We start from the raw sequence: 114,018 nt of genomic DNA on the forward strand, positions 1-114,018 counted from the left end.
CAAGGTACTCAGGCCGGAGTCGTCGCCGAGTTCATATTCTTCGCGCTGCCATTTCAGCGAGATCACTCGCTGCCAGCCGCTGGGCAACTTACTGTGCCATTCCGGGCCGAAGGTCAGCAGCTTGCTCAGGGTGTCGGAGCCGTCGATGTTTTCAAATTGATAACCACCGGCCCAACGCAGTTTGTCGGTCAGCGGTGGGTCGAGCGGGATGTCATAGAACAACCCGACGTTCTGCCGTGGCGCCGACAATTCGGCTTCCCAGCCGTAACTGTCGCCCTGCGGGTTGACCCAGTGGCGTGTCCAGTTGGCCTTGATCCGTGGGCCGACATCGGTCGAATAACCGAGGCCCAGGCCCATGGTGCGTGGCTTGCGGGTGTCGAGTTTGACGTCGACCGGGATCACATCGTTTTTCGCCGCCGTCGGCGCCGCATCGACGCGCACGCCTTCGAAATAGCCACTCGATTGCAGGTCGCGGTTGAGTTCGGCGATCAGCTCGGAGTCATACGGATCGCCAGCCTTGAACGGCACCATGCGTTGCAGCAGGTCTTCGTCGAACGGCGTATCGCCCTCGAAACTGACTTTGCCCAGCGCATAACGCGGGCCGCTTTCGTAGATCAATTCAACGTCGGCCACCCCGGCACGCGGGTCGACCAAAAGTTTCTGGCTGGTGAAATGGCCACTGAAAAAGCCGAAGCGCGAGGCCTGGTTCTGGATCAGGCGTTTGGCGTCTTCATAACGCCCATGGTTGAGCACCGCGCCGGACTTGAGCGTGTCACTGCTCGGCACACGAAAGGATTTGAGGGAGGCGGCAGGCCCGTCGACGCGGATGGTGACGTTGCGCAGACGAATCGGCTCGCCAGGATCGATGTTCAGCACCAGGCGCGGCTTTTCGCCGCCCTTCACGTCACTGTCGATCTGCGGCTGGTAATAACCCAAGGCCTGCGCCGCTTTGCGCGCCTGCTCCTCGGCCCCGCGACTGAAGCGCAGCAAGGCTTGTTCGTCACGATCGCCAAGGCTGCCGATATAACCTTCTATATTGGCCTTGAGTTCATCGTTGGACGGTTTGATCCGCACGTCCAATTCACTTTGCGCCAGCGCCGCGCAGCTGGTTAACAGCATGAGCACGCCACTGGTAAATCTTCCTGGAAACTTCATAGGCGCGGATGCTATCACGGGCTTGGGAGCGTGATAGAACAGGAAATTTCCTGAAAAGTTCTATGGCTAAGCCGTTGCAGTTTGTAACACCTGCGGATTGGCGTGGAAAAACACGTGCTCGCGCACCGGGCCGACGGCCACTTCACCGATCTCTTCGTAGCCCTGGCGTTTATAGAATTCCAGGTAACGCGGGTTGCCGGTGTCGAGCACCACGCCTTGCGAGGTTTCGTCCACCGCGCACCAGTTATGCACGGCGGTCAGTAACTGCTCGCCGAAGTGTTTGCCTTGAAACTGCGGATGAATCCCCAGCAACGGCAGCATGTGCACCGAATCGCTGGGCACGCAGGCGGCCACCGCATCGTGGTATTCCAGATAACGCCGGGTGCAGCGGAATCCGGTGCTGAGCACCATGCGCAGGCGCCATGCCCAACTTTCGGTGATCCCCAGACGCCGTTGCGGCGGCGCGATCAGGGCGATGCCGATCAGCCGGTCGTTGACCAACAGGCCGATGGCCGGCTGATCCTGCAGAAAATGCTGTTTGACCAGTTCGCGCACCGTGGCCCGCACGCGCTGCTCGTAACCCGGCCGCTCGGCCTCGAACAGGTAACCGAAGGTCGGCTCGTGGCGATAGGCCTGATACAGCAGTGATCGGGCTTCGCGCGAGTAACCGCGGTCGAGCATGTGGATGTCGGCGATGGCGGTCTGGGTTTCAGGCATGACGGTGATTCTCCCCGGGGCGCGGCTCAAATGACTGCGCTCTTGATGGTACGAACCTTTTGCCGGTGGCGCAGTTCCCCACAGGTATAGACCAACTCGGGATCTTCATCGACTGGGCGGCCGCCATCGCGAGCAGGCTCACTCCTACAGGGGGTACGCATTCCAATTGTAGGAGCGAGCCTGCTCGCGATGGCGTCAGCTCGGGCAACCCACATCCCACAGATGAAAATGATTTCTCCCACCCCACACTGGCCCCCATCCCACATGTCAGCTAGCATCGCCCTTTTGCCAGGACTGCCGACCATGAAGATTGTTTCCTTCAACATCAACGGACTGCGCGCCCGTCCGCATCAGCTGGCAGCGCTGATCGAAAAGCATCAGCCGGACGTGATCGGCCTGCAGGAAACCAAGGTCCACGACGACCAGTTCCCGCTGGAAGAAGTGCGTGCGCTGGGCTACCACGTTTATTTCCACGGTCAGAAAGGCCATTACGGCGTCGCGCTGCTGTCGCGCAAAGAACCGCTTGCGATCCACAAAGGTTTCGCCAGCGATGAAGAAGACGCCCAGCGCCGCTTTATCTGGGGCACTTTCGCCGACGCCAATGGCGTGCCGGTGACCATCATGAACGGCTACTTCCCGCAGGGCGAAAGCCGCGACCACCCGACCAAATTCCCGGCCAAGCAACGCTTCTACAGCGACCTGCAAACCCTGCTGGAAAGCCAGTTCCACAACGAACAGCCGCTGGTGGTGATGGGCGATGTGAACATTTCCCCGGAAGACTGCGACATCGGCATCGGCCCGGACAACATGAAGCGCTGGTTGAAAACCGGCAAATGCAGCTTCCTGCCGGAAGAGCGCGAGTGGATGGCCCGCCTGAAAAACTGGGGCCTGACCGACAGCTATCGCCACTTGAACCCGGACGTGACCGACATGTTCAGCTGGTTCGACTATCGCAGCCGTGGGTTTGAAGACGAACCGAAACGTGGCCTGCGGATCGACGTGATCCTGGCGTCCCATGGTTTGCTGCCAAGGGTCAAGGATGCGGGCGTGGACTATGAACTGCGCGGCATGGAAAAACCGTCGGATCATGCGCCGATCTGGCTTGAACTGAGCTGATTCACAACGCTTCTCCCTGTACGAGTGAGCCTGTGGTGAGGGGATTTATCCCCGATGGGCTGCGAAGCGGCCCCAGTCGTCTCTAGTAGATCGAAATGAAGATTTTGGGTCGGCTTCGCCAACCATCGGGGATAAATCCCCTCACCACGGACTCACTCCTACATTGGATCCCTGTCATGTTTTGGTCATGCGCCTGACTTAATCTCCCCGGCAATCCCCTTGGCTTGATTCGGTGCCGGCATGACCCTGCGTGTTCTGTTCGCTTTTCTGTCGAGTGCATGGCTGACGGTCAGTGCCGCCACCCTGCCCATCCCTGAAAACGGCCCGGCGTTGCGCATTCAGGGTTCCAACACCATTGGCGCCGACCTTGGCCCGGCGTTGGTTGAAGGCTTTCTGCAGGACCAGGGCCTGCTGAAAATTCACCGCGAGAACCCCGACGCCGCCAACGAACAACACATCGTCGGCCAGACTGCCCAAGGCAAACGGGTGGTGATTGAAGTCGCCGCCCACGGTTCCAGCACCGGGTTCACCGCGCTGAAAAGCGCCAGTGCCGACCTCGCCGCCTCCTCCCGACCGATCAAGGACAGCGAACTGCTCAGCCTGCAAGCGCTCGGCGATCTGAAAAGCGCCGCCGCCGAGCAGGTGATTGCCATCGACGGTCTGGCGATCATCCTTCACCCCGACAACCCACTGCAGCAACTGGACACCGAGCAACTGGCGCGGATCTTCAGCGGTGAGGTGAAAACCTGGGAAGACCTCGGCGGTCGCGGCGGCGCGATTCATTTATATGCGCGGGATGATCAGTCCGGCACTTACGACACGTTCAAGGAACTGGTGCTGGGTCGGCGTGGGAAAAGTCTGAGTTCCAGTGCGAAACGCTTCGAATCCAGCGAGCAATTGTCCGACGCGGTGAGCAGTGATCCGCAGGGTATCGGTTTCATCGGTCTGCCGTATGTGCGTCAGGCCAAAGCCGTGGCGATTGCCGACGGCGCATCGCAATCGATGTTGCCGCTCAACAGTCTGATTGCCACTGAGGACTATCCGCTGTCGCGGCGCCTGTTCTTTTATCTGCCGCCCGGCAACCAGAATCCGTGGGCATCGGCACTGGTGGCGTTTGCGCAAAGCCCACAGGGCCAGAAGATTGTCGCGGCCAACGGCTTCATCAGCCAGACCGTGCACGCGATGACCGTGACACCGAATGCGCTGATGCCCGAGGGTTATCAATCCCTCAGCCGCCATGCCCAGCGTCTGACGGTGAATTTCCGTTTCGAGGAAGGCAGCGCCAGCCTCGACAACAAGGCGCGGCAGGATCTGGCGCGGGTGCTCGACTATATACAGCGCCACGACAAGACCGAGCGCGCGGTGACGCTGGTGGGTTTTGGCGACGAGAAAGACGATCCGGCCCGCGCCGACCTGCTGTCGAAGTTGCGGGCGATGGCGGTGCGTCGCGAACTGGTGAAGAACGGCGTGGTGATGCGCGAAGTGCGCGGGTTTGGCGCGTTGATGCCGGTGGCGGCGAACAGTGCGGATGAAGGCAGGATCAAGAATCGGCGGGTTGAGGTTTGGGTGTATTAGACCTGATGTTGATGCACTGAATCGGCTTAAGTCATCGCTGGCAAGCCAGCTCCCACAGTGTCCGAGTCGTACACAAAATTCATGTACGTTCAAAAAACTGTGGGAGCTGGCTTGCCAGCGATGAACGATAACTTGGTCTAAGATCAGCGCTCGCTACGCAGCATTTCCTTCGGCACATACTTGCCGATCTCGAACTTGCCGATTGCCGCGCGGTGCACTTCGTCCGGGCCGTCGGCCAGGCGCAGGGTGCGCTGCATGGCGTACATATAGGCCAGCGGGAAATCGTTGGAAACCCCGGCCCCGCCGTGGATCTGGATCGCCCGGTCGATCACCCGCAGCGCCACGTTCGGCGCGACGACCTTGATCTGCGCGATCTCGCTCTTCGCCACTTTGTTGCCGACGGTGTCCATCATGTACGCCGCTTTCAGGGTCAGCAGGCGCGCCATGTCGATTTCCATCCGCGAGTCAGCGATCTTGTCGACGTTACCGCCCAGACGCGCCAGCGGTTTGCCGAACGCGGTGCGACTCACCGAGCGCTTGCACATCAATTCCAGCGCACGTTCAGCCATGCCGATCGAGCGCATGCAGTGGTGAATCCGCCCTGGGCCGAGGCGACCTTGAGCGATTTCGAAGCCGCGTCCTTCACCGAGCAGGACGTTTTCGTACGGCACGCGCACGTTGTCGAACAGCACTTCGGCGTGGCCGTGCGGTGCATCGTCGTAGCCGAACACCGGCAGCGGACGGACGATTTTCACCCCGGGGGTATCGACCGGCACGAGGATCATCGAGTGCTGCGCATGGCGCGGTGCGTCGGGGTTGCTCAGGCCCATGAAGATCAGGATCTTGCAGCGCGGATCGCAGGCGCCGGAAGTCCACCATTTCTTGCCGTTGATCACCCACTCGTCGCCATCACGCACGGCGCGGGCGGCCATGTTGGTGGCGTCGGACGAGGCCACGTCAGGCTCGGTCATGGCGAACGCCGAGCGGATCTCGCCGCGCAGCAGCGGTTCGAGCCAGCGCTGTTTCTGCTCTTCGTTGGCGTAGCGCACCAGCACTTCCATGTTGCCGGTGTCCGGCGCCGAGCAGTTGAACGGCTCCGGCCCCAACAAAGAACGGCCCATGATTTCCGCCAGCGGTGCGTATTCAAGGTTGGTCAGGCCGGCGCCGAGTTCCGATTCCGGCAGGAACAGATTCCACAGCCCTTCAGCCTTGGCCTTGGCTTTGAGCTCTTCCATGATCGCGGTCGGCTGCCAGCGATCGCCCTCGGCAACCTGGCGTTCGAACACGGCTTCGGCCGGGTAAACGTATGCGTCCATGAACGCGGTCACGCGCTCACGCAGTTCTTGCACCTTGGGCGAATAAGCGAAATCCATGAGCAATTACCTTCTTTAGGCAGAGGTTGTTCAGATCATGCAATCGATGCTAGAACAGCGCTGATAATTTACCTAGCCTATTCTCGGCGTGTATAAACATTCATCACCGATATATGATCCGCTGATCGTCAGCCCCTAGAACAAGAGAAGCCGCGTTATGAATCTGAGTAAGGTCGACCTCAACCTTTTCATCGTCTTCGACGCGATTTACACCGAAGCCAACCTGACCCGCGCCGGGCAGATTGTCGGGATTACCCAGCCGGCGGTGTCCAACGCGCTGGCGCGGTTGCGCGAGACCTTCAACGATCCGCTGTTCGTGCGCACCGCCCAGGGCATGGTGCCGACGCCGATGGCACAGAACATCATCGGTCCGGTGCGCAACGCGCTGTCGCTGCTGCGGGTGTCGGTCCAGGAGAGCCGGATTTTCAACCCGGCGCAGGCGGTGAAGACTTATCGCATCAGCATGACCGACCTCACCGAAGCAGTGATTCTGCCGCCGCTGTTCCAGCGTTTGCGGCGTCTGGCGCCGACGGTGATCATCGAGAGTTTCCTGTCCAAACGCCGCGAAACCACAAAGGAACTGGCTGCCGGGCGCCTGGATTTCGCCGTCGATGCACCGCTCAACACTGACCCGCAGGTGCGTCACGTCAAGCTGATGGAGGACCGTTACGTCTGTGCGATGCGCAAGGGCCATCCGCTGGCGGGCAAGGAAAAACTGTCGCTGGATGACTATCTGTCGCTGACCCACATCCATATATCCAGTCGTCGCAGCGGGCTGGGCTACGTGGATCTGGCGCTGGGCAAAATGGGCATTCAGCGCAAGATCGCCCTGCGCTCGCAGCATTATCTGATGGCGTCGCAGGTCATGCAGCAGACCGACATGGTGATGACGGTACCCGAGCGCTTTGCCCGGCGTAACGACTTGCATGCGTTCAACCTGCCGGTCAACGACGTGCCGCCGCTGGAGACTCACCTGTACTGGCATGAAAGCACCGACCAGGACCCGGCCAATCGCTGGATGCGCGAGCAGATCATCGAGTTGTGCCAGCAGGTGGCGGCGCAGGAGAAGAAGCTGGACAAAGTGTAAGTCTTTGCACCGAGTCGCTGGCATCGCGAGCAGGCTCACTCCTACATACGACCGCGTTTCAATTGTAGGAGTGAGCCTGCTCGCGATGAGGCCCACAAGAACACCGCAGATCATCCTGCTTGACGTAAACGTCAACTCGCCATTAGCTTAGCGCCAAGACCTTTTTCCGAGCGCTTTCATGAGCAGCCAGACCTACAGCATTTCCGACCTCGCCCGCGAGCTGGACATCACCACCCGGGCGATCCGCTTTTATGAAGAACAAGGCCTGCTCAGCCCCGAGCGTCGTGGCCAGGAACGCATCTACTCGCCGCGCGACAAGGTCAGCCTGAAGCTGATCCTGCGCGGCAAGCGCATCGGTTTCTCCCTGGCCGAATGCCGTGAGCTGATCGAGCTCTATGACCCGTCCAGCGGTAACACCAAACAGCTCAACAGCATGCTGGCAAAAATCGGCGAGCGCCGCGAACAGCTCGAGCAGCAGTTGCTCGACATCGAACAGATGAAGCTTGAACTCGACACCGCTGAAGAGCGCTGCGTGCAGGCGTTGGAGCAGACGCTCAAGGGCCAGCAGATAGCGCAGTAATCAGCCACAACTCATTCCCTGTGGGAGCGGGCTTGCTCGCGAAGGCGGAGTGTCAGGCGACAAATTTTGTATCTGATACACCGCCTTCGCGAGCAAGCCCGCTCCCACAGGGACCTCATGTAATTCCGAAAATGAGCAGGTCAACCCATGTCCCTCCCCTCCCAAGTACGCCTGATCGAAGTCGGCCCGCGCGATGGCTTGCAGAACGAAGCCCAACCGATCAGCGTGGCTGACAAGGTGCAACTGGTCGACGCCCTGAGCGCCGCCGGCCTTGGTTATATCGAAGTCGGCAGTTTTGTCTCGCCGAAATGGGTGCCGCAGATGGCCGGATCCGCCGAAGTGTTTGCGCAGATCCAGCGCAAACCCGGCGTGACCTACGGCGCACTGGCGCCGAACCTGCGCGGTTTTGAAGATGCACTGGCGGCCGGTGTGAAAGAAGTCGCGGTGTTCGCTGCGGCGTCCGAGGCGTTCTCGCAGCGCAACATCAATTGCTCGATCAGCGAAAGTCTGGCGCGCTTCGCACCGATCATGGAGGCCGCGAAACAGCACGGCGTTACCGTGCGCGGTTACGTGTCCTGCGTGCTCGGTTGCCCTTATGAAGGCGAGGTCGCACCGGAACAAGTGGCGATGGTCGCCCGCGAGTTGTATGCGATGGGCTGCTACGAAGTGTCCCTTGGCGACACCATCGGCACCGGCACCGCCGGCGCGACCCGGCGGTTGTTCGAAGTGGTGTCGGCGCAGGTGCCACGGGAGAAACTCGCCGGGCACTTCCACGACACCTACGGCCAGGCGATGGCCAACATCTATGCCAGCCTGCTGGAAGGCATCGCGGTGTTCGACAGCTCTATCGCCGGCCTCGGCGGCTGCCCGTACGCCAAAGGCGCGAGCGGTAACGTCGCCACCGAAGACGTGGTGTACCTGCTCAACGGCCTGGGCATCGAGACCGGTATCGACCTGGACGCCTTGATTGCGGCGGGTCAGCAGATCAGCGCGGTGCTCGGTCGCCCGAGCGGTTCGCGTGTGGCCAAGGCCCGTAACGCCCAGTGAGGGCGAAGGTGTTACCGCTGCGTCGGAAACGTGGGCGTAGACGAGTAACACGGAAACAAATTGTCTGGTTTGCCCTGAAGGAAAAATCCTTCAAAAATATCAAGCCCTTGATTTACAAGGGTTTTAAAAAGTTGGCACGGCTTCTGCTATCTCTATGGCATAACAAGAATAAAAAGCAGCAAACCAATAAAAATAAGACGTACCGACTCTGACATAACAAAAACAACACGGCAGAGACGCAGCTAACAGATTTTTTTGGAGAAGGTGTGCTTTTCAGGGTGCTCTCAGGAGTGACCCGCAACCGGGCAGAGAACAATAAAACTACCTTCAGGTAGCTCCCGAATCGGTTGGATCGTTTAACGAGAAAGCAGATCAGCGCTCAAAAAAATACGTTTGCTCTTGACCCCGGATGGGGGTCGCCAAAAACAGCGGTAAAGGGCCACGGTTGCCAAAAACAACAACAGACCGCCCCTCAATAATAAAAAAGAGCACGCGACGACAAAATTAAAGGGGAGCTTCGGCTCCCCTTTGTGCTTTCTGTGATTCCTGTTTTCACTGCGCATCCCTTGTGGGAGCGAGCCTGCTCGCGAAAGCGGTGTATCAGACTCATCTGCGCTGAATGACACACTGCATTCGCGAGCAGGCTCGCTCCCACATTTGATCTTCGTCAGGCCTGCTTTTCGCGGAGCTCCTCGATACTGATCTCACGCATCCTGAACTTCTGGATCTTACCCGTCACCGTCATCGGGAACTCCTCCACAAACTTGAAGTAACGCGGCGTCTTGAAGTGCGCGATGCGCTCCTTGCACCACGCTTGCAGCTCTTGTTCGGTGGCATTGTGACCGGGGTGGAACTTGATCCAGGCGACAATCTCCTCGCCGTAACGCGAGCAGGGAATGCCGATCACTTGTACGTCCGCCACCGCCGGGTGGGTGAAGAAAAACTCTTCGAGCTCACGCGGATAAACGTTCTCGCCGCCGCGAATGATCATGTCCTTGTTACGCCCGGCGATGTTCACGTACCCCTCATCGTTCATACTCGCCAGATCGCCGGTGTGCATCCAGCCGGCCTCGTCGATGGCTTCGGCCGTGGCTTGCGGGTTGCTCCAGTAACCGAGCATCACACTGTAACCGCGGGTGCACAGCTCACCGATGGTGCCGCGCGGCACCAGGTTGCCCGCCTCGTCGATGATTTTGCTTTCCAGTTGCGGCTGGGTGCGGCCGACGGTGGTGACGCGCAGTTCAAGTTCATCGTTGGGTCCGGTCTGCAGCGACACCGGACTGGTCTCGGTCATGCCGTAGGCAATCTGCACTTCGCTCATGTGCATCTCGCTGATGACCCGGCGCATTACCTCGATCGGGCAAGTGGCGCCGGCCATGATCCCGGTGCGCAGGGTCGACAGGTCGAACTCGGCCCGCTGCGGCTGATCGAGCATGGCGATGAACATGGTTGGCACGCCATAGAGGCCGGTGGCTTGTTCTTCGGCGACGGTTTGCAGGGTCAGTAACGGGTCGAACGCGTCGTTGGGATAAATCATGGTGCTGGCGTGGGTGATGCAGCCGAGGTTGCCCATGACCATGCCGAAGCAGTGATACAGCGGCACGGGGATCACCAGGCGGTCGCTCGGGGTCAGGCCGATGCTTTCGCCGACCATGTAACCGTTGTTGAGGATGTTGTAGTGACTGAGGGTCGCGCCCTTGGGGAAACCGGTGGTGCCGGAGGTGTACTGGATGTTCACCGGTTGATCGAAGTGCAGGCTGTCGCTGCGCTCACGCAGTTGTTCGGGCGAAACACTGCTCGCCAGATCGGCCAGTTGCGACCACGGCAGGAAGCCCGACGGTGGCTGTGCGTCGAGGCTGATCACCCCGCGCAAATCCGCCAGACGTTCGCTGCGCAACTGGCCGATGGATTGCTCGGCGAGCTGCGGTACCAGCCCTTGCAACATGGCGTGGTAGTTGGAGGACTTGAAAGCGCCGGCGCACACCAGCCACTGGCAACCGGACTGCTTGAGCACGTATTCCAGTTCGGAGCTGCGGTAGGCCGGGTTGATGTTGACCAGGATCACGCCGATCTTCGCCGTGGCGATTTGCGTAATGCACCACTGCGCGCAGTTCGGCGCCCAGATGCCGAGCCGGTCGCCGGCCTGCAAGCCCAGCGCCAGCAAGGCCCTGGCGTGCAGGTCGACGCTATCGGCCAGTTGCTGCCAGGTGTAGCGCAACTGCTGATGCCTTACGACCAGCGCCTCGCCGTGCGGGTGTTGCGCAACCGTCTGATCAAACTTCTGCCCGATGGTCATCGCCAGCAAGGCTTTGTCCTGTGAGCCACGGGTGTAGCTGCGCTGCGGGTTTGCACTGGGTTGATCCATGATGACCCCTATTGTCTTTATTAGTGGGTTTACCGGGATTTTGCTCTTGGCGGGAGTCAACTGTGGCGAGGGGATTCATCCCCGATGGTGTGCGAAGCGCACCCTCAGTTTTTCCTGTTGAACCGCATTCACAGGTTTTGGGTCGGCTTCGCCAACCATCGGGGATGAATCCCCTCACCACACAAGCCCGCTCCCACCAAAAGCACTCCGCTTTCAATCCTGAACTGCCCCTACTCTCGCTCAAGTTGACGTTAACGTAAAGGGTGATTGACAGCCAACCATCGCAGGCTTACGTTAACGTAAAGGTGAGAGCCATTGACCGCCCTCCCCACCCTACAAAAAAGCCAAAAGGTGACCCATGAGCTACCCATCCCTGAACTTCGCCCTCGGTGAAACCATCGACATGCTGCGCGATCAGGTTCAGTCCTTCGTCGCCGATCAGATCGCCCCACGCGCCGCGCAGATCGACCGCGACAACCTGTTCCCGGCCGACATGTGGCGAAAATTCGGTGACATGGGCCTGCTCGGCATCACCGTGCCGGAAGAGTACGGCGGTGCGGGTCTGGGTTACCTGGCGCACGTGGTGGCGATGGAAGAAATCAGCCGCGGCTCGGCTTCCGTGGCGCTGTCCTACGGCGCGCACTCCAATCTCTGCGTCAACCAGATCAACCGCAACGGCAACCACGAACAGAAATCCAAATACCTGCCGAAGCTGATCAGCGGCGAACACGTTGGTGCACTCGCCATGAGCGAGCCGAACGCCGGTTCCGACGTGGTCTCGATGAAACTGCGCGCCGACAAACGCGGCGACCGCTTCGTGCTCAATGGCAGCAAGACCTGGATCACCAACGGCCCTGACGCCAACACCTACGTGATCTACGCCAAGACCGACCTGGAAAAAGGCCCGCACGGCATCACCGCGTTCATCGTCGAGCGCGACTGGAAAGGCTTCAGCCGCAGCAACAAGTTCGACAAGCTCGGCATGCGCGGTTCCAACACCTGCGAGCTGTTCTTCGATGACGTCGAAGTGCCAGAAGAAAATATCCTCGGCGTGCTCAATGGCGGCGTGAAAGTGCTGATGAGTGGCCTCGATTATGAACGCGTGGTGCTGTCCGGCGGCCCGACCGGGATCATGCAGTCGTGCATGGACCTGATCGTGCCGTACATCCACGATCGCAAGCAGTTCGGCCAGAGCATCGGCGAATTCCAGCTGATCCAGGGCAAAGTCGCCGACATGTACACCCAGCTCAACGCAAGCCGCGCCTACCTGTATGCGGTGGCCCAGGCCTGCGAGCGTGGCGAAACCACGCGCAAGGACGCCGCCGGAGTGATCCTCTACACCGCCGAGCGCGCCACGCAAATGGCCCTCGACGCGATCCAGATTCTCGGCGGTAACGGCTACATCAACGAATTCCCGGCCGGGCGTCTGCTGCGTGATGCCAAGCTTTACGAAATCGGCGCCGGCACCAGTGAGATCCGGCGCATGCTGATCGGCCGCGAACTGTTCAACGAAACCCGCTAAAACGGAGCTGCACATGGCTATCCTGCATACCCAGCTCAACCCCCGTTCAGCAGAGTTCGCCGCCAACAGTGCGGCGATGCTTGAACAGGTCGACGCGCTGCACACCCTGCTCGCCCAAGTGGCGCAGGGCGGCGGCGCGAAAGCCCAGGAACGTCACACCTCGCGGGGCAAGTTGCTCCCGCGCGAACGCATCAACCGTCTGCTCGATCCGGGCTCGCCGTTTCTCGAGATCAGCCAGCTCGCCGCACACGCCGTGTATGGCGAAGACGTACCGGCCGCCGGGGTGATTGCCGGGATCGGCCGGGTCGAAGGCGTCGAGTGCATGATCGTCGCCAACGACGCGACGGTGAAAGGTGGCTCGTACTACCCGCTGACCGTGAAAAAACACCTGCGTGCGCAGACCATCGCCCAGCAGAACCGCCTGCCGTGCATCTATCTGGTGGACTCGGGCGGCGCCAACCTGCCGCGTCAGGACGAAGTGTTCCCGGATCGCGAGCACTTTGGCCGGATCTTCTTCAACCAGGCCAACATGAGCGCCATGGGCATTCCGCAAATCGCCGTGGTCATGGGCTCGTGCACCGCGGGCGGTGCCTATGTGCCGGCGATGGCGGACGAAGCAATCATGGTGCGCAATCAGGCAACGATCTTCCTCGCCGGCCCACCTTTAGTGAAAGCCGCGACCGGAGAAGTGGTCAGCGCTGAAGACCTCGGCGGTGCCGATGTGCACTGCAAGATTTCCGGCGTGGCCGACCATTACGCCGAGAGCGACGAACACGCCCTCGCCCTCGCCCGCCGCAGCGTCGCCAACCTCAACTGGCGCAAGCTCGGCGAAGTGCAGCAGCGCACGCCGATTGCGCCGCTGTACGTCAGCGACGAGTTATATGGCGTGGTTTCGGCCGACGCCAAACAGCCATTCGACGTGCGCGAAGTGATTGCGCGGCTGGTCGACGGTTCGGTGTTCGATGAATTCAAGGCGCTGTTCGGCACCACGCTGGTCTGCGGTTTTGCGCACCTGCATGGCTACCCGATCGCGATCCTCGCCAACAACGGCATCCTCTTCGCCGAAGCCGCGCAAAAAGGCGCGCACTTCATCGAACTGGCCTGCCAGCGCGGCATTCCGCTGCTGTTCCTGCAGAACATCACCGGCTTCATGGTCGGCCAGAAATATGAGGCCGGCGGCATCGCCAAACACGGCGCCAAACTTGTGACCGCCGTGGCGTGCGCCAAGGTGCCGAAATTCACCGTGATCATCGGCGGCAGTTTCGGCGCCGGTAACTACGGCATGTGCGGGCGCGCTTACGATCCGCGCTTCCTGTGGATGTGGCCGAATGCGCGCATCGGCGTGATGGGTGCCGAGCAGGCGGCGGGCGTGCTGGTGCAGGTCAAGCGCGAGCAGGCCGAACGCAGCGGCCAGGCCTTCAGCGCCGCGCAGGAAGCCGAGATCAAACAGCCGATCCTCGACCAGTACGAAGAGCAGGGTCACCCCTACTACTCCAGCGCACGCCTATGGGACGACGGCGTCATCGACCCGGCGCAGACCCGTGATGTGCTGGCCCTGGCCTTGTCCGCGTCGTTAAACGCGCCTATCGAACCTAGCCGCTTCGGCGTGTTCCGGATGTGATGCTTTTTTTGTGGGAGTGAGCTTGCTCGCGAAAGCGGTGTATCAGTCAACGTATCCGCAACTGACAGACCGTCTTCGCGAGCAAGCCCGCTCCCACAGAAACCGTGGAGACGGATGAATATGAGCGATTTCAACACCCTTGAACTGCAGAACGATCCACGGGGTTTCGCCACCCTGTGGCTCAACCGTGCGGAAAAGAACAACGCGTTCAACGCCGAGATGATCCGCGAGCTGATTCTGGCATTGGACAAGGTTGCCAGCGACGCCAGCCTGCGTTTCCTGTTGGTGCGCGGGCGTGGCAGGCATTTCAGCGCCGGCGCCGATCTGGCGTGGATGCAGCAATCGGCCGAACTCGATTACCACACCAACCTGGACGATGCCCGCGAACTGGCGGAGCTGATGTACAACCTCGCCAAGCTGAAAATCCCGACCGTGGCCGTGGTGCAGGGCGCGGCGTTCGGCGGCGCGCTGGGGCTGATCAGTTGCTGCGACATGGCAATCGGCGCCGATGACGCGCAATTCTGTCTGTCGGAAGTGCGCATCGGCCTGGCGCCGGCGGTGATCAGTCCGTTCGTGGTGCAGGCCATCGGCGAACGTGCCGCGCGTCGTTATGCGCTGACTGCCGAGCGCTTCGGTGGGCAGCGGGCGCGGGAAATCGGTTTGTTGTCCGAGAGCTACCCGGCCGCCGAGCTTGATCAAGCCGTAGAACAATGGATCGACAACCTGCTGCTCAACAGCCCCGCCGCGATGCGCGCCAGTAAAGATCTGCTGCGCGAAGTCGGCAACGGCGCGCTGACCCCGGCCCTGCGCCGTTACACCGAAAACGCCATCGCGCGCATCCGCGTCAGCCCCGAAGGCCAGGAAGGCCTGCGCGCCTTTCTGCAAAAACGTGCGCCGAGCTGGCAAGCCGCAACCACCACCAAGGAGCCGCGTTGATGAGCGCACCTGTTCTCACCACCCTGCTGGTGGCCAACCGTGGCGAAATCGCTTGCCGGGTCATGCGTACCGCCAAGGCGCTGGGCCTGACCACCGTCGCCGTGCACAGCGCCACCGACCGCGAAGCGCGGCACAGCCGCGAAGCGGATATCCGCGTTGATCTCGGCGGCAGCAAAGCCGCCGACAGCTATCTGCAAATCGACAAGCTGATCGCGGCGGCCAAGGCCAGCGGCGCGCAGGCGATTCACCCGGGTTACGGCTTCCTGTCGGAAAACGCCGGGTTCGCTCGTGCCATCGAAGCGGCCGGGCTGATTTTCCTCGGCCCGCCCGCTTCGGCCATCGACGCGATGGGCAGCAAATCCGCAGCCAAGGCCCTGATGGAAACCGCCGGTGTGCCGCTGGTGCCGGGCTATCACGGCGAGGCGCAGGATCTCGAAACCTTCCGCGATGCCTGCGCACGCATTGGCTATCCGGTGCTGCTCAAGGCCACGGCCGGTGGCGGCGGCAAAGGTATGAAAGTGGTTGAGGACGTCAGCCAACTGGCCGAAGCGCTGGCCTCGGCGCAGCGTGAGGCGCAGTCGTCGTTCGGCGATTCGCGGATGCTGGTGGAGAAATACCTGCTCAAACCACGCCATGTGGAAATTCAGGTGTTCGCCGATCAGCATGGCAACTGCCTGTACCTCAACGAGCGTGATTGCTCGATCCAGCGCCGGCACCAGAAGGTCGTCGAAGAAGCCCCGGCCCCGGGCCTGACCCCGGAACTGCGCCGCGCCATGGGCGAAGCGGCCGTGCGTTCGGCGCAGGCGATCGGTTACGTCGGTGCCGGCACCGTCGAGTTTCTGCTCGATGCGCGTGGCGAATTCTTCTTCATGGAGATGAACACGCGCTTGCAGGTCGAGCACCCGGTCACCGAAGCGATCACTGGCCTCGATCTGGTGGCGTGGCAGATTCTTGTGGCGCGCGGTGAAGCGCTGCCGATCACCCAGGATCAGGTGCCGCTCAATGGCCATGCGATTGAAGTGCGCCTGTATGCCGAAGATCCGTCGAATGATTTCCTGCCCGCCACCGGACGTCTGGAGCTTTACCGTGAATCGGCCGCCGGACCGGGGCGTCGGGTGGATAGCGGGGTTGCAGAAGGCGATGAAATTTCGCCGTTCTATGACCCGATGCTCGGCAAGCTGATCGCTTGGGGCGAAGATCGCGAACAGGCGCGCCTACGGCTGTTGAGCATGCTTGATGAGTTCGCGATTGGCGGCTTGAAGACCAACATCAACTTCCTGCGGCGGATCATCGCGCATCCCGCGTTTGCCGCCGCGGAGCTGGATACCGGGTTTATTCCGCGTTATCAGGAAACGCTGCTGCCCGCTCCGGGTGAGCTGAGCGATGAGTTCTGGCAGACCGCAGCACAGGCTTTCGCGCAGAGTCTGCCGGGCGCTGTTCGGGCGGATGACCTGGGTTCGCCGTGGGCGTTGAACAGCGGGTTGCGCGCAGGGTTGCCGGCGGAAGTCACCTTGCACTTGAGCTGCGAAGGTCAGGATCGGGCGTTGACCTTGGGCAGCACCGACAACGCCAAACTGTCGGATGAAGCATTGGTCGTCGAGCACGATGGCGTACGTCGCACCTTGCGCGCCATTCGTCAGGGCGATTCGCTGTACCTGCAATGGGAAGGCGAGTTGCGGCGTATTCAGATGTTCGACCCAATCACCGCCGTCGACGCCAGCCACAGCCATCAGGGCGGTCTGACTGCGCCAATGAACGGCAGCATCGTGCGGGTGTTGGTGGAGGCCGGGCAATCGGTCGAGGCCGGTGCGCAACTGGTGGTGCTGGAGGCGATGAAGATGGAGCACAGCATTCGCGCGCCCCATGCGGGAGTGATCAAAGCGCTGTATTGCCAGGAAGGCGAAATGGTCGGCGAAGGCAGCGCTTTGGTTGAATTGGAAGCCGTGTAAATGGGAGATCGATCCTACGCCGAGCGAGGATCGATCGGACTAGAAACGCGCCGTGGCTTGAACCACCACGCCGATGATTCGACACTCATCGGTGAACAGGGCTTTGGGCCAAGTCGGATTGAGCGGTACCAGATAACGCTGGCCGCCCTCTTCGTCGAGCTTGCGAAAGATCGCTTCATCGCAGCCCTGCCACTGGGCGATCACCAGTTTGCCGGGCAGCGCTTCCACCTCCGGATCCACCAGGATCAGCATGCCTTCGGCGATGCTCTGACCTGAAGGTGCGGTCATCGAATTTCCCGTCACGGTCAGCCAGAACGCTGCGCCACGGGCGTGATAATCCGTCAGTTCGAAGCGCTGCTTGTCATGCGTCGGGGCGTAAGCAGCGGTTGCACTCTCGCGCGATTCGCACGGCGTGTGCCAATCGCTGACCGGATAGCGGAAATACGGGTTGTACTTCTGCGCCAGCGGCATCTCGTCATCGTCGGTCTCCTGCGGTTCGCGAATCACCAGCACCACTTCCAGGAAGTCCATTCCCAGCGCCTGCAATACGCGGTTCATTTCCGTAATACCCGGCTCGCGACGTTTGTTCAGCCAATGGCCGATCCCGCCCTGGGACATGCCGACGCGCTCTCCGAGCTCTGTTTGAGTGATTTTGAGTTCACTCATTTTGGCCTTGACCAACTCAATCCATTTATCCATGTGCGGCACCTTACTTGCCCCGCCTTCGGCCGACAAAACACATATTGTAGTATTTAAATTCTGGTCACAACTACGCATCGTACTATGCTGAAAGCACGGACTTTCAATCGAACAAGGAGTGACCCTTCACCATGAATATCAGCAGCAAAGACTTGCCCGATCTGCAAATGGACACCACGTTCACCTCCCCTCAAGGCAACGCGGCAGCGCAGCGAGCACTGGACTATTACTTGAAACCAGCTGTTTCAGAACCCGAGGTCGAGGAGCGATTTTTCAATGTAAAACGCCATCTCAGCGGCGAAGAGGCCCTCGTGCACGCGTCGGATCTGTTGCGCTGCGCAGCCGCCACCGCCTTCAAGGCAGCCGAAAACCTGCAGGGCGCGAGCCGCGACCTGGCATTTTCGGTGGTGCATATGGTGGATATGGCGCGGGCGATGGTCGACCATTCAATTGATGGCGAACAGCTCTGACGGATACGGGAAGCGGACGGACAGGAAAGAATTTCCCCATCGAGCAGATAAAAACATTTGACTTGCAAATGATAATGATTATTATTGCAAGCAGCTGGTCGCGAGATCAGTCGATGGACCAGAGACCTTAGGTCGGTCTTCTGGACTATCTCCTCATCAGGCTAATCACGGTTTTTGACCCGGCTTTTTGCCGGGTCTTTTTTTGCCCGTTTTTCGGGCTTATGGCTTCAGGCTAATGAAGTCTTTGGGTGCTGCAAATTCGATGGCGCGGATAATATCAAAAGAATATCGCTTGGCAAGCAAAGCCCGGCCAGATTGGGGCAAACTAATGACAATTAGCACTTGAGAATCAATCGCACAGTCTCTAAGCTGCTTGCGCGTCACGGAAGACGCCCCCCACCGCAACCCGCAATTTCCCTCGGTTTCACCCCAGTCTTGCGTGTAAAGTAGCCGCCATAAAAATCATATTCAGGAACCGATTATGACCGTGGCCAAATCTTCGTTCGACATCAGCGCCAACTTCGACAGCGGCAACATTCAAGTCATCGACATCTCCAACCCGCTCAACCCGGTTCTGGCCATTCGCCCGGATACCCGGAGCGCTCACTTCCAGTGGTTCCACTTCAAGGCCAGCGGCCTGCATGTTCATCAGGAACACTGGTTTCGCCTGGTCAACGCCAGCCAATCCTCCTACAACAAAGCCTGGACCGGCTATCAGGCTGTTGCGTCCTACGACCATGTGAATTGGTTTCGTATTCCTACCAGTTTCGAAGGCGACAGCCTGCGCTTCTGCCTCGAAGCCGAGCAGACCCACGCCTGGTTCGCCTACTTCGAACCCTACAGCCGAGGTCGTCACGACTGGCTGATCGAGCAAGCGCTGACCAAGGCCGGCACCGAACTGCTGGCAACCGGCAAAAGCGTCGAGGGTCGTGACATTCAGCTGCTGCGCAAGGGCAGCGGCGCCGAAGGCCAGCGCAAAATCTGGATCATCGCGCAACAGCACCCGGGCGAACACATGGCCGAATGGTTCATGGAAGGCGTGATCGAGCGCCTGGAACGCCACGACGATCCGGTGCTGAACAAGCTGCTCGCCAGCGCCGATCTGTATCTGGTGCCAAACATGAACCCGGACGGCGCCTTCCACGGTCATTTGCGTACCAACGCCATGGGCCAGGACCTGAACCGCGCTTGGCAGAGCGCCAGTCAGGAAATCAGCCCAGAGGTACTTTTCGTACAACAGCAGATGGAAAAGTACGGCGTCGATCTGTTTCTCGATGTACACGGTGATGAAGAAATTCCCCACGTGTTCACCGCCGGTTGCGAAGGCAACCCGGGTTACACGCCGCGCATCGAGAAGCTTGAAGAGCATTTCCGCACGCACCTCAAGCACACCACGAAAGACTTCCAGACCAAATATGGCTACACCCGCGACGAACCGGGTCAGGCCAACATGACCCTGGCCTGCAACGCGGTCGGCCAGAAATACGACTGCCTGTCGCTAACCCTGGAAATGCCGTTCAAGGATCACGACGACCATCCGAACAAAGAAACGGGCTGGTCGGGCAAGCGCTCGAAACAGTTGGGCAAAGACGTGCTGACCACCATCGCCGACATGGTCGACACTCTGCGCTGATCCCTCCCCCGCTCCACCCAAAGATCGCAGCTATGCCTGCGATCTTTTTTTTTGCGCAATCAAACGCCATGACCAACAAGGTTGCAAATTAAAACCAGAATGCTTAACGTGATTCTGGTTTTAATTTGAAACCCAAAAAGGAATCAGGGCATGCAACCTCAACCTCTCAAAAGCAGCGTGGTGCTGCTGTTTGCCGTCGCCTGTGGACTGGCGGTGGGCAACGTGTATTACGCGCAGCCGCTGCTGGACGCCATGGCCGATGCCTTCGCCATGTCACCGGCAACCATCGGCATCGTCATTACCCTGACGCAGATCGGCTACGGCATTGGCCTGGTATTGCTGGTGCCACTTGGCGACTTGCTCAACCGACGCCGGTTGATCGTCACCCAGACCCTGCTCTCGGCCGTCGCGCTGCTGATGATCGCGCTGGCGCCAAACAGCGCCTGGTTGCTGCTCGGCATGACCCTGACCGGTTTGCTCGCGGTGGTGACGCAAGTGCTGGTGGCGTACGCCGCGACCCTGGCGATCCCGGCGCAACGCGGTCGGGTGGTCGGCGTGGTCACCAGCGGTATCGTCGTCGGCATTCTGCTTGCTCGCACGATTGCCGGGGCCATGGCTGATCTGGCGGGTTGGCGGGCGATCTATCTGCTGTCGGCGGGGCTGACGCTGCTGATGGCACTGCTGCTGTTGCGCGTCTTGCCCAGGGATGAAGCCGCGCAGCCCGCAAGCCGTTACGGCGCGCTGATCGCTTCGGTATTCAGCCTGTTCAGGCAAGAGCCGGTGCTGCGCCAACGGGCGATTCTCGCGCTGCTGACCTTTGCCAGCGCCATGGTGCTGTGGACGCCGATGGTGCTGCCGCTGGCCGCCCCGCCACTGTCGCTGTCGCACAGTGAAATCGGCCTGTTCGGCTTAGCCGGCGCCGCCGGTGCACTCGCCGCCGCGCGCGCCGGACATCTGGCTGATCGCGGTCTGGGCCAATGGGTCAGCGGTCTGTCGCTGCTGCTGATGCTCGCCTCGTGGCTGCCGATCGCCCTCACCCAGTCCTCGCTGTGGGCGCTGTTGCTGGGAGTGATCACCCTCGATCTGGGCTTGCAGGCCGTGCACGTCACCAGCCAGAGCATGATCTACAGCGTGCGCCCTGAAGCGCAAAGCCGCCTCACCGCCGGCTACATGCTGTTCTATTCGATCGGCAGTGCATTGGGTTCGATTACCTCGACGGCGATGTACGCCTGGGCCGGCTGGACCGGCGTGTGTCTGCTTGGCGCCGTTATCAACGCAGTGGCGCTGGGTTATTGGTGGCTGACCCTGAGAAGTGGCGCACCGCAGCGGTGCGCCACACAGACGGGTTAATCGCGATCGCGACCGCGCAACATGCTGTCGAGCACCTCGTCGCGACGCACCCAACCATGGAACAGTGCCGCTGCCAGGTGCAACAGCACGGTCAGGAACAACAGGTACGCCAGATAGCCATGCGCCTTGCGCAGCAGGGCAAACACTTGCGCATCGGCCGGCAGGATCGACGGCAACTGCAAGGTATTGCTGAGCATCACCGGCTCCCCGGACGCACTGATCATCGCCCAACCGAGCAGCGGCAGCACCAGCATCAAGGCGTACAACAACACATGCGAAGCCTTGGCCGCCATCACCTGCCAGCCCGGCAGATCCGCCGGCAGCGGCGGCTGTCGAGTGGAAAACCGCACCAACAGACGCACGACCACCAGCAGCAGAATCGCGATCCCCAGCGGTTTGTGCAGATGAATCAGCCATTCATGCCGCTGTGAAACCGAAGTGACCATGCCGGCGCCAATGAACAACATGGCGATGATCATCAGCGCCATCAGCCAGTGCAGCAGCCGCGCCAGCAGCGCGAAATGAGTCGGTTGCGTGCTCATGGGCGAGCCTCCTGTCTGGCGGCGGGCAATTGGCTGACTTCACTGGTGCGCCGTAGATAAGAATCGGCGTAACCGGCGGAACGCGCCGCGAGCAGCGGGTCGTCGGAGCCTTCGATCCCGGCTGGCAGCACCAGCGGATCGTAGTTGATGTCGCGGCATTCGCCGCTGAGCTGCGGCTGAGTCTTCTCCAGCACCAGCGTGCCGGCGTTGATCACCTTGCGACCCTCGGGCCAGGTTTTGCTGGCATCGTTCACCGGATCACCGGGGTTGGCCAGGGTGATATTCAACTGCCAGCGCAACGGTCCCTCGGCCAGGCGCTGCACCAGATCCTTTTCGAGAAAATCCGCGCCCTCCGGCGCCGAGGCTCCGGCGGCATCGCGCGCCAGTGGCGTGACACTCCAGCGCACCGCCTGCTTCTGCCCACTGGCGTTGACCAGATAGAACGCATTCACGCTGTTGTAGGTTTCAGTGGCATAGCTGGCCGACGGTTTGGCGGTCTTCACCCACGTCAGAAACGGCACGGCTTCCGGGTGCGCGGCAAAGAATGCCGGCACTTTCGACGGATCCGGTTTACCCGTGGCCGGATCCGGCGACTGCGCCTGCTGCAACTGATAGAACGCCTCGGGGGTGCCAACCGGGAACACCGGCATGCTGTTCATCCCGGTGCGCCATTGCTGACCGTTGGCCTGGGTGAAACGCAGCGCCAGGCTGCGGATCGGCACGCTGCTGTCCGGGGCGTAGGGATTTCCCGCCGGCAATGCGAAGCGCCCGACCACCGGGGTCTGCGCCTCGTTGAACACCTGCGCGGAAGAAAACGCTCGCGCCTCGCCACTGCTCTCGAAATGCCCGATCACGCACACGCCCTTGGCGTGGTTGCGCCGGAACCCGGGATGCACGCCGTTGTTTTTCTCCAGCACATCGACCAGCGCCTTGGGCGTCAGACGTTGTGGGTCAAGATTACCGTGCACGTAGGCAAACGCCCCGGCCACTGCGGCAACCACCACGGCAATCGCCGTCAGGCGCAACACTGTGCTCGCGGCACTCAAGGGCGGGCGCGACGGCCTGCCCGGCGGTGAAGTGCGATCAACCATGAATAACTCCAGGGCCATCGGCCACAAGTAGGAAGAATCAGCAAGACGCACCCCATCAGGATTTATTCCATAGCCCGGTATTTATTTTTCCGAACGTGGAATAACCTCGAACGGCAGACGTCTCCCTAGTCCACAGCGTAGTGACTAGCAGAAATTCATGAGCGAATTCGACGAACAGTTGAGAGAAATCATTCCCAGATTGCGCCGCTTTGCCGTGTCGTTGACCCGCAACAGCAGCAGCGCCGACGATCTGGTGCAGGCCAGCCTCGAGCGGGCTCTGTCCGGCTGGAGCGCGAAACGCGCCGAGGGTGATGTGCGCGCATGGCTGTTCGCGATCCTCTATCGGCAGTTTCTCGACGCCCACCGACGCTCGCGCCGTTATGCGCGGATGCTCGAATTCTTCACCGGTCGCGACGACGCCGAACCCTCGGTCGAGCGCACCGTGATCGCCCAATCGACCCTGCAAGCCTTCGATCGCCTGCCCACCGAACAACGCGCGCTGTTGCTGATGGTCTCGGTCGAAGGCCTGAGCTACAAGGAAGTCGCGGACATCCTCGACGTCCCCACCGGCACGGTGATGTCGCGCCTGTCCCGCGCCCGCCAGGCCTTGCGCCAGCTCAGCGACGGCGAAATCAGCAGCCCTTCTTTGCGGATACTCAAATGATCAGCATGCCTCCCAGTGAGCGTGACCTGCACGCGTACGTCGACCATCAACTCAACGAGGCCGACCGGCGTCTGGTCGACACCTGGCTGACCACTCACCCGGAAGCCGCCGCGCAGGTGCGCGCCTGGCAGCACGACGCCCAGTTGTTGCGCGCAGCCCTGGGCGGTGCCTTGCAGCAACCGGCCAATCCGGAACTCGATCCGGCGCTGATTCGCCAGCGCCTCAAGCGTCAGTCGCGTCGTCACCTGGCCAGCGCGGCGGTGTTGCTGATCGCGGTCGGCATCGGCGGGTTCAGTGGCTGGCAGGCGCGGGAAATGACCCTCGTGAGGTCTTCGATGTTGCCGATGACCGACGCCTTGCAGGCCTATCGTTTGATCGCCCAGCAAGGGATATTGCCGGCGGACTACAAGGTTGCCAGTGACGGCGACATGCAGCATTGGCTCGACCGCTATTTCACCCAGGCCAGTCGCTTGCCGGATCTGAAATCCGCCGGTTTCGAACCGGTCAGTGGCCGCCTGCTCAGCACCGATGAAGGCCCGGCGGCGATGGTGGTGTATGAGGATCGCAGCGGCCACAAGGTCAGTTTCTATGTGCGGCCACCGGGGCCGAAGAACACCTTCCTGCCTCGCGGCAGTCGCAGCGACGGCGATCTGCAGGCCGATTACTGGTCCGGTGGCGGGTACAACTATGCGATGGTCAGCCCGACGGATTCGCCGGCGGTGCAGCAATTGAGGCAGTCACTGCCATTGTGAAAACTGCGCCAATCCCCCTGTGGGAGCGGGCTTGCTCGCGAAAGCGGTAGATCAGCCACCATCATTGCTGAATGACACACCGTATTCGCGAGCAAGCCCGCTCCCACAGGGGTCATCGTATGAGTCAGAACCCTACATCGAGCACCACATTGTCCAGGTACGTCCCCGCCGGCGGTGTGGTCTGATCGGTGTAGATCTTCGCGTTGTAGTTGAAGATCTGACTTCCGGTGCCCAGACCATTTCCTGGATTGACCTCGGCGTCAGTGCTCGACCGGCGCGCACTGCCGACACTGCCCCAACGAGTAGTCCCGGCGCTTTTGAAGATGTCGTAGGCCAGATAATTACTTCCGGAAATCATCCGCCGCCGACCGCCGACACTGACCGGGTTCTGCCCGTCGCTCAAACCGACGGTGTAGGCGCTGCCCTTGGTACAGGCCAGGTTGATGGTCTGCCCGGTCACCGGGGTAAAAGCGCTGATCACCGGTGCACTGCCAAAGGCAATGTTCGGCGCGGTAATCGTGCAGTCGTTGGACACGGTCAGGTTCACCGTCAGCGTCGCCGTACCGCTATTGATGTCACGCCCCAGACAAACACTGCCGATACCGATCCCGGAGCAGTAATTCCAGTTCCAGAAAATGCTCAGGGTTTCCGTATAAACCCCGGCGGCGACGTTACTGCCAATGGTCGTGCCCAAGTACAGCGGCACGGTTTTCGGGGTGGTGCCGTTGAGCAATCCCAAGGCATCGATAATGCCGTTACGGGCGAAGTCGAAGGCGCTGCCACGGGTGACCGGGTAGCTGGTGCTGTTGTTGGCGTAGATCGTGTAGCCGATGACGTCGCCGCTCGGCCCGAGCAAACCACTCTGGGTCGAGGTGATGGTGGCGTAGAAATGGTCGTTGCTGGTCAGCAATGACAACAGCGAACCGGTACAACTCAACCCGGCATTGAGCGTGGAACTGGGCTGCGTCGTGGTGCGCACGGCAATCGAACTGATCGAACCGAACGCCGCCGGCGTGGTGCTGACCACCGAACACAAGGCCTGCGCCATCCCCGGCAGCAGCAACGCCAGACACAGGCAAATCCGCGCCGCGTTCATTGGCACACCAACGGGCCGATCAGCGGCACCTGGCTTTGCTGCATGTCCACGGCGAATTGCGCGTTGCAGGTCTTGCCGTCGGCCAGCGTCACCTGCAACGAGTTCTGCGCCTGGAGGTTTTCCAGATAGACCAAGCCGTCCCAACCGACCACCGTGCGCGTACCGCTCTGCTCATGAAGCACCCCCGCACCCAATGGCAGCTCGCGTTGCTGCGCATCCACCAGCACGATGCTCGCGGCGATTACCCGGGTCAGTGGAAACTCCAGCAAATAACCGCTGCCACGGCGTACGGCGATGCGCTGTTCGACGTTGGGGCTGCGCACGTTGGCCGGCAGATTCAGCGGATCGATTTCGTATTTGCCGCGGTAGTACGCGCTGCTCCACGGCACCAGCAAGTGGCCGTTTTTATCGGTTTGACCGACCTGCTGGTTTTCGTAGCGCACCGGAATGTCGGCGAAACCATCGGTGCTGACCACCACAAACGCGTCGTCGATGCGATTGGCGGCGAACACCTGGCGGTCCATCCACACCAGCGAGCCACTGGCATCGGCCCAACGGGTCTCGGCGTCTGAGGTGCCGTAAACCCCGGCCTGCAACTGCACCGATTGCAGACGCCAGGTCACATCAGCCTGACGATAATCGGGGCCATCACCCTTGGCATACCCCAGATTGAAACCGACCCCGCCCTCGGTCGGCACCGAACGACTGTAATTGACCCGCTGCTGACTCTGCCCGGTCTTGCTGCGCTCGCTGCTGATCGCCAGGCTGCCGCGCAGATCGAACGGGATCACCAGTTGCGCTTGCACCGCCCAGTGGCTGTCGCCGATCTCGCGGTTGGCCGACAGATAGAAGCTGCTGTTGCGCCACAGCGGTTTGCTCCAGCTCAGGTTGAGCAGACGCGTGCGCGAATCGTCCGCCGCGCGCACATCGAAATAACCGGCACCGAGGCTGCCCCAGCGCTCTAGGTTGACGCTCAGGGTCGCCTGCTCGCTGCGCCGGCTGAGGCTGATATAAGGGCTGTCGATCACGCTGAGGTCGGCGTACTGATCGCGGCGTTGCAGGCGCTGCCAGGAAAAACTGTAGCGCTGGCTGCTGTACTGATAACCGAGACTCAACTGCTCGCCGCCGTCGCCGTCGAATCGGCTCTGACTGATGGCGCTGTTGAGTACGCCGAAATTGCCCAGACGCCAATTGCCGCCGATCCCGCCGAGGGTCAGCGAGTCAGCCGCTTCGGCGTGGCTTTCCAGGGTGAAGCTGTCGCTGACACCGTAGCGCAGGCTGCCGGAGGTCACGCCAGGGCCATAGCTGAAGTCCTTCAAACCGTAATCGCGGCGCAACGTACCGGCCGCCACCGAGAAATCACTCAGGCCTTTTTGCAGCAGACTGCTGGTGACATAGAACGGCACCGTGGTCGACACCTGCCGCCCCAGCGCATCGGTGGTCACCACCACGGCCTCACCGGCGCCGTTGATGAAGGGAATGTTGGTCAGGGTATACGGACCCGGTTGCAGGTCGGTGCTGCTCGACTTGTAGCCGTTGATGAACAGATCCACCGACGACGGCACCGCGGCCTCACCGGCGAACTGCGGTAACGGATAAGTCACCAGATCCGGGCGCACGGCAAAATCCCGTGAGAACTGCACGCCGCCCAGACGCACCGAATTGCTCCACGGCAAGGCACCGCTGATCACATCCCCGCCTTCGTAGGTGAGCATTCGCTCGTCGTCGGAGTAACGCCAGGTGGTGTCGTAGCGCAGGTAACCGTTGTCCAGTGTGCTGACCGAATCGCCGGACAAGGTGCGCCGGTACTGCCCGGTGTTGGACAACGTGCCCCAACTGTCGAACAGCCGCACCTCGTTCCACGCCGCCAGATAAGTGCCGGCATCGTCGGTGTCGTTGAGGTACAGGTCATAGTTGAACAACGCGCCGAAACTGCTCAGCGCCGGGGTGCGCGGATAGTTCTCGCGATTACCGATGAACTGATCCGGCAGCCACTGCGGTGGCACCACCAGCAGCAGGCGCTGGCCGACACTGTCGTATTCGCTGTGCAGTCCAGGCAGGCCGTCGAGATCAACTTCAGCACCAGGATTGCCCGGCAATTTCATCCCGTTTTCAGCCAATACGCTGGCCGGCAAAAACAGATGCCCGTCACGTTGCTGCACCGCCACCACCCGCCCGGTGTTCATCTGATTGACCACCAACTCCAGAAACAACTGTGCATCACTCACGGCCTCCATGCCGCTGGGCGGTGGCGGCAGTTCGCCGGCCTCGGATGGTTGCACGAACATCAGGCAACACGCGCCGGTCATGAGCCACAACGGACGCTGAATACGACGAGCCCATCCCGGGCTCATACACGCTTTACGTCCGTCAATGGACTCGATCCTCCTGATGCCACTCTTGCCAAAGCCAGTTATCTTTCTCTGGAATTTTGACGACACGATGCATTCATTGTGGCGAGGGAGCTTGCTCCCGCTCGGCGGCGCAGCCGTCGTCAGAACTGTTTAAGCGAACTGCCTGACATGGCTTGGGGCTGCATCGCAACCCAGCGGGAGCAAGCTCCCTCGCCACAAAAGTCCACTCGGCATGGCTCCCTTTTCAGCGTCCCGGCGCAATGCTCTGCACCTGCGCCCCGCCATTGACTCGCACTTGCAACGCCGACTCACTCGCCAACGCTCCAGGTGCCGGCCAGCGCATCACCGCGCCCGGCAGCACATAACCCAGCAGGCCTTCGGCCAATGGCTTGCTCTGTCCACCCTGTTTGATCGCCACGTCGGTCAGCCGCGCATGCACCGCGCCCTGATTGCGCACTTCGATATACGGTCGACCGTCCACCGCCACCGTGCGCCAGCTCAGTTGCGGCACACCGATACCCTTGGGATCACGCGGGCGGGTGCTGTCTTCCTTGCTCCACAGCCCCGCGCCGTAGGCAAACAAGGGCACCGAATAGCGCATCTGAAAGCGGATCGCGGCTGCGGTTTTGCCGCCCTCGGCGGCCGGCGGCTGGGCGGAAGGGATTTCGTCGATGATGATCCGGTAAGCCAGTTCCTGCCCCGGCGGCACATCCTTGGTCCGGGTCAGGCGCACCAGTTGTTTTTGCCCCGGCTCGATCTTCGCCACTGGCGGGCTGCCGATCATATCGCGCTGGTTCTGGTATTGCTCTGCAAAGCCGCTCTGGCTCCAGCCGAACACGCGGATCTGCAGGTTGGCGGTTTCCGTGCCACGGTTTTCCAGCCATAGCGCACTGGCCTGTTGATCGGCCTCCAACACCGGATCGATCGGCCAGATCAGCACCGAGCTGGCGGCCTGCGCATGGCCGGCCCCGAGCATGACCAGCGCCAGCAACGCGCCCTGCAACAACGAATGCCCAGACGTAACTGCCCCCATGAACCTGCTCCTTGTCGGCCATTCAAATGTCGCTTTACCACGACAGCTGCACCTGCAACACGTCGCTGTATGTCCCCCCGGGCTGATTGCCCGGCAATTGCACCTGACCGTAAATCGGCAGGCTGATGTTGTTCGCATCGCTATAGGCCACCGCCACGCTCTGGCCGATGCCCAGGCTCTGGCTGTAAGCCGCATCGCGGAACAGCGCATACGCCACCCGCGCACTGCCGCTGTTGATCTGCATGTGGCGACCGCTGCTGTTGTACTGGCCGCCATCGACCGTCATGTTCAGTGCCACCCCCGGCGTGCATTGCAACTGTACGCCGCCGGTCAATGCCACTTGCACCGTGCCGGTCGCGAGGGCCGAACTCGAACCGAAATTCAGTCCGCCGTAATTCGACACCCCGCCCACCACCAGGCATCCCGGCGTGATGGTCGCGCTGACCTGAAAGCTCTGGCTGGTCGCCGCCCCCAGTGACAGCGGCACACTGCCCGCACAGAGCAGGAGCAGCGCGGCACAGCCTTGGCGGCGCATGGCATCAGAACGTCAATTCAACAGCGACGGTGTCGGTGTACGTCCCCGCCGGCAACCCGGCCTTGCCCACCGCCTGACCGTAGATATTCACCGTCTGCGCCACGCCAGTGCTGGTCGCCAGGTTGATCGTGCCGTCGATCGGCAGCAGTTGCGAATGCCCGGCATCGGTGTAGAAGTCGTACGGCACGTAGTTGGCGACACCGTCGTACAGCGCGCGAGCGCCGCCCGGCGACTGCCCATCGTGAGCACCCGCACGCACCTTGACCACCGGGGTCGTGCCGCTGGAGCAGAGAATCGACAGCGCCCCGCCGCCACCGCCCAGAACCTGCCCGCTGGCGGTGGTGAACAGGCTGTTGGCGGTGCCGAAGTTCAGCGCACCAAAGTTCAGCCCGGTGGAGCCGCCGGCACCGTTGACCTGACAGCTGCTGATCAGGGTCAGGCTGGCGGTGATCTGGCCGGTGACCGTGGTGGCGGCGTGGGCACTGGAAACCAGCGTCAGGCCGAGCAACGACAAACCTATCCTTGATGCAAACTTGCGCATGGTGTCCGTCCTCTACGGGGTTACCAGTCGAGCGTCACCGTCAGCGTGTCGGTGTAGACACCTGCCGGAACCGCGCGGGTATTCGCCACCACCGTACCAAACACCGGAATCGGTATCTGCGCACCGCTGGTGACAGCGAAATTGTGTTGTTGACCAATGCTGTAGCGCTGGCTACCGGAGGCATCCAGAAAGAGTTGATAAGGCAGGGTCTGGCGCCCGTTGCTCAGGCGGCGGGTGGTGCCGTCGCCGTGGCTGCCGCCGTCGATGGTGACGGTGAAACCGGTGACCGAGGGATTGCAGGCGACGTTCAGCTTGCCGCTGCTGTCGCCGTCGAGACTGGCCTTGATCGGCGCGTTCCAGGTCGGCCCCTGCTGACCGAAATCGAGGGTGCCCAGATTGCTCACCGGGATCGCCGGGGTGGCGCTGTTGGTGACTTCGCACCCGGCGATCAGGATCAGCCGCGCATTGATCTGGCCACTGATCGCCGCCTGTGCGTCGTCAGCGAGCAACAGCAACGTACCCGTGGCGATAACCATCCAGTGCTTGCCTGTCATAGCGTCCGTCCTACTCCTTCAGGATGCCTGCGTACCTTGCGTTCAGGATTGAACGCCCCTTCCCTGCGCAATCCGCCTCCAGCGGATTGCCTGAAATCCTGCACTCACCAAGTCACGGTGACTTTCACCAGATCCGAATAGCGGCTGACCTGCGGCACCTGCGCCAGACGCCCGATCCGCGCGTAAAGCGGCAACTCCACCGTGCCGGTGTCCGGCACCCGGCCGCTGACTGGCACGTTCACCACCAGCGGCACCCGGCGCGCCGCGTCCTGATACAGCCGATATGGAATCGGCTGGCTCCCCGCCGCCCCCGCCATGTAGCGAACCTCGCCAACGCCACCATGCAGGCCACCGTCGACCCGCAGTTGATACGGCGTGTCAGGGTTGCATTCCAGACGTGGCAACCGTTGGTTGGTCAGCGCCGCACCCAGTGGCCCGGCCGGGTCGTCGAGACGCGCAATACTGCCGAAATCCAGCACGCCCAATTGTTCGATACCCGCCTCGCGCTGTTGGCCGATCAACTGGCAGCCACGCTGCACGTCAACGCGGACTTCGACCTGAAGATCCGCCGCATGCACCGATGCCCCAAGCACCCCGAGCAGGCCCATCACCACACGTACAATCACTGTCCCATTCCTTGTGAGGGAACATCCTGGATGACGTTACTGTGTTTCAGGGTAGCAACGGACAACGAATCCGCCAGTCGATTGGATCCATGGATCTGCCGGGATATGTTTCGAAAGTTTGGCAACACGGCGAATTACATCGCTGAAAATAGCTGTACGTCCCGCACAAATCTGTTCAGTGATCGCCCACAGTCGACGAGCCGCGATGGAAGCCGGGCGCAGCCTCTGGTTACACTACGGCGCCGCGCTCCCGGGCGCCGGTCTGATGAACACGGAGTGACTGCACTGTGCCCTCTCGAGCGCCCAAACGATCGCCACTGACCCTACGCTGGTCGGCGCTGCGCCGCTGGTTCGCCAAGGGCCGGCCCGCGCATGCCGGGCATGACGCGAATGCCCAGTCGATCCGCGACTATTTCCGGCACAAGGCCCATGGTCAGGGTTACACCCTCAGCCACAGCCAACAGCGGGTGATCGATTGCATGGCGCAGCAGGCCAGCCTGTTGTTCGGCGCCAAGCCGCAAATGCCGCCGAGCCTGTACCTGCATGGCGCGGTCGGACGCGGCAAGAGCTGGCTGCTCGACGGTTTTTTCCAGGCACTGCCGACCGCGCAGAAACAGCGCGTGCATTTCCATGAATTCTTTGCCCGGTTGCATCAGGGCATGTTCAACCATCGCGAACAAGACGACGCTCTCGGCGTCACCCTCGACGAGCTGTTAGCCGATTGCCGGGTAATGTGTTTCGACGAATTTCATGTGCATGACATCGGCGATGCGATGCTCATCACCCGCCTGTTCAAGGCCTTGTTCGAACGCGGGATTCTGCTGCTGGTGACTTCCAACTATCCGCCGGAAGGCTTGCTGCCCAACCCGCTCTATCACGCGCGCTTCAAACCGGTGATCGAATTGATCAACGCCCGAATGCAAGTGATGGAGGTCGGCGGCCCGCACGATTACCGCAGCCAGGCGAGCAACCATGCGCATCAGGTTTTCACGCAGGGCCACTATGTGTGGCCAGCCACCGCAACCCAGCGCGAGGCGCTGAACCTGCCGCCCGAAGGTGCCCCGGCCATTGCGTTGCCGGTGGGCAGCCGACACGTTCAGGCGCGCCTGTGCGATGGCAGCCGGGTCGCTTTCGCCTTCAGCGACGTGTGCGAGCAACCGACAGCGGTGATGGATTATCTGGAGCTGTGTCGGCGTTTCGACCAGTGGATCATCGACGACCTGCCGGAACTCGGTGAGTGCTCGATCGCCGCACAACAGCGCTTCATCAACCTGATCGACGTGCTCTACGACCAGGACAAGCACCTGACCCTGCTCAGCCGCTTGCCACTGCGCGAGGCCCTTGGCGGGAATGCCATCGATCTGGCGCGCACCCGCAGTCGCCTGGGGCAGTTGCAGGAAACCCACTGACCCACTCAAGTCCCTTGTGGGAGCGAGCCTGCTCGCGAAAGCGTCCTGTCAGCCAATATTTCGCCAACTGACACTCCGCCTTCGCGAGCAGGCTCGCTCCCACAGGAATTAAAGGGGCCTCCAGTTCAGATCAATGCAAATCCCGGCTTTGCCGTTATCATGTCGCCCATTCCGAGCGCCCGGCGCTTCTTTCCTTTGATAGTGAACATCCCCATGCACACCCTTGCTCAATTGCGCGCCGGCGAGTTGTCGGGCATTACCCGGCTGGATCTGTCTTGCGGCCTGACCGAGTTCCCCCGGGAGATTTTCGAACTGGCCGATACGCTGGAGGTGCTCAACCTCAGCGGCAACGCCTTGAGCAGTCTGCCCGACGACCTGCATCGCCTGACCAGGATGCGCATTCTGTTCTGCTCGGACAACCGCTTCACCGAGGTGCCGGAATGCGTCGGAAAATGCGCGGCGCTGACGATGATCGGCTTCAAGGCCAACCGCATCAGCCACGTGCCGGGCCCAGCATTGCCGCCGCTGCTGCGCTGGTTGATCCTGACCGACAACTGCATCGAAAGCCTGCCCACCGAACTGGGTGAGCGCCCGTATCTGCAAAAACTGTTGCTGGCCGGCAATCGCCTGCAAGCGCTGCCCGCCTCAATGAGCCAGTGCCATCGCCTGGAGCTGATCCGCATCGCCGCCAACCAGATGCGTGAACTGCCGCAGTGGCTGCTGACCCTGCCGAGCCTGACCTGGCTGGCGTATGCCGGCAATCCGCTGGAAACCGAAGCCGATGCCGCCGCGCTGGAAGCCACGCCGCTGATCGACTGGTCGGCGCTGCGTCTGGAACAGCGCCTGGGCGAAGGCGCCTCGGGGGTGATTTCCCGGGCGCAGTGGCAGCGCGCCGACGGCTCGCAGGTGCCGGTCGCGGTGAAGCTCTATAAAGGTGAAATGACCAGCGACGGTTCGCCGCTGCACGAGATGAACGCCTGCATCACCGCCGGCCTGCACCCGAACCTGATCCGCGTGGAAGGCCGTATTCACGGGCATCCCGATGGCCAACAGGGGCTGGTGATGCAACTGATCGACCCAAGCTTTCGCAACCTCGCGGCATTGCCGAGCCTGGCGAGCTGCTCGCGGGATGTGTATGCCGAGGACTGCCGCTTCAGTGCCGAAGTGGCGCTGAACATTGCCAAGGGCATCGCTTCGGCGGCCGAGCACTTGCATCAACAGGGCATCACCCACGGCGACCTCTACGGCCACAACATTCTGCTGAACGATCAGGGCGATTGCTTGCTCGGGGATTTCGGCGCGGCGTCGTTCCATGCCACCACCGACAACCTGGAAACCCGGGCACTGCAACGCATCGAAGTGCGGGCGTTCGGGGTTCTGCTCGGGGAATTGCTGGCGCGCGTCGACGCGGGGTTGAGCGATGAACAACGCGAGGTGCTGGAGGCGCTGGAACAGCGTTGCTGTCAGCCGGACGTGCTGGCGCGGCCGGGGTTCAGCGAAGTGATTCAGGTATTGCACACACAATGACAAAAAGATCGCAGCCTGCGGCAGCTCCTACAGGGTTATGTGTACACCTGTAGGAGCTGCCGCAGGCTGCGATCTTTTGATCTTAGCCCGCCAGACCGACAAACATGTCCTGCACGTCGTCGTGGTTGTCGAGGCCTTCGAGGAACGCTTCAACTTCAGCCATCTGCTCGGCGCTCAGGCCGCTGACCGGGTTCTTCGGCTGGTAGCCGAGTTTGGCCGACAGCACCGTGAAGCCTTGCTCAGGCAGGGCTTTCTGCACGGCGTCGAGGTCGGTCGGATCGGTCAGGAACAGGGTCGCGCCCTCTTCGCCCGGCTCGAAGTCCTGGGCACCGGCCTCGATCGCGGCCATTTCCGGATCGGCGTCCGGGGTGTCCGGCGACGCTTCGATCATGCCGACGTGGTTGAAGTCCCAGGCCACCGAACCGGAAGCGCCCAGTTGACCCTTGCGGAACGCCACGCGGATTTCCGCGACGGTGCGGTTGATGTTGTCGGTGACGCACTCGACGATCAACGGAACCTGATGCGGTGCGAAACCTTCGTACGTCACGCGGTGGTACTGCACGGTTTCGCCCAGCAGGCCGGCGCCTTTCTTGATGGCGCGGTCCAGGGTTTCCTTGGGCATCGAGGCTTTCTTGGCCTGCTCGACCACCAGACGCAGGTGTGCGTTGGTGGCGGTATCGGCACCGTTGCGGGCAGCGATGGTGATTTCTTTCACCAGTTTGCCGAAGATCTTGCCCTTGGCGTTGGCTGCCGCTTCTTTGTGTTTAACCTTCCACTGTGCGCCCATTACTCACTCTCTTGATCTGTGGCGCCGAGACATCTATTGGCCGACGCGTGGCGCCAAGTTTATACGGCCTAAAGTCGGCAATCGACCAAAAAAATCATTGTTGAATCGACATCGTCACCACGACTTGTAGGGCGATTCTGAAAAGCCCACCAGCCATGACCATTCGTGCTCGCGTTTTCGTACCCTCTGCCGTCCGTATTGCCCACAGAGCCCGTACGAATGCTCAATGATAAGGAAACCCCGTTCACCCTGACCCTGACCGACGGCCCGCTGTGCCTGCCGGTCTTGCGTTTCAGTGGCAAGGAAGCACTCAATCAGCCGTTTCGCTTCGAGATTGAAATGATCGGTCTGGCACCGGCGTTGCCCCCAGGCAGTCTGCTGCGCCAACCGGCGTTCCTGCGCCTGGGCGCCGATCACGGGATCCACGGTCTGATCCACAGCGTCAGTTGCGAGCATCGCGCCAGCCACCGCATCGGCTACCGGCTGATCCTCGTCCCGCTGCTGATGAGTCTGGACCAGCCGCCCCGGCGCCGGGTCTTCGTGCAAACGAGCGTGCCGACGATCCTCGCGCAATTGCTCGGCGAGCATGAGTTGCCGGCGGACAGTTACCGGATCGAAATGAGCGTCGGCCAATACCCGCCGCGGCCCTTTTGCATCCAGTACGAAGAAAGTGACCTGGCCTTCGTGCAACGGCTGTGTGAGGAGGAAGGCATCCACTATCACTTCGAACATCACCCGAACGGGCATGTGCTGGTGTTTGCCGATGACAACCTCAGCCTGCCGCAGGAACCGTTGCCGGTGCCGTTTGGCATCACCGACGACACACCATCACCGCGCGTCAGCACGCTGTTTCAGCGCCATGACGCGCCACCGGTGATGGCTGCGCACGGCATTCGCAACCGCGGGCAGGAGGCCATCGCCACCGACGCGGCCAACCATCCCGTGCCCGCACTCGCACCGCAGAACCTGTCCGGCGAACAGCGTCACGCCGAACAACGCAGCCGTCGCCATCTGCAGCGCCAGCGCTGTCAGTCGCGCTCGATCCGGGGCACCTGCGATTGCAGCGCGTTGCGCAGCGGGCATCTGTTACAGATCAGCGAGCATCCGATCAATACCTTCAATGAACAATGGCTGATCACCGAACTGCACCACCAGGGCCAGCACCCCTCGATCCTCGACCCGACCACTGATGTGCATCGCTATCGAAACGACTTCACTGCCCTGCCCTGGTCAAGCGATTTTCGCCCGCCATTGGCACAGCCGCGCCCGAACATCGGCGGCTACCATCTGGCACAAGTGCTGGGATCGCCCGGCCAGCCCGCGCAACTGGATGATCGCGGGCGCATCGGCGTCAACCTCTGGCCGGCGCAGACAACTGAGTCTGCATGCCTGTGGCTGCCAATCGCACTGACCGGCGCCGGCCGGCTCGCCACCCACCAGTTGCCCCGCGCCGGCAGTGAGGTGTGGGTCAGCTTCCTCGACAGCGACCCGGATCGACCGATTCTGTGCCTCGCCAACACGCGTCCCGCGCCACCGAGTGAAACACCACCACCGCGCGACAGCAGCCTGTTGCTCGATTGGCTGCTGCACGGTGCCGATCCCTAAGCGCCGCAGACATTGGCATTGAGTACACCTGGAAGAAACTGGGTGGTTGTGAGGTCGCTATCGCTGGCAAGCCAGCTCCCACAGTTGGATTGGGTGCGGGCTGTTGGAGGTGGGTCGGCTCGCAGGCCGCCTTCGCGAGCAAGCCCGCTCCCACAGTTGGATTGGGTGTAGGCTGTTGGAGATTGGTCGGCTGGGAGATTGCTATCGCTGGCAAGCCAGCTCCTACAGTTGGGTTGGGTGCGGGCTGTTGGAGGTGGGTCGGCTGGGAGGCCGCCTTCGCGAGCAAGCTCGCTCCCACAGTGAATTGGGTGTGGGCTGTTGGAGATTGGTCGGCTGGGAGATTGCTATCGCTGGCAAGCCAGCTCCCACAGTTGGATTGGGTGCGGGCTGTTGGAGATTGGTCGGCTGGGAGATTGCTATCGCTGGCAAGCCAGCTCTCACAGTTGGATTGGGTGCGGGCAGTTGGAGGCTGGTCGGCTCGTAGGCCGCCTTCGCTGGCAGGCCAGCTCCCACAGGGAGCTAAAGCCAAGCGCATGCTTTTCACCACTCAAATGGCCGAGTGTCAGCTCGCCGAAAGCTCTTGATCTTGCCGTGCCGGCCCCATCGGCAGGCTGAGTGAAGGGGTTTATCCGGGGGTGGGAGCGCAGCGACCGTTCGACGAAGTCGAACACATCGAGAGGAGGTGCAGCGAAGCAAACCGGAGGCGATGCCCCCCGGATGAATCCCGTAACGAAGGAACCCGAGCCTAGGCGAGGGCCGTACGCCGGGGCCAAGCCTTTTGCTTACTTTTCGGCGTCTGGAAAAGTGAGTCGCTGTAAGAGCGAAACCATAAGAAGCCGTTACCGCAGAAACGGATATGTACTCGGTAACCCAAAAGAACGCAGCGCTCGACAGCCCCCAATCACCCCTTGTCAGCCTTCCCCGCCGCCGCCGCAAACTTCGCCAACCGCACATCCAGATGCCGCGGCCGCCGCCCATGATCCTCTGCCCGCTCCTTGCGCCGAATCGCATTACGCACCATCAACGACCCCAGATACCGAATCGGCTCCGGCGGAAAATACCCCAGCGGCCCGTTCACCAACGGCGAACGGGTCCAGGGGTTATCGAGCCCCTGCACCAACGAGGCAAGAATCTGCCCGCCCATGTGACACGGCCCGACGCCACTGCCGGAATAACCAAAGCCATAAAACACATTGCCACTGGCACTCATCTGCCCGAAAAACGGCAACCCGGTGACCGAGCGATCCGACGGCCCGTTCCACGTCGCGTCGATCTTTACATCGGCAAACGCCGGGAAGAAGTTGCCGAGACTGCGTTTGAGCAACCCAGCATATGGCGAAGGCTGATCGAACACCGGCAGCATCCGCCCACCATACGCAAACGTGTTACCACCCTTGCCAAGCATGATCCGGCCGTCCGGCGTGTTGTGGTAGTAGTGCACGAAAATCCGCGAATCGAGCACCGTAACGCCGCTGGTCAAACCGATTTCCTGCAGCAGATCCGGGCGCGGCTCGGTGATCAGCATGTCACTGGAGACAATCGCCACGCTACGTTCGAACTGTGGAAACGCCCGGGCCATCCACGCATTCATCGCCAGTACCACACGGTCGGCTATCACGCAGCCCCCAGCGGTGTGAATACGCGCCGGACGGCCCTCCTCCAGGCCGGTCATCGCCGTGTTCTCGTGGATCTTCACGCCCAGTTGTAACGCCACCCGACGCAGCCCGCGCACCAGTTTGCCCGGCTGCACACTGGCCGCCGCTGGCGAGAACCAGCCTTCCAGATGCTTGCTGGAACCGGCCATGCGCTGCACATCGGCCACCGGGCGCTGCGTGAACGAGTTGATGCCGTTACGCTCCAGCGCCGCGATCACGGCGTCGGTCGAACCGACCTGCGCCTTGTTGGTGGCGGTGTACAGCGTGCCGTCGAGGCGATAATCGGCATCGACGCCGTACTGTTCGCAGAACTCGCCGATGGCGTGGATGCTGCGCTCGGATTCCTTGACCAGGCGCACCGCCTCCTCGACGCCGAACAGCCGCTCGAGGGTGAAATACTTGGCCGACCACGACAACGCGCAACCACCGTTGCGGCCACTGGCACCGGCGCCGCAGATGTCGGCTTCGATCAGCAGCACATCGAGTTCCGGGTTCTGCTGCTTGAGCATGATCGCCGTCCACAACCCGGTGTAGCCGCCGCCGACGATGCACACGTCGGTGCGCACTTCGCCTTGCAGCGACGAGCACGTCGCGGATGGGTCGGCCTGCAAGGCTTGCTCTAGCCAAAACGGTCGCATGGGATTCTCCAGTCAGATGGCCACGACACAGCCTGCCGCGAACGCCGCAGCAGGCCGCGAGGCAAGGGTTTCAGTTACGCAGGGGTTTGATGGTCAGCGGGCAATTGGGAATGGCCGCGCGCGGTTCCATCACCCCGACCGGGCGGCTGTTCCAGTGCGGAATCAGCACCAGCGCCGAGAACAAAGCGCAGCCGGCGAAGACGATGAACACCGTCACCGAATCGAAGTAACCCGGCAGCAATCCGCCGAGCACCGCGCCGACCGAGCCGCAACCGTTGACGAAGCCGGCTGCCGTGGCACCGGCCTTGGCCTTGCCGAAGTCGATGGCCGCCGCGCCGCTGATCATCGAATCCGGCCCGTACAGGGTCAGGCCCATGACAAACAGCAACGCCACCACCAGCATCACGCTGCCGGTGTGCAACGCGCCCATGAATAGCGCCAAAGTTACGGTCAGTGCCAGCAGACTGAGGACGCAGGCCGGCATGCGCCGGGCGCCGAACAGTTTGTCCGAGGCCAGACCGATCATGATCGGCCCGAGCAGACCGGCCAGTTCGAACGAGGTGGGAATGATCGCCGCGCCGACCTTGCCGACACTTGGCATCTGCTCAAAGACGATCACCGGCCCCCACAACAGAATCGCGTAACGCGCCGGTTTCAACATGAAATACGCCAGGCCCAGCACCAGCACCGTGCGGTTGCGCAGGATTTCCTTCAACGGCTCCCAGACGCTGAGCTTGCTGTTGGCTTCGGTTTCCGCGGCACTGAGTTCCGGCTCCGGTTCAACCGCCGGCAGGCCGACGTCTTCGGGTTTGTTGCGCTGAAAAATGAAGAACAACACCGCCACCACCGCGACCACTGCCGCGCTGGAAATGAACGCCGCGTGCCAGGTGCCCATCAGCGTATACGCCCACCAGCCGGCAAACGGCGAGGCCACCAGACCGCCAAACGCGTAGCAGGAGCTCCACAATCCGAGCACCCGCCCACGCTGCTGCGCCGGGAAGAAACTCCCAAGGTTTTTACACAATCCCGACCAGCCGGTGGACTGCGCCAGCCCCTGGATCAGCATGCAAGTGGCGAAGATCGGCAAGGTCGCGAAACTGCCCATCACCAATGCCGCGCCAGCAGAAATCAGCAGCCCGCCAAGCACCACGACCCTTGGGCCGAAACGGTCGGCGAGCATGCCCCAGGTGAATTGGCCGATGGCGTAGGCCGCCAGATAGATCGCATCGAGGTTGGCCATGGCCATCTTGTCGAGCATGAAGGTCGGGTCTTCGGCGATGCCCAGTTTGGCCACCGAAAATGCTTTGCGGGTGAAATAGAAAGCGGCGTACGCGAGCCAGGTGACAGCGAAAATCTGCATGCGCCAACGCGCAATGGTGCCGATGTGCTTGTTCATTGTGGTTCTGACCTCAGGGTGTGAGTGTGCCGGCAGAATCGTTAAGTAAACGCCTGTGTTTTTTATTGTTGAGCACTGCGCCAGCGCCCCATCCCTGATGGCGATAGCGGTCAGATGAGTCCTGTTGTTGCACGCACAGGCTCATCGCCGACGCTACTGTCCAAGCGGAAAGTCAGCGCTGGCGTGAGCGGATCAAAGCAATTACTGTTTAATAAATAAAATCGATTTATCGTATTTCACACATAAGTTCAGATTGTTACTGGAGGCTGCATGTCGGTGTCCCACGCCCAGCTCAAAGCCTTCCACGCCGTGGCCGTCCATGGAAGCTTCACCAAAGCCGCCGAACGGCTTTTTCTCACGCAACCGGCGATTTCCGACCAGGTGCGCAAACTCGAAGAGCGCTTTGGTGTGTTGCTGTTCCATCGCAACAAGCGTTCGGTGCGCCTGACCGATCTCGGTGAGCGCCTGCTGGCGATTACTCAGCGGCTGTTTGTGATCGAGGCTGAAGCCCAGGAACTGCTGCAGGAATCCCAGGCGTTGCAGACTGGCAGCCTGATTCTCGCAGTGGACGCACCGATACACGTGCTGCCGCAAATCGCGCGGTTCTGCGAGCGGTATCCGGGGATCAGCGTGAAGATCGAGACCGGTAACACCGATGAATCGCTGTTTCGCCTGTTCAACTATCAGGCCGATCTGGCGCTGCTCGGGCGCGATGTCACTGATGAACGTCTGCTGTGCGTGCCGCTGCGTAACGACCCGATGGTGGCGTTCGTTTCGCGCCATCACCCGTGGGCCGAGCGCGAGTCGATCTGTCTGGCCGATCTCGACGACACGCCACTGGTGCTGCGCGAACACGGCTCGGTGACCCGCCAGACTCTGGAAGAAGAAATGGCCCGCGCCGGTTTTCGCATTCGTCCGGCAATCCAGGTCGAGGGCCGGGAGGCGGCGCGCGAGGCGGTGGTGGTGGGGATCGGTGTGGGGGTGGTGTCGGCGGCGGAGTTTGGCGCGGATTCGCGGGTGTGTGCGTTGCCGATCACCGATTGCACCCGGCGGTTGACCGAGACGCTGGTGTGCTTGCGCGAGCAGAGTTCGCGGCGGGTGGTGGCGACATTTCTCGATATGGTGCGCGAGAGTCTTGGGTAAACCGGTCTGGTCCCTTCGCGAGCAGGCTCGCTCCCACAGTTGAAATGCATTCCAATGTGGGAGCGAGCCTGCTCGCGAAGGACGCACCACGGTGTATCAGCCTGGCGCCAGACCGAAGAACGCCTGAATCAGGCGCAACTCCCGCCGCCGCTCCATGCAGCCAATCATGTGCCGATTGACTAGCCCGTCCCCGACAATCGGAATCGCCACCACCCGCGGGTCATGGCTGACCTCCACCGAAGACACCACACCCACCCCCAGCTCCGCCGCCACCGCTTCGGTCACCGCCTCACGGCTATCCAGTTCCAGCAACACTCGCGGAATGACCGCCGCCTGCGCACACGCCTGATCAAAGGTACGCCGGGTGATCGAACTCGGCTCGCGCAACACCATGATCACCTGATCCAGCTCCTTGAGCTCTACTTCGCCGGCACGCTGCGCCCACGCATGCGCCGCCGGCACCAGCGCGCAGATCCGCGATTCGCTCAACGCTTGCAGATGCAAGCCCTTGCGCGGTTCGACCTCGGTCAGCACCGCCACGTCGGCATGCTCGGACAACAGCGCGGCGAGGGTTTCCTGCGCATTGCCCAGACGCAAATTCACCGTGATCCCCGGATAGCGCGCACGCAAGCTGGCAAGCATCGGCATGACCATGTGCGGGCCGTCCGCCGCCACTTCGAGACGCCCGGTGAGCAATTGGCGGTTGGCGTCGAGCAGGGTCTGCGCTTCTTCGGCCAGACCGAACATGGCGCGGGTGATCGCCGCCAGTTTGGTGCCCTCCTCGGTCAGTTCCACCCGGCGTGCGGTGCGACGCAGCAAGGTGATCTGGTAGTGCTCCTCCAGCGCCTTGATGTGTCCGGTGACCGCCGGCTGACTGATGAACAGGCGCGCGGCGGCGCGGGTAAAGCTGCCTTCCCGGGCCACGGCGTCGAAGGCGCGCAGCTGGAACAGATTCATGGATAACCCTCACTGATGGCTGGCATAACAACAAACAATTTGATTGATAGACCGCCGAATTGCAACGTATGCCCCGTAGCTTCATCCCACAGCGCTATCGCGAGGACACACGAATGAGTACTGCCGCACCCATCCTGCTCACTCCCGGCCCGTTGACCACCTCGGCCCGCACCCGCCAGGCAATGATGGTCGACTGGGGGTCATGGGATGACCGCTTCAATCAACTGACCGCCAGCCTCTGCGAGCAATTGCTGGCAATCCTCAACGGCGCCGCCACTCACCACTGCGTGCCTTTGCAGGGCAGCGGCACCTTCGCTGTCGAAGCCGCCATCGGCACACTGGTGCCGCGTGACGGCAAGGTGCTGGTGCTGATCAATGGTGCCTACGGCAAGCGTCTGGCGAAGATCTGCGAAGTGCTCGGCCGCTCGTTCAGCACCTTCGAAACCGCCGAAGACGAACCGACCACCGCTGCCGACGTCGACCGCCTGCTGCGCGCCGATGGCGACATCAGCCACGTCGCGCTGATTCATTGCGAAACCAGCACCGGCATTCTCAACCCGTTGCCGGAAATCGCCGAGGTCGTCGCGCAACACGACAAACGCCTGATCATCGATGCCATGAGCTCGTTCGGCGCACTGCCGGTGGACGCGCAAAAAGTGCCGTTCGATGCGCTGATCGCCGCTTCCGGCAAGTGCCTGGAAGGTGTGCCGGGGATGGGTTTTGTTTTCGCCCGCAAGGAATCGCTGGCAGCAGCGGCCGGCAACTCGCATTCGCTGGCGATGGACCTGTATGACCAGCACACGTATATGCAGAAGACCGGCCAGTGGCGCTTCACTCCGCCGACTCATGTGGTCGCGGCGCTGCATGAAGCGCTGTTGCAATACAACGAAGAAGGTGGCCTGCCCGCGCGGCATGCGCGCTACGCCGCCAACTGTCAGGCGTTGATGGAAGAGATGGGCAAGCTCGGCCTGCGCAGCTTCCTGCCGGCAGCGATCCAGGCCCCGATCATCGCCACCTTCCATGCCCCGCAAGATCCGCGCTACCAGTTCAAGGACTTCTACGAACGGGTCAAGGCCAAGGGTTACATCCTCTACCCCGGCAAACTGACCCAGGTCGAAACCTTCCGCGTCGGCTGCATCGGCCACGTCAACCCGGACGAAATGCGCCAGGCCGTGGCAGCAGTGGGTGAAGTGCTGCGCGAGATGGAAGTCCTCGATATCTGAAACACCACGCTACCAGTGGGAGCGGGCTTGCCCGCGATAGAGGTCTGACCATCAGCATAGATGTCGACTGAAAGGGCCCCATCGCGGGCAAGCCCGCTCCCACAGGATCGCCGAACCTTTTGAATTGCATTGCCAACACAGGATTCTTATTGCCATGAACTACACCAACCCAAACAAGCTGCAAGCCGCGATCCTCGACTGGGCCGGCACCGTGGTCGATTTCGGCTCGTTCGCACCGACGCAGATCTTCGTTGAAGCCTTCGCCGAATTCGACGTTCAGGTCTCCATCGAAGAGGCCCGTGGCCCGATGGGCATGGGCAAGTGGGACCACATCCGCACCCTGTGCGATCAGCCGCAGGTCGCCGAGCGTTATCGCAAAGCTTTCGGCCGCACCCCGACCGACGATGACGTGACCGCGATCTACAACCGCTTCATGCCGCTACAGATCGAGAAGATCGCCGAGCACTCGGCGCTGATTCCCGGCGCGCTGGAAACCATTGCCAACCTGCGTCAGCAAGGGATCAAGATCGGTTCCTGCTCCGGCTACCCGAAACAGGTGATGGACAAGGTCGTGGCCCTCGCTGCCACTAACGGCTACGTTGCCGACCACGTGGTCGCTACCGACGAAGTGCCGAACGGTCGCCCCTGGCCGGCCCAGGCTCTGGCCAACGTGATTGCGTTGGGCATCGATGATGTTGCGGCCTGCGTGAAGATCGACGACACCGTGCCGGGCATCCTCGAAGGCCGTCGCGCCGGGATGTGGACCGTGGCGCTGATCTGCTCGGGCAACGCGCTGGGCCTGGATTACGCCGGCTACCGGGCACTGGGCAGCGACGAACTGGCCAGCGAACGCAAACGCATCCACGCGCTGTTCGCCGATTCGCGCCCGCATTACATGATCGACACCATCAGCGACCTGCCGGAAGTGATTGCCGACATCAACAAGCGTCTGGCCAAGGGTGAGATGCCGCAATCGAGCTGATCGCGCCTTTTCGTCAAAACAATAGAAAACGCCAGGGTCTTAGCGACACTGGCGTTTTTTTTTGGCTAAAGCCCTGACTCAGCGCAGTGAAACTCCGATCAGCCTCAGGCAAATCTGCCAAAGGGGATTACAGTTAAAGCATGCCGTCGCACAAGAACGGCACGTGGCGACCCTGATCTGTGAGGAAACACCGTATGCCGTGGACAAGTTCCGAATCCCGCTACAGCACCGTGTCCGTGCTGCTGCACTGGCTGATGCTGGTCCTGTTGATCCTGGTGTATGCCAGCATGGAGTTGCGCGGGATTTTTCCCAAAGGCAGTGGCGGCCGCTCGCTGATCCGCGAAGTGCACTATATGCTCGGCCTGACCGTGTTCGTGCTGGTGTGGTTTCGCCTCGTAGCGCGCAGCATCGGCCCGGCACCGAAAATCTTCCCGGCCTCGCCGCAGTGGCAAACCCTGCTGGCGCGGGTGATGCACTGGTTGTTGTACCTGTTCATGATCAGCATGCCGATTCTTGGCTGGCTGATTACCAGCGCCGAGGGGCATCAGGTGATGTTCTACGGTTTCGATCTGCCGTTGCTGGTGAGCGAGGACAAAGCGTTCGCCAAACAAGTTGAAGGCTGGCACGTGCTGATTGCCACCGCAGGTTACTGGCTGATCGGTCTGCATGCCTTGGCGGGGCTTTATCACCATTATGTGGTGGGCGATAACACGTTGCTGCGGATGATGCCCAAGCGCGGTTGAACACCAACTCGGTAAATTTCCCCTGTGGCGAGGGTGCTTGCTCCCGCTGGGCTGCGCAGCAGACCTGAATCCTGAAAATCTGGACTGTCAGGCAAACTGTATTCGCTGAATCGACGACGGCTGCGCCGCCGAGCGGGAGCAAGCTCCCTCGCCACAGAAGTTCAACTGTAGGAAGTGAATCCGCGGCGCCCCTGCAAACCGCCGGTATGAACAAAGATCAACCGGGTGCCTGGCTCAAATCTGCCGGCCTCAATCTGCTCCTTGAGCATCAACAAAGCCTTGCCGGTATACAGCGGCTCCAACGGAACGCCGCTACTGCGCTCAGTGCTCTCGATGAACTCAAGCAACACCGGATCAACCTTGGCAAAACCACCCCGGCTCGCGTCGAACAATGCGTAATTCGTCATTGCCATATCCGTCTCCCGAACGATCGCCTCCACCTGCGCCGCCACGCCATGATCCTCCGGCACCGCCAGCGCGCCGTACACCGCACGCTCTCCCGCCTCGGCGAGTACCAACCCTGCCAGAGTCGTCCCGGTGCCGCACGCCAGCCACCAGCCGTGGAAATCGCTCCAGCCCAGATTCTTCAGTTGCGTGATCACCTGCTCCTTGAGCGCTTTGCAGCCTAAGGCACCGGCCAATCCGCCGCCACCCTCTGGCACTGCGTGCAGATTCGGGAACTGCGCCTGCCAAGGCTCCCAGAAGCCGGGCTCATGCCGCGCCCGATAGCCACCGTAACCGAGCCAGTGCAGTTGCATGCCGAACGCCTGCAGGTCCTCAACCGTGGGCGTCTGCTGTGGATGGCCACGCAACAGCCCAACGGTTTCGAAACCCAGACGCTTGCCAGCCGCCGCCAGCGCATGCAGATGATTGGAATGCGCGCCACCAAGGCTGATGATGCCCTGCGCGCCGGCGCGGTCGGCAGCTTTGAGGTGTTCGGTGAGTTTGAACCATTTGTTGCCGCTGATCAGCGGGTCGATCTGGTCGAGTCGCAGGATGGCGACCTCGATTCCGGCGTTGGTGAGCCAGTCGAATTGAAGCAATTCGAGGGGGGCTTGGGGTAGCCAGTTGGCGGGAGGAAGAAGCATGGGCGACTGATCATTCGAGGCAGAGCCGGCATTCTAGTCGCTCACAGGACGCCATCGCGAGCAGGCTCACTCCTACAGGATCCGCGCCATCCATAAATTCTGCGAACACCACAAATCTACTGTGGGAGCGGGCTTGCTCGCGAATGCGGTCTGTCAGTCATTGGATAGTTCAACTGACACGACGCCTTCGCGAGCAAGCCCGCTCCCACATTGGAGATTTGTGGGGCTTAGAGTTCAGCAGCCAGACGCGAACCCTGGTTGATCGCCCGCTTGGCATCCAGCTCGGCCGCCACATCAGCGCCGCCGATCAGGTGCACACTCTGCCCCGCTGCGACCAGACCGTCCTGCAGATCCCGCAGTGGATCCTGACCGGCGCAGATCACGATGTTGTCCACCGCCAGCACTTGCGGCTCGCCGGTTTCGCCAATGCGGATGTGCAGGCCTTCGTCGTCGATCTTCAGGTATTCGACGCTATTGAGCATCTGCACCTGCTTGTTCTTCAGACCGGTGCGGTGAATCCAGCCGGTGGTCTTGCCCAGGCCATCGCCGACCTTGGTTTTCTTGCGCTGCAACAGGAACACTTCGCGAGCCGGCGCGTGCGGCGCAGCTTTGATCCCGGCCACGCCACCGCGCGCTTCCAGGTTCGTGTCGATGCCCCACTCTTTCCAGAACGCGGTGCGATCCAGACTGGTGGCCACGCCTTCGTGCACAAGGAATTCCGAGACGTCGAAACCGATACCGCCCGCGCCAATCACCGCGACGCGCTTGCCCACCGGTTTGCGCTCGAGGATCACGTCCAGATAGCTAAGCACCTTGGCGTTGTCCACGCCCGGAATCGCCGGCACACGCGGCGCGATGCCGGTGGCGAGGATGATTTCGTCGTAACCGCCCTCGACCAGCTTCGCCACGTCGACGCGAGTATTCAGGCACACCTCGACATTCGTGGTCTGCAGCTTGCGCTTGAAGTAGCGCAGGGTTTCGAAGAATTCTTCCTTGCCCGGCACACGCTTGGCGATGTTGAACTGGCCGCCGATTTCGCTGGCCGAATCGAACAGGGTTACCTGATGACCGCGCTCGGCGGCCACGGTCGCGGCGGACAGACCGGCAGGCCCGGCACCGACCACGGCGATCTTCTTGATCTGTTGCACCGGCAAATAGTTGAGCTCGGTTTCATGGCAGGCACGCGGGTTGACCAGGCAACTGGTGAGTTTGCCGCCGAAGGTGTGATCGAGGCACGCCTGGTTGCAGCCGATGCAGGTGTTGATTTCGTCGGCGCGGCCTTCGGCGGCCTTGTTGACGAAGTCCGGATCGGCGAGGAACGGCCGCGCCATCGAGACCATGTCGGCGTCGCCTTCGGCGAGAATCTGCTCGGCGATTTCCGGGGTGTTGATGCGGTTGGTGGTGATCAGCGGAATGTTCACCGAACCACGCAGTTTGGCGGTGACCTTGCTGAACGCCGCGCGCGGCACCTTGGTGGCGATGGTCGGGATCCGCGCTTCGTGCCAGCCGATGCCGGTATTGATGATGGTCGCGCCGGCCTGCTCGATGGCTTTGGCCAGGGTCACGATCTCTTCCCAACTGCTGCCGCCCTCGACCAGATCGAGCATCGACAAACGGAAAATGATGATGAAGTTCGGGCCGACGGCTTCGCGTACGCGGCGGACGATTTCCACCGGCAGGCGCATGCGGTTTTCATAGCTGCCGCCCCAGCGATCGGTGCGGTGGTTGGTGTGCGCGGCGAGGAACTGGTTAATGAAATAACCTTCCGAGCCCATAATTTCCACGCCATCGTACTCAGCGCTCTGCGCCAGTACCGAACAGGTGACGAAATCGCTGATCTGTTTCTCGATGCCCTCCTCGTCCAGCTCTTTGGGCTTGAACGGGTTGATCGGCGCCTGAATCGCGCTTGGCGCCACCTGTTTCGGGCTGTAGGCATAACGCCCGGCATGGAGGATCTGCATGCAGATCTTGCCGCCCGCCTCATGCACTGCGCGGGTGACGATGCGGTGCTTGAGCGCTTCTTCCTCGGTGGTCAGCTTGGCTGCGCCGGAGTACACGCCGCCCTCGTCGTTCGGGCCGATACCGCCGGTGACCATCAGGCCGACGCCGCCACGGGCACGCTCGGCGAAGTACGCTGCCATGCGTTCGAAGCCACCCGGTTTTTCTTCAAGGCCAGTGTGCATCGAACCCATCAGGGTGCGGTTGCGCAGCGTGGTGAATCCCAGGTCCAGCGGGGCCAACAGGTGCGGGTAATGAGCGGCGGTCATCGGTAACTCCACAACGTGCGATCACGGAAATTGCGGGAGCTCTGCGTCCCCCGTCAGTCATGTTCGACAGACTAAGAGTCGCACTGCTGTCACTCAATGACCGAAACTGACAACTTATTGATCCAAATGCGCAGCGCCCCTTGGCAAGCGCAGGCATGCGCCCTACCCTAGTCGCCACACCCTGTACCCGGCTGTTGTTGGTTTTCATGCGCAAACTTCTGTATCTGTTTTTCTCCATGGCCATCGTTGCCGCCCTGACCACCTACGCCATGTGGGCGGCGGACCGGCCGGCGGGGCATTACCTGTCGGATCTGCGCATCAAACTGGCGGTCGATCAGGGCACGCCCGCCGACCGTGGCAATCTGCTGGGCATCCAGCCGGAACTGTTTCCGACCGACTACCAAAGCCCCGAGCGCCTGCACCGCAAACTCGCGGCCTATCTGCAGCAGGCACAGGATCAGGGGCTGCTGAACGAAAAAACCGTGGTGGTACTGCCCGAGCATGTCGGCACCTGGCTGATGATCAGCGGCGAGAAAGACGAGCTGTATCAGGCCCCGACCCTGGTCGAAGCGATGAACTGGCTGGCGGCGAGCAATCCGTTGCTGTTCGCCCGCGCCTGGCTCACTGCCAAGGGCGAAAATCGCCTCGACGACGCGCATCTGCGGATGAAGTCCAAAGCCATGGCCAAGGATTACCAGACGTTATTCGGTGGTCTGGCCAAGGAATTCCACGTCACACTGGTGGCCGGTTCCATTGTCCTGCCCGAACCGAGTATTCGTGATGGCCAGCTCAAGCCCGGTAGCGGCGCGCTGTTCAACAGCAGCGTGGTATTCGGCCGTGATGGCGTGCCGCTGGGCCAGCCCCAGCGGCAGATGCACCCGATCTTCGAACAACGTGACGTGATCGGAAGCGAAGACGAGCACGCGATCAACGTGATCGAGACCCCGGCCGGGCGTCTGGGTGTGCTGATCGGCAGCGACAGCTGGTACCCCGACAACTATCGCCGACTCGACGAGCAAGGCGCGCAACTGGTGGCGGTGCCGGCCTTCGTCGTCGGTCACGACGCCTGGAATCAGCCGTGGGCCGGTTACAAGGGTTCGAGCACACCGGGGTCGGTCAGCCTCAAGCCCGGGGAAATCAGTGAGGGTCAGGCCTGGCATCGCCTGACGCTGACCGCGCAGCCGCCGAGCAGTCGCGCGATTGCTGGCATGAGCGTGTTCCTGCGCGGCCAGTTCTGGGACAAGCCCGGTTCGGGGCAAAGCTTCCTCAGCAGCAACGGCCAGCAATTCGCCGATGGCGAAGCCCGTGGCGCGCGTCTGCTGAACATCTGGTTGTAAGCCATGAAGCCGCTGCCGATGCGTCTGGGGGATCTGTCGGTAGGTTTCGTGCACAGCCTCGCTGATGCCGTGCGCAGCCAAGGTGCCGATCCGCAACCGCTGCTCGAACAATATGGGCTGGATGCTGCGCGACTGGCCGAGGCCGGCGCGCGGTTGTCGATTCCGCGCTACATGCGTCTGGGGCACAGCGCGATTCAGTTGACCGGCGATCCGGCACTGGGCTTGCGCATGGGCCAGCTCAGCCGCTTGAGTCAGGCCGGGCTCGCCGGGGTCACTGCCGCGCAGGCGCCGACCGTGCGCGAGGCCGCCCGTTGTCTGATCCGCTTCGAGCCGCTGTACGGCTCCAACTATCGCGGGCAGTCGAGTTTTCACGAAGACGCTCATGGCGCGTGGCTGCGCTTCTATTCGATCAGCCCGTACAACGCCTATAACCGTTTTGTAGTGGATTCGATCATCGCCGGCTGGCTGCATCAGCTGTCCAGCGTCGGTCGCGAGCCACTGCGCGCCGAGCGCATCGAGATCGAATTTGACGCGCCGGACTACCGCGACGCCTACAACGTCTTGGGCGACTGCCCGATCCAGTTCGGCGCCGAACGCAATCAATTGCGCCTGAGCCTGAACAGCCTTGCACTGCGCAACCCCGAGCACTGCCCGAGTACCTGGAAGCATTTGCTGGCGTTGTGTGAACGGGAACTGGAGCAATTGACCCGCACCCGCAGCCTGCGTGAACGTATTACTCAGCTGTTGGGGCCGTTGCTCAATGGGGGCCGGGAGCCCGACCTGGAAGAAGTGGCGGCGCGCCTGAAGCTGCCAACCTGGACCTTGCGCCGTAAACTGGCCGAAGAAGGCACACAGTTTCGCGCGATCCTCAACGACACCCGCCGTGATCTGGCGATGACCTACATCCGCGACACCGAACTGGCGTTCGGCGAAATTGCCTACCTGCTGGGCTTTGCTTCAGCCGAGGCGTTTCAACGCGCCTTCAAACGCTGGAGCGGCCAGACCCCCGGCGAGTTTCGCCGCAGTCACCGCAAAACCGCCTGACACCTTACAGCTCGGTGGCGTCTTCGGCCGGCTCTGGCTGATCCAGTTCATACGCCTGGAATTCGAGCAGTTCTTCTTGATAGTCATCCATCGTGTGATCCCCCTGCTGCCCGTTTGAAAATAGCCCGGTCAACTGACCAGTGCCTCGAGCCTATCGTGCCCGTATGAAGGAAAAGTGACATCCCGCCTTCATGAATAAAACGTAGCAGGTGGTCAGGAATTTATCGCAGGATTTTTGTCGGGGGAATGTAACGAGATTTGAGTACACCACAAAACAAATGTGGGAGCGGGCTTGCTCGCGAAAGCGCAGTGTCAATCAACATATACATTGACTGATACTCCGCTTTCGCGAGCAAGCCCGCTCCCACAGGAGGGCTGCGCGCAGCTTATTGCATCGCCGGAATCGGCTCCGATGGCGGCGGGATATTGGTCGGGTTGGCCGGCGGCGTGATCGTTTCGGTAGCCGGTGCAGGCTCTGCACTCGGTGCCGGGGTGATCGGCGCTGACTCGGCCGGCGGCACCACTGGCTCAGAACCCGTTGGCGTCGGCGCAACCGGAGCGGGGGCCGGGGTCGCTGCCGGGGCTGCCGGCGTCATGTTTTGGGCAGGCTCGACAATCCCGGCTGGCGGCGGTGCAGGCGTTGCCTCTACCGCCGGTGCAGGTGTAACCGGCGCTACAGCGGCAGGCTTGGGCTCAGGCACACCGAGATCGGTCTTGGGTTTTTCTTCGATGTGCGCGGCTTTCTTCGCATCGGCTGGCAGGAACAACTCAACCAGCGTGAAGAACCGCTCGTAGAACTTCTGCGAGGTCACGGTCTCACTGGCCACCTTGACCATCGAATCGTCGGATGAGCCGATCGGCATCGACACCGAACCCAATACGCCAACCCCGAGACTGGCGGAGTTGTTGGTCTTCTTCAACGCGTAGCGATCCTGCAGGGCATTGGCGAACACCGTGGCATGGTGCTTGGCACTGCCATCTTCGGCACACACCACGTTGAAGCTGATTTCCAGGTGGGTTTCCCCGGTCTGCTGGAAACTCTTGTGGCCACTGACCAGTTTCGGGTCACTGCTGGTGATGATGTAGCCCTGGCTGAGCAACGCACGACGGGCCGCCTCGCAACTCGCGGTGTCGGCCACCGGATAATTGCGCGAGAACGTGCCGGAATCATCGAAGTTCTCATGCTCATAGATCGGCTTGTCCTTCGAACAGCCAGCAACAGCGGTCAACAACAGCGCCAACCCAACGACACGCATGGGAGTTGAAATCAACATTGAACATCCTGAGGAAAAACAGTCCGGGGCGTATTGTGCAACAGAACGTGGCCCTGCGGCGCATGGATTGTGTCTTAAAGCCGTTACAACCCTATTGACCCTTGTTTGCCGGAAAAAGTCGCAGCGACAAGTGATCGATGAAGACGCGCAATTTGGCGGTGGCGTGGCGACTGGAGGGCCACAACACCCAGAACTGACCGGTGTGTTTCATATGCGCATCCAGCACTCGCTGCAAACGCCCCTGCGCCACATCCTCATGGGTCATGAAATCCGGCAGGCAGGCGATACCCATCCCTGCCAAGGCTGCATGATTGACGGCTTCGATGGAGGTGGTGACCAGCCGCGTCGGCAAGCTCGGCTCCGGCGCGCCCTCCTCGCCAATCAATGGCCACGGCTCCAGCTTGCCGGTGGCATGAAAGGTGTGCCGCAAGCAGGCGTGCTCCGCCAGATCGGCGGGGATTTGCGGCACGCCGTGCTCCCGCAGATACAACGGGCTCGCCACCAGCACCATGTGAAACTCGCCCAAGGGCCGCGCCATCAGGCGTGAATCACGTGGTTGACCGGTACGAATCACCGCATCAAAGCCCTCCTCGACCACGTCGACCATGCGATCAGTCAGGTCCAGATCCAGCTCGATCTGCGGGTACAGCGCCATGAACTCATTCATCACCGGCATTACCAGCCCGTGCACCTGCGGCAGGCTGATGCGCAGTTTGCCATGGGGCTGCGAGGCGGAATCGCAAAGTTCGAACTCGGCGGCTTCCACCTCGGCGAGAATTTTGCGACAGCGTGCGAGGAACAGCGCGCCCTCGCTGGTCAGGGTGATGCTGCGGGTAGTGCGATGAAACAGCCGCACGCCCAATCGCGCCTCCAGCCGGGCGATACTTTTGCCCACCGCTGAAGACGACACGCCCTGCAGCCGCCCAGCCTCGGTAAAACTGCGGGTCTCGGCGACTTGAACAAACACCGAAATACTGCCCAGACTGTCCATTCCGCCCCTCCGATTCACGACATCCGTGTCCGATATGTTCGGAACCGTAACCCATTTTTCTCCACTGCGCAGCGCCCTAGCCTATGGCCTTCACCCACTTCGGCACATGGACGCTGACTCATGAACGACGCACAACTGACCTCGGCCCTCACCCAGCCAGTCGACACCCGCGAACGATTGCCCCTCGGCGCCCTGCTGGCCCTGGCCACCGCCGGTTTCATCACGGTGCTGACCGAAGCCATGCCCGCCGGCCTGCTGCCACAAATGAGCGCGGGGCTGAATGTCTCCCAGGCACTGATCGGGCAACTGGTCACCCTGTACGCGATTGGCTCGATGCTCGCCGCCATCCCGCTGACCATCGTCACCCGCAGCTGGCGTCGTCGGCCATTGCTGCTGTCAGCCATCGGCGGCTTCGCCATCGCCAACAGCATCACCGCCGTGTCGGAATGGTACTGGCTGACTTTGACCGCACGCTTGCTCGCCGGGATATTTGCCGGGCTGCTGTGGGCGTTGCTGGCAGGCTACGCCAGCCGCATGGTTGCCCCACACCTGCAAGGCCGAGCGATCACTGTCGCCATGCTTGGCGCGCCGCTGGCACTCTCGCTGGGCATCCCGGCCGGCACACTACTCGGCACGCTGGTCGGCTGGCGCCTGAGCTTCGCCATCATGACTGCGCTGACGCTGTTGCTGGTGATCTGGGTGCGCTGGCAAGTGCCGGACTTTGCCGGAGAACACGCAGGAAAACGCCTGCCCCTACATCAGGTCTTCACCCTGCCCGGCGTACGCTCGGTGTTGTTCGTGACCTTGACCTACGTGATCGCCCACAACCTGCTGTACACCTACATCGCACCGTTCCTGCAACCGTCAGGACTGGCCAGCGATATCGACCGGGTGCTGCTGGTGTTCGGCCTGGCCTCAGTGCTGAGCCTGTGGATCGTCGGCAGCCTGATCGATCACTGGCTGCGCGAACTGATGCTGATCAGCACGCTGCTGTTCATGCTCTCCGCCATCGCTTTGGGCCTGTGGCGGGAATCGGCGACCGTGGTCTACCTCGCCGTCGCCGTGTGGGGCCTGGCGTTTGGTGCGATGCCTTCGCTGCTGCAGACTGCCTCGGCGAAAACCGCTGGAGAGGCTGCCGATACGGCGCAATCGATGCTGGTGACCCTGTGGAATGTCGGGATTGCCGGGGGTGGTTTGGCGGGTGGTTTGCTGCTGGGGAGTCTGGGGGTTGGGGGGTTTCCGTGGATTGTTGTGGGATTGCTGGTTTTGACCTTGAGTGCGGTGCTGAGGACGAGGGGCTATGGGTTTGTGTGATTGGGATGTTTGTCTGTGAGGGGCCGGGCGGCTAGTCGGCCGTCTTCGCTGGCAAGCCAGCTCCCACAATTGATCTGCGGATAGTCAGTTAGAGACAGGCCGGCTCGTAGGCCGCCATCGCCGGCAGGCCAGCTCCCACAGTAGCGCAAAAGCCGAACGCATGCTCTTCACCACTCAAATGGCCGAGTGTCAGCTCGCCGAAAGCTCTTGATCTTGCCGTGCCGGCCCCATCGGCAGGCTGAGTGAAGGGGTTTATCCGGGGGAAGGAGCGCAGCGACGTTTGGCGAAGCCAAACACATCGAGAGGAGGTGCAGCGAAGCAAACCGGAGGCGATGCCCCCGGATGAATCCCGTAACGAAGGAACCCGAGCCACGGCGAGGGCCGAACGCCGGGGCCAAGCCTTTTGGTTACTTTTCGGCGTCTGGAAAAGGTGACTCGCTGTAAGAGCGAAACCGCCAGCGGCAGCACCCGAAGCAACGGATATACACCCAAATCTCAACCATAAAAAAACCCCGACCATAAGATCGGGGCTTTCCAGTTACCACTCAGTCAACCATCAATACCGCTTGATGTCCGCCTGACTCTCCAACTGCTTACGGAACGCCGCAAAATCCTGCTGACCTTCACGCGAAGCCAGGAAACGACGGTACTGCGCCTTCTCTTCATCAGTCGGCGCTACCGCTTCATTCACACCGTCCAGACGCACAATCATCAGACTGCCGTCCTGCAAGGTCACGCTGCTGAACGTCGGCTTGCCCTTGGCCGCCGGTTTCGGCATGCGGAACAACGCCTGCAGCACAGTCGGGTCAACCCCTTCCTGAGCACGGGTCGCCGCGGTCACAACCTTCCAGTTCTGGCCATCAATCGCCTTGTCCAGCGCAGTCTTGCCATCACGCAGACTGGCGATCAACTGGTCAGCCTTGGTCTTGGCCGCAGCGCTGGCGTGCTCTTTGGTCAGTTGGGCACGGATCGCCGTGTTTACGGCTTCCAGTGGCAACTGCTCAGGCTTCAGGTGTTCCTTGGCGCGCAGCACGACCACGGTTTCCGGGTCCAGCTCGATACCGGTGCTGTTGGCGTTTTCTTCCAGCACTTCCTGACTGAACGCAGCCGTCACCACCGCGCGGTTGGCGGCGATGCCTTCGCCACCTTCACGGCCGAATGGCTTGGAGGTGTGCACAGTCAGTTTCAGATCTGCCGCAGGCTGGGCCAGGTCAGACGCTTCGAACGCCGAGTCTTCCAGTTGCTTGGTCGCCTCGACAAAACGCTGCTCGACCTGTTGAGTCTTCAGCTCGCGGGTCAACTTGTCTTTCAGGCTGGCCAGGGTCGGAACTTCCGGCGCTTCAACACCCAGCAGCTTGATCAGGTGGTAACCGAAGTCGGTACGCACCGGCTCGGACACCTGGTCCTTGTTCAGCGAGTACAGGGCTTTTTCGAAAGCTGGGTCATAGACGCCAGGACCGGCGAAACCGAGGTCACCGCCATTGTTGGCCGAACCCGGATCCTGCGAGAACTCCTTGGCCAGCGCTTCGAATTTCTCGCCCTTGGCCAGACGCGCCTGGACTTCTTCGATCTTCGCCTTGGCCTGAGCGTCGGTGGTCTTGTCGTTGACTTCGATCAGGATGTGCGCCGCACGACGCTGTTCCGACAGGTTGGCGATCTCTTTCTGATACGCCGCCTGCAGGTCTTCATCCTTGACCGCAACCTGGTCGAAGAAAGAAGACTTCTTCAGCTCGACATAATCGACGACCACTTGCTCAGGGGTCATGAACTCCTTGGCGTGCTCGTCGTAGTAAGCCTTGACCTCATCGTCGGTCAGCTTGACCGCGGCCGGGTCGGCCTTGACGTTCAGCGAAGCGAAATCGCGGGTCTGTTTTTCCAGACGGGCAAATGCCAGCACTTCGGCGTCGGTGACGAAGCCGCTACCGGCAACACCGGCGCGCAACTGACCGATCAGCATTTCCTGAGCCAGCATCTGGCGGAATTGCATGCGGGTGTAGCCCAGTTGACGAATCACCTGGTCGAAGCGCTCGGAGCTGAACTTGCCGTCCACCTGGAATTCAGGGGTCTGCAGGATCACCTGATCCAGCGCACCTTCGGAGAAAGCGAATTTCGATTGTTCTGCGCCTTGCAGCAGCAGCTTGCGATCGATCAGACCCTTGAGGGCCGATTCGCGGAGCATTTTTTCGTCAAGCAAGGAAGCATCGAAGTCCTTGCCCAGTTGTTGCATCAGCTGACGGCGTTGCATGTCAACGGCCTGGCTCAGCTCGTTCTGGCTGATTTCTTCACCATTGACCTTGGCCGCATCGTTGGTGTGCGTCGTGGCCTTGAAAATGGCATCGAAACCGGTCAGAGCCATCAGTGCAACGATGACCCCGATAATGGTCTTGGCAATCCAGCCTTGTGAATTGTCCCTGATATTCTGCAGCATGCGTCCCCCAGAAACGGTTGAACTTCAAAAATTAGGCAACCGTGGAGCGTGGGTAGAATCCGGATAGAAGAAAGGCGCATCCGAGGATGCGCCTTCTCGTAACTGGCGGAGCGGACAGGGCTCGAACCCTCGATCCCGGCGTTACAGGCGGCTGTTCCAGCGACCTGCTCTACCGCTCCGCTGCCAAGTCAGGCATGACCCCGACCCGGATGGGTAAAAACCTGAAACAAACTAACTTAGTTAACAGCTTCTTTCAGTGCTTTACCGGCTTTGAAACCTGGCTTTTTAGCAGCAGCGATTTGCAGCGTCTTGCCGGTCTGTGGGTTACGACCAACGCGAGCTGGACGATCAGTCACGGAGAAAGTGCCGAAACCAACCAGAACAACGGAGTCGCCAGCCTTGAGAGCGCCAGTGACGGATTCGATTACAGCGTCCAGCGCACGGCCAGCAGCAGCTTTCGGGATATCAGCGGATGCAGCGATAGCATCAATCAGTTCCGACTTGTTCACTCTAAGTCCCCTTATATCTATTTTGAGATGATTCTAAGTTTTTTGGTGAAAGCAAAAACGAGTGCTGAATGGCCTACAGACACTTAAGAGCCGCTTTATAACAAGGGCTCTAAAAAGCTGTCAAGGAAGCCCCCCAGGCAAAAACGTATTAATGCGTGCTAATTCTTTCCTTTGAATCAGACTCACGTTTTTCGTCCTTGGAAACTATCTCCGGAGCCACATCCGGCAAGGGCTCCGGCGCGTATTGCAGCGCAATTTGCAGGACCTCGTCAATCCATTTAACCGGTTTAATCTGCAGATCCTGCTTGATATTGTCAGGAATCTCCTTCAGATCGCGCACGTTCTCTTCCGGAATAATCACAATCTTGATTCCGCCACGGTGAGCCGCGAGCAGTTTTTCCTTCAGACCACCAATCGCCAACACTTGGCCACGCAGGGTAATTTCGCCGGTCATGGCGACATCGGCGCGCACCGGAATCCCGGTCAATGCCGAAACCAGTGCGGTGCACATGCCTACACCCGCGCTCGGACCGTCTTTCGGGGTCGCCCCTTCCGGCATGTGAATGTGCGTGTCGCGCTTCTCATGGAAGTCCAGCGGAATGCCCAGGCTTTTGGCACGGCTGCGCACAACGGTCAGCGCCGCAGTGATCGATTCGACCATTACATCGCCCAGCGAACCGGTCTTGATCAGCTGACCTTTACCCGGTACCACAGCCGCTTCGATGGTCAGCAATTCGCCGCCCACCTGCGTCCACGCGAGGCCAGTCACCTGACCGATCTGATCCTGTTGCTCTGCCAGACCGTAGCGGAATTTACGCACGCCGAGGAAGTGCTCGAGCAGGTCAGCTGTCACTTTTACCGAGAAGCGTTTTTCCAGCGCATGTTCTTTCACAGCCTTGCGGCAGACTTTGGCGATCTGACGTTCAAGGCCACGCACACCGGCTTCACGGGTGTAGTAACGGATGATGTCGCGGATCGCTTCTTCATCGAATTCCAGCTCGCCTTTCTTCAGACCATTGGCGGCAATCTGCTTGGGCGACAGGTACTTTACGGCGATGTTGATCTTTTCGTCTTCGGTGTAGCCCGGCAGACGAATGACTTCCATCCGGTCCAGCAATGCCGGCGGGATGTTCATCGAGTTCGAAGTGCACAGGAACATCACATCGGACAGGTCGTAATCGACTTCCAGATAGTGATCGTTGAAGTTGTGGTTCTGCTCCGGATCGAGCACTTCCAGCAACGCCGACGCCGGGTCGCCACGCATGTCGCTGCCCATTTTGTCGATTTCATCGAGCAGGAACAGCGGGTTGCGCACACCCACTTTTGTCATCTTTTGAATCAATCTTCCTGGCATCGAACCGATGTAGGTCCGGCGATGGCCACGAATTTCCGCCTCGTCACGCACGCCACCGAGGGCCATACGCACAAATTTACGGTTGGTGGCGTGGGCAATCGACTCTGCCAGCGAGGTCTTACCCACGCCAGGAGGACCCACCAGGCACAGCACCGGGCCACGGATCTTCTTCACGCGCTTCTGCACGGCGAGGTATTCAAGGATGCGCTCCTTGACCTCTTCGAGACCGTAGTGATCGGCGTCGAGAATGTCTTCAGCACGCGCCAGGTCGAGGCGTACCTTGCTTTGCGCCTTCCACGGCACCTGCACCAGCCAGTCGATGTAGGAGCGCACCACGGTGGCTTCAGCGGACATCGGCGACATTTGCTTGAGCTTGTTCAGCTCGGCGGTGGCTTTGGCCAAGGCATCTTTCGGCAGGCCGGCAGCATCGATGCGCTTTTTCAGCTCTTCGATTTCATTGTGACCTTCGTCACCGTCGCCCAGCTCTTTCTGAATGGCCTTCATCTGCTCATTCAGGTAGTACTCGCGCTGGCTGCGCTCCATTTGCTTTTTGACGCGGCCGCGAATGCGTTTTTCAACTTGCAGCAGATCGATTTCGGCATCCAGCAAGGCGAGCACGTGCTCGACCCGGGCCGACAGATCGATGATTTCGAGGATTTCCTGCTTCTGCTCGATCTTCAGCGCCATGTGCGCGGCCATGGTGTCGACCAGACGACCCGGCTCATCAATGCTGTTGAGCGACGACAGGACTTCAGCCGGGACCTTCTTGCCCAACTGCACGTATTGTTCGAACTGCGACAGCAGGCTGCGCACGAACACTTCGGATTCGCGCTCGGCGGCGTCGACTTCGTCGATCAGCGAGACTTCGGCGCGGCAATGCCCGTCGACTTCGCTGAAGCGCTCTACAGCACCGCGCTGCTCACCTTCGACCAGAACCTTGACGGTGCCGTCCGGCAGCTTCAGCAGCTGCAACACAGTGGCGATAGTACCTACGCGATAGAGAGCTTCTTCACCGGGATCATCGTCAGCCGGGTTTCTCTGGGCCAGCAGCAGGATCTGCTTGTCGCCCGTCATCGCGGCCTCGAGGGCTTCGATGGATTTCTCGCGCCCCACGAACAGCGGGATAACCATGTGCGGATACACCACGACATCACGCAATGGCAGGAGAGGCAATTCGATGGTTGTCTTCATGATTTCGCCTCTACGGCGGCCATATGGCCGTAATCAGATGGAATTAAACTTGAAACCAAGATGGGGGCTGCCTTGAAAAAAAACAAGCGCAAAGCGGATGTAAAAAACGACATAAAAAAAAAGAGGCCCGAAGGCCCCTTCTTTGTTCCGGCAGTATGGACGCTTACGCGTCCGGCGCTGCCTTGGCCGTCGGCTCACTGTTTTCGTAGATATACAGTGGCTTGGACTTGCCTTCAATCACGCTTTCATCGATGACGACTTTGCTCACTTCAGACTGCGAAGGGATTTCGTACATCGTGTCGAGCAGCACACCTTCGAGAATCGAACGCAGGCCACGGGCACCGGTTTTACGTTCCAGGGCACGCTTGGCGACCGATTTCAGTGCGTCGGTCCGGAACTCCAGATCCACGCCTTCCATCTCGAACAGCTTGGCATACTGTTTGGTCAGAGCATTTTTCGGCTCGGTGAGGATCTGCATCAACGCAGCCTCGTCGAGCTCGTCCAGCGTCGCAAGAACCGGCAGACGACCGACGAATTCCGGGATCAGACCGAACTTGACCAGATCGTCAGGCTCGACTTCACGCAGGGATTCACCGACTTTCTTGCCTTCTTCCTTGCTGCGCACTTCTGCGTTGAAACCGATGCCGCCCTTGGTGGAACGGTTTTGGATAACCTTTTCCAGACCAGAGAACGCACCACCGCAGATGAACAGGATGTTACGGGTGTCGACCTGCAGGAATTCCTGCTGCGGATGCTTGCGACCACCTTGCGGCGGAACGGAAGCGACCGTGCCTTCGATCAACTTGAGCAAGGCCTGCTGCACGCCTTCACCGGAAACATCGCGGGTGATCGACGGGTTGTCGGACTTGCGGGAAATCTTGTCGATTTCGTCGATATAGACAATGCCCATCTGGGCCTTTTCCACGTCGTAATCGCACTTTTGCAGCAATTTCTGAATGATGTTCTCGACATCTTCACCTACGTAACCGGCCTCGGTGAGGGTGGTTGCGTCAGCGATGGTGAACGGAACGTTCAGCAGGCGGGCCAGTGTTTCGGCCAGCAGGGTTTTACCGGAGCCTGTCGGGCCGATCAGCAGGATGTTGCTCTTGCCGAGTTCGACGTCGTCAGCCTTCTTGTCACGCTGGTTCAGGCGCTTGTAGTGGTTGTACACCGCTACGGCCAGAACCTTTTTCGCACGCTCCTGACCGATTACATACTGGTCAAGGATGCCGCTGATTTCTTTAGGCGAAGGCAATTTATGCGCGCTGCTTTCGGCCTGTGCTTCCTGCACCTCCTCGCGGATGATGTCATTGCACAGGTCGACGCACTCGTCGCAGATAAAGACCGAGGGGCCGGCAATCAATTTGCGCACTTCATGCTGGCTTTTGCCACAGAAGGAGCAATAGAGCAGCTTGCCGTTGTCCTCGCCGTTGCGGGTGTCAGTCATTCGTTCGATCCAAATCCGATAGGCTTGCAACACAAGATGAAGGCTATTGCGGGCTTTTTCAAGCCCGCTGGTGGCCGGACCTGCCGACCCACCTTATTTTGAGCTGCTTATTTTACGCAGGACGCTGGTTGATGACTTCGTCGATCAGGCCGTATTCCTTCGCAGCTTCTGCACTCATGAAGTTGTCGCGGTTGGTGTCACGCTCGATTTCTTCAAGCGTACGACCGCTGTGCTTGGCCATCAGCGTGTTCAGACGCTCGCGAATGAAGAGGATTTCCTTGGCATGGATTTCGATATCCGAGGCCTGGCCCTGGAAACCGCCCAGTGGCTGGTGAATCATCACACGCGAGTTCGGCAGGCAGAAACGCTTGCCTGGAGCACCGGCCGTCAGCAGGAATGCACCCATGCTGCACGCCTGACCAATGCACGTCGTCGAGACGTTTGGCTTGATGAACTGCATGGTGTCGTAGATCGACATGCCCGCTGTCACCGAGCCGCCCGGGGAGTTGATATAGAGATGGATGTCCTTGTCCGGGTTTTCCGCTTCAAGGAACAGCAATTGCGCACAGATCAGGTTGGCCATGTAGTCCTCTACAGGACCCACCAGAAAAATGACGCGCTCCTTCAGAAGGCGCGAGTAGATGTCATAGGCGCGCTCGCCACGAGCAGATTGCTCGACAACCATCGGGACCAGGCCGCCGGCGGCCTGGATATCAGAGTTCTGCTGAATATACGAATTACGGAACATGCTCTGCAGTCACTCCCAAATAGTTATGTCTTGAATACGCATAAGCCAGCTCGAAGGCTGGCTTATGTGTGTACTTCTTAACGCAAAAACAATCAGTCGGCTTTTGGAGCTTCTACCGGCTTGACCGCTTCTTCGTAAGAGACCGATTTGTCGGTCACGCTAGCTTTCTGCAGAACAGTATCCACAACTTGTTCTTCCAGCACAACCGAACGAACTTCGTTCAGTTGCTGCTCGTTCTTGTAGTACCAGGACACGACCTGCTCAGGTTCCTGGTAAGCCGAAGCCATTTCCTGAATCATTTCGCGAACGCGGGCTTCGTCAGGCTTCAGGTCGAATTGCTTGACCACTTCGGCCACGATCAGACCCAGCACTACACGGCGCTTGGCTTGCTCTTCGAACAGCTCGGCCGGCAGTTGGTCAGGCTTGATGTTGCCACCGAACTGCTGAACCGCCTGCACACGCAGACGGTCAACTTCGTTGGACAGCAGAGCCTTCGGCACTTCGATCGGGTTGGTGGCCAGCAGACCGTCCATTACCTGATTTTTTACCTTGGACTTGATGGCCTGACGCAGCTCACGCTCCATGTTCTTGCGAACTTCGGTGCGGAAACCGTCGATGCCGCTTTCCTTGATGCCGAATTGAGCGAAGAACTCTTCGTTCAGCTCTGGCAGCTTAGGCTCGGAAACGGTGTTGACCGTCACGGTGAACTCGGCGGTTTTGCCGGCCAGATCCAGGTTCTGATAGTCCTCAGGGAAGGTCAGGTTCAGAACGCGCTCTTCGCCCGCTTTAGCGCCCACCAGGCCTTCTTCGAAGCCCGGGATCATGCGACCGGAACCCAGCACCAGCTGAGTGCCTTTGGCCGAGCCGCCAGCGAAGGCTTCGCCGTCAACCTTGCCAACGAAATCAATGTTCAGTTGGTCTTCGTTCTGAGCAGCACGATCGGCCACTTCAAAACGGGTGTTCTGCTTGCGCAGGATGTCCAGCATCTTGTCCAGATCGGCGTCAGCCACTTCAGCGCTCAGACGCTCGACAGTGATGCCGTCGAAACCGGCAACGGTGAACTCAGGGAACACTTCGAATACGGCAACGTATTCCAGGTCTTTGCCAGCTTCCAGCGACTTCGGCTCAATCGAAGGCGAACCGGCAGGGTTCAGCTTCTGCTCAACCACGGCTTCGTAGAAGGAGGACTGGATGACATCACCAACAGCTTCCTGACGAGCGTCAGCACCGAAACGGCGCTTGATTTCGCTCATTGGCACTTTGCCTGGACGGAAGCCAGCAATCTTGGCCTTTTGGGCAGTCTGCTGCAGACGCTTGTTGACCTGGCTCTCAATGCGCTCAGCCGGCACGGTGACGCTCATGCGGCGCTCAAGAGCAGTAGTATTTTCAACAGAAACTTGCATGGATATTCCTCGTTGCACAGACGTTAGCCGGCCGTTTCCGACCCCAGAATCAAGGGCATGCATTCTAGTGGGTCAAACTCAAGAAGTCACCCTACTGAAAACGGGTAAAAAAACAGCAGGCCATTTATAGGTGTGAATGCAGCAATGCACTCCACCTCGAAGACGAATAAAGACCATCACGCCAAGGCTCTGCTTCAACCGCTTCTATATATAGAAGAGACTGCGAGCCATCTCCCTGACGGCTGATCCCGCGAACATGGCCGGCGGTCGGCACGCTGACAGCAAGCCCCTGAACACGACGAAACGCCCTGCCCTTCGACCCGAAACGCTGCGCGACAAACCACCAGCCGTAAAACAAAAAAGGCGCCAGACTGTTAAATCTGGCGCCTTTCGAAATATGGGGTGGACGATGGGGATCGAACCCACGACAACGGGAGTCACAATCCCGTGCTCTACCAACTGAGCTACGCCCACCATATTGCGTCACAAAAAAGCCATTCAACTTCTTTGCTGAACTTCATCAGGCCTGCGGCATGAATGAAGCTTTAATTGGTGCGGATGAAGAGACTCGAACTCTTACGCCTCGCGGCGCTGGAACCTAAATCCAGTGTGTCTACCAATTCCACCACATCCGCAGATGAAGCTTTTTAAAGCAAAGGCGCCAGATTGTTACATCTGGCGCCTTTCGAAATATGGGGTGGACGATGGGGATCGAACCCACGACAACGGGAGTCACAATCCCGTGCTCTACCAACTGAGCTACGCCCACCATATCGCGCTACTTGTGCCAAAGCTGCCTAATGGCGCACCCGGCAGGACTCGAACCTGCGACCATCCGCTTAGAAGGCGGATGCTCTATCCAGCTGAGCTACGGGCGCCTTATTAATCTGTACTCTTGGAGGACTACAAACTAAATGCTTTCCAGCTTCGCAGAACGCTAATTCCGCTCAACCTTCTTAACCAGTGCTAGGCTGTGCCCGACAAGTGCGACGAATAGTATAGAGCGCTCCCAAGGTCGTCAAATCCTTTTTGAAAAAAATTCATTTAATTAAAGGAGTTAGGGGAATTTGCTGACCAAGCGCCTTTGCCCTCACCGTCTGACATGCGAGAATGCGTTCTCTTTTTTTCCCCTCTCGATGGTTAATCACGCGCAATGACTGCACAACTAATCGACGGCAAATCGATCGCCGCCAGCCTGCGCCAGCAGATCGCCCAACGAGTTGCCGAGCGTCGCCAGCAAGGCCTGCGCACTCCCGGCCTCGCGGTGATCCTGGTCGGCAGCGATCCTGCCTCTCAGGTTTATGTCTCGCACAAGCGTAAAGACTGTGAAGAGGTCGGCTTCCTCTCTCAAGCCTACGACCTGCCTTCCGAAACCACTCAAGAAGCGCTGACCGATCTGATCGATCGCCTCAACGACGACCCGGCCATCGACGGCGTGCTGCTGCAACTGCCGCTGCCCGAGCACCTGGACGCCTCCAAACTGCTGGAGCGCATTCGCCCGGACAAAGACGTCGATGGCTTCCATCCTTATAACGTCGGCCGCCTGGCCCAGCGCATTCCGTTGCTGCGTCCGTGCACCCCAAAAGGCATCATGACCTTGCTGGAAAGCACCGGCGTTGACCTTTATGGTCTGGATGCGGTGGTGGTGGGTGCGTCGAACATCGTCGGCCGCCCGATGGCGATGGAACTGCTGCTGGCCGGTTGCACCGTGACCGTCACCCACCGTTTCACCAAGGACCTGGCCGGCCACGTCGGTCGCGCTGACCTGGTGGTGGTCGCCGCCGGCAAGCCGGGACTGGTCAAGGGTGAGTGGATCAAGGAAGGCGCGATCGTCATCGACGTCGGCATCAACCGTCAGGACGATGGCAAGCTGGTCGGTGACGTGGTGTATGAAACCGCCCTGCCCCGCGCCGGCTGGATCACTCCGGTTCCCGGCGGCGTTGGCCCGATGACCCGTGCCTGCCTGCTGGAAAACACCCTCTACGCGGCAGAAACCCTGCACGCCTGAGACGTTTTTGCGCAGTAAAAGAACCCCGCCTTGTGCGGGGTTTTTCGTATCTGAGAAAAAACACTAACCGTTCGCCGGAAACCCCTATTTTTACAGGCCTTTTCACGAGATTTTCAGGTCATTCAAACAACCATCGACAGATCTTCAGCCATACTCCTAGAATGCGACGCTTTGAAGAAATAACCCGTTACAAACTAACGGAATATCCAACCTTTATGAGTTCGCCCGCGTGAAAATTCGTCTTTCGATCCTGAGCCTGGTTTTTGCTTTTTCAGGCACATTCGTCACGCCAACCGTCAACGCCGCTGAAACTACCGCCGCGCCACGCGATGCTTCGCAATTGAAGATCGCCTCCGGCAGCGCCCTGCTTATGGATTTGCAGACCAATAAAGTCATCTATTCGAGCAACCCGGATGTGATCGTACCGATCGCTTCGGTGAGCAAACTGATGACCGGACTGGTGGTGGTTGAAGCGCACCAGAACATGGACGAATGGATCGACGTCGACATCAGCCACACGCCGGAAATGAAAGGCGTGTTCTCCCGAGTCAAACTCAAGAGCGAACTGCCGCGTCGCGAGATGCTGCTGATTGCCCTGATGTCCTCGGAGAACCGTGCGGCCGCCAGCCTCGCGCATCACTACCCGGGCGGTTATGCAGCATTCATCGCGGCGATGAATGCCAAGGCCAAGGCACTGGGCATGACCAACACCCACTATGTCGAACCGACCGGCTTGTCGGAACGTAACGTCTCCACCGCCCGCGATCTGAGCAAACTGTTGGTGGCCGCGAGCAAGCATCCGATCCTCACTGAACTGACGACCACCAAAGAAAAAACGGTGTCGTTCCGCAAACCCAACTACACCCTGGGTTTCCGCAACACCGATCACCTGGTGAACAAGGCTGACTGGGACATCAAGATCACCAAAACCGGCTTCACCAACCCGGCAGGTCATTGTCTGGTGCTGGTAACGCGGATGAGCAACCGCCCGGTTGCCCTGGTGATTCTCGATGCGTTCGGCAAGTACACGCATTTTGCAGATGCCAGCCGTATCCGCAGCTGGATGGAAACCGGACGCAGCACCAACGTTCCGGCAGTGGCCCAACAATACAAGGCCGAAAAGAACCTCAAGGCGCGCCAGAGCGGCGTGGTCGAAGCCTCCAAGTAGTTCGCGAAACAATAAAAAGCCCCGGCATCTCGGGGCTTTTTACTGCCTGCGTCTCAGTCATTGGGCAGCGGCATCTGTTCGTCATCGGGAATGCCATCACCGGCACTCGGATCACGATGATGCTCCGGCGTCAGCACATTAGGCCGTGCCAACGGATCCCTCAGCGGACTGTCCGGATCCAGCACAGGATCCACGTCGTCCTCAGGCGTGGTCGGCACGCTGTCCGGTTTTTTATCGTCGAAGCTGGAATCGGTACTCATACGCACCTCACTTCAGGGTTTCAGATCGGCCAACGGATCATAGGGCTTGGCCGGTCGCTGGCTGTCGTCGTCGGGTTGCACGTCTCGCGGCGCCTTGGCGGGGCCGACCGGATCAACCTGCGGATCGTCGAGATCCGGCGAATCCGGATCGAAACCCAGATCATGACCGGACGAATGCTCGCTTGAGTGTGGGCCTTTCGGGGATGGGGAATCTGCCATGCTCGCCTCCTGATTCACCCGCACATTCGGGCTCTATCAGTGAGAGGCCTGCCGGGCGTGAGGGTGCCCGGCAGATGACGAACGGAGCCTTAATGTGCGGCCAAGGCCTTTCTGGCTTGCGCCGCTTCACGTTCCTGCCCGGCCTGCGTCAGCTCGTCCGCGGCCTTGAGCCAGCGCTGGCGGTCGACTTCGGCAGGAATCTGCGACGGTTTCTGGATCAGTACTGCCCAGCCGCCGGATTTTTCGAAGGCGGATTCAAAGGAACTGAAACTCATCAGTTCGCGGCGATTCATCCCGGCGCGCAACAGCACCTTCTGTTTCAGCCGGTCATAACCGGAAAGGATCGCGTAACGCGGTTCAGCCCAGAACGCCGAGCCTTCACTGAAGCGCACCATCACCGGATAACCGGCCGCCACCTGAGTCAACAAGGCAGGCAGGTTCTTGTCCAGCGGGTAGACCACCATGCCGTAATCACGGGCCAGGTTCTGCAGATTCTGCTGCAACTGATCCTGTGCCCCCGGCAGATGCAACGGTTTTTCCAGCAGGCCCGGGGTGATCATGATGCCTTGCTGCGACAACAGGCTGGCCAGCACTTGCGGACCACTCTGATTGGCTTCGCCGCGATAGAACGTGCCGCTGAGTTCGACCCGTTCCGGCAGACGCTTGACCTGCGGCGCGACACTGCCCGCACACCCTGCCAACACCGCCGCGCAACCGGCCACCAGCAACGCCCCTCGCAATCGAGAAAATACCTGCACCATCATCACTCTCGTCAGACGCCGGTCATCGTGTTCCGGCAACGCCTGCGATCATAGGGCGGCGCAGGCCTGCGGTATAGCCTTAAACCTCAGACCGATCGTTTGCATAGAGCGAACTGATTGGTCATTACCGACCTTTGGTCAATAGTCTGAAACACCCCATTGTCTAGACTGTCACTGAAACAGAGCGAATTGAAAAAGTGAGTGCCCGACGCAGGGCAAAGAGGAGGCACTGATGAGCCTGACCATGACTATCGTAATGCTGATCGCCGGCTGGCTGGCCGTGGCCGCTGCCATGTTATGGGGCGTGCTGCGAATTTCGCGGCGCCACCATCACCCGCAGCCACCTGTGGCGGTCGAAAAACCGCAAAAGCACAACGTACGGCACGCGACCGCACATTGATACTGCAAACGTTCCGCCCATAAAAAAGCCCCCTGAACGCTTGGCGCTCAGGGGGCTTTTGGCTGGTCAGCGCTTACGCCTGCTGCGCCAGTTTCTTCTGCTTCGCCCGGCGCGACATCATGTTCAACACCTCAATCGCTGCCGAGAACGCCATGGCCGCGTACACATACCCTTTCGGTACGTGGGCGCCGAAGCCTTCGGCGATCAGCGTCATGCCGATCATGATCAGGAAGCCCAGCGCCAGCATCACCACCGTCGGGTTGTCGTTGATGAACTTGGCCAGCGGTTCAGCCGCGAACAGCATCACCATTACCGAGACCACCACTGCGATCACCATGATCGGCAAGTGCTCAGTCATGCCCACCGCGGTAATGATGCTGTCGATCGAGAACACCATGTCCAGCATCAGGATCTGACCGATCGCAGCCGCAAAACCCAAGGTCACGGTCGATGTCGCGGATTTCGGGTCTTCCGGCGCCGGGTCCATGCTGTGATGGATCTCGGTTGTGGCTTTCCACACCAGGAACAGACCACCGGCAATCAGGATCATGTCCTTCCATGAGAACGCCTGGCCCATGATTTCGATCACGGGGGCAGTCAACTGCACAATGAAGGCGATGGTGCTCAACAGGGCCAGACGCAGAATCAGCGCCATGCCGATACCGATGCGCCGCGCCTTCTGCCGATGCTGCACGGGCAGTTTGTTGGTCAGGATCGAAATAAAGATCAGGTTATCGATGCCGAGCACGATCTCCATCACCACCAGTGTGGCCAAAGCAACCCAGGCGGCGGGGCTGGCGGCGAGTTCTAACAGATATTCCATGGGTCAGTCCTGACTCTGTGTAAGACGGTTTAGATGGTCTTGGAGGAAGATTCGGATTTTTCCGCGTCTTTTTCCGGTGTTTCTTTTTTCTCGATCAGGCCGCCGGTGGCTTCGCTGAGTGCTTGTTCAGCAGCCTTGTGCGTGTCGTCGATCGCCTGTTTGGCGCTTTCGGCGGCCTTGCCCATCAACTGCTGGGCGCTTTTCTCGGCCTGATCGCAACCGGCCATAAGCAGTAAAGACGTAAACATCAACGCTGGAATTGTGTATTTCATGGGACTTCCTTCGAATGAACAGACAGGGTCACAGACCGCCCGTCGATGGCTGGGCATTCTAGGGAGACAAACACTTCAGTAAAATTCGTATTTTTAGCGGCTATACTTCGGTTTTTACGAATCCAATACCTTCAAAACAGAGGTCGTGGCTCGATGCTCAACTACCGACAACTGCATTACTTCTGGGTGGTCGCCAAAACCGGCAGCATCGTGCGTGCCTGCGAGCAGCTTAACCTCACGCCACAAACCATCAGCGGGCAGATTTCGCTGCTCGAACAAACCTACGGCATCGAACTGTTTCAACGGGTCGGCCGCCAACTGGAGCTGACCGAAGCCGGACGCCAAGCCCTGCCCTACGCCGAGCAGATGTTTCAGTTAGGCGGCGAACTGGAGCTGATGCTGCGCGCCCAGCCCAACGAGCAGCAGATCCTGTTCCGCGTCGGCGTGGCGGACGTGGTGCCCAAGTCCATCGTCTACCGCCTGATTGCGCCGACCATGGAGTTGCACGAGCCGCTACGCATCACCTGCCGCGAAGACAAACTCGAACGCCTGCTGGCGGATCTGGCCATCCAGCGCCTGGACCTGGTGATTTCCGACAGCCCGATGCCGTCGCACCTCGACATCAAGGGCTACAGCCAGAAGCTCGGCGAATGCGGAATCAGTTTCTTCGCCACCGCGCAGCTGGCGGCACAATACGGGCAGGATTTCCCGCGCAGCCTCAACGGCGCACCGCTGCTGATTCCCGGGGCGGAAACCGTGGTGCGCAGCCGTTTGCAACGCTGGTTCGCCGAGCAACAGATACAGCCGCGAATCGTCGGGGAGTTCGATGACAGCGCCCTGATGCAGGCCTTCGGCCAATCGGGCAGCGGGATTTTCATCGGCCCGAGCGTGATTGCCGATGAAGTCAAACGCCAGTACGGCGTCGAGGAGATTGGCCAGACCGACGCGGTGACCGAGTCGTTCTATGCCATTTCGGTGGAGCGCAAGGTCAAGCACCCCGGCATCGTTGCGATTACCGAAGGTGCCCGACGCGAGCTGTTTACCGCGTTATGACGTCTGGGCGCACGCTTCGCGCGGCTTGAGCGTCATCAGCACCATGGCGAGGAACACCGACAGCAGGATGAACCCGGCAGCGGCGAACCCCAGAAAGCCGAGGCCGGCACTGTCGATCACTCGACCGCCGATCATCGCTCCGAGGCCGATCCCGAGGTTGGCCCCGGCGATATTCAGCGAGGCGGCAAAGGCTGGCGCTTCCGGTGCGGCCTTCATCAGGCGTACATGGCTGACCAGGAACAACGCAGCCTGGGTGATACCCCAGATGCCCATGGCCACCGCCAGCCCCACCGTCGAGTGAATGTTCGGCACCAGCGAGACCATGCCGGCAATCATGAACGCGCAGAACAACACCGAGGCGCCCAGTGGATGACGATCCACCGCGCGACCGCCCAGTGAGTTGCCGATCAGCCCGACCGCACCGAAGCCCATCAGGCACCAGCCAACCACCGTACCGTTGAACCCGGCCAGACGCTCAAGAATGTCGGCCAGATAGGTATAAGCGGTGAACATGCCGCTGAATACCAGAATCGACAACAGCACATGGCCGATCATCAGCGGGTTGCGCAGGATCTTGAACTGCGAAGCAAAACTGACCTGATGCTGGTGCAGACTGGTTTTCGGCAGGTAAACAAACAGCAGCAAGGCCTTGGCGAAAGCGATCACCGCCAGAATCGCGAACGCACTGCGCCAGCCGAACGCATCGGAAATCAAGGTGCCCACCGGAATGCCGAACACCGTCGCGCAAACAATGCCGAAGCCGATCTTGGCAATCGCGCGGCCGGCGTGATCCGGGCCGACGATGTCCACCGCCGTCTCACTGGCCAAGGCCCAGAACACCGGCAGGCCGAGCGCCGGGATCAGCCGGGCGATGGCCATGACCCAGATGTTCGGCGCCAGCGCCGCAACGGTGTTGGCCAGGCCGAACATGATCAAAATCGTGATGAACAACTTGCGCCGCTCGAACCGGGCGAAATACGCGGTCAAAAATGGACCGAACATCGCCACCGTGAAAGCGAATAGAGTCACCAGCAAACCGGCCTGCGGAATGGTTACCGCCAGGTCGCGGGCAATGGCCGGCAACAGGCCGACGATGACGAACTCTGTGGTCAGCACCGTGAATCCGGCGGCGGACAACAGAAGAATGGGCAACAGCATGAGCAACTCCAGCAAAACGACGACACCAGCGATGACCAAGAGGCCCGCTGGCAGACTATGAAAATGAGGATGGCGAATCTTAACAGAGTGTTTCCGGGCTGACTTGCACAAACCTGCCGACTTGCCGATCAATCCGGTGGCAGATCGTCACAGGCCTGAAGGATAACGCCTACGCTGTGATAAAGTCCGCGCCCTGAAAAACGTACACCCTAATCAGCGGCCTGTTTAACAGCGTTGATGGCGCGTCAGCCCTTTCGGTTCGTGCCGGTGACCTGCCCCCGATGTATCACCGGTTTCACGCAACCTTGCACCCTATAAAAAATCAGAGATGCCGTTATGACCGCTTCATCCCCTTCTCTATTGCAACGCCTGAAAAACCTCAGCCTGGTCACGCAGATCCTGATCGGCCTGATTGCCGGTATCGCTCTGGCGCTGTTCGCCCCGGAAGCGGCGAAAGGCTCGGCGTTCATCGGCAAAGTGTTCGTCTCGGCGCTGAAAGCCGTGGCGCCGATTCTGGTGTTCGTGCTGGTAATGGCGTCGATCGCCAACCACAAGCACGGTCAGGAAACCCATATCCGGCCGATCCTGTTTCTGTATCTGCTCGGCACATTCGCTGCGGCGGTGGTGGCGGTGGTTGCCAGCATGGCGTTTCCCTCGCATCTGGTGCTGTCCACCGACAACGTCGCGGTGACGGCTCCGGGCGGGATCACTGAAGTCCTGCAGAGCCTGCTGTTGAGCGTGGTCGATAACCCGGTCAGCGCACTGATGAATGCCAACTTCATCGGCATTCTGGCCTGGGCGATCGGCATGGGCGTCGCGATTCGCCACGCCGGTGACACCACCCGCGAAGTGGTTGGCGATCTGTCCAACGGCGTGACGCTGATCGTGCGCGTGGTGATTCGCTTCGCACCTCTGGGCATTTTCGGTCTGGTGGCCTCGACCCTCGCGACCTCGGGCTTCGGCGCACTGATCGGTTACGCGCACCTGCTGGGCGTGCTGCTGGGCTGCATGCTGTTCGTCGCGCTGGTGATGAACCCGCTGATCGTGTTCTGGAAACTGCGCCGCAACCCGTACCCGCTGACCCTCAAGTGCCTGCGCGAAAGCGGGATCACCGCGTTCTTCACCCGCAGCTCGGCGGCGAACATTCCGGTCAACCTGGAACTGAGCAAGCGCCTGGGCCTGCACGAAGACACCTACTCGGTATCGATCCCGCTGGGCGCAACCATCAACATGGCTGGCGCGGCGATCACCATCACCGTGCTGACCCTGGCCGCCGTGCACACGCTGGGGATTGCCGTGGACATCCCGACCGCGATCCTGCTCAGCGTTGTCGCGGCGATCTGCGCCTGTGGCGCCTCGGGCGTGGCCGGCGGCTCGCTGCTGCTGATTCCGCTGGCGTGCAGCCTGTTCGGTATCCCGAGCGAGATTGCCATGCAGGTGGTGGCGGTCGGTTTCATCATTGGGGTGTTGCAGGACTCGGCGGAGACGGCGTTGAATTCGTCCACCGATGTGCTGTTTACCGCCGCGGCGTGCCTGGGTGAAGAGGCAAAAGCCCAGCGCACTGCGTAACAATTGCTGCAATGAAAAGCCCGCCAAGGTGTGAACCCTGGCGGGCTTTTTTGTGGCCGAGATCTTTCCCCCCTCACCCCAACCCTCTCCCCCCAAGGGGCGAGGGGGGAAAGGGAGCCGATCTTTGTCGCATTCAAGCCTTGAGTTCAACTCGATAGATCAAGTCGGCGTATCTCGAACAAACAACGCGATCAGTCCCCTCTCCCCCTGGGAGAGGGCTAGGGTGAGGGCTTCTAACGATTTAGTACGCGCCCATGTAATCGCGTTTACCCACTTCAACACCGTTGTGGCGCAGCAGCGCGTAGGTGGTGGTGACGTGGAAGAAGAACTGCGGCAGACCGTAGCTCAGCAGGTAAGCCTGGCCGCTGAAGCGCTTCTCCTTCGGCGTGCCCGGACGGGTCACGATCTCGATGCCTTCCTTGCCATTGATCTGCTCCGGCTTGATCTCGCCGATATAGGCCAGGACCTTGGCGATCAGCGCCTGCAGCTCGGCGAAGGTGGTTTCGGTGTCGTCATATTTCGGGATTTCGACTTCGGCCAGACGCGAGGAAACGCCCTTGGCGAAGTCGACCGCGATCTGCACCTGACGCACCAGCGGGAACATGTCCGGGTACAGGCGCGCTTGCAGGAAGGCGTTCGGGTCGATGTTTTTCTCGGTGGCGTGGGCTTCAGCCTTTTTCAGGACATCGCTCAGGGCGTTGAGCATTTGTTGAAAAACCGGGACGGATGCGGCGTACAGGGAAATAGTCATGGCAGTCTCGTGTAGTGGCTGGGTGGAACGTGGAGGCGATTATAGCCATGCTTGATGACCACACGGCTTGCCTTTTGTTAACCAAGGATTAGGCTAGGCGCCTTCGACTGCAGAGGGAACGCGCGATGACCACCGAACTTGCAACCACCACCGACGAACCACGGCTCAACGCCACGGAAATCCGCATCCTGGGTGCGTTGATCGAAAAACAGGCCACCAGCCCGGAAACCTATCCGCTGACCCTCAATGCGCTGGTGCTGGCCTGCAATCAGAAAACCAGCCGCGAGCCGGTGATGAACCTGACTCAAGGCCAGGTTGGCCAGAGCCTGCGGGCGCTGGAAAGCCACGGTTACGCCAAACTGGTCATGGGCAGTCGCGCCGACCGCTGGGAGCACAAGCTCGACAAGGCGCTGGAACTGGTGCCGCCCCAAGTGACTCTCACTGGCCTGATGTTCCTGCGTGGCCCGCAGACGGTGAATGAGCTGCTGACCCGCAGCGGCCGCATGCACGACTTCGAGGATGCCGAGCAAGTGGTGCATCAGCTTGAGCGCCTGATCGCGCGCGGACTGGCGGTGTTGATTCCACGTCAGGCCGGTCAGCGCGAAGACCGCTACACCCATGCGCTGGGCGATCCGGCAGATATCGAGGCGATCCTGGCGGCGCGGCAGAATCCTGGGGAACGCTCGACCAGCGGTGTGTCAGTTGAACGCATTGAAGAGCTGGAAGCACGAATTGCCGCACTGGAAGAACGCCTGGCGCGTCTCGAATAATCACCCCCGCTCCCACAGGGTCTGCACCAAGCCGAAGATCTCTATTTATTCACCATCCCAGTAGTCCACACCATCCGCCTGCCGCGCCACGGCAACAAAGCCTGACGCATTGCCCTGGTCATCGACTTTGAAGTTGTCCATCACCGCGTATTTGTTGGAGTCCGGGTATTCACAGATATCCGGTTGCTGCTGGGTGCTGACCGCCAGGTAACGCAGCTCCCCGTCGCTGGTGTTGATGATCTGATGCGCCGTTTCCGGTCCGCCCGGCGGGCAGGCGATCACGTCGCCCGCGCGAATCGGAAAGCGTTCGGCCCCTAACCGCACTTCGCCCTCCCCGGCCACCACATAGAACATCTCTTCATTGACCCGATGGCTGTGAAACGGACTACCGCGCATGCCTGGCGGCAAGGCGTACAACCGATAGCCGAGTTTCTGCGCACCAAGCTGCTGGCCGATGCGCGCCATGCGTTGTTGATAGCGGCCAGCGGTTTCACCTTCCGGGGCAAGGGCTTCGGGCAAGGGTTCGAGTTCGACCTGATGCAGGTTGAGAATGGGTGGGTGCATGGCGGGCCTCGGTCACGGTTTTTGTGGGTGGCAAGTCTGGGCTGGCTGGGGAGGCAGTATAGGCATGGATGTCTGGCTTGAGACCGTGGTGCATCCTTCGCGAGCAGGCTCGCTCCCACAGAGGATCTACAGCGAACACACAATCTGTGCATGACAAAAATTCAACTGTGGGAGCGAGCCTGCTCGCGAAGAGGCCCGCCCAGCCAGCACAACTCATCAGCTCCGGGCAAACGCCACCGCCGCCGCAAACTGCTCTTCACTCGGCCGCACCCCGGTGTACAGCACAAACTGCTCCAGCGCCTGGATCGCAATCACTTCAAGCCCGGTAATCACCTTCTTGCCCTCGGCCCGCCCCCGCACGATCAGCGGAGTTTCCGACGGAATCGCTACCACATCGAACACGATCCCGGCCGCCTGAATCACTTCAGGCGCGAACGCCAGTTGCCCCGCCTCCGGCCCTCCGTCCATGCCCACCGGGGTGACGTTGATCAGCATCTGCGGCCGCTCGTCGCCGAGCTCCGCCTGCCAGCGATAGCCCAGCGAATCGGCCAATGCGCGCCCGGCGCGCTCGTTACGCGCAACGATCAAGCCATTCTTGTAGCCACCATCGCGCAAGGCACTGGCCACCGCTTTGGCCATGCCGCCGCTGCCGCGCAGGGCAAACGTCGTGTCTTGCGGTACCGCGTGGGTTTCCAGCAATTGCGCGATGGCGATGTAGTCGGTGTTGTAGGCCTTGAGGTGGCCGTGGGTGTTGACGATGGTGTTGATCGACTGGATCGCCGCTGCCGACGCATCCAGCTCATCGACCAGCGCAATGCACGCTTCCTTGAACGGCATCGACACACCGCAACCGCGAATCCCCAGCGCACGAATGCCGCCGACGGCCCCCGGCAGGTCCTGACTGCTGAACGCCTTGTAATAGAAGTTCAGGCCCAACTGCTCATACAAATGGTTATGAAAGCGCAGACCGAAATTCCCCGGACGCCCCGACAGGGACATGCACAGCTGGGTATCTTTGTTGGGATTCATCTGCATGAAACTTCTCCTTGAAAACGGACTTTCGGATGGACGGAGTTAGCCATTCCATCGGGTTCTGGACGATCATAAGCGCCTGTCTGCAACGGGCCGCGTGCCCCTTTGACCTTCCGGTAAAGAAGCCGGTACAGACCTTACACAAAATTTACCCAGCGGCTGTGCTGATTTTCAGAATTTCGCTGTCATAGAAGTATCCCCGCGACAACTTTGGGCCTGGTGCAGGCCCGGACGCCGGGTCGAAGAACCGAGGAATTATCATGATTCGTAAACTCCCCATCGTGGCCTTGTTGATTGGTGCATTCGCTATCACAGGTCAGGCAGAAGCCCACGGCGGTGGCTGGCAGGGTCCGGCAGTGTTTGGTGCGATCGTCGGCTCGGCCATCATCGGCTCCGCGTTGATCAACCAGGACCGGCCGGTCTACGTGCAACAGCCTGTTTACGCTCAACCGGCACCGGTTTATGTGCAACAACCGCCGCCACCGGTCTACTACCAGCCGGCCCCGGTCTATGTGCAACAACCGGTCTACGTGCCTGGCCCGGTCTACTACGGCCCACCACGCGGCTACTACGGCCGGCCACACGGCTACTACGGTGGTCCGCGCTGGTAATCGCAACCAACAAGCCCCGCTTTATAGCGGGGCTTTTTTATGACCGTCGGTCGGGCAGAGTCTGAAAAAATCTCGCCAAGGTCGCTGTGAGGACAGTTCCAGCAGCTAAAGTCGGCATGATGGACTTGACCGTTGGGGGCAAAACACAGAACGGTCATCTATTTGTCATGACGGAACCGCAATCTGAATCCGTCCGTAAACAACAGGTTGATAAAAACAAGGACGACCCATGCCTACACAAAATCCGCACCGCATCGTCGGTCTGTGCACTTCAAGCAAGGTGTACAGCGCGTTGACTGAACTGAAACACCTGGAAGGCCACCGCTGCGCCAAGTTTCTTTCGCTGCTGGCGGAGAATCTCGTGCACAAGGGCCTGCTCAATGAGCGCGAAGTGGTGCACATGCTCGACCAGGTTGTCGACTGATGCAGTCCTCACTGTGATCAATGACCACTATCGAAAGCGTTGATTGTCCCTGAGCGCAACGAATCCATAAGGTAGCTCCACAGATTGATGGAGGTACTTGTCATGGCTCAGGTTCAAATCATGTCGGTAATCGGCAGCGCTGTTCCCGCATCGCTCAGAGCGTCGGGATTGCTCGCCTGCTGGTATCTGGTGCGCGATGGCGAGCCGATCAGCGGCCCGCTCACTTCGCTGCCCGCGGCGCAGGCCCTGTCGCAGAAAATCGTCAGCCGCCCATTCCACGCTTAAGGCAACTGGACTTTCGGTTTGGTCTCGATGAACAACGCCCAACTGGACATGAACAGCGCTGCGATCAGCGGCCCGATCACGAAACCGTTGAGGCCAAACACCGCGAGGCCGCCGAGGGTCGAGATCAGGATCATGTAATCCGGCATGCGCGTGTCCTTGCCGACCAGGATCGGGCGCAGCACGTTGTCCACCAGACCGATCACAAACACCCCGAACAACCCCAGCACCATGCCCTGCCAGATCATCCCGCTGAGCAGGAAGTACACCGCCACCGGCGCCCAGACGATCCCCGCACCCACCGCCGGCAACAGCGACAGAAAGCCCATCAGCACCGCCCACAGCAACGCGCTGGGAATGTCGAGAAACCAGAAAATCGCCCCACCCAATGCCCCTTGAGTGACCGCCACCACCAGGTTGCCCTTGACCGTCGCGCGTACCACCCGATTGAACTTCAACTGCAAACGGCGTTTGTGGCTCTCTTCCAACGGCACCGCGGTGCGTACCTTGCGCACCAGCTCGGCGCCATCGCGCAGAAAGAAAAACAGCAGGTACAGCATGATGCCGAAGCTGACCACGAACTCGAATGTGCCTTGACCGAAACTGAACGCCTGACTGGCCAGCACCTGACTGCCCTGCATCGACGCCTTGACGATTTTCTCGCGCAGACCGTTGAGTTCGCCCATGCCGAAGCGATCGAGCAAATGCTGAAAATACGGGGGCAGGCTGTGTTTGAACTGTGCCAGATAGGCACCGATGTCCAGTTGGCCGCTTTCGATGTTGTTGTACACCGTCGCGCCTTCCTGGACCAACAGGATGCTGAGGATGATCACCGGCAGAATCGCGATCACCAGGCAGATGCCCAGAGTGCAGAGCGCTGTCAGGTTGCGCCGCCAGCCGAATTTGAGCTGTAACTTGCGCTGCATCGGCGCAAACAGAATGCCGAGAATCACCGCCCAGAACACCGCACCGTAAAACGGCAACAGAATCCAGATGAAGGCGACCGTCACCAATAGCAACAGCACGGTGAGGGATTTGAATTGCAGGGTTTTTTCGTTCATGTCCGATCCATGTCAGTCAGGCGTCTCGCACGCCCCGAACCTTAGTCAGCCGGGGCGCGCGCGAGTGCCATCTTTGTTCATGGAGCATAGATTGCCTGGACGATGCAGCCCGGCTAATCAGCGCACCGGCAGTTTGACGATCTGCGCAGTGCTCAACACGTCGCCGAAGGTGTCTTCGACTTCCGCCAGCGCGGCCTTGTGCAGCGAATCTTTGTCGATAGACACGCCGTTGGCGCGGGTGATGGCGCGGGTCGCCGAGGCATCGGACGCGACAATCACGTTGTAGCCCAAAGGCGCGGCGTCCCGTGCGGCACCCGCCACGCAGGCGTGGGTCATCAGGCCGGAAATGATCAGGGTCTGGATGCCGGCCTTTTTCAATTGCTGGTCAAGGTCGGTGCTGGCGAACACGCTGACGGTGCTCTTTTGCAGCACCACGTCTTGCGGGCGCGGCTGCATGTCCGGGTGAAATTTGACGGTCTGGCCATCGATGGCAAACACTGGCGAGCCGGCCGGGGCAACGTGCTGCACGTGATACACCGGGATCTTGTGACTGTCGGCAAAGGTGATCAGCTCACGGGTTTTCGCCAGGGCAGCGGCACCGTCCGGGATCGGCATCCGGCCGCTGAAATATTCATTCTGGAAGTCGATCACCACCAGCGCAGACTTGCCCGCTGGCAGATGATCGACCGGTGTAGCGCCGGACATTGCCCGAATGGTCGGGTGGTTGTCGGCCATCGCTGCGCTGCTGGCCAATACCCCGGAAAATGCACAAGCGGTGAGAAAGCGGCGAGTAAAGTCCTGCATGGGAAAGTCCTGCCTCGGTTGATTTGACAAGCGAATCTTAAGCAGCCACCGCCGCACCGAACACAGTGGAACCGGCACATGATCTGTGCCCTTTCTGCACAGATGAAGACCACGCACTCAAACGTAGATCCAGATCAATAAACCGCACTTGCCACTGCACTACCCTGCCGCGCTTTTGCGACCGATGCCGCCATGAAGCCAGACCTCCCCCTCGCCGCCCCGGAATTGCTCGCCCCTGCCGGCACCCTGAAGAACATGCGCTACGCCTTCGCCTACGGTGCCGACGCGGTCTATGCCGGGCAGCCGCGCTACAGCCTGCGGGTGCGCAACAACGAATTCGACCACGCCAACCTCGCCCTCGGCATTCGCGAGGCGCAGGCCCAGGGCAAGCGCTTCTACGTGGTGGTCAACATCGCCCCGCACAACGCCAAACTGAAGACCTTCCTCAAGGATCTGGCGCCAGTGATCGAGATGGCGCCGAACGCGCTGATCATGTCCGACCCCGGCCTGATCATGCTGGTGCGCCGACATTTTCCGCAGATGCCGATCCACCTTTCGGTGCAGGCCAACACGGTGAACTGGGCGAGCGTCGAGTTCTGGCAGCAACAAGGTCTGAGCCGGATCATTCTGTCGCGGGAGCTGTCGCTGGAAGAAATCGGTGAAATCCGTGAACAGGTACCGGGCATGGAGCTGGAGGTGTTCGTCCACGGTGCGCTGTGCATGGCCTACTCCGGGCGCTGCCTGCTGTCGGGCTACATGAACAAGCGCGACGCGAATCAGGGCACCTGCACCAACGCCTGCCGCTGGAAGTATTCGGCGCAGCAAGCCACGGAAAACCAGCTCGGCGAGATCGTGCAGACCTTCCAGCCGGAGCCGACCCTGGGCATCGGCGCGCCGACCGATCAGGTGTTTCTGCTGCAGGAAGCCAATCGCCCCGATGAGTTGATGCCCGCTTTTGAAGACGAGCACGGCACCTACATCATGAACGCCAAGGATCTGCGCGCGGTGCAACACGTCGAACGCCTGACGCGCATGGGCGTGCATTCGCTGAAGATCGAGGGCCGGACCAAATCGCACTTCTATTGCGCGCGCACCACCCAGGTCTATCGCCGGGCGATCGACGATGCAGTGGCCGGACGTGAGTTCGATCGCAGCCTTATGACCGATCTGGAATCACTGGCCCAGCGCGGCTACACCGAAGGTTTCCTGCGTCGCCATGTGCATGACGAATACCAGAACTATCAGAACGGCAGCTCGGTGTCCGAGCGCCAGCAGTTCGTTGGCGAACTGACCGGCGAGCGCCGCGACCGGTTGGCCGAGGTCAAAGTGAAGAACCGTTTTGCCTTGGGCGATCATCTGGAACTGATGACACCCAAGGGTAATTTCCACTTCGACCTGCACCAGTTGCAGAGTGCCAAGGGTGAAACCATTGAAGTCGCCCCCGGCGACGGGCACACGGTTTACCTGCCGATTCCGGATGCGGTGGATTTGCGCTTTGGCCTGCTGATGCGCGACCTGACTCCTTGACCCCCTCCCAAGTAGGAGCTGCCGAAGGCTGCGATCCTTTGATCTTGTTCTTCAATAACAAAGTCAAAAGATCGCAGCCTTCGGCAGCTCCTACACAGGGAATGCGGGTGTAGCGGGGTCAGAGGAATTCTTCGCGCAACATCGCCACGAACGCCTCACGCGCCGGGTGTACCCCGGCGTTTTCGTGCCAGTAAAACAGGTTGTCGATCGCCGTCAGTTCGGGAAACTCATAGCCCACGCAGCCAGCGCCTTTGGCGTATTGCTCGAACACGCCTTTAGGCACCAAGGCCACCCCGGCGCCAGCACTCACGCAACCGACAATCGCCCCGTAACTCGCCAGGCTGACAATCGGCAGCGCCTGCCCCTGACGCAACAACCAGTGCTCCAGCGCCGCCCGATACGGGCAACCCTGCGGCCACATGAACACGGTTTTATCCTGCAAGTCGTGGATGTCACGCACCGGGCCGAACGACGTCGAAGCAATCAGCAGCAGCTCCTCGCGGTACATCGGCGTGCGTTTCAGTTGCGAGCGCTCGACGTCCACCGCGACGATGGCGCCGTCCAGGCGATGGCTGACGGTGTCGTCGAGCAATTGGCCCCAGGTGCCAGTGGTCAACTCCAGCGCCACCTGCGGATAGCGTTGGTGAAACTTGGCCAACAGCCGCGGCAAACGCCCGGTGGCCGAGGACTCGATCGCGCCGATACGCAGCGGGCCGGACGGTTCGGCGGCGGGATCCACCGCGCGCTTGGCTTCGGCGGTCAGCGCCAGAATCCGCTCGGCATACGCAAGAAACGTCTGCCCCGCCGGGCTGATCCGCAGCCCGCGTCCTTCGCGCAGAAACAGCGCCAAACCGAGTTCAGCTTCCAATGCCTTGATCCGTGCGGTGATGTTCGACGGCACACAAAACAATTTTTCCGCGGCGCGGGCAATGCTGCCCTCATCAGCCACGGTCTTGAACATGCGGATCTGCGCCAGCTCCATACTCATCACTCAAAGTGAACATTCAGCGCAGTATAAGTCAGTTGTGGAGACTTGTTGACCGCCCGGATACTCGGCGCATCAACCCTTGCGGTGCGCCGATCATGCCGTCTCCTTCTCCCTTGAAAATCATTCTGGCCATGGCCTTCGTGGTCGGCTGCTGGGCCTATTCACCCACCGGCATTCACATCGGCCTGCAAGCCTACGACCCCGGGCATCTGGCATTGCTGCGGTTTCTCCTGGCGTCGTTGTTCATGGCCGTGATCGCGGCGTTCAAGGGCATTCGCCTGCCGCAACCGCGCGATGTGCCGCTGTTGTTCGCCCTGGGATTTTTTGCCGTCAGCCTGCATCACGTGGCGCTGAACATCGGCCAGCAAAGCGTCAGTGCCGGCGCCTCCAGCGTACTGGCGCAGTCGAGCCCGCTGTTCAGTACGCTGCTGGCGCGTTACGTGTTCAAGGATCAGGTCAGTGTCTGGCGATGGGGCTGCGTCTTGCTGGGACTGGTCGGGGTGGTGATCGTGGTCAGCGCCGATCGGGGCCTGGGGCAGATCGACGCGCATGGCTTGCTGATTCTGCTGGCGGCGCTGTCATCGAGCATTTACTTCGCCCTGCAAAAACATCACGCCCGGCGTTATGACGGCTTCAGTCTGGCTTGTTACGCGGTGTGGTCGGGGACGCTGCTGTTGCTGATTTATCTGCCGGGGCTGGGTGCGGCGGTGGTGAAAGCGCCGCTGCGAGTGCAGTGGGCAGTGCTGGCACTGGGGGTATTTCCCAGCGCACTGGCCTATCTGGCCTGGGGCTTTGTGCTCAAGCATGTGGACTTGAGTCGGGCGACGATGACGTTGTACCTGATACCACCGACGGCGATGGGGATTGCTTCGCTGGGATTGGGCGAGCGACCGACGCTGATGGTGCTGGCGGGGTCGGCGGTGGTGTTGATCAGTGTGCTGGCGTTGAATCTGGAGCGGCGGGTGGAGGGTCGACCAGTTGAGGTCTGATCGAGGTTTTTACTGAGGCTGATGGCCCCATCGCGAGCAGGCTCACTCCTACAGGGGGATGCGTTCTACCTGTGGGAGCGAGCTTGCTCGCGAACGGGCCGGCGCAGACTATAAATATCTCGTGCCGGGTTAGCCTCAGCGCCTGTCATCCGACAACGGCGTCGGCTCATCCGCTGGCGGCACATCATCGTCCGCCGCCGGGTCCTTCCAGTCTTCCGGCCGATCGGCATCACTCAACGGATCACGTCCCGGGCTCATGCCCGGCGGCGCATCGTGATCGGCCAGTGTCGGCTCATCCGTGCCGGGTACCGGACGGGTCGGATCGGTCGGCAGCACACCACCTTGAAACAGCAAATCATTAGCCATGACACACCTCACCAAGGAGGTCCGGAGAACCCGGGCCATACAGCTTGGAAGCGTGCCTCTGCACGCCGTGCTATCGAGCAGACCAACGGCAATCAGCCTTGAGCACTGAAACGGTCGCGGCTGTTGGTCAGGTGCAGCCACATGGCCGCGCGCGCCGCGTCCGGATCCTGACGCTTGATCGCATTCAGGATCGCTTCGTGCTCCAGATGGGCCAACTGCCCCAGCTTGCTCAGATCCGCCGCGCCACGCTCGGCAGCGTTGAGCCGCTGACGCGGAATCATCGCGCTGCCCAGGTGCTGCATGATTTCGCTGAAGCAGACGTTGCCGGTGGCTTCGGCAATAAGCAGATGAAAACGTCGATCAGCCTCAACGCAACTGTCGTTGCTGTCCAGCAAACGCTGATAGTCATCCAGCGCTTGGCGCATCTGCAGCAGTTGCTGCTCGCTGCGACGTGACGCGGCCAACGCCGCAGCCTGCGTCTCCAGGCCCATGCGCAATTCAAGAATGCTGCGCACGCCGAGCGCGGTATCGACATTCAGGCGCAAGCCCTGCTCGGCAGCGCGCTCGATGACGAAACTGCCGATGCCGTGCCGCGTCTCGACCAGGCCCGACGCCTGCAACTTGGAAATCGCTTCGCGCACCACCGTGCGACTGACGCCGTGCTCCTGAACAATGGCGTTCTCCGACGGCAGCTTGTCGCCGGGCGACAACTGGCCAAGCAGGATGCTCTGGGTGAGTTTCTCCACCAGATCGTGTGCGAGGTTGTGTGCACGTTTGGGCGCAGGGGCGTCGAGGTCTTCTTGCATGATCGGTTCCGGTCATCGGGGCTTGTCGATCGTAGCACTGCGTGATGGCTGACGAGTCGATTTTAGCGCCGAAACCACTTTCAACTTGTATGACAACACTCAATAAAACGAAAAAAACCGGAGTAGGCACGGTGGCTGATCTGTTTGAACCTTGACATGAAAAACCATGAAACGCGTCTGACACAAGCAATCCATCCCAATAAAAACGGGGTAAATCGCTAAAAAGAAATAAGAAATCTACCCACCAGACAAATTTAATCGCTTCACCCCACTTGTAGGACAAAAAAATCAGGTTGTATGATGTCTATCAACAACGCGACACCCAGCCCTACCCCGCATAAAAATAATCAGTGGGAGAAAACCAAGTGAAAACCTCCGTCTCCGGGATGAACGAGGGCGTCGATTCGACACTCGCGTCCGCCATCTCGAAAGTGAAACGCCACGTCCTGCCGCTCTTCGTGATCATGTTCATCGTCAACTACATTGACCGGGTGAACATCGGTTTCGTCCGCACTCACATGGAACATGATCTGGGCATCGGGGCTGCCGCCTACGGCTTCGGTGCCGGTTTGTTCTTCATCGGTTACGCGCTGTTCGAAGTGCCGTCCAACATGCTTTTGCAAAAAGTCGGCGCGCGTATCTGGCTGACCCGCATCATGCTCACCTGGGGCCTGGTCGCCGCCGGCATGGCGTTCATCCAGAACGAAACGCACTTTTACATCCTGCGCTTTCTGCTCGGCGTGGCCGAAGCCGGGTTCTTTCCCGGGGTGATCTACTACTTCACCCGCTGGCTACCCGGCGCCGAACGCGGCAAGGCGATTGCAATTTTCCTCAGTGGTTCGGCGGTGGCCTCGCTAATTTCCGGCCCGTTGTCCGGCCTGCTCTTGCAGATCAACGGCCTCGGCATGCACGGCTGGCAATGGATGTACTTCATCGAGGGCATGTTTTCCGTCGGGCTGTGCGTGTTCGTCTGGTTCTGGCTCGACGCCAAACCGCATGACGCGAAATGGCTGACCCGCGCCGAACAGGACGCACTGGTCAACGCCATCGACGATGAACAGAAGGCCCGCGAAGCCGCGACGCCGATCCGCCCATCAATGGGCAAACTGCTCAAGGACCGGCAGATCATCCTGTTCTGCCTGATCTACTTTTTCATTCAACTGACCATCTACGCCGCGACGTTCTGGCTGCCGAGCATCATCAAGAAGATGGGCGAGATGAGTGACTTCCAGGTCGGGCTGTTCAACTCGATCCCGTGGTTGCTGTCGATCGTCGGCATGTACGCCTTCGCCGCTTTCTCGGCCAAGTGGAAGCACCAGCAAGCCTGGGTCGCCACCGCGTTGTTGATCGCCGCGGCGGGGATGTTCATGTCCACCACCGGCGGGCCGATCTTCGCCTTTGTCGCGATCTGTTTTGCCGCGCTGGGCTTCAAGTCCGCCTCGTCTTTGTTCTGGCCGATTCCGCAGGCCTATCTGGATGCACGGATCGCCGCGGCAGTGATCGCACTGATCAACTCGGTAGGCAACCTCGGCGGCTTCGTCGCGCCGACCACCTTCGGCCTGCTCGAAGAACACACCGGCTCGATTCAGGGCGGCCTCTATGGCCTGGCCGCGACTTCGATCATCGCCGCGATCATCGTCTTCGCTGCACGTACCACCCCGAAACCCGCTGCTGACCTCGCCGTGGCCGAGGCCGCGCCGAAGCACGCATGACTTCCTTTTTAAAGATGCTGACAAGGATAAAAACATGACCGCACACGACACTGCCAAAGCGCCAATCATCACTGAAATGCAGGTGATTCCCGTGGCCGGCCACGACGCCATGCTGCTCAACCTGAGCGGCGCCCACGGGCCGTTTTTCACCCGCAATATCGTCATTCTCAAGGACAACGCCGGCCACACTGGCGTCGGTGAAGTGCCCGGTGGCGAGCGCATCCGCCAGACGCTGGAGGATGCTCGCAGCCTGGTGCTCGGCAGCACAATCGGCAACTATCAGAAGATCCTCAATCAGGTGCGCCAGACCTTCGCCGAGCGTGATGCCGGCGGCCGTGGCCTGCAGACGTTCGACCTGCGCATCACCATCCACGCGGTCACCGGACTCGAAGCCGCCCTGCTCGACTTGCTCGGGCAACACCTCGACGTACCGGTCGCGGCGCTGCTCGGCGAAGGCCAGCAACGCGATCAAGTGAAGATGCTCGGTTATCTGTTTTATGTCGGCGATCAACGCGAGACCAACCTCGCCTACCGCAGCGAACCGGACGCCGATAACGACTGGTTCCGCGTGCGTCACGAGAAGGCCATGAGCGCCGAGGCGGTGGTGCGTCTGGCCGAAGCGGCGCAGGCGAAATACGGTTTCCAGGATTTCAAACTCAAGGGCGGCGTGCTTAGCGGCGACGCGGAAATCGAAGCCGTGACGGCACTGGCCGAACGCTTTCCCGAGGCGCGTATCACGCTTGATCCGAACGGCGCCTGGTCACTGAAAGAAGCGATCCGCCTGTGCCGCGATCAACATAAGGTGCTGGCTTACGCCGAAGACCCGTGCGGTGCGGAAAACGGTTACTCGGGGCGCGAAGTCATGGCCGAGTTCCGCCGCGCTACCGGACTGAAGACGGCGACCAACATGATCGCTACCGACTGGCGCGAGATGGGTCACGCCATTCAGTTGCAGTCGGTGGACATTCCGTTGGCCGACCCGCACTTCTGGACCATGCAAGGCTCGGTACGTGTCGCGCAGTTGTGCCATGAGTGGGGCCTGACCTGGGGCTCTCACTCCAACAACCACTTCGATATCTCGCTGGCGATGTTTACCCATGTCGCGGCAGCGGCACCGGGCGACATCACCGCCATCGACACGCACTGGATCTGGCAGGACGGCCAGCGTCTGACCAAGGCACCGCTGAAAATTGTCGACGGTTGCGTGCAAGTGCCGCAGAAACCTGGGCTGGGGGTGGAGCTGGATATGGATCAACTGGCCAAGGCTCATGAGCTGTACAAAGGCATGGGTCTCGGCGCGCGGGATGACAGCGTGGCGATGCAGTTTTTGATACCGGGGTGGACGTTCGATAACAAGCGGCCGTGTCTGGTGCGCTGAATTCTGATCTGCAGTCCACCACTGTCCCCTGTGGGAGCGGGCTTGCTCGCGAAGGCGGCGTGTCAGTCGATATTTGAGTTGACTGACACACAGCCTTCGCGAGCAAGCCCGCTCCCACAGGAGGGGATTTGTGTCAGGCAGAGATTTGCAGCAGCCAGTTTTTGAACGCCATCATCGCCGCCGTCTCCGGCCGTGACTGCAAGCGCGTCAGCCAATAACTGCCGGTGGTGATTTCAATCGCAAACGGCTGACGAATCACGTCCGCCGCCAGTTGCCGGGCGAACATCAGCGGCGGTGCCAACGCCACCCCGCTGCCCTGCACCGCGGCCTCCATCATCGCCAGCGACGAATCGAAGACAATGCTCTGCGGCGGCGCCGCGTGGGTCGCCAGGCCGGCGGCGTGAAACCACTCCGGCCATTCATCGGTGCGATAGGAACGCAGCAAGCGCTGTTGCAGCAGATCGCCCGGGGTATGCAACTGCCGGGCAATTTCCGGCACGCACAGCACCGACAGGGGCGCATCCAGCAGACGCGTTGCCTCAATGCCGTGCCACGCCCCGGCGCCAAAACGAATCGCGTAATCCAGCCCTTCAGCCGCGACGTCGACCCGGTTGTTGTGAGTCGACAGCCGCAAATCTATGAGCGGATGTTTCGCCTGGAAGTCTGGCAGCCGTGGCAGCAACCAACCGACCGCAAAGGTTCCGACGGCACCCACGGTCAACATTTCCCGGTACTGACCGCCGGCCAGCCGCTCAAGCATCTGCGCGATATGATCGAACGACGTGGTCAAAACCGGCAACAGGGTCTCGCCTTCACTGGTCAGCATCAGCCCGCGGGGCAGGCGTTTGAAAAGGGTGACGTTGAGTTGCGCCTCAAGGCTTTTCACCTGATGGCTCACCGCCGCCTGAGTCACGCACAATTCCACAGCGGCGCGGGTAAAGCTCAAATGCCGCGCCGAAGCTTCGAACGCGCGCAGTGCATTGAGCGGCAGTTGAGGTCGAATCATGCCCAGTCCCAAATTTTTCTAATGGCTCATCCGAAATATCATCGTTTGTCGACGAGTGCCAGACTGCCTAAATTGTCGGCGCTGATCAGTTGCCCAACAACAAAATCGCCCGCAGTGTAGCGGGATATCACCCTCAACACTCATGGAGAGTGGTTCACTCATGTCCTTCATCAACCCGAGCAATTTCATTTCTTGCAGCGCTTTCGGCCTGTTTTTCGGCGCTGCCGCGTGCCTGGCTGCCCAGCAAACCGATGATCAGTTGCAGGCGCTGGTCAAGGCCACCGTGACCCCGGTCATGCAGCAACAGGACATTGCGGGGCTGGCCGTGGCCGTGACCGTCGATGGCAAGACGCACTACTTTAACTACGGTGTCGCCGACAAAAGCACCGGACAACCGGTGAGTGAAAACACCCTGTTCGAAATCGGCTCGGTGAGCAAAACCTTCACCGCAACCCTCGCCGCCTACGCCCAGGCCAGCGGCAAACTGGAATTCTCCGACAAGGCCAGCCAGCACTGGCCCGAGCTGAAAGGCAGCGCTTTTGACCACATCAGCCTGCTGCAACTGGGCACTTACAGCGCCGGCGGCCTGCCATTGCAATTCCCGGATGCTGCGGATTCTTCCGACAAGATGCTCGGCTATTACCAACAGTGGAAACCGACTTTTTCGGCCGGCAGCCATCGCCTGTATTCCAACCCGAGCATCGGCCTGTTCGGCTATCTGGCGGCGAAAAGCCTTGGCCAACCGTTCAATCAGGTCATGACCGAAACCCTGCTGCCGAAGCTCGGGCTCAAGCACACCTTCCTGTCGGTGCCGGCGTCTGAACAAAAGCTCTACGCCCAAGGCTATGACAAGAACAACAAACCGATTCGAGTCAGCCCCGGTGCCCTCGACTCCGAAGCCTACGGCGTAAAAACCAGCGCCGCGGATCTGCTGAAATATGTCCAGGCCAACCTCGACACCGCCAAACTCGAATCCCCCGTGCAAAAAGCCATCGCCCTCACCCACACCGGCTACTACACCGTCGGCGACATGACCCAGGGCCTGGGCTGGGAACGCTACACCTACCCAATCAGCCTCGACCGTCTGCTGGACGGCAACTCGACGCCAATGGCCATGGAAGCGCACAAGGTCAAATGGCTGAATCCGCCACAACCGGAGCCGGTGAACGTGCTGCTGAACAAGACCGGATCCACCGCAGGCTACGGCGCCTACGTCGCGTTCGTGCCGTCGAAGAAAGTCGGAATCGTCATTCTGGCGAACCGCAACTACCCGAATGGAGAGCGGGTGAAGATTGCGCACAAGATTCTGGGTGAGCTCACCCGGTAATCGGACCATGAAAAATGGGCGACCTGTGAAGGTCGCCCATTTTTATTTGAGGGATTGAAAACTACGCCTGTAGCTTCCAGCCCAATACATCCATCAGGTCGCAGCTGTCGCGCAGAGGGATTGCCAGCACCCGGGCGAAATCCTGCAGCAACAAGGCATCGTGGCCGATGCCGTCGCCGAGCGACAGTGATTCCAACAACTGCGTGACGCTGCGCAAGCGATAGGCGGCGGTACCGTTGAGTACGTCAACCGGGGCTTCGCGGTCGATCAGGAGGCAGGGGATCTGGCAGTCGATGCCGGTAATGGGGATGTAGCGGGGTTTGGTTGAATCGGTGGAAATTTCAGGTGATTCGACATCCGTTTTCTTCATGGGTGAAACTCCAATGGGGACTGTTGAGACCGCTACCCATCTCACTTCCACATGAGGGTGGCAGCTGCACGCAGGTGTGGAAGACCGAGCCAATCACCCGAACCCGGCGCACTCGAAAGCGCTCCCGCGTACAGCCACCATAAGGTCGCGATGTTGACATAAAAGATGTCGCCATGCGCATAACGGGGCTTGGTGAATGAGTCTGCAAACGGACTTCCACATCCGGCCGCTGATTTTGCAGCGGCCCGAAGAGGTTATCGGCGTTCGACCCAAGCCACCAGTTCACCAACGCCGTCGCGCTTTGAAGGAAATTTCCGACAGGGTTGAAGGCCCTTACGCAGGCCACTTTGATAGGAATATGCGGCAACTATTCACATGGATGACCGACCGGAGTGGATGTATCTAAACTGCATCGAATCAATCCGTAGCTAGCGATGACATAATGAATACGATATTTAACCCCGCTGACCGTCAAAGGGCGATTTAATGGAAATCAGAGGTCTCAGTCTCAGGAATGTAGGTCGGTTCAAAGATCTGAGCATTCTGCTAGCACCCACAGGTAAGCACACATCGAACGTGACAGTTCTAGTGGGGAACAACGGTGCAGGAAAGACCACCCTTTTGAAATCGCTTGCCACTGCCCTAAGCTGGCTGGTCGCAAGGATTCGTACCGAGAAAGGCAATGGCAACCATATCTCTGAAGGAGACATTCAGAACAGCGCTACCGACGCTTACATCTCAACGGTCGCTGCCGACTATCTACTTCGCAGCTCCGACCTTTCCGAAGTGAAATCGAAAAGACATTTGTTCGGATGGGGTATTGCACGCGGCAGGCAAGGGCGAAAGACCGCACTCCATAGCGAACTAGTGCAAGCGAGTCAACTTGCAGACCACTATCGAACGCTGCTAACGACCGATGACAAAGCTTCGCTTCCATTAATAGCCTACTACCCGGTCGAACGTTCCGTTCTCGAAATCCCTTTAAAAATCAAAACCAAACACACCTTCGACCAACTCGACGGTTACGACAACTCGCTCAACCGAGGCGTAGACTTCCGCCGCTTCTTCGAGTGGTTTCGCGAGCGTGAGGACAGCGAAAACGAGACGGGTATTTCCGACACTGCACTGGCTGAAATCTCCATAAAATTCGGCTATGACAGTGATGTCTGGAAAACCCTTTCCAAACTGAAAGCCTCCTCCCGCGACCGCCAGCTTACAGCCGTCCGTTCCGCCATCGCCGCTTTCATGCCCGGCTTCACCAACCTGCGCGTGCAACGTAAGCCGCGCCTGCACATGGCTATCGACAAGGACGGCGTCACCCTCAACGTCGCCCAACTCTCGCAAGGCGAGAAGTCGATGATGGCGCTGGTCGGTGATATCGCCCGCCGCCTGGCAATGATGAACCAGTCGCTGGACAACCCGCTCCACGGGGACGGCATCGTGCTGATCGACGAAGTGGATCTGCACCTGCACCCGAAATGGCAACGCAGTCTGATCCGCCAACTGAGCGAAACCTTCCCCAACTGTCAGTTCGTACTGACCACCCACTCGCCACTGGTCATCAGCGACGCCAAGGATGTGCTGGTTTACGTGCTCAATGACGGTGAACTCCACGAACACAACGGCCTGTACGGACTTGATGCCAATCAGGTGCTGCTGGAAGTCATGGACACCGACATCCGTAACAGCGACGTTCAAAAACGTTTGAACGCACTGCTCGAACGCTTGCAGGACGGTGATCTGGAAACCGCACAAAAGCTATTCGCCGAACTGGCAGAAGAACTTCCAGACGGTCATATCGAACTGGCGAAAGCCGCGCTGTTGCTGCGCAAGTTGGAGTTGCGCCGTGCGTAAGATCACCAAGGGAACCGAGCCGGAACAACTCATCAGATGGAAACGCGCCAACACAACATTACGTTACCGGGACCTGCCCGGCGAAGAACGAGTGAGCGTGCGCACGGCCTGTATAGCGGAACAGTTCAGCCTTTGCGCCTATTGCTGCCAGACCATTGCAGGCGACAACTCGCATAACGAGCACGTTGAGGCCCAGGATAAAGCTCCCAATCGCACCTTGGAGTTCACCAACATCGTCGCCAGTTGCCAGCGCCAGAATCAATGTGGACATCATCGAGGCACGCGCCCACTAGATCTGACGCCCTTGATGGAGGAATGCGAGTCGGAATTGAAGTTTTATCTGTCCGGAAGAGTGACCGGCAAAACTGAACGGGCAAATTCAGCTCTGGAAATTTTGAATCTCGGTCATACCGAAGAAAGCAATCGCGGACTCATAGGGGCACGGAAACAACTGGTTGATCAGTTGATCTTTACAGGAGGCATGCAACCCGGTGACCTTGAAGATGAAGAGCTTCTGGGCATTCTCCTTGATGACATGCTGACTCCCAAGAATGGCCAGCTTGCGGCTTTTTCTCCGGTTCTGGTCAATGTCATCCGTCAGCTCCTGCCCTGATGTTCAAAGTATCGTGGCCATTCCCGCGGACAAAAAAATGGCGATCGTTTAAGACGTTCGCCATTTTTTATTCAGAGCCTGCCTCAATCAATCATCCGGCATTTCCGGTGGCTTGCTCGGTTTCGCCGGTTTGCTCGCCTTGGCGCCCTTCTCGCCTTTCTTGGCTGCCGGTTCGGCGGCGGTGGCCTTGGTTTCAGCGACCGTCGGTGCGCTGATTTCCTTTTCGCTGGCCGGCAGCGCGTCAACCGTGTCGAAGATTTTCTTCAGGTCCACCGATTTCGCTTCATCGCCCGAGGCCGACAGTTTGGTCTCGCCGTCCTTGCCCAGCAGGAACACTTTAGGATACGCGCCGGCACCGAGTTTCAGCGACCGCAGCAAAGCCATGGTGTCTTGCTGGCCGAGATCCTTGCCATCGAGTTGTCCGGCCATATTGAGGATTGTGTAGACCTTGATGTTGCGGTCGGCGACGCCCTTCTTGTTCGCCGGATCTTCCAGCGACTTTTTTAGCCCCACCCACACCGGGTCGACGGTGCTTTGTGCGATTACGATCAACGGTCGAGCCCGTCCCATATCCCCGGCTATGGGCGAGTCATTGTCAGCGGCGAACAAGGGGCCGGCAATCGCCAGCAAGAGTGTCAGGGTCAGTGACCTGATGAGCATGCGCATCTCCTTTTGATATCCACGCTCTAATGATTGCGCATCGCGGCGATTGTTCCGGGGTCGTGCCCGGCAAATATGTTTCGCCTTGTCAGAAGCTTAGGTCAGCCGCGTCATTGCGCAACCGCATCGGCGTAATCGTGACGCGGATTTGATTACCTTTTATGAGCGCATTAGGGTGGTCGTTCTGCCCACGAAATGGAGTTCAACCCATGCACATCGACTACCTTTGCGATCACCCGCATTTGATTGAGGAACTGGCTGCGCTCAATTTCAAGGAATGGGGCGAATTCCGTGACGGCGATACCCTTGAAGCCCGCACCGAGCGGATGCGCGCGGCCTGCGGCAAGGGTGCGGTTCCCAGCGTGGTGGTGGCCATGGAAGATGGCAGATTGCTCGGCGGCGCGCTGTTGATCGACAGCGACATGAAGATCCGTCCCGAGCTGACGCCTTGGCTGGCCGGGGTTTATGTGAAGGCCGAAGAGCGTGGACGCGGGGTTGCTTCGCAACTGGTCAATCGGATTGTCGAAGAAGCCAGGGCGTTGGGCGTACAGACCTTGTATCTGTACACCGACGCTGCGCAATCGCTGTATGCGGGGTTGGGTTGGGAGGTGGTCGAGGATCTGGTCTACGAAGACCTGCCGGTGACGATCATGAAGTACACCTTTACGAGCTGAGATTCCTCCACAGGTTTTGTCCGGCTCAAAGATCGAGCCGGGATCAGAACGCCAGTTTGTAGCCGATCAACAGCAACATGGTCGCCAGGCACGGGCGCAGCAATTCATCGGAAATGCGCCCGGTCAGGTGACTGCCAAGCCAGATGCCCGGCAGCGAACCCATCAGCAGGAAGCCCAGCACGCCCCAGTCCATGTTGCCCATGCTCGCGTGGCCCAGACCGGCAACCAGGGTCAGCGGCACGGCGTGGGCGATTTCGGTGCCGACCAGACGCCGGGTCGGCAGCAGCGGATAAAGGATGAACAGCGCGACCGTGCCCAAGGCGCCGGCGCCGATTGAAGTCAGGGCGACCATGGTGCCGAGGATCAGGCCGGTGATCACCGTCATCACATTCAGGCGCGCACCGCTCGGGTTGTAGTTGCCGCCAGCGCGTTTGTGGGCGAATTCGAGCAGGCGCTTCTTGAACAGAATCGCCAGCGCCGTGGCGAACAGTACGAAACCCAAGGCCTGTTTGATGATCGCGTTCATCGCCTCGGGCGCGGTGTGCAGCGTACTGAGAAACCACAGGGTCATGGCGACTGCCGGCACGCTGCCGAGAGTGAGCCAGCCAGTGATCGCCCAGTCGATGTTGTTGTTCTTTTTGTGCACCAGCACGCCACTGGATTTGGTAATGGCCGCGTACAATAGGTCGGTGCCCACCGCTGTTGCCGGGTTGATGCCGAACCACAGCAGGATCGGCGTCATCAACGAACCGCCGCCGACACCGGTCATGCCGACAATAAAACCCACCACCAGCCCGGCAATCACCAGGCCGAAATTTGCCAATTCCATTAAGACGTCCAGAAAAACGACAGGAAAAATCTGGCCCGCAGCATAGCGATTTTTCATATAACCACATATATCGATGCGGTCTATCGTTATGCCTTCCAGCCACACCGCCTTTATCTGAGTGGGAGCGGGCTTGCTCGCGAAGGCGGTGTGTCATTCACGTAGATATCGACTGACACGCCCTTTTCGCGAGCAAGCCCGCTCCCACAGGGGTTCTATGGTGCCAGGTAGATCAATGCACGCGCCGGCCCGGTTTGAAACTGTGATGCCGGTTGATCCACACCGTCGCCAGCGCGATCAGCGACAGGATCAACAATGCCCATGGAAACGACATCGCGCCCGCCCGATCCAGCAGCAACCCGCCAAACAGACCGCCGCCAGCAATCGCCACGTTCCAGGAGGTGGTGAGCATCGCTTGCACCACGTCCACGTGCTCGCCGGCCGAATCCGCCGCGGCTGTCAGCAGCAACGTCGCCGAGCCACCAAACGACAGGCCCCACACGGCCATGCAGGTGTAGATCAGCCACGGCGACGGGGATATCAGCGCCAGCACCAGTGCGGTCACGGCAAACACCGCGAGGCTGATCAGCGTCAGCCAGCGCAACCAGCGGTCCACCAGCAGGCCGATGATCCAGATCCCCACCAGCGAACACAGGCCGAACACCAGCAGCACCAGATCGACGCGCTCGGCCAGCCCGGCCTGCATCAGGAATGGCGCGATGTAGGTGTAGAGAATGTTGTGCCCAAGCATCCAGGTCAGCACCACGAACAGCACCGGCCGTACGCCCGGCAGACGCAGCGATTGCATCAACGGCAGGCGTTCGGCGCTGGCCTGACCCGGACGATCCGGCACCGCCAGCACAATCCACGCCGCCAGCACCAACGCCAGCGCCGACATGATCCCGAATGAGGCGCGCCAGCCGATCAGGTTGCCCAGCCAGGTTCCCGCCGGGGTGCCCAGCGACAGCGCCACCGGGGTGCCGAGCATGGCGATTGCCAGTGCCCGCCCCTGCTGGTGCACCGGCACGATCCCGCGGGCGTAACCGGCCATGATTCCCCACGACAGCCCTGCCGCCATCCCGGCCAGGAACCGCGACGCCAAGGTCAAGCCGTAATGGCTGGAGAACGTGGTCACGGTGTTGAACACCAGGAAGCCACCGACCGTCATCAGCAGTACCCGCCGCCGTGGCCAGCCCCGGGTGGCGACGGTCAGCGGAATCGCCGCGACAATCGAGCCCAGCGCATACAGCGTCACCAGTTGCCCGGCGAGCACTTCGCTGACCCCAAGCCCGGCGCCGATCTGCGGCAGCAGCCCGGCCGGCAGGGTCTCGGTGAGGATGGCGATGAAGCCGGTCATGGCGAAGGCCAGCAACGCGGCATAGGGCAGTTTTTCTGTGCGGGTGGCGCGGTCGATACGGTTGAAGTCGGTGCTTGCGGAGTCGGTCATGACAGGTGCAGCTCCCTTTGGATCAATAGTAGCGATGGATTGTATACAAAAATCCCACGCACAATTTGATCAATGTGGGAGCGAGCCTGCTCGCGAATGCGGTGGATCTATCAGAGATTCAGCGCCTGGCAGATCGCTTTCGCGAGCAGGCTCGCTCCCACATTGGATCTCCGCACTTACTGCACCGGAAGGAAATTCAGGAACAGCAGACTCTGCGCGTAATTCAACCCTATGCGCCGGTAGCGCTCATCGAGCATCTGCGCCAGCAGGTCGAGCCGCGCGACGATCTTGCCGAACTCGGTGGCGAAACTCAGGTTGCTGCCCTCCTCCGAGATTTCGTTGGAGAACAGCAGCGGCTGTCCCTCCTTGTTCTGCCGCTGGGCCAGAATCCATGTGGCTTTTTCGATGTTGCGCGCGGCGTTGTGGACGAAGGTCGGGTTGATTGCATCGGTCATGTAGAACTCGATGCGATTGCCGTGGGCGGTGACCAGCATGCTGCCGATGGCATAGATGAAGGCGCCGACCCGATCCCCGAGAAACTCCGGACTCATCGCATAGCTGAGCGCCGCCAGATCTTTGCGCCCGCCCAACACCGGTAACGGTTGCTGCTGCTCGACGGCAAGGCGCACCTGTTTCACCGCCGTGTTGATGTCGAGGAAGCCCGACTTGCGCAGTTCTTCCGGGTTGCGCAAATACAGCTTGCCCATCAGGCGATAAAGGCTGTTGAGGTTGTCGCGCATCGCCAACGTGGCCATGCGATCGACGCTGGTCTGCAGGAATTCCTGCGGTTGACCGTCACGCATCTGAGCGATGAAACCGTTGCCGGTCTGGTGCGTGCAACCGCTGACAAACAGCGATGACAGACAGGCCAGCAACAGGCACGGGCGGCGAAAAAATCGGGCGATCGGGTGAAAAACTCTCGGCATGAATTCTCGAACGGGCACATTCCTGTGCGGCGGGCGTCGCCGCATCCTGGCCATGGATAGAGCCGCCGAATCCGGAAAAGTGCAGCGCTGGCACGATTTCCCGACCTTCGGCAACTATTTAGTATGACTTTATATTTGCACTAAACCTTTAACCGGCTATAAATTCTGACTCAACCCACAATTAGCATGACTATTACCCTGTTTTGAAAACAACAACAAAAAGGAAGGTCAACCATGCTTCAATCACGTCACCTGCTCTCCGGCCTCGGACTGTCCCTGATGATCGCCACCCTCTCCGCCAACGCGGCCGGCCTCAGCGCCGAACACAAAGCCTTTGGCAAAACCAATGACGGCACGCCCGTCGAGCAATACATCCTGCGCAACAGTCACGGCATGCAGGCGACCGTCATCACCTACGGCGCCACCCTGCAATCGCTGCTGGTGCCGGACAAACACGGCAAAGCAGCCGATGTGGTGCTGGGTTTCGACGATGTTCAGGGTTACCAGAAAGGCACGGCGTATTTCGGCGCGACCATCGGCCGTTTCGGCAATCGCCTCGCGGACGGCGCGTTCGAACTCGACGGCAAGCGCTATCAGGTGCCGCAGAACGACAAGTCCAACGCCTTGCATGGCGGTACTCAGGGTTTCGACAAGAAGGTCTGGAAAGCGCAGGAAACCAAGGACAAGGATTCCGTCGGCGTGACCCTCACCTATCTGTCGGCAGACGGTGAAATGGGCTTCCCCGGCAATCTCACAACGCAGGTGACCTATCGCCTGACCGACAGCAACGAGTTGCGCATCGACTATAAGGCCAGCACCGATAAACCGACCGTGCTCAACCTGACCAACCACAGCTACTTCAACCTCGCCGGTGCCGGCAATGGCGACATCCTCAAGCAGGTGGCCACCTTGCACGCCAGCCATTACACCCCGGTCACCGGCAAACTGATCCCGACCGGCGAACTGGCGCCAGTGGCCGGCACACCAATGGACTTCACCAAACCCACCGCCATTGGTACGCACATCAAGGCCGATCACCCGCAGCTGAAATTCGCCGAGCCGAAACAGGGTGGCTTCGATTTCAACTGGGTGCTGGATACCAAAGGTGATGTGAGCAAAGTCGCCGCCGAGGTCAGCGATCCGCAGTCAGGGCGGCATTTGCAGTTGTTCACCAGCGAACCGGGTGTGCAGTTCTATACCAGTAACTTCCTCGACGGCACGGTCAAGGGCAAGGGCGGCAAGGTCTATCCGCACTGGGGTGCGTTTACCCTGGAAACGCAGCACTATCCGGATGCGCCGAATCAGCCGGACTTCCCGAGCACGCGTCTCGATCCGGGGCAGACTTACAGCCATAACGTGGTGTTGAAGTTTTCTGCCAGGTAAAAGCTGAAGATCAAGAGATCGCAGCCTGCGGCAGCTCCTACAGTGGGACCCCATCCCTCCTGTAGGAGCTGCCGAAGGCTGCGATCTTTTGCTTTTGAGCCCCATGGAACCCCTGCGCTATCCTGCTGCCCACTAAGGTATCGACCATCAGCACAGGAGGTTTGAATGCGTACCCTTGAACTGGCAGGCGTGCAGGTTCCAGTGATCGGCCAGGGCACCTGGCGCATGGGCGAAGATCGCTCGGCGCACCCGCGTGAAGTGTCCGCGCTGCGCCAAGGCATCGAACTCGGCATGACTCTGATCGACACGGCGGAAATGTACGCCGAAGGTGGCGCCGAATCTGTCGTCGGCGAAGCCATCGCCGGTCTGCGCGACCAAGTGTTTCTGGTGAGCAAGGTCTACCCGCACAACGCCAGCCGCACAGGCATCCCGCAAGCCTGCGAGCGCAGTCTGCGCCGGCTCGATACCGATTACATCGACCTCTATCTGCTGCATTGGCGCGGCCAGTATCCGCTGGAAGAAACCGTCGAAGCCTTCGAACGCCTGCGCGAGGACGGCAAGATCGGCCGTTGGGGCGTGTCGAATTTCGACGTCGATGACCTCGAAGAACTGTCCAATCCGGCCTGCGCCACCAATCAGGTGCTGTACAACCTGGAAGAACGCGGCGTCGAATTCGACTTGCTGCCATGGTGCCAACAACAGCGTATGCCGTTGATGGCGTACTGCCCGATCGGCCAGGGCGGCGCGATGCTCGCCGAACCAGCGCTACAGCAGATTGCCGCTCGTCACAACGTGACCCCGGCACAGGTTTCGCTGGCGTGGATTCTGCGTCAGGATGGTGTGATTGCGATTCCCAAGGCTGTACGACCAGAACACGTGCAACTCAATGCACAAGCGGCGCAGTTGCAACTGGATGCCGGGGATCTGGCGGCGCTGGATCAGGTATTCAAAGCGCCACAACGCAAGCAGCGGCTGGCGATGGTCTGAGTCGCTGGCCGTTGGCGAGGGCTTCGTCATGAGAAGCACTGATCAGTACGACCCGTTCAATCTGCAGCGTTTCGTCCAGGCGCAGGACCCGGTGTTCGAACGGGTTCAGCGTGAACTCGGTGAGGGTCGCAAGCGCAGCCACTGGATGTGGTTTGTGTTTCCGCAGTTCGCCGGGCTGGGTGGCAGCGAGATGTCCCGGCGTTACGCCATTCAATCCGCCGAAGAAGCGCGGGCCTATCTGACCCACGACCTGCTCGGTGCGCGGCTGCGCACCTGCACGCAGCTGGTACTGAACATCCGCCAGCGCTCGATTGCCGAGATTTTTGGCCACCCGGATGACCTAAAATTCCACTCCTCGATGACCCTGTTTGCGCAGTTCAGCACCGAAGATTGCCCGTTCGCTCAGGCACTGGAGCGCTACTTCCACGGCATCCTCGATGAATGGACCCTGCAGCTGCTGGACTCAAAACAGGCCCAGTTGCCCCCCGATCAAGGTTGAGAAATCGTCGTCGACGAACGGCAGAATCGCATCGGCTACCGGCTGCAGCTGGCGGCTGATGTAGTGGTCGTAGTCGATGGCGGCGCGGCGCACTTCCAGCGGTTCCGGCCCGGCCAGGGTGATCACGTAACTGATCCAGCCACCGTTCTGATATTGCCGCGGGCGACCCTGCTGCGCGTTGTAATCGTCGGCCAGCCGCGCTGCACGCACATGCGGCGGCACGTTGCGTTCGTAGTCGTCGAGGGTGCGGCGCAGGCGCTTGCGGTAGACCAGTCGTTCATCGAACTCGCCGGCCAGAGTCTTGCGCACGTAATCGCGCACGTAATCCTGATACGGCTTGCGCTGGAAGATCCGCTCGTAGAGTTCCTGCTGGAACTGCCGAGCCAGCAGCGACCAGTCGGTGCGCACGGTTTCCAGGCCCTTGTAGACCATTTCGTCACTGCCATCGGCGCGCGTCACCAGTCCGGCGTAGCGCTTTTTGCTGCCCTCCTCGGCGCCGCGAATGGTCGGCATCAGAAAACGTTTGTAGTGGGTTTCGTACTGCAATTCGAGAGCACTTTGCAGGCCGTATTCCTCACGCACATGCTCGCGCCACCAGTCGTTGACGTGCTTGACCAGCGCCTGACCGATCTGCGCCGCTTCCTCCTGCCCGTGCGCACGACGCAGCCAGACGAAAGTCGAGTCGGTGTCGCCATAGATCACCGCGTGGCCCTGCGCTTCGATGAGCTGGCGGGTGCGCAACATGATCTCGTGGCCGCGCAGAGTGATCGACGATGCCAGGCGCGTATCGAAAAATCGGCAACCACTGGAGCCGAGCACGCCGTAGAAGGCGTTCATGATGATCTTCAGCGCTTGCGACAACGGCGCGTTGTGCTCGCGCTTGGCGGTCTCGCGGCCCTCGGCGACCCGCGCGACAATCGACGGCAGGCAATGCCGGGTGCGCGAGAATCGGGCGCCGCGAAACCCCGGCACCGAATCGGCATCGTCCGGGTGTTGCAGGCCCTCGATCAGGCCCACCGGGTCGATCAGAAAAGTGCGGATGATCGACGGATACAGACTCTTGTAATCCAGCACAAGCACCGACTCGTACAGCCCCGGCTGTGAATCCATGACGAAGCCACCGGGACTGGCCTGTGGCGGGTTGGTGCCCAGGTTCGGCGCGACGAAACCCTGACGGTGCATCAGCGGCATGTACAAATGGGTGAACGCGGCCACCGAGCCGCCGCTGCGATCTGCCGGCAGGCCGGTAACGCTGGCGCGTTCGAGGAGAAACGTCAGCAGTTCGGTCTTGGCAAAGATCCGCGTCACCAGCTCACAGTCCTTGAGGTTGTACTTGGCCAGCGCCGGTTTGTCCTCGGCGAACATGCGGTTGATTTCATCCATGCGCTGGTACGGGTTGTCGATCGCCTTGCCCTCGCCGAGCAGGGTCTGGGCGACGTTCTCCAGGCTGAACGAGGGGAAACTCCAGGTCGCCGAACGCAGCGATTCGATGCCGTCGATGATCAAGCGCCCCGCTGCCGAGGCAAAGTAGTGCGTGCGACTGCCGTGTTCGCGCCACTGCATCTCCTCACCGCCACGGCCGATTTTCAACGGCACACCGAGGCGTCGCGCGTGTTCGTGAAGGATGCGCAGATCGAACTGCACGACGTTCCAGCCGATGATCGCGTCGGGGTCGTGGAGGGCGAACCAGTCGTTGAGCTTCTTAAGGATCACGGTGCGCGAGTCGCAATATTCCAGATCGAAGTCGACAATGCTGGCGTCACCGTTGGGCGCGCCGAGCATGTACACCTGACGCTGGCCGCAACCTTCGAGGGCGATGGAATACAGCTCGCCGGTTTCGGTGGTTTCGATATCCAGCGAGACCAGCCGTAGTTGCGGTCGGTATTTCGGATCAGGTTTGAGTTGAGCGTTGAGCAAGACGCCGTCAGCGTCGGCGTTACCGCCGAACAGCACCGGTGCAGTGATGAAGCGCTCCATCAGGTAGCGCTCGGGCGGACGCACGTCGGCTTCGAAGACATCGACACCGGCGCGGGACAGCGCGGTTTCCAGGCGCATCAACTGGCCGTGTTGCTGGCAATACAGGCCCAGCACCGGGCGATGTTCGAAGTCCTGCAGGGCCAGCGGGCGCAGTTCGACGTTCTTTTCGTCGTGCAGCAGGCGTTCGGCCGCTTCGCGTTGAGCAGCGGGGATAAACGCTACCGACGTTTGCGGCGCCAGGCGCACACGGCGCGGCCCGGCGTCGGTCGCCAGCCAGAACTCGACTTCGGTGCCGGCCGGGGTATCGCGCCAATGCCGGGTCAGGACGAAGCCCTGCTGTAAATCCACCACTGCAACCTCAGGAATTGAATCAGAGAGGCATTCTACGCGGCATCGTCCGAGATAACCCCATCCCCTGTGGCGAGGGAGCTTGCTCCCGCTCGGCTGCGCAGCAGTCGCAAAGCCAGGCAATTCGGTGTATCAGGCAAACCGAATTCTCAGGGTTTGGGCCTGCTACGCAGTCCAGCGGGAGCAAGCTCCCTCGCCACAGGGTTAGAGGTGAGCCGGAAAAACCGGCAAATGACGTTTTTTGCGTGCTATCTGCCGCTTTGCCACCTTGCCCTGCGCGCAAGGGTCTACGATGCTTGAATAACAACGACAACACCTGAGTAACCGCCATGAAGACCGTCGCCCAACTGCTCAAGCTCAAAGATCAGAAAAATCAGGAAGTGCACCATATCGATCCCGGTCACATGGTGCTCGAAGCGCTGATGAAAATGGCCGAGAAAAACGTCGGGGCCTTGGTGGTGATGGAAGATGACAAAGTGGTCGGCATCATCAGTGAGCGTGATTACGCACGCAAACTGGTGCTGCACGGGCGCTCGTCAGTGGGCACACCGGTGCGCGACATCATGGTCAAGGACGTCATCACCGTGGACACCCACCAGACCGTCGACACCTGCCTGGGCATCATGTCCGACAAACGCCTGCGCCACTTGCCGGTGGTGGAGAACGGCAAGCTGATCGGTCTGCTGTCGATCGGCGACCTGGTGAAAGAGGCAATTGCCGAGCAGGCGGAACTGATCAAGCAGTTGGAGCAGTACATTCGCGGGGAATAAACCCTTCCCACTTACAGGAGTGAGCCCTGTGGCGAGGGGATTTATCCCCGATGGGGCGCGAAGCACCCCCAGAAAAGCCGGGACCGCTTCGCAGTCCATCGGGGATAAATCCCCTCACCACAGAGTTCACTCCTACATTTTGGTTTATCGGGTGATCAGGACGGCCAATGCCGGGCGAAGACCGGTGCCAGCACCGGGTGCCGGTCGATGCGCTGCAACCACGCATAAAACCCTGGACGGGTCTGGCGCAGATGCTCGCGGCTCCCCGCCCAGCGCGTCACCACTGCCGCCAGCACGTCCAGCGCGCCGGGCGTTTCGTCGTCCAGGTACAACTCGGCGGAAAACTGGTCGGCAAACACTTCCCAGCTCCAGTGCAGGCGCTCACGTGCGCCGGCCATCAGGTTCTGCCGTGAGGCTTCGTCGGGCATCACCAACCAGCGCTCGGGATAATCGATGACACCGATGGACGCGTAGCAATTGCTGGCGATGTAGACCATGCCGCGAATCGCCTGATCGCGATCAGACGCCTTGACCGGCAACAGGCCGGACTCGGGAAAACTCAGGCCCAGATGAATCAGAATCGCCACACTCTCGGTGATCGCACTGCCATCGGGCAATTGCAGGGTCGGCACCTGCTTCATAGGATTGAGGCGCGCCAGTGCCTCGGCGGCTTCGCTTGAGGCTTCGATATCGATAAAGCGATAGGCGATCTGGCATAACTCCAGCGCTGCCTCGATGGCTGCGGCACCTGAATTGCGATGTCCGTACAGTTGATACATGCCCCCTCCTCGATCTCGACAGATCTGTGTAGCCCTATTTATAGCGGGTGTATCCGCTTTGGCACGTTTTTCCCATGCAATCGCGACTTGCGAATTCAAACCTCGCAAAACAGCGCTGGCGGTGCCCATCCCGCACCAAGAGCAATCATCGAACGCTATCCGCGTTCTTGTAAGGTGCGATACCGAACCAAAAGTTCGCGTATCCGAGCTGGCAACAAGGAGTTCACCGCGTGAATCTTCAAACGCTCTGCCGCATCAGCCTCTGCTTGCTTGTTTATCAACAACGCCGAGTTCATTCGAACAGTCCCGGCGGCCAGTGCCTCTACTTTATTACCTGACTCCATGACCACACACCGTGATTGGCGATGACGCTTCGCCGACAACGGCGTGTTATTTATTTTTTAAATACAACTGCAAAAATTCCTGCACCAGCGCCGTATTAATGAACGCAGGCGGGATTGTCGGACAATAACTTTCAGCGACTTTGCAAGTGCACCAAAACGGCTCCAGTGAGTTGAATTATTCAGCACTGGAAACATTGATTTCATTTAAACAAGAACAAGGAACATACGCCGTGACCCGCTAAAACACAGACCCGCACCAAATCAGTCCGCCGCGCACCAGCAAGTGCCCGGGCCGTTAGCCAAGCCGCCGCTCTATCCCGCCGATCAGCGTGATACCGCGTAGAGCCTGACTCGCCTCTGAAAAAACTCCACTCAATGGAGTTTCGGGAAACTGTTGGCCGGAGAAATACACGATAAAGGCAAAACTTATATAAATGCGACATGGGTAACACTGATGAAATAAGACCTATACATTTCGGCAACATCTGGCACAGCGGTTGCTACATGAAAAAAGCACAAGCATGAGACACCAACATTGATCTCAAGCGATAGAAGAACAACCAGGGAATGGCTAATGAACACTCGAAGTCGATGGCTCTAAGCCAGTAACTGTAAGCAAGCCCTGTTCTATAGATAGTTCAACTATCGGCCTGCGTACACCTTGAAAAAAGTTACACCCACCCACTCGAACATCACCCCAATGTTCGGACGGCACCTTATTGCCCTTCATCAACCCGAGGGAGCTTTAATGAACGATGCGGTAAAGCACAGAACCCTGCCGGGGTCGTTACGGGAAGCGCCAATCCCGCTGTCACCGGACAGGCCAGCCTTCACGGCCAATACCTCGCAACCCGGCGGGTTGAACAAACAGCAAATGCTGTTGCTGGTGGCGGTATCGGCGCTGATACACGGCGGCGCCTGGTGGTTTTTCCAGCAGACCCGGCCCGAGCCACTGCCGACTCCGCCGCAGATTCCGGAAATGACCGTCGAGCTGAGCAGCCCCACGCCGCCGGCACCGCCCACACCGGAACCGCCGCCCCCACCGCCACCGCCGCCCCCTCCGGAACCTGAACAACCGGTGGAAGACGAAGACGCGGTCAAGCCACCGCCAAAACCGGTAGAGAAACCCAAGCCGATCGAAAAACCGAAACCGGTCGAGAAGCCCAAACCGGTGAAGAAAGTCGAGCCGCCGAAAGCTCCGCCCGCCCCGGCACAACCGGCCGCTCCCGCTGCGCCGGCGACACCGAGCGCGCCACCGGCCCCGGCCGCAGCGCCTGCCCCGGTCAAGGAATCGGCAGCGATTTCCGGTCTCGCCAGCCTTGGCAACCCGCCGCCGGAATACCCGTCGCTGGCGCTGCGGCGCAATTGGGAAGGCAGCGTGGTGCTGCGCATTCAGGTGCTGGCCAACGGTCGCGCCGGCTCGGTGACAGTGACCAAGTCCAGCGGCAAGCCGCAACTGGATGACGCCGCCGTCGCGGCGGTAAAGAACTGGAAGTTCATTCCGGCCAAACGCGGTGACACGCCGATTGACGGCTTCGCCACCCAGACCATCGATTTCAAATTGCCGCAATAACGGCACAACCCAACGAACTCACAACCGACTTAATGCAAGCGAGGTGTAGCGATGAACAATTCACTGTCTTCGATGATTGTCCCCGGTGTGCTCTGGGGCCTGGTGCTGTTTTCCGTGGTCAGCTGGGCGATCCTGCTGGTCAAGTCGGCGCAATACCTGCGCCAGAAAGCCCAAAACAAACAGTTCAGCAAAGCCTTCTGGGGCGCGCCGGATCTGCTCACCGCGGCCGAACACGCCAGCCAGTATCCGGGCTCGCTGGCGCGCATCGCCAGCAGCGGCTTCGAAGCCTTGCTGGTGGAAGAGTCGCCGCGCACCACGCAACAACTGGCGCACACCATCAACCGTTCCGATCGCCTGGAGCGCAACCTGCGCCAGCAGATTCAGAAGGAACGCCGCTCGCTGGAAAACGGTCAGGCGATCCTCGCCAGCATCGGCAGCACCGCGCCCTTCATTGGTCTGTTCGGCACCGTGTGGGGAATCATGGAAGCCCTGCAAAGCATTGGCGAAACCGGTTCGGCCAGCCTTGAAGCGGTCGCCGGCCCCATCGGTCATGCACTGATCGCCACTGGCGTGGGGATCGCCGTCGCGGTCCCGGCAGTGCTGATTTACAACTTCTTCCTGCGCCGCCTGAAACTCGCCTCGGCGGACATGGATGACTTCGCCCACGACTTCGACGCCCTCGCCTCGCGCAGTGCGTTCTCTATCAGTCGCCAGGCCATCACCAGCAAAACCACAGCCGCCGTGCGGGAGGCCAGCTGATGTCGTTCTCCACCCAAGACAGCGATGAAGTGCTCAGCGAAATGAACGTCACGCCGCTGGTGGACGTGATGCTCGTGCTGCTGGTGGTGTTCATCGTCACCGCGCCGCTGATGACCAACGCGATCAAGGTCAACCTGCCGAAAACCGATGCCGTCGCTCCCGCCGAAAAGAAAGACCCAGTGGTGGTCAGCGTCGATCAGGACGGCAAGTTCTACCTGGCGAAAACCGAACTGGCGCCGGAATCGCTGGAAGCCAGCCTCAAGGAGGTCAAGGCCAAGGACGCTGAAGTACGCGTGCAGTTGCAGGCCGACGCCAACGTCAACTACGGCCAGGTAGCCAAGGCCATGGCATCCATCGAACGCTCGGGCATCAGCAAGATTTCGGTGATGACCACCCACTGAGTGCGGTGCCGGGCGCGCGTTGAGAAGCGCGCCCGGCACCGCTGAAGCATCCCGTCGCAATCAGCCGACCGAAAAAACGCCAGGCGTCTTCGGAGGGGATCGGCTTGCTTGAAGAAAGTGGTTTTCCGCACGCGGTATCACCGAAAGCGGAGCAATGAGGGGCTCACAAGGCCAATTCGATAACGTCTAAAAAGTCGGAAATAACCATGCTGATGAACACTCCACGCTTCACGCTCAAACCTTTGGTGGCAACGATCTCTCGTCACCGTTTTGTCCCGTTGTATCTGGTGGCCATGGGGATGGGCGCCGGGACTGTGCAAGCCGCCGAGGATGACAACACCGCCGTGCCCGCTGCGGCAGCGGTGGTGGCGCCGACCACGCAACTGCAACGGGTGGAAGTGACGGGTTCGGCGATTCGCCGGGTCGATGCGGAAACGGCGGTGCCGATCACCATTCTCAAGGCCGATGAGCTGCGTAAACAGGGCGTGACCACCACCGCCGAACTGGTGCAGCGGATCACCGGCAGCCAGTCGATCAACAACAGCGCCGGCTCGGTCGGCGCTGCCACCGGTGGCGCTTCGTTTGCCGACATGCGTGGCATCGGCGCGAACAAGACACTGGTGCTGCTCAACGGTCGACGCCTGGCGAACAACGCCTTGTCGGGCACCAACTCGGCCGGCGGCGCGGTGGATCTGAACATGATCCCGTTTGCCGCGATCGAGCGCGTGGAGGTTCTGCGCGACGGCGCATCAGCCTTGTACGGCACCGACGCCATCGGCGGCGTGATCAACTTCATCACCAAAAAATCCCTGACCGACGGCCAGCTCACCCTCGGTGGCGAAACCCCGACCCACAGCGGCGGCGGTGCCACCAAAGACATGAGCGCCAGTTGGGGCTACGGCGATCTGGAGCAAGACCGCTTCAACGTCCTCGGCGTATTCAACTACAACAAGCAGCAGAACCTCGACGCCAACGACCGCTCCTTTGCCCGCGATTATGTGCCCGGCCGTGGCCTGGACCAGACCTCCGGCACCGCGTTCCCCGGCAACTACAGCCAGAACGGCAACGCCACCAACCCGTTGGCCAACAGCAATTGCAACGGGCCGAACCTGGTGGCGCGTGACGGCTTGTGCCGCTTCAGCACCCGCGAATACATCGACCTGATTCCGCAAACCGAAAAAACGTCGTTCTTCGGCAAGACCACCGGCAAGCTGGCGGATGACCACAACGTCAACCTCGAATACTTCTGGTCGCGCAACAACAACGCCACCGCTGTCGGCCCGGCCCCGCTCACCGGTTTGAGCCTGGACTCGTCGTCGCCCTACTACCCCGGCAACGGCATCACGCCCGGCCCGACTGGTTTCGCCCTCGACCCGACGCAACCGGTCGATGTCAACTGGCGCGAGACTGCTGCCGGCCCGCGTGAATCGAAAGACCAGAACACCAGTCAGCGCTTTCTGCTGAGTTTTGACGGTCTGGTCGGCGGTTGGGATTACAACGTCGGCGCCTCGTACAACCAGAACAAAATCGTCTCCAGCGTCACCAGCGGTTATGTCAGCGATCAGGCGATGATCGATGGCCTGGCCAGCGGTCTGCTCAACCCGTTCGGCCCGCAATCGGCCGCCGGTCAGCAGTACATCGACCAGGCCATGTATCACGGCGCCTATTCCACCGCCGTCGGCCGCGTGGCCGGTTTCGACGGGCGGATCAGCCGCGAGATCGGTGACTGGTTCGGTGCGGGACCGTCGGGTCTGGCATTGGGCGGCGAGTACCGCAAAGAGAAATTCCACCAGGACTTCGAACAGTTTGCCGGTGACATTCAGAGCCTCGGCATCGACCCGGCCGGTAGCGTCGAGGGTGACCGCAGCGTGAAAGCCGCGTACGCCGAAATCAACGTGCCGGTGCTCGACAGCCTGGAACTGTCCGCCGCTGTGCGTCACGACAAATACAGCGACTTCGGCAGCACCACCAACCCGAAATACTCGTTCCGTTATCAGCCGCTCAAAGAGCTGGTAGTGCGTGGCGCGTACAGCGAAGGCTTCCGTGCGCCATCGCTCTACGAGCTGTATTCGCCGCGCAGCATCACCTACACCCAGGGCTACTACAACGACCCGGTGCTGTGTACCGGTGGCGTGGTGCAACCGGGCGGCAACGGCGGGCGTGATTGCGGCCAGCAGTTCCTCAATCAGATCGGCGGCAATGAAGATCTGGCCCCGGAGAAGGCGCGCAACGTGACGCTGGGCTTCGTCTATCAGCCGGTCAGCAACCTGTCGGTGGGGCTGGATTTCTGGTGGATTCACATTTCCAACCAGATCCAGCCGTTCCCTGAATCCACCGTGTTCGATCAGGCCGGCAGCTACCCGGATCGCTTCGTGCGCAACGCCGACGGCACGCTCAACTACATCGTCACCGGCAACGCCAACCTCGGCATCGTCGAAACCAACGGTGTCGATGTGTCGCTGGACTACCGCTTCCCGAACACGCCTTACGGCCAGTTCGGTCTGGGCCTGCAAGGCACCTACGTGGACGAGTACGACTTCCAGAGCACCATCAAAGGCCCGTTCACCGACAAGGTCGGCGACTTCGAAGGGGACGGGGTGATCGCGCGCTGGAAGCACAACCTCACCGGCAGCTGGACCTTCGGCGCTGCACGCGCGTCGCTGACCAACCGCTTCACCACCGGCTACAACGACTACGACCGCGATACCCATGCGCGCGTGGCGTCGTATTCGGTGTGGGACCTGTCGGCCGGCTACACCTTCAACAAGGTGCTGGACGTGGATGCGGGGATGAAGAACATGTTCGACCGCAACCCGCCGTTCTCCAACCAGGCCTACAACTTCCAGAGCGGCTATGACCCGCGCTACACCGACCCGCTGGGCCGCACGCTGTTTGCGCGCATGACGTATCACTTCTGACCCCAGGGCTGGACACATCCTTTGTGTGACTGAGCTTTTGTGGTGAGGGGATTCATCCCCGATGGGGTGCGAAGCGCCCCCAAAACCTGAACTGCGGATGACCAGAATCACCGCATGCAATGGGTTTGCGGCTGCTTCGCAGCCGGTCGGGGATAAATCCCCTCACCACAGGGCACTCCCACAGTTTTCAGCGTTGCCAGTGTGTTTTCGGGCTTAGAGGAAAAACTTCATGAGATTCATGCGCAACATGGCAGGCCTGCTGCTCGGCGGCGCTTTGCTCTGCGCCGCCGTGCCGGCACTGGCCGCCGGCAGCTACGCACTGACGGTGTACGGCGAGGCGCCGAAGTATCCGGCGGGTTTCGAGCATTTCGATTTCGTCGATCCGCACGCGCCCAAGGGCGGTTCGCTCAGCCGTGCGTCGATGGAAATCGGCCAGTACAACTACATCACCCCGTATGCCGATCAAGGCATTTCCGTGGTGCAGGTCAACGACTGGGTGTATGCGCCACTGGCGTTCCGTTCGCTCGACGAGCCCTACACCGTTTACGGTCTGGTCGCGCAACAGATGGAGCGCGATCCCGAAGGCCTTTGGGTACGCTTCACCCTCAACCCCGAGGCCCGCTTCGCCGACGGCACGCCGATCACCGCCGAAGACGTGCGCTACACCTTCAACCTGCTGATGACCAAGGGCAGCCTCAGTTATCGCCAGCAGTACGCCGACGTGCAGGACGTACTGATCGAGAATCCGCAGCAGATTCGCTTCACCTTCAAGAACAACCTCAACCGCACCCTGGCGCTGGACCTGGCGACCCTGCGCGTGGTGCCCGAACACTGGTGGAAAACTCGCGATTTCGCCAACGGCGGCGGCTTCGAACCCCCGCTGGGCAGCGGCCCGTATCGCGTGAGCAAGGTCGATGCCGGACGCAGCATCAGTTTCCAGCGCGACCCGGACTGGTGGGGCAAGGACCTGCCGGTCAGTCGCGGGATGTACAACTTCGACACGCTCACGGTGAATTTCTACGGTGACACCGACGTCGCCCGGCAGCTGTTGCAGGCCGGGGCTTTCGACTACAACCGCGAGTTTTCCTCGTCCGGTTATGTGGTGGGTTACGACAGTCCGGCACTGCGTGACGGTCGCTTGCAGCAGGCGATCCTCGCTCCGGAAAAACCCACCGCCGCCCAAGGCTTCGTGTTCAACCTGCAAAACCCGATTTTTCAGGATCGCCGCGTGCGTCAGGCGATCAGCCTGCTGTGGGATTTCGAATGGACCAACAAGCAGATGATGCGCGGCTTCTACGTGCGCCAGAACAGCTTCTGGCCGAAGAGTGAAATGGCCGCCACCGCCCTGCCCGACGCCGAGGAATTGAAGATCCTCGAACCGTTGCGCGGGCAGATTCCCGACGAGGTGTTCACCACGGTGTATCAGGCACCGAAAACCGACGGCAGCGGCTACATCCGCGACAAGCAACTGCAAGCTTTGAAGCTGCTCGCCGAGGCGGGCTGGACGCCGCAACACAGCCGACTGGTCAACGCCGCCGGCGAGCCGCTGGAGTTCACCTTTCTCGACGGTCAGGGTGGTTTTGATCGCATGCTGCTGCCGTTCAAACGCACCCTCGCGCAGATCGGCATCACCCTCAATCTACGGCGGATTGATTCGGCGCAATACGTCAATCGGCTCAACGCCCGCGACTACGACATGATCGTCACCAGTTTCCCGCGCAGTGGCGATCCGATCGTCTCTCCCGGCCGCGAGTTGTACAGCCTGTATGCCTCACAAAGTGCCACGCAAGTCGGCAGTTCGAACTCGATGGTGCTGGCCAACCCGGCGGTCGATCAACTGATCGACGGTCTCGTCCAGGCCAACAGCCGCGAAGCCATGGTGCATTACGCCCGCGCCCTCGACCGGGTGCTGCAATGGGGTTACTACATGATTCCCAACTACTACTCCAAGGGCACGCCGACGGTGTATCAGAACCGCTTCGGCATGCCGGCGGTGCAACCGGCGTACGACGAAGGCCTCAACACCTGGTGGGAGGTCTCGGCCAAGCCGTTGACCACGCAACAGATGCACACCCAGCTCGCAGGGGGTCAGTGACATGCTGCGTTATCTGAGTCGACGTTTGCTGCTGATCATCCCCACGCTGCTGTGCATTCTGGTGGTCAACTTCGTGATTGTGCAGGCCGCACCGGGCGGCCCGGTGGAGCAAGCCATTGCCCGCCTGCAAGGTTTCGGCGGGCACGGCATGGGCGGTGGTGGCGAAGTCGCCGCGATTGGCGGTGCCGGGCGCAGCAGTCGCGGGCTGGACCCGGCGCTGATCGAAGAAATCAAACACCACTACGGCTTCGACAAGCCGATGCACGAACGCCTGTGGCTGATGCTGAAAAACTACGCACAGCTGGATCTGGGCAGCAGTTTCTTTCGCGGCGCCAAGGTCACCGATCTGATCATGCAGAAGCTGCCAGTGTCACTATCCCTGGGTCTTTGGGCAACGCTGATCACCTACCTGATTTCAATCCCGCTGGGCATCCGCAAGGCGATCAGAAACGGCAGCGCGTTCGATGTCTGGAGCAGCACGGCGATCATCATTGGCTACGCGATGCCGGCGTTTCTGTTTGCGATGCTGCTGATCGTGGTGTTCGCCGGCGGCAGCTACGTCAATTGGTTCCCGGTGCAGGGGCTGGTGTCGGATAACTTCGACAGCCTCAGCACCCTGGGCAAGATCGGCGACTACCTCTCGCACCTGGTGTTGCCGGTTACATCACTGGTGATCGGCGGTTTCGCCACCCTGACCATCCTCACCAAAAACAGCTTCCTCAACGAGATCAGCCGCCAGTACGTGATCACCGCGCGGGCCAAGGGTTTGACCGAACGCCGCGTGCTCTACGGCCACGTGTTTCGCAACGCGATGCTGCTGGTGGTGGCCGGGGTGCCCTCGGCGCTGATCGAGGTGTTTTTCGCCGGTTCCTTGCTGATCGAAACCATCTTCAACCTCGACGGCCTCGGGCGCATGAGTTACGAGGCGGCGGTGTCGCGTGACTACCCAGTGGTGTTCGGCGCGCTGTTTCTGTTCACCCTGTTTGGCCTGCTGATCAAGCTGATCGGTGACCTCTGTTACACCCTGCTCGACCCGCGTATCGACTTCTCGGCGAGGACTGCCTGATGTCCACACTCTCTCCTTTGGGTCAGCGCCGGGTCGCGCAGTTCAAGGCCAACCGCCGTGGACGCTGGTCGCTGTGGCTGTTCATTGGCCTGTGCCTGATCTGCCTCGGCGGCGAACTGATTGCCAACGACAAACCGTTGGTGATCCGCTACCACGGCGCCTTGTACTTCCCGATCCTCAGCGAATACCTGGAAACCGATTTCGGCGGCGAACTGCCGTTCCAGCCGGATTACGCCAGCGCTTATGTGCACGGGCTGATCGAGGATCAGGGCGGCTGGATGCTGTTTCCGCCGATCCCGTTCAGCTACGACACGGTCAATTACGACCTGACTGAACCGGCACCCAGCCCACCCTCTTCCAGCAATTGGCTGGGCACCGACGATCAGGCGCGGGACGTATTGGCGCGGGTGATTTTCGGCACACGAATTTCGATTCTGTTTGCGCTGATCCTCACCGGCATCAGTGCGCTGGTCGGCATCGTTGCCGGGGCGCTGCAGGGTTATTACGGCGGCTGGGTCGATTTGCTTGGACAACGGGTGCTGGAGATCTGGTCGGGGCTGCCGGTGCTGTATCTGCTGATCATTTTGTCCGGGTTCGTCTCGCCGAGTTTCTGGTGGTTGCTGGGGATCATGGCGCTGTTTTCCTGGCTGGCATTGGTGGATGTGGTGCGCGCCGAGTTTCTGCGTGGACGCAATCTGGAATACGTCAAAGCCGCGCGGGCGCTGGGGCTGACCGACAGCGAACTGATGCTGCGGCACATCCTGCCCAACGCGATGACCTCCACCCTGACCTACTTGCCGTTCATTCTGACCGGCGCCATCGCCACCCTCACCGCGCTGGATTTCCTCGGTTTCGGCATGCCCGTCGGGACCGCTTCGCTGGGCGAACTGATCGGCCAGGCCAAGCGCAATCTGCAAGCGCCATGGCTGGGGCTGACGGCATTTTTTGCCTTGGCGCTGATTCTGTCGTTGCTGGTGTTCATCGGTGAGGCTTGCCGTGATGCATTTGATCCACGATCTTGATCCGAGGAGCTGACATGAGCGACAACCTGATTGAAATCCGCGACCTGCGTGTCGCCTTCGCCGGGCAGGAAGTGGTGCACGGTCTGAACCTCGACATTCGTCGTGGCGAGTGTCTGGCGCTGGTCGGCGAGTCCGGTTCGGGCAAGTCGGTCACGGCGCATTCGATTTTGCGTCTGTTGCCGGGTAAAACCGTCA

The 114,018-nt window shown here is 60.5% G+C and carries 104 protein-coding genes and 4 tRNA genes (2 of these 108 running past the window's edge); 53 read left to right on the plus strand and 55 right to left on the minus strand.

What is annotated here, in order from left to right; translation table 11 throughout:
* Together QRN61_RS09850 and QRN61_RS09855 are read right to left on the minus strand one after the other, a co-directional pair.
* Positions 1 to 1,155, minus strand: partial view of an autotransporter assembly complex protein TamA gene (locus tag QRN61_RS09850; protein ID WP_150369679.1) — the 5' portion only. It extends 573 nt beyond the left edge of the window; the window shows 1,155 of its 1,728 coding nt (coding positions 1–1,155); its start codon is at positions 1,153 to 1,155; its stop codon lies beyond the left edge, outside the window.
* A 66-nt stretch (positions 1,156 to 1,221) separates the two neighbouring features.
* Positions 1,222 to 1,872, minus strand: a complete 651-nt coding sequence (locus tag QRN61_RS09855; protein WP_007961094.1) for a GNAT family N-acetyltransferase — start codon at positions 1,870 to 1,872, stop codon at positions 1,222 to 1,224.
* A 303-nt stretch (positions 1,873 to 2,175) separates the two neighbouring features.
* On the opposite strand from QRN61_RS09855, the gene xthA reads away from it, so the two are divergent.
* Both xthA and QRN61_RS09865 read left to right on the plus strand, forming a co-directional pair.
* Positions 2,176 to 2,988 (plus strand): exodeoxyribonuclease III, encoded by an 813-nt coding sequence (gene xthA, locus QRN61_RS09860; RefSeq protein ID WP_247842040.1) that lies wholly within the window; start codon positions 2,176 to 2,178, stop codon positions 2,986 to 2,988.
* A 240-nt stretch (positions 2,989 to 3,228) separates the two neighbouring features.
* Entirely contained in the window at positions 3,229 to 4,563 is a 1,335-nt protein-coding gene (locus QRN61_RS09865; protein WP_285373686.1) for a substrate-binding domain-containing protein, read from the plus strand.
* Positions 4,564 to 4,706: 143 nt separating this feature from the next.
* Here the strand turns inward: QRN61_RS09865 and QRN61_RS09870 are convergent, their stop codons facing one another.
* Positions 4,707 to 5,936, minus strand: coding sequence for an acyl-CoA dehydrogenase (locus tag QRN61_RS09870; RefSeq protein ID WP_285373687.1), 1,230 nt, complete (start codon positions 5,934 to 5,936; stop codon positions 4,707 to 4,709).
* Between the two features lie 157 nt (positions 5,937 to 6,093).
* Here QRN61_RS09870 and QRN61_RS09875 point away from each other — a divergent pair, with 157 nt between their 5' ends.
* The 3 genes from QRN61_RS09875 to QRN61_RS09885 all read left to right on the plus strand — a co-directional run bounded on the left by QRN61_RS09875 (position 6,094) and on the right by QRN61_RS09885 (position 8,650).
* Entirely contained in the window at positions 6,094 to 7,023 is a 930-nt protein-coding gene (locus QRN61_RS09875; RefSeq protein WP_027614626.1) for a LysR family transcriptional regulator, read from the plus strand.
* A gap of 178 nt (positions 7,024 to 7,201) precedes the next feature.
* Positions 7,202 to 7,603 carry a MerR family transcriptional regulator gene (locus QRN61_RS09880; protein ID WP_096795666.1) on the plus strand — a complete coding sequence of 134 codons (402 nt, stop codon included), beginning with the start codon at positions 7,202 to 7,204 and terminating at the stop codon, positions 7,601 to 7,603.
* A 147-nt stretch (positions 7,604 to 7,750) separates the two neighbouring features.
* A complete protein-coding gene (locus QRN61_RS09885; protein ID WP_027614624.1) occupies positions 7,751 to 8,650 on the plus strand; it encodes a hydroxymethylglutaryl-CoA lyase in 900 nt (299 codons plus the stop codon).
* A gap of 667 nt (positions 8,651 to 9,317) precedes the next feature.
* Here the strand turns inward: QRN61_RS09885 and QRN61_RS09890 are convergent.
* Positions 9,318 to 11,015, minus strand: a complete 1,698-nt coding sequence (locus tag QRN61_RS09890) for an AMP-binding protein (RefSeq protein ID WP_285373688.1) — start codon at positions 11,013 to 11,015, stop codon at positions 9,318 to 9,320.
* A gap of 358 nt (positions 11,016 to 11,373) precedes the next feature.
* On the opposite strand from QRN61_RS09890, the gene QRN61_RS09895 reads away from it, so the two are divergent.
* From QRN61_RS09895 to QRN61_RS09910, 4 genes are all read left to right on the plus strand, one after another.
* Positions 11,374 to 12,537 carry an isovaleryl-CoA dehydrogenase gene (locus QRN61_RS09895; RefSeq protein WP_007961115.1) on the plus strand — a complete coding sequence of 388 codons (1,164 nt, stop codon included), beginning with the start codon at positions 11,374 to 11,376 and terminating at the stop codon, positions 12,535 to 12,537.
* Positions 12,538 to 12,550: 13 nt separating this feature from the next.
* Positions 12,551 to 14,158, plus strand: coding sequence for a carboxyl transferase domain-containing protein (locus QRN61_RS09900; protein WP_285373689.1), 1,608 nt, complete (start codon positions 12,551 to 12,553; stop codon positions 14,156 to 14,158).
* A 120-nt stretch (positions 14,159 to 14,278) separates the two neighbouring features.
* Positions 14,279 to 15,094: a gamma-carboxygeranoyl-CoA hydratase gene (locus QRN61_RS09905; RefSeq protein ID WP_285373690.1), complete on the plus strand. Its 816-nt coding sequence runs from the start codon at positions 14,279 to 14,281 to the stop codon at positions 15,092 to 15,094.
* A complete protein-coding gene (locus QRN61_RS09910; protein WP_285373691.1) occupies positions 15,094 to 17,043 on the plus strand; it encodes an acetyl/propionyl/methylcrotonyl-CoA carboxylase subunit alpha in 1,950 nt (649 codons plus the stop codon). Before QRN61_RS09905 ends, QRN61_RS09910 begins: the two co-directional genes overlap by 1 nt.
* Before the next feature lie 39 nt (positions 17,044 to 17,082).
* Here QRN61_RS09910 and QRN61_RS09915 read toward each other — a convergent pair whose 3' ends face one another.
* Entirely contained in the window at positions 17,083 to 17,742 is a 660-nt protein-coding gene (locus QRN61_RS09915; protein ID WP_096795671.1) for a LexA family protein, read from the minus strand.
* 131 nt (positions 17,743 to 17,873) lie between these two features.
* Here QRN61_RS09915 and QRN61_RS09920 point away from each other — a divergent pair, with 131 nt between their 5' ends.
* From QRN61_RS09920 to QRN61_RS09930, 3 genes are all read left to right on the plus strand, one after another.
* Complete coding sequence (locus QRN61_RS09920; RefSeq protein WP_027614617.1) at positions 17,874 to 18,212, plus strand: DUF6124 family protein; 339 nt, start codon at positions 17,874 to 17,876, stop codon at positions 18,210 to 18,212.
* 481 nt (positions 18,213 to 18,693) lie between these two features.
* Complete coding sequence (locus QRN61_RS09925) at positions 18,694 to 19,845, plus strand: M14 family metallopeptidase (RefSeq protein WP_285373692.1); 1,152 nt, start codon at positions 18,694 to 18,696, stop codon at positions 19,843 to 19,845.
* A gap of 150 nt (positions 19,846 to 19,995) precedes the next feature.
* Positions 19,996 to 21,195, plus strand: coding sequence for an MFS transporter (locus tag QRN61_RS09930; protein WP_115990207.1), 1,200 nt, complete (start codon positions 19,996 to 19,998; stop codon positions 21,193 to 21,195).
* Here QRN61_RS09930 and QRN61_RS09935 read toward each other — a convergent pair.
* A complete protein-coding gene (locus QRN61_RS09935) occupies positions 21,192 to 21,737 on the minus strand; it encodes a cytochrome b (RefSeq protein ID WP_027614614.1) in 546 nt (181 codons plus the stop codon). The genes QRN61_RS09930 and QRN61_RS09935 overlap by 4 nt on opposite strands.
* On the minus strand, positions 21,734 to 22,828 hold the full coding sequence (locus tag QRN61_RS09940) for a catalase family peroxidase (RefSeq protein ID WP_096795675.1): 1,095 nt from the start codon (positions 22,826 to 22,828) through the stop codon (positions 21,734 to 21,736). The genes QRN61_RS09935 and QRN61_RS09940 overlap by 4 nt, the downstream gene beginning before the upstream one ends.
* Positions 22,829 to 22,985: 157 nt before the next feature.
* Here QRN61_RS09940 and QRN61_RS09945 point away from each other — a divergent pair, with 157 nt between their 5' ends.
* The gene (locus QRN61_RS09945; protein ID WP_247268586.1) at positions 22,986 to 23,492 is read left to right on the plus strand and encodes an RNA polymerase sigma factor; all 507 of its coding nucleotides are present in this window, start codon (positions 22,986 to 22,988) and stop codon (positions 23,490 to 23,492) included.
* Positions 23,489 to 24,244 carry an anti-sigma factor family protein gene (locus tag QRN61_RS09950; RefSeq protein WP_285373693.1) on the plus strand — a complete coding sequence of 252 codons (756 nt, stop codon included), beginning with the start codon at positions 23,489 to 23,491 and terminating at the stop codon, positions 24,242 to 24,244. Before QRN61_RS09945 ends, QRN61_RS09950 begins: the two co-directional genes overlap by 4 nt.
* A 124-nt stretch (positions 24,245 to 24,368) precedes the next feature.
* Here the strand turns inward: QRN61_RS09950 and QRN61_RS09955 are convergent, their stop codons facing one another.
* The 7 genes from QRN61_RS09955 to QRN61_RS09985 all read right to left on the minus strand — a co-directional run bounded on the left by QRN61_RS09955 (position 24,369) and on the right by QRN61_RS09985 (position 30,983).
* The gene (locus QRN61_RS09955; RefSeq protein ID WP_285373694.1) at positions 24,369 to 25,340 is read right to left on the minus strand and encodes a Csu type fimbrial protein; all 972 of its coding nucleotides are present in this window, start codon (positions 25,338 to 25,340) and stop codon (positions 24,369 to 24,371) included.
* The gene (locus QRN61_RS09960) at positions 25,337 to 27,694 is read right to left on the minus strand and encodes a fimbria/pilus outer membrane usher protein (protein ID WP_285373695.1); all 2,358 of its coding nucleotides are present in this window, start codon (positions 27,692 to 27,694) and stop codon (positions 25,337 to 25,339) included. Before QRN61_RS09960 ends, QRN61_RS09955 begins: the two co-directional genes overlap by 4 nt.
* A 244-nt stretch (positions 27,695 to 27,938) precedes the next feature.
* Complete coding sequence (locus QRN61_RS09965; RefSeq protein ID WP_285373696.1) at positions 27,939 to 28,727, minus strand: fimbrial biogenesis chaperone; 789 nt, start codon at positions 28,725 to 28,727, stop codon at positions 27,939 to 27,941.
* A 34-nt stretch (positions 28,728 to 28,761) separates the two neighbouring features.
* Positions 28,762 to 29,262, minus strand: a complete 501-nt coding sequence (locus QRN61_RS09970) for a Csu type fimbrial protein (protein ID WP_096795680.1) — start codon at positions 29,260 to 29,262, stop codon at positions 28,762 to 28,764.
* Positions 29,263 to 29,266: 4 nt separating this feature from the next.
* Positions 29,267 to 29,803 (minus strand): Csu type fimbrial protein, encoded by a 537-nt coding sequence (locus QRN61_RS09975; protein WP_027614606.1) that lies wholly within the window; start codon positions 29,801 to 29,803, stop codon positions 29,267 to 29,269.
* Between the two features lie 20 nt (positions 29,804 to 29,823).
* Positions 29,824 to 30,357 carry a Csu type fimbrial protein gene (locus QRN61_RS09980; protein WP_096795681.1) on the minus strand — a complete coding sequence of 178 codons (534 nt, stop codon included), beginning with the start codon at positions 30,355 to 30,357 and terminating at the stop codon, positions 29,824 to 29,826.
* A 104-nt stretch (positions 30,358 to 30,461) separates the two neighbouring features.
* Positions 30,462 to 30,983: a Csu type fimbrial protein gene (locus tag QRN61_RS09985; protein WP_096795682.1), complete on the minus strand. Its 522-nt coding sequence runs from the start codon at positions 30,981 to 30,983 to the stop codon at positions 30,462 to 30,464.
* A gap of 287 nt (positions 30,984 to 31,270) precedes the next feature.
* Between QRN61_RS09985 and zapE the strand changes: the two genes are divergently transcribed.
* A complete protein-coding gene (zapE, locus tag QRN61_RS09990) occupies positions 31,271 to 32,392 on the plus strand; it encodes a cell division protein ZapE (protein ID WP_285373697.1) in 1,122 nt (373 codons plus the stop codon).
* A gap of 213 nt (positions 32,393 to 32,605) precedes the next feature.
* Positions 32,606 to 33,919 carry a protein kinase gene (locus QRN61_RS09995; RefSeq protein WP_285373698.1) on the plus strand — a complete coding sequence of 438 codons (1,314 nt, stop codon included), beginning with the start codon at positions 32,606 to 32,608 and terminating at the stop codon, positions 33,917 to 33,919.
* Between the two features lie 82 nt (positions 33,920 to 34,001).
* Here QRN61_RS09995 and QRN61_RS10000 read toward each other — a convergent pair whose 3' ends face one another.
* A complete protein-coding gene (locus QRN61_RS10000) occupies positions 34,002 to 34,706 on the minus strand; it encodes a YebC/PmpR family DNA-binding transcriptional regulator (protein ID WP_027614601.1) in 705 nt (234 codons plus the stop codon).
* Positions 34,707 to 34,925: 219 nt separating this feature from the next.
* Here QRN61_RS10000 and QRN61_RS10005 point away from each other — a divergent pair, with 219 nt between their 5' ends.
* Entirely contained in the window at positions 34,926 to 36,311 is a 1,386-nt protein-coding gene (locus tag QRN61_RS10005) for a type VI secretion system Vgr family protein (RefSeq protein ID WP_285373699.1), read from the plus strand.
* A 901-nt stretch (positions 36,312 to 37,212) separates the two neighbouring features.
* Here the strand turns inward: QRN61_RS10005 and QRN61_RS10010 are convergent.
* Complete coding sequence (locus QRN61_RS10010; protein WP_285373700.1) at positions 37,213 to 38,604, minus strand: FAD-dependent oxidoreductase; 1,392 nt, start codon at positions 38,602 to 38,604, stop codon at positions 37,213 to 37,215.
* 70 nt (positions 38,605 to 38,674) lie between these two features.
* Positions 38,675 to 40,000, minus strand: a complete 1,326-nt coding sequence (locus QRN61_RS10015) for an MFS transporter (protein WP_103369265.1) — start codon at positions 39,998 to 40,000, stop codon at positions 38,675 to 38,677.
* 270 nt (positions 40,001 to 40,270) lie between these two features.
* Here QRN61_RS10015 and QRN61_RS10020 point away from each other — a divergent pair, with 270 nt between their 5' ends.
* Positions 40,271 to 41,143 (plus strand): LysR family transcriptional regulator, encoded by an 873-nt coding sequence (locus QRN61_RS10020; protein WP_096795687.1) that lies wholly within the window; start codon positions 40,271 to 40,273, stop codon positions 41,141 to 41,143.
* Positions 41,144 to 41,239: 96 nt separating this feature from the next.
* On the opposite strand, the gene QRN61_RS10025 is transcribed toward QRN61_RS10020, so the two are convergent.
* The gene (locus QRN61_RS10025) at positions 41,240 to 42,100 is read right to left on the minus strand and encodes a LysR substrate-binding domain-containing protein (protein ID WP_285373701.1); all 861 of its coding nucleotides are present in this window, start codon (positions 42,098 to 42,100) and stop codon (positions 41,240 to 41,242) included.
* A 113-nt stretch (positions 42,101 to 42,213) separates the two neighbouring features.
* Here QRN61_RS10025 and QRN61_RS10030 point away from each other — a divergent pair, with 113 nt between their 5' ends.
* The 3 genes from QRN61_RS10030 (at position 42,214) to QRN61_RS10040 (ending at position 45,048) form a co-directional block, all read left to right on the plus strand.
* Positions 42,214 to 43,323 carry a 2-aminoethylphosphonate--pyruvate transaminase gene (locus QRN61_RS10030; protein ID WP_285373702.1) on the plus strand — a complete coding sequence of 370 codons (1,110 nt, stop codon included), beginning with the start codon at positions 42,214 to 42,216 and terminating at the stop codon, positions 43,321 to 43,323.
* Between the two features lie 154 nt (positions 43,324 to 43,477).
* Entirely contained in the window at positions 43,478 to 44,305 is an 828-nt protein-coding gene (gene phnX, locus QRN61_RS10035; protein ID WP_285373703.1) for a phosphonoacetaldehyde hydrolase, read from the plus strand.
* Between the two features lie 194 nt (positions 44,306 to 44,499).
* A complete protein-coding gene (locus tag QRN61_RS10040) occupies positions 44,500 to 45,048 on the plus strand; it encodes a cytochrome b (protein WP_285373704.1) in 549 nt (182 codons plus the stop codon).
* A 161-nt stretch (positions 45,049 to 45,209) separates the two neighbouring features.
* On the opposite strand, the gene QRN61_RS10045 is transcribed toward QRN61_RS10040, so the two are convergent.
* Together QRN61_RS10045 and QRN61_RS10050 are read right to left on the minus strand one after the other, a co-directional pair.
* Positions 45,210 to 46,136 (minus strand): 1-aminocyclopropane-1-carboxylate deaminase/D-cysteine desulfhydrase, encoded by a 927-nt coding sequence (locus QRN61_RS10045; RefSeq protein WP_285373705.1) that lies wholly within the window; start codon positions 46,134 to 46,136, stop codon positions 45,210 to 45,212.
* 227 nt (positions 46,137 to 46,363) lie between these two features.
* Positions 46,364 to 48,403 (minus strand): NADPH-dependent 2,4-dienoyl-CoA reductase, encoded by a 2,040-nt coding sequence (locus QRN61_RS10050; protein WP_285373706.1) that lies wholly within the window; start codon positions 48,401 to 48,403, stop codon positions 46,364 to 46,366.
* Between the two features lie 206 nt (positions 48,404 to 48,609).
* Here QRN61_RS10050 and QRN61_RS10055 point away from each other — a divergent pair, with 206 nt between their 5' ends.
* Positions 48,610 to 49,740, plus strand: coding sequence for a carbon-nitrogen hydrolase family protein (locus QRN61_RS10055; protein ID WP_096795694.1), 1,131 nt, complete (start codon positions 48,610 to 48,612; stop codon positions 49,738 to 49,740).
* Positions 49,741 to 49,743: 3 nt separating this feature from the next.
* Positions 49,744 to 50,784 carry an AraC family transcriptional regulator gene (locus QRN61_RS10060; protein ID WP_096795695.1) on the plus strand — a complete coding sequence of 347 codons (1,041 nt, stop codon included), beginning with the start codon at positions 49,744 to 49,746 and terminating at the stop codon, positions 50,782 to 50,784.
* 4 nt (positions 50,785 to 50,788) lie between these two features.
* Here the strand turns inward: QRN61_RS10060 and QRN61_RS10065 are convergent, their stop codons facing one another.
* The 3 genes from QRN61_RS10065 to QRN61_RS10075 form a co-directional block, all read right to left on the minus strand.
* Positions 50,789 to 50,917, minus strand: coding sequence for a hypothetical protein (locus QRN61_RS10065; RefSeq protein WP_265331916.1), 129 nt, complete (start codon positions 50,915 to 50,917; stop codon positions 50,789 to 50,791).
* 253 nt (positions 50,918 to 51,170) lie between these two features.
* Complete coding sequence (locus QRN61_RS10070; RefSeq protein ID WP_183782535.1) at positions 51,171 to 52,058, minus strand: DUF2242 domain-containing protein; 888 nt, start codon at positions 52,056 to 52,058, stop codon at positions 51,171 to 51,173.
* Between the two features lie 91 nt (positions 52,059 to 52,149).
* The gene (locus tag QRN61_RS10075) at positions 52,150 to 53,049 is read right to left on the minus strand and encodes a LysR family transcriptional regulator (RefSeq protein ID WP_247268569.1); all 900 of its coding nucleotides are present in this window, start codon (positions 53,047 to 53,049) and stop codon (positions 52,150 to 52,152) included.
* Between the two features lie 120 nt (positions 53,050 to 53,169).
* On the opposite strand from QRN61_RS10075, the gene QRN61_RS10080 reads away from it, so the two are divergent.
* Positions 53,170 to 54,363 (plus strand): MFS transporter, encoded by a 1,194-nt coding sequence (locus QRN61_RS10080; RefSeq protein WP_285373707.1) that lies wholly within the window; start codon positions 53,170 to 53,172, stop codon positions 54,361 to 54,363.
* 556 nt (positions 54,364 to 54,919) lie between these two features.
* On the opposite strand, the gene QRN61_RS10085 is transcribed toward QRN61_RS10080, so the two are convergent.
* The 10 genes from QRN61_RS10085 to QRN61_RS10130 all read right to left on the minus strand — a co-directional run bounded on the left by QRN61_RS10085 (position 54,920) and on the right by QRN61_RS10130 (position 64,321).
* Entirely contained in the window at positions 54,920 to 56,791 is a 1,872-nt protein-coding gene (locus QRN61_RS10085) for a SurA N-terminal domain-containing protein (protein ID WP_096795699.1), read from the minus strand.
* Positions 56,792 to 57,027: 236 nt separating this feature from the next.
* Positions 57,028 to 57,300 (minus strand): HU family DNA-binding protein, encoded by a 273-nt coding sequence (locus tag QRN61_RS10090; RefSeq protein ID WP_008077714.1) that lies wholly within the window; start codon positions 57,298 to 57,300, stop codon positions 57,028 to 57,030.
* 148 nt (positions 57,301 to 57,448) lie between these two features.
* Entirely contained in the window at positions 57,449 to 59,845 is a 2,397-nt protein-coding gene (gene lon / locus QRN61_RS10095) for an endopeptidase La (RefSeq protein ID WP_027614583.1), read from the minus strand.
* A 163-nt stretch (positions 59,846 to 60,008) separates the two neighbouring features.
* Positions 60,009 to 61,292, minus strand: coding sequence for an ATP-dependent Clp protease ATP-binding subunit ClpX (gene clpX / locus QRN61_RS10100; RefSeq protein WP_003223632.1), 1,284 nt, complete (start codon positions 61,290 to 61,292; stop codon positions 60,009 to 60,011).
* Between the two features lie 112 nt (positions 61,293 to 61,404).
* Positions 61,405 to 62,040 (minus strand): ATP-dependent Clp endopeptidase proteolytic subunit ClpP, encoded by a 636-nt coding sequence (clpP, locus tag QRN61_RS10105; RefSeq protein WP_007951559.1) that lies wholly within the window; start codon positions 62,038 to 62,040, stop codon positions 61,405 to 61,407.
* A gap of 92 nt (positions 62,041 to 62,132) precedes the next feature.
* Positions 62,133 to 63,443 carry a trigger factor gene (gene tig, locus QRN61_RS10110; protein ID WP_027614582.1) on the minus strand — a complete coding sequence of 437 codons (1,311 nt, stop codon included), beginning with the start codon at positions 63,441 to 63,443 and terminating at the stop codon, positions 62,133 to 62,135.
* Positions 63,444 to 63,841: 398 nt separating this feature from the next.
* A tRNA-His gene (locus tag QRN61_RS10115) sits at positions 63,842 to 63,917 on the minus strand.
* A gap of 76 nt (positions 63,918 to 63,993) precedes the next feature.
* Positions 63,994 to 64,078 (minus strand) — tRNA-Leu (locus QRN61_RS10120).
* A gap of 58 nt (positions 64,079 to 64,136) precedes the next feature.
* Positions 64,137 to 64,212 (minus strand) — tRNA-His (locus QRN61_RS10125).
* A 32-nt stretch (positions 64,213 to 64,244) separates the two neighbouring features.
* Positions 64,245 to 64,321: transfer RNA gene (locus QRN61_RS10130), tRNA-Arg, on the minus strand.
* A 275-nt stretch (positions 64,322 to 64,596) separates the two neighbouring features.
* Between QRN61_RS10130 and folD the strand changes: the two genes are divergently transcribed.
* Positions 64,597 to 65,451 (plus strand): bifunctional methylenetetrahydrofolate dehydrogenase/methenyltetrahydrofolate cyclohydrolase FolD, encoded by an 855-nt coding sequence (folD, locus tag QRN61_RS10135; protein ID WP_003223627.1) that lies wholly within the window; start codon positions 64,597 to 64,599, stop codon positions 65,449 to 65,451.
* Positions 65,452 to 65,680: 229 nt separating this feature from the next.
* Positions 65,681 to 66,619 carry a D-alanyl-D-alanine endopeptidase gene (gene pbpG / locus QRN61_RS10140; protein WP_041074112.1) on the plus strand — a complete coding sequence of 313 codons (939 nt, stop codon included), beginning with the start codon at positions 65,681 to 65,683 and terminating at the stop codon, positions 66,617 to 66,619.
* A gap of 53 nt (positions 66,620 to 66,672) precedes the next feature.
* On the opposite strand, the gene QRN61_RS10145 is transcribed toward pbpG, so the two are convergent.
* From QRN61_RS10145 to QRN61_RS10155, 3 genes are all read right to left on the minus strand, one after another.
* On the minus strand, positions 66,673 to 66,879 hold the full coding sequence (locus QRN61_RS10145) for a hypothetical protein (protein ID WP_027613905.1): 207 nt from the start codon (positions 66,877 to 66,879) through the stop codon (positions 66,673 to 66,675).
* Between the two features lie 12 nt (positions 66,880 to 66,891).
* Complete coding sequence (locus tag QRN61_RS10150; protein WP_047597456.1) at positions 66,892 to 67,098, minus strand: DUF6021 family protein; 207 nt, start codon at positions 67,096 to 67,098, stop codon at positions 66,892 to 66,894.
* An 89-nt stretch (positions 67,099 to 67,187) separates the two neighbouring features.
* Positions 67,188 to 67,859, minus strand: a complete 672-nt coding sequence (locus QRN61_RS10155; protein WP_183782895.1) for a peptidase C39 family protein — start codon at positions 67,857 to 67,859, stop codon at positions 67,188 to 67,190.
* A gap of 232 nt (positions 67,860 to 68,091) precedes the next feature.
* Between QRN61_RS10155 and QRN61_RS10160 the strand changes: the two genes are divergently transcribed.
* Positions 68,092 to 68,259, plus strand: coding sequence for a hypothetical protein (locus QRN61_RS10160; protein WP_183782511.1), 168 nt, complete (start codon positions 68,092 to 68,094; stop codon positions 68,257 to 68,259).
* A gap of 73 nt (positions 68,260 to 68,332) precedes the next feature.
* On the opposite strand, the gene QRN61_RS10165 is transcribed toward QRN61_RS10160, so the two are convergent.
* Positions 68,333 to 69,082 (minus strand): TerC family protein, encoded by a 750-nt coding sequence (locus QRN61_RS10165; RefSeq protein WP_027613902.1) that lies wholly within the window; start codon positions 69,080 to 69,082, stop codon positions 68,333 to 68,335.
* A gap of 29 nt (positions 69,083 to 69,111) precedes the next feature.
* Complete coding sequence (locus tag QRN61_RS10170; protein ID WP_285373708.1) at positions 69,112 to 69,354, minus strand: hypothetical protein; 243 nt, start codon at positions 69,352 to 69,354, stop codon at positions 69,112 to 69,114.
* Positions 69,355 to 69,507: 153 nt separating this feature from the next.
* On the opposite strand from QRN61_RS10170, the gene nhaR reads away from it, so the two are divergent.
* Entirely contained in the window at positions 69,508 to 70,407 is a 900-nt protein-coding gene (gene nhaR / locus QRN61_RS10175) for a transcriptional activator NhaR (protein ID WP_027613901.1), read from the plus strand.
* On the opposite strand, the gene QRN61_RS10180 is transcribed toward nhaR, so the two are convergent.
* A complete protein-coding gene (locus QRN61_RS10180; protein ID WP_027613900.1) occupies positions 70,402 to 71,565 on the minus strand; it encodes an MFS transporter in 1,164 nt (387 codons plus the stop codon). The two genes, nhaR and QRN61_RS10180, sit on opposite strands and share 6 nt — an antisense overlap.
* Before the next feature lie 336 nt (positions 71,566 to 71,901).
* Between QRN61_RS10180 and sstT the strand changes: the two genes are divergently transcribed.
* A complete protein-coding gene (gene sstT / locus QRN61_RS10185; RefSeq protein WP_096795703.1) occupies positions 71,902 to 73,134 on the plus strand; it encodes a serine/threonine transporter SstT in 1,233 nt (410 codons plus the stop codon).
* Between the two features lie 241 nt (positions 73,135 to 73,375).
* Here sstT and QRN61_RS10190 read toward each other — a convergent pair whose 3' ends face one another.
* Complete coding sequence (locus QRN61_RS10190) at positions 73,376 to 73,885, minus strand: DUF1993 domain-containing protein (RefSeq protein WP_007965386.1); 510 nt, start codon at positions 73,883 to 73,885, stop codon at positions 73,376 to 73,378.
* Between the two features lie 125 nt (positions 73,886 to 74,010).
* On the opposite strand from QRN61_RS10190, the gene QRN61_RS10195 reads away from it, so the two are divergent.
* Positions 74,011 to 74,655: a YceH family protein gene (locus QRN61_RS10195; protein ID WP_096797750.1), complete on the plus strand. Its 645-nt coding sequence runs from the start codon at positions 74,011 to 74,013 to the stop codon at positions 74,653 to 74,655.
* 45 nt (positions 74,656 to 74,700) lie between these two features.
* Here the strand turns inward: QRN61_RS10195 and QRN61_RS10200 are convergent, their stop codons facing one another.
* Together QRN61_RS10200 and QRN61_RS10205 are read right to left on the minus strand one after the other, a co-directional pair.
* Positions 74,701 to 75,219: a cupin domain-containing protein gene (locus tag QRN61_RS10200; RefSeq protein WP_285373709.1), complete on the minus strand. Its 519-nt coding sequence runs from the start codon at positions 75,217 to 75,219 to the stop codon at positions 74,701 to 74,703.
* Between the two features lie 216 nt (positions 75,220 to 75,435).
* Positions 75,436 to 76,254, minus strand: a complete 819-nt coding sequence (locus QRN61_RS10205) for a shikimate 5-dehydrogenase (RefSeq protein WP_285373710.1) — start codon at positions 76,252 to 76,254, stop codon at positions 75,436 to 75,438.
* Between the two features lie 257 nt (positions 76,255 to 76,511).
* On the opposite strand from QRN61_RS10205, the gene QRN61_RS10210 reads away from it, so the two are divergent.
* The 3 genes from QRN61_RS10210 (at position 76,512) to QRN61_RS10220 (ending at position 77,571) form a co-directional block, all read left to right on the plus strand.
* Positions 76,512 to 76,862 carry a hypothetical protein gene (locus QRN61_RS10210; RefSeq protein ID WP_007965394.1) on the plus strand — a complete coding sequence of 117 codons (351 nt, stop codon included), beginning with the start codon at positions 76,512 to 76,514 and terminating at the stop codon, positions 76,860 to 76,862.
* 229 nt (positions 76,863 to 77,091) lie between these two features.
* Complete coding sequence (locus QRN61_RS10215) at positions 77,092 to 77,286, plus strand: hypothetical protein (RefSeq protein WP_025108897.1); 195 nt, start codon at positions 77,092 to 77,094, stop codon at positions 77,284 to 77,286.
* Positions 77,287 to 77,388: 102 nt separating this feature from the next.
* Entirely contained in the window at positions 77,389 to 77,571 is a 183-nt protein-coding gene (locus QRN61_RS10220; RefSeq protein WP_027613895.1) for a hypothetical protein, read from the plus strand.
* Here QRN61_RS10220 and QRN61_RS10225 read toward each other — a convergent pair.
* Both QRN61_RS10225 and QRN61_RS10230 read right to left on the minus strand, forming a co-directional pair.
* Complete coding sequence (locus tag QRN61_RS10225; protein WP_285373711.1) at positions 77,568 to 78,629, minus strand: AI-2E family transporter; 1,062 nt, start codon at positions 78,627 to 78,629, stop codon at positions 77,568 to 77,570. The genes QRN61_RS10220 and QRN61_RS10225 overlap by 4 nt on opposite strands.
* A 117-nt stretch (positions 78,630 to 78,746) precedes the next feature.
* Positions 78,747 to 79,433, minus strand: coding sequence for a cysteine hydrolase family protein (locus QRN61_RS10230; RefSeq protein ID WP_247268260.1), 687 nt, complete (start codon positions 79,431 to 79,433; stop codon positions 78,747 to 78,749).
* A gap of 192 nt (positions 79,434 to 79,625) precedes the next feature.
* Between QRN61_RS10230 and trhP the strand changes: the two genes are divergently transcribed.
* Positions 79,626 to 80,960, plus strand: a complete 1,335-nt coding sequence (trhP, locus tag QRN61_RS10235) for a prephenate-dependent tRNA uridine(34) hydroxylase TrhP (RefSeq protein ID WP_285373712.1) — start codon at positions 79,626 to 79,628, stop codon at positions 80,958 to 80,960.
* Between the two features lie 118 nt (positions 80,961 to 81,078).
* Here the strand turns inward: trhP and QRN61_RS10240 are convergent, their stop codons facing one another.
* Positions 81,079 to 81,942 (minus strand): LysR family transcriptional regulator, encoded by an 864-nt coding sequence (locus tag QRN61_RS10240; RefSeq protein ID WP_285373741.1) that lies wholly within the window; start codon positions 81,940 to 81,942, stop codon positions 81,079 to 81,081.
* A 101-nt stretch (positions 81,943 to 82,043) separates the two neighbouring features.
* Between QRN61_RS10240 and QRN61_RS10245 the strand changes: the two genes are divergently transcribed.
* Complete coding sequence (locus tag QRN61_RS10245; RefSeq protein WP_285373713.1) at positions 82,044 to 82,937, plus strand: DMT family transporter; 894 nt, start codon at positions 82,044 to 82,046, stop codon at positions 82,935 to 82,937.
* A gap of 135 nt (positions 82,938 to 83,072) precedes the next feature.
* On the opposite strand, the gene QRN61_RS10250 is transcribed toward QRN61_RS10245, so the two are convergent.
* Positions 83,073 to 83,303 carry a hypothetical protein gene (locus QRN61_RS10250; protein WP_007965409.1) on the minus strand — a complete coding sequence of 77 codons (231 nt, stop codon included), beginning with the start codon at positions 83,301 to 83,303 and terminating at the stop codon, positions 83,073 to 83,075.
* A gap of 92 nt (positions 83,304 to 83,395) precedes the next feature.
* Complete coding sequence (locus QRN61_RS10255; RefSeq protein ID WP_225138393.1) at positions 83,396 to 84,109, minus strand: FadR/GntR family transcriptional regulator; 714 nt, start codon at positions 84,107 to 84,109, stop codon at positions 83,396 to 83,398.
* A 365-nt stretch (positions 84,110 to 84,474) separates the two neighbouring features.
* Between QRN61_RS10255 and QRN61_RS10260 the strand changes: the two genes are divergently transcribed.
* Positions 84,475 to 85,821: an MFS transporter gene (locus tag QRN61_RS10260; RefSeq protein ID WP_007965412.1), complete on the plus strand. Its 1,347-nt coding sequence runs from the start codon at positions 84,475 to 84,477 to the stop codon at positions 85,819 to 85,821.
* 34 nt (positions 85,822 to 85,855) lie between these two features.
* On the plus strand, positions 85,856 to 87,199 hold the full coding sequence (gudD, locus tag QRN61_RS10265) for a glucarate dehydratase (protein ID WP_285373714.1): 1,344 nt from the start codon (positions 85,856 to 85,858) through the stop codon (positions 87,197 to 87,199).
* Between the two features lie 133 nt (positions 87,200 to 87,332).
* On the opposite strand, the gene QRN61_RS10270 is transcribed toward gudD, so the two are convergent.
* A complete protein-coding gene (locus QRN61_RS10270; RefSeq protein WP_285373715.1) occupies positions 87,333 to 88,205 on the minus strand; it encodes a LysR family transcriptional regulator in 873 nt (290 codons plus the stop codon).
* A 160-nt stretch (positions 88,206 to 88,365) separates the two neighbouring features.
* Between QRN61_RS10270 and ampC the strand changes: the two genes are divergently transcribed.
* Positions 88,366 to 89,532: a class C beta-lactamase gene (gene ampC / locus QRN61_RS10275; RefSeq protein ID WP_285373716.1), complete on the plus strand. Its 1,167-nt coding sequence runs from the start codon at positions 88,366 to 88,368 to the stop codon at positions 89,530 to 89,532.
* A gap of 61 nt (positions 89,533 to 89,593) precedes the next feature.
* Here the strand turns inward: ampC and QRN61_RS10280 are convergent, their stop codons facing one another.
* Complete coding sequence (locus tag QRN61_RS10280) at positions 89,594 to 89,902, minus strand: hypothetical protein (protein ID WP_096797370.1); 309 nt, start codon at positions 89,900 to 89,902, stop codon at positions 89,594 to 89,596.
* Between the two features lie 486 nt (positions 89,903 to 90,388).
* On the opposite strand from QRN61_RS10280, the gene QRN61_RS10285 reads away from it, so the two are divergent.
* Positions 90,389 to 91,756, plus strand: a complete 1,368-nt coding sequence (locus QRN61_RS10285; protein ID WP_096797371.1) for an AAA family ATPase — start codon at positions 90,389 to 90,391, stop codon at positions 91,754 to 91,756.
* Complete coding sequence (locus tag QRN61_RS10290) at positions 91,749 to 92,369, plus strand: retron system putative HNH endonuclease (protein ID WP_096797372.1); 621 nt, start codon at positions 91,749 to 91,751, stop codon at positions 92,367 to 92,369. Before QRN61_RS10285 ends, QRN61_RS10290 begins: the two co-directional genes overlap by 8 nt.
* An 87-nt stretch (positions 92,370 to 92,456) precedes the next feature.
* Here the strand turns inward: QRN61_RS10290 and QRN61_RS10295 are convergent, their stop codons facing one another.
* Positions 92,457 to 93,029, minus strand: a complete 573-nt coding sequence (locus QRN61_RS10295) for a DUF4174 domain-containing protein (protein WP_027613884.1) — start codon at positions 93,027 to 93,029, stop codon at positions 92,457 to 92,459.
* Positions 93,030 to 93,238: 209 nt separating this feature from the next.
* Between QRN61_RS10295 and QRN61_RS10300 the strand changes: the two genes are divergently transcribed.
* On the plus strand, positions 93,239 to 93,703 hold the full coding sequence (locus tag QRN61_RS10300; RefSeq protein ID WP_096797373.1) for a GNAT family N-acetyltransferase: 465 nt from the start codon (positions 93,239 to 93,241) through the stop codon (positions 93,701 to 93,703).
* 43 nt (positions 93,704 to 93,746) lie between these two features.
* Here the strand turns inward: QRN61_RS10300 and QRN61_RS10305 are convergent, their stop codons facing one another.
* The 3 genes from QRN61_RS10305 to QRN61_RS10315 form a co-directional block, all read right to left on the minus strand.
* Complete coding sequence (locus QRN61_RS10305; RefSeq protein WP_064586898.1) at positions 93,747 to 94,532, minus strand: sulfite exporter TauE/SafE family protein; 786 nt, start codon at positions 94,530 to 94,532, stop codon at positions 93,747 to 93,749.
* A 229-nt stretch (positions 94,533 to 94,761) separates the two neighbouring features.
* Entirely contained in the window at positions 94,762 to 95,976 is a 1,215-nt protein-coding gene (locus QRN61_RS10310) for an MFS transporter (protein WP_285373717.1), read from the minus strand.
* A gap of 176 nt (positions 95,977 to 96,152) precedes the next feature.
* On the minus strand, positions 96,153 to 96,902 hold the full coding sequence (locus QRN61_RS10315) for a hypothetical protein (RefSeq protein ID WP_027613880.1): 750 nt from the start codon (positions 96,900 to 96,902) through the stop codon (positions 96,153 to 96,155).
* A 234-nt stretch (positions 96,903 to 97,136) separates the two neighbouring features.
* Between QRN61_RS10315 and QRN61_RS10320 the strand changes: the two genes are divergently transcribed.
* The 3 genes from QRN61_RS10320 (at position 97,137) to QRN61_RS10330 (ending at position 99,771) form a co-directional block, all read left to right on the plus strand.
* Positions 97,137 to 98,285: an aldose epimerase family protein gene (locus tag QRN61_RS10320; RefSeq protein ID WP_285373718.1), complete on the plus strand. Its 1,149-nt coding sequence runs from the start codon at positions 97,137 to 97,139 to the stop codon at positions 98,283 to 98,285.
* A 165-nt stretch (positions 98,286 to 98,450) separates the two neighbouring features.
* On the plus strand, positions 98,451 to 99,272 hold the full coding sequence (locus QRN61_RS10325; protein WP_285373719.1) for an aldo/keto reductase: 822 nt from the start codon (positions 98,451 to 98,453) through the stop codon (positions 99,270 to 99,272).
* A 28-nt stretch (positions 99,273 to 99,300) separates the two neighbouring features.
* Positions 99,301 to 99,771 (plus strand): DUF1810 domain-containing protein, encoded by a 471-nt coding sequence (locus QRN61_RS10330; RefSeq protein WP_285373720.1) that lies wholly within the window; start codon positions 99,301 to 99,303, stop codon positions 99,769 to 99,771.
* On the opposite strand, the gene QRN61_RS10335 is transcribed toward QRN61_RS10330, so the two are convergent.
* Positions 99,736 to 102,096: a DNA polymerase II gene (locus tag QRN61_RS10335; RefSeq protein WP_179353359.1), complete on the minus strand. Its 2,361-nt coding sequence runs from the start codon at positions 102,094 to 102,096 to the stop codon at positions 99,736 to 99,738. The genes QRN61_RS10330 and QRN61_RS10335 overlap by 36 nt on opposite strands.
* 329 nt (positions 102,097 to 102,425) lie before the next feature.
* Here QRN61_RS10335 and QRN61_RS10340 point away from each other — a divergent pair, with 329 nt between their 5' ends.
* Positions 102,426 to 102,866, plus strand: coding sequence for a CBS domain-containing protein (locus tag QRN61_RS10340; RefSeq protein ID WP_027613875.1), 441 nt, complete (start codon positions 102,426 to 102,428; stop codon positions 102,864 to 102,866).
* 155 nt (positions 102,867 to 103,021) lie between these two features.
* Here the strand turns inward: QRN61_RS10340 and QRN61_RS10345 are convergent, their stop codons facing one another.
* Complete coding sequence (locus QRN61_RS10345) at positions 103,022 to 103,645, minus strand: glutathione S-transferase N-terminal domain-containing protein (protein ID WP_285373721.1); 624 nt, start codon at positions 103,643 to 103,645, stop codon at positions 103,022 to 103,024.
* A 1,092-nt stretch (positions 103,646 to 104,737) separates the two neighbouring features.
* Between QRN61_RS10345 and QRN61_RS10350 the strand changes: the two genes are divergently transcribed.
* The 8 genes from QRN61_RS10350 to QRN61_RS10385 form a co-directional block, all read left to right on the plus strand.
* Positions 104,738 to 105,562 (plus strand): energy transducer TonB, encoded by an 825-nt coding sequence (locus QRN61_RS10350; RefSeq protein WP_027613873.1) that lies wholly within the window; start codon positions 104,738 to 104,740, stop codon positions 105,560 to 105,562.
* A gap of 51 nt (positions 105,563 to 105,613) precedes the next feature.
* Complete coding sequence (locus tag QRN61_RS10355) at positions 105,614 to 106,321, plus strand: MotA/TolQ/ExbB proton channel family protein (RefSeq protein ID WP_285373722.1); 708 nt, start codon at positions 105,614 to 105,616, stop codon at positions 106,319 to 106,321.
* Positions 106,321 to 106,722 carry an ExbD/TolR family protein gene (locus tag QRN61_RS10360; RefSeq protein ID WP_003223575.1) on the plus strand — a complete coding sequence of 134 codons (402 nt, stop codon included), beginning with the start codon at positions 106,321 to 106,323 and terminating at the stop codon, positions 106,720 to 106,722. Before QRN61_RS10355 ends, QRN61_RS10360 begins: the two co-directional genes overlap by 1 nt.
* 206 nt (positions 106,723 to 106,928) lie before the next feature.
* Positions 106,929 to 109,640 carry a TonB-dependent receptor gene (locus QRN61_RS10365; protein WP_285373723.1) on the plus strand — a complete coding sequence of 904 codons (2,712 nt, stop codon included), beginning with the start codon at positions 106,929 to 106,931 and terminating at the stop codon, positions 109,638 to 109,640.
* A gap of 229 nt (positions 109,641 to 109,869) precedes the next feature.
* The gene (locus QRN61_RS10370) at positions 109,870 to 111,735 is read left to right on the plus strand and encodes an extracellular solute-binding protein (RefSeq protein WP_285373724.1); all 1,866 of its coding nucleotides are present in this window, start codon (positions 109,870 to 109,872) and stop codon (positions 111,733 to 111,735) included.
* 1 nt (position 111,736) lies between these two features.
* The gene (locus tag QRN61_RS10375; protein WP_285373725.1) at positions 111,737 to 112,801 is read left to right on the plus strand and encodes a microcin C ABC transporter permease YejB; all 1,065 of its coding nucleotides are present in this window, start codon (positions 111,737 to 111,739) and stop codon (positions 112,799 to 112,801) included.
* Positions 112,801 to 113,823 (plus strand): ABC transporter permease, encoded by a 1,023-nt coding sequence (locus QRN61_RS10380; RefSeq protein ID WP_285373726.1) that lies wholly within the window; start codon positions 112,801 to 112,803, stop codon positions 113,821 to 113,823. The genes QRN61_RS10375 and QRN61_RS10380 overlap by 1 nt, the downstream gene beginning before the upstream one ends.
* A gap of 14 nt (positions 113,824 to 113,837) precedes the next feature.
* On the plus strand, positions 113,838 to 114,018 hold the 5' end (the start) of the coding sequence (locus tag QRN61_RS10385; RefSeq protein WP_285373727.1) for an ABC transporter ATP-binding protein. 1,511 nt of this gene lie beyond the right edge of the window; 181 of the gene's 1,692 nt are visible here — the first part of the coding sequence; it begins with the start codon at positions 113,838 to 113,840; the stop codon falls past the right edge of the window.

The sequence above is a fragment of the Pseudomonas sp. lyk4-TYG-107 genome (assembly GCF_030209055.1).
GTDB classification, from domain to species: Bacteria; Pseudomonadota; Gammaproteobacteria; order Pseudomonadales; family Pseudomonadaceae; genus Aquipseudomonas; species Aquipseudomonas putida_A.

Bases quoted from the DNA above. Each gene is read 5' to 3' on its own strand.
- QRN61_RS09855 (WP_007961094.1), bottom strand. From the start codon at position 1,872: ATGCCTGAAACCCAGACCGCCATCGCCGACATCCACATGCTCGACCGC.
- xthA (WP_247842040.1), top strand. From the start codon at position 2,176: ATGAAGATTGTTTCCTTCAACATCAACGGACTGCGCGCCCGTCCGCAT.
- QRN61_RS09865 (WP_285373686.1), top strand. From the start codon at position 3,229: ATGACCCTGCGTGTTCTGTTCGCTTTTCTGTCGAGTGCATGGCTGACG.
- QRN61_RS09870 (WP_285373687.1), bottom strand. From the start codon at position 5,936: ATGGATTTCGCTTATTCGCCCAAGGTGCAAGAACTGCGTGAGCGCGTG.
- QRN61_RS09875 (WP_027614626.1), top strand. From the start codon at position 6,094: ATGAATCTGAGTAAGGTCGACCTCAACCTTTTCATCGTCTTCGACGCG.
- QRN61_RS09880 (WP_096795666.1), top strand. From the start codon at position 7,202: ATGAGCAGCCAGACCTACAGCATTTCCGACCTCGCCCGCGAGCTGGAC.
- QRN61_RS09885 (WP_027614624.1), top strand. From the start codon at position 7,751: ATGTCCCTCCCCTCCCAAGTACGCCTGATCGAAGTCGGCCCGCGCGAT.
- QRN61_RS09890 (WP_285373688.1), bottom strand. From the start codon at position 11,015: ATGGATCAACCCAGTGCAAACCCGCAGCGCAGCTACACCCGTGGCTCA.
- QRN61_RS09895 (WP_007961115.1), top strand. From the start codon at position 11,374: ATGAGCTACCCATCCCTGAACTTCGCCCTCGGTGAAACCATCGACATG.
- QRN61_RS09900 (WP_285373689.1), top strand. From the start codon at position 12,551: ATGGCTATCCTGCATACCCAGCTCAACCCCCGTTCAGCAGAGTTCGCC.
- QRN61_RS09905 (WP_285373690.1), top strand. From the start codon at position 14,279: ATGAGCGATTTCAACACCCTTGAACTGCAGAACGATCCACGGGGTTTC.
- QRN61_RS09910 (WP_285373691.1), top strand. From the start codon at position 15,094: ATGAGCGCACCTGTTCTCACCACCCTGCTGGTGGCCAACCGTGGCGAA.
- QRN61_RS09915 (WP_096795671.1), bottom strand. From the start codon at position 17,742: ATGGATAAATGGATTGAGTTGGTCAAGGCCAAAATGAGTGAACTCAAA.
- QRN61_RS09920 (WP_027614617.1), top strand. From the start codon at position 17,874: ATGAATATCAGCAGCAAAGACTTGCCCGATCTGCAAATGGACACCACG.
- QRN61_RS09925 (WP_285373692.1), top strand. From the start codon at position 18,694: ATGACCGTGGCCAAATCTTCGTTCGACATCAGCGCCAACTTCGACAGC.
- QRN61_RS09930 (WP_115990207.1), top strand. From the start codon at position 19,996: ATGCAACCTCAACCTCTCAAAAGCAGCGTGGTGCTGCTGTTTGCCGTC.
- QRN61_RS09935 (WP_027614614.1), bottom strand. From the start codon at position 21,737: ATGAGCACGCAACCGACTCATTTCGCGCTGCTGGCGCGGCTGCTGCAC.
- QRN61_RS09940 (WP_096795675.1), bottom strand. From the start codon at position 22,828: ATGGTTGATCGCACTTCACCGCCGGGCAGGCCGTCGCGCCCGCCCTTG.
- QRN61_RS09945 (WP_247268586.1), top strand. From the start codon at position 22,986: ATGAGCGAATTCGACGAACAGTTGAGAGAAATCATTCCCAGATTGCGC.
- QRN61_RS09950 (WP_285373693.1), top strand. From the start codon at position 23,489: ATGATCAGCATGCCTCCCAGTGAGCGTGACCTGCACGCGTACGTCGAC.
- QRN61_RS09955 (WP_285373694.1), bottom strand. From the start codon at position 25,340: ATGAACGCGGCGCGGATTTGCCTGTGTCTGGCGTTGCTGCTGCCGGGG.
- QRN61_RS09960 (WP_285373695.1), bottom strand. From the start codon at position 27,694: ATGAGCCCGGGATGGGCTCGTCGTATTCAGCGTCCGTTGTGGCTCATG.
- QRN61_RS09965 (WP_285373696.1), bottom strand. From the start codon at position 28,727: ATGGGGGCAGTTACGTCTGGGCATTCGTTGTTGCAGGGCGCGTTGCTG.
- QRN61_RS09970 (WP_096795680.1), bottom strand. From the start codon at position 29,262: ATGCGCCGCCAAGGCTGTGCCGCGCTGCTCCTGCTCTGTGCGGGCAGT.
- QRN61_RS09975 (WP_027614606.1), bottom strand. From the start codon at position 29,803: ATGCGCAAGTTTGCATCAAGGATAGGTTTGTCGTTGCTCGGCCTGACG.
- QRN61_RS09980 (WP_096795681.1), bottom strand. From the start codon at position 30,357: ATGACAGGCAAGCACTGGATGGTTATCGCCACGGGTACGTTGCTGTTG.
- QRN61_RS09995 (WP_285373698.1), top strand. From the start codon at position 32,606: ATGCACACCCTTGCTCAATTGCGCGCCGGCGAGTTGTCGGGCATTACC.
- QRN61_RS10000 (WP_027614601.1), bottom strand. From the start codon at position 34,706: ATGGGCGCACAGTGGAAGGTTAAACACAAAGAAGCGGCAGCCAACGCC.
- QRN61_RS10005 (WP_285373699.1), top strand. From the start codon at position 34,926: ATGCTCAATGATAAGGAAACCCCGTTCACCCTGACCCTGACCGACGGC.
- QRN61_RS10010 (WP_285373700.1), bottom strand. From the start codon at position 38,604: ATGCGACCGTTTTGGCTAGAGCAAGCCTTGCAGGCCGACCCATCCGCG.
- QRN61_RS10015 (WP_103369265.1), bottom strand. From the start codon at position 40,000: ATGAACAAGCACATCGGCACCATTGCGCGTTGGCGCATGCAGATTTTC.
- QRN61_RS10020 (WP_096795687.1), top strand. From the start codon at position 40,271: ATGTCGGTGTCCCACGCCCAGCTCAAAGCCTTCCACGCCGTGGCCGTC.
- QRN61_RS10025 (WP_285373701.1), bottom strand. From the start codon at position 42,100: ATGAATCTGTTCCAGCTGCGCGCCTTCGACGCCGTGGCCCGGGAAGGC.
- QRN61_RS10030 (WP_285373702.1), top strand. From the start codon at position 42,214: ATGAGTACTGCCGCACCCATCCTGCTCACTCCCGGCCCGTTGACCACC.
- phnX (WP_285373703.1), top strand. From the start codon at position 43,478: ATGAACTACACCAACCCAAACAAGCTGCAAGCCGCGATCCTCGACTGG.
- QRN61_RS10040 (WP_285373704.1), top strand. From the start codon at position 44,500: ATGCCGTGGACAAGTTCCGAATCCCGCTACAGCACCGTGTCCGTGCTG.
- QRN61_RS10045 (WP_285373705.1), bottom strand. From the start codon at position 46,136: ATGCTTCTTCCTCCCGCCAACTGGCTACCCCAAGCCCCCCTCGAATTG.
- QRN61_RS10050 (WP_285373706.1), bottom strand. From the start codon at position 48,403: ATGACCGCCGCTCATTACCCGCACCTGTTGGCCCCGCTGGACCTGGGA.
- QRN61_RS10055 (WP_096795694.1), top strand. From the start codon at position 48,610: ATGCGCAAACTTCTGTATCTGTTTTTCTCCATGGCCATCGTTGCCGCC.
- QRN61_RS10060 (WP_096795695.1), top strand. From the start codon at position 49,744: ATGAAGCCGCTGCCGATGCGTCTGGGGGATCTGTCGGTAGGTTTCGTG.
- QRN61_RS10070 (WP_183782535.1), bottom strand. From the start codon at position 52,058: ATGTTGATTTCAACTCCCATGCGTGTCGTTGGGTTGGCGCTGTTGTTG.
- QRN61_RS10075 (WP_247268569.1), bottom strand. From the start codon at position 53,049: ATGGACAGTCTGGGCAGTATTTCGGTGTTTGTTCAAGTCGCCGAGACC.
- QRN61_RS10080 (WP_285373707.1), top strand. From the start codon at position 53,170: ATGAACGACGCACAACTGACCTCGGCCCTCACCCAGCCAGTCGACACC.
- QRN61_RS10085 (WP_096795699.1), bottom strand. From the start codon at position 56,791: ATGCTGCAGAATATCAGGGACAATTCACAAGGCTGGATTGCCAAGACC.
- lon (WP_027614583.1), bottom strand. From the start codon at position 59,845: ATGAAGACAACCATCGAATTGCCTCTCCTGCCATTGCGTGATGTCGTG.
- clpX (WP_003223632.1), bottom strand. From the start codon at position 61,292: ATGACTGACACCCGCAACGGCGAGGACAACGGCAAGCTGCTCTATTGC.
- clpP (WP_007951559.1), bottom strand. From the start codon at position 62,040: ATGTTCCGTAATTCGTATATTCAGCAGAACTCTGATATCCAGGCCGCC.
- tig (WP_027614582.1), bottom strand. From the start codon at position 63,443: ATGCAAGTTTCTGTTGAAAATACTACTGCTCTTGAGCGCCGCATGAGC.
- folD (WP_003223627.1), top strand. From the start codon at position 64,597: ATGACTGCACAACTAATCGACGGCAAATCGATCGCCGCCAGCCTGCGC.
- QRN61_RS10145 (WP_027613905.1), bottom strand. From the start codon at position 66,879: ATGAGTACCGATTCCAGCTTCGACGATAAAAAACCGGACAGCGTGCCG.
- QRN61_RS10150 (WP_047597456.1), bottom strand. From the start codon at position 67,098: ATGGCAGATTCCCCATCCCCGAAAGGCCCACACTCAAGCGAGCATTCG.
- QRN61_RS10155 (WP_183782895.1), bottom strand. From the start codon at position 67,859: ATGGTGCAGGTATTTTCTCGATTGCGAGGGGCGTTGCTGGTGGCCGGT.
- QRN61_RS10160 (WP_183782511.1), top strand. From the start codon at position 68,092: ATGAGCCTGACCATGACTATCGTAATGCTGATCGCCGGCTGGCTGGCC.
- QRN61_RS10165 (WP_027613902.1), bottom strand. From the start codon at position 69,082: ATGGAATATCTGTTAGAACTCGCCGCCAGCCCCGCCGCCTGGGTTGCT.
- QRN61_RS10170 (WP_285373708.1), bottom strand. From the start codon at position 69,354: ATGAAATACACAATTCCAGCGTTGATGTTTACGTCTTTACTGCTTATG.
- nhaR (WP_027613901.1), top strand. From the start codon at position 69,508: ATGCTCAACTACCGACAACTGCATTACTTCTGGGTGGTCGCCAAAACC.
- QRN61_RS10180 (WP_027613900.1), bottom strand. From the start codon at position 71,565: ATGCTGTTGCCCATTCTTCTGTTGTCCGCCGCCGGATTCACGGTGCTG.
- sstT (WP_096795703.1), top strand. From the start codon at position 71,902: ATGACCGCTTCATCCCCTTCTCTATTGCAACGCCTGAAAAACCTCAGC.
- QRN61_RS10190 (WP_007965386.1), bottom strand. From the start codon at position 73,885: ATGACTATTTCCCTGTACGCCGCATCCGTCCCGGTTTTTCAACAAATG.
- QRN61_RS10195 (WP_096797750.1), top strand. From the start codon at position 74,011: ATGACCACCGAACTTGCAACCACCACCGACGAACCACGGCTCAACGCC.
- QRN61_RS10200 (WP_285373709.1), bottom strand. From the start codon at position 75,219: ATGCACCCACCCATTCTCAACCTGCATCAGGTCGAACTCGAACCCTTG.
- QRN61_RS10205 (WP_285373710.1), bottom strand. From the start codon at position 76,254: ATGCAGATGAATCCCAACAAAGATACCCAGCTGTGCATGTCCCTGTCG.
- QRN61_RS10210 (WP_007965394.1), top strand. From the start codon at position 76,512: ATGATTCGTAAACTCCCCATCGTGGCCTTGTTGATTGGTGCATTCGCT.
- QRN61_RS10215 (WP_025108897.1), top strand. From the start codon at position 77,092: ATGCCTACACAAAATCCGCACCGCATCGTCGGTCTGTGCACTTCAAGC.
- QRN61_RS10220 (WP_027613895.1), top strand. From the start codon at position 77,389: ATGGCTCAGGTTCAAATCATGTCGGTAATCGGCAGCGCTGTTCCCGCA.
- QRN61_RS10225 (WP_285373711.1), bottom strand. From the start codon at position 78,629: ATGAACGAAAAAACCCTGCAATTCAAATCCCTCACCGTGCTGTTGCTA.
- QRN61_RS10230 (WP_247268260.1), bottom strand. From the start codon at position 79,433: ATGCAGGACTTTACTCGCCGCTTTCTCACCGCTTGTGCATTTTCCGGG.
- trhP (WP_285373712.1), top strand. From the start codon at position 79,626: ATGAAGCCAGACCTCCCCCTCGCCGCCCCGGAATTGCTCGCCCCTGCC.
- QRN61_RS10240 (WP_285373741.1), bottom strand. From the start codon at position 81,942: ATGGAGCTGGCGCAGATCCGCATGTTCAAGACCGTGGCTGATGAGGGC.
- QRN61_RS10245 (WP_285373713.1), top strand. From the start codon at position 82,044: ATGCCGTCTCCTTCTCCCTTGAAAATCATTCTGGCCATGGCCTTCGTG.
- QRN61_RS10250 (WP_007965409.1), bottom strand. From the start codon at position 83,303: ATGGCTAATGATTTGCTGTTTCAAGGTGGTGTGCTGCCGACCGATCCG.
- QRN61_RS10255 (WP_225138393.1), bottom strand. From the start codon at position 84,109: ATGCAAGAAGACCTCGACGCCCCTGCGCCCAAACGTGCACACAACCTC.
- gudD (WP_285373714.1), top strand. From the start codon at position 85,856: ATGACCGCACACGACACTGCCAAAGCGCCAATCATCACTGAAATGCAG.
- QRN61_RS10270 (WP_285373715.1), bottom strand. From the start codon at position 88,205: ATGATTCGACCTCAACTGCCGCTCAATGCACTGCGCGCGTTCGAAGCT.
- ampC (WP_285373716.1), top strand. From the start codon at position 88,366: ATGTCCTTCATCAACCCGAGCAATTTCATTTCTTGCAGCGCTTTCGGC.
- QRN61_RS10280 (WP_096797370.1), bottom strand. From the start codon at position 89,902: ATGAAGAAAACGGATGTCGAATCACCTGAAATTTCCACCGATTCAACC.
- QRN61_RS10285 (WP_096797371.1), top strand. From the start codon at position 90,389: ATGGAAATCAGAGGTCTCAGTCTCAGGAATGTAGGTCGGTTCAAAGAT.
- QRN61_RS10295 (WP_027613884.1), bottom strand. From the start codon at position 93,029: ATGCTCATCAGGTCACTGACCCTGACACTCTTGCTGGCGATTGCCGGC.
- QRN61_RS10300 (WP_096797373.1), top strand. From the start codon at position 93,239: ATGCACATCGACTACCTTTGCGATCACCCGCATTTGATTGAGGAACTG.
- QRN61_RS10305 (WP_064586898.1), bottom strand. From the start codon at position 94,532: ATGGAATTGGCAAATTTCGGCCTGGTGATTGCCGGGCTGGTGGTGGGT.
- QRN61_RS10310 (WP_285373717.1), bottom strand. From the start codon at position 95,976: ATGACCGACTCCGCAAGCACCGACTTCAACCGTATCGACCGCGCCACC.
- QRN61_RS10315 (WP_027613880.1), bottom strand. From the start codon at position 96,902: ATGCCGAGAGTTTTTCACCCGATCGCCCGATTTTTTCGCCGCCCGTGC.
- QRN61_RS10320 (WP_285373718.1), top strand. From the start codon at position 97,137: ATGCTTCAATCACGTCACCTGCTCTCCGGCCTCGGACTGTCCCTGATG.
- QRN61_RS10325 (WP_285373719.1), top strand. From the start codon at position 98,451: ATGCGTACCCTTGAACTGGCAGGCGTGCAGGTTCCAGTGATCGGCCAG.
- QRN61_RS10330 (WP_285373720.1), top strand. From the start codon at position 99,301: ATGAGAAGCACTGATCAGTACGACCCGTTCAATCTGCAGCGTTTCGTC.
- QRN61_RS10340 (WP_027613875.1), top strand. From the start codon at position 102,426: ATGAAGACCGTCGCCCAACTGCTCAAGCTCAAAGATCAGAAAAATCAG.
- QRN61_RS10345 (WP_285373721.1), bottom strand. From the start codon at position 103,645: ATGTATCAACTGTACGGACATCGCAATTCAGGTGCCGCAGCCATCGAG.
- QRN61_RS10350 (WP_027613873.1), top strand. From the start codon at position 104,738: ATGAACGATGCGGTAAAGCACAGAACCCTGCCGGGGTCGTTACGGGAA.
- QRN61_RS10355 (WP_285373722.1), top strand. From the start codon at position 105,614: ATGAACAATTCACTGTCTTCGATGATTGTCCCCGGTGTGCTCTGGGGC.
- QRN61_RS10360 (WP_003223575.1), top strand. From the start codon at position 106,321: ATGTCGTTCTCCACCCAAGACAGCGATGAAGTGCTCAGCGAAATGAAC.
- QRN61_RS10365 (WP_285373723.1), top strand. From the start codon at position 106,929: ATGCTGATGAACACTCCACGCTTCACGCTCAAACCTTTGGTGGCAACG.
- QRN61_RS10370 (WP_285373724.1), top strand. From the start codon at position 109,870: ATGAGATTCATGCGCAACATGGCAGGCCTGCTGCTCGGCGGCGCTTTG.
- QRN61_RS10375 (WP_285373725.1), top strand. From the start codon at position 111,737: ATGCTGCGTTATCTGAGTCGACGTTTGCTGCTGATCATCCCCACGCTG.
- QRN61_RS10380 (WP_285373726.1), top strand. From the start codon at position 112,801: ATGTCCACACTCTCTCCTTTGGGTCAGCGCCGGGTCGCGCAGTTCAAG.